101 protein-coding genes and 3 pseudogenes (2 of these 104 only partly in view) are annotated in these 115343 nt (G+C 43.1%); 22 read left to right on the top strand and 82 right to left on the bottom strand.

Translation table 11 applies throughout. The features are described from left to right. From MKX60_RS28310 to MKX60_RS28295, 4 genes are all read right to left on the bottom strand, one after another. Positions 1-54 carry the 5' portion of a class I SAM-dependent methyltransferase gene (locus tag MKX60_RS28310; protein ID WP_339802047.1) on the bottom strand. Its footprint begins 606 nt before the window's first position, so only the first 54 of its 660 coding nucleotides appear in the window; the start codon lies at positions 52-54; its stop codon lies off the left edge, out of view. A 153-nt stretch (positions 55-207) separates the two neighbouring features. Beyond that, positions 208-1230 (bottom strand): SDR family oxidoreductase, encoded by a 1023-nt coding sequence (locus MKX60_RS28305; protein WP_341061627.1) that lies wholly within the window; start codon positions 1228-1230, stop codon positions 208-210. 81 nt (positions 1231-1311) lie between these two features. Continuing rightward, the gene (locus MKX60_RS28300; protein WP_341061626.1) at positions 1312-2160 is read right to left on the bottom strand and encodes an NAD-dependent epimerase/dehydratase family protein; all 849 of its coding nucleotides are present in this window, start codon (positions 2158-2160) and stop codon (positions 1312-1314) included. 30 nt (positions 2161-2190) lie between these two features. Continuing rightward, entirely contained in the window at positions 2191-3123 is a 933-nt protein-coding gene (locus tag MKX60_RS28295; protein WP_341061624.1) for an aldo/keto reductase family protein, read from the bottom strand. Between the two features lie 174 nt (positions 3124-3297). Between MKX60_RS28295 and MKX60_RS28290 the strand changes: the two genes are divergently transcribed. Further along, positions 3298-3642: a winged helix-turn-helix transcriptional regulator gene (locus MKX60_RS28290; RefSeq protein ID WP_042186450.1), complete on the top strand. Its 345-nt coding sequence runs from the start codon at positions 3298-3300 to the stop codon at positions 3640-3642. Between the two features lie 76 nt (positions 3643-3718). Here MKX60_RS28290 and MKX60_RS28285 read toward each other — a convergent pair whose 3' ends face one another. The 9 genes from MKX60_RS28285 to MKX60_RS28245 form a co-directional block, all read right to left on the bottom strand. Next, the gene (locus tag MKX60_RS28285; protein WP_341061623.1) at positions 3719-4720 is read right to left on the bottom strand and encodes an anti sigma factor C-terminal domain-containing protein; all 1002 of its coding nucleotides are present in this window, start codon (positions 4718-4720) and stop codon (positions 3719-3721) included. After that, positions 4717-5208 carry an RNA polymerase sigma factor gene (locus MKX60_RS28280; RefSeq protein WP_042186445.1) on the bottom strand — a complete coding sequence of 164 codons (492 nt, stop codon included), beginning with the start codon at positions 5206-5208 and terminating at the stop codon, positions 4717-4719. Before MKX60_RS28280 ends, MKX60_RS28285 begins: the two co-directional genes overlap by 4 nt. 227 nt (positions 5209-5435) lie before the next feature. Further along, positions 5436-6548: a response regulator gene (locus tag MKX60_RS28275; protein ID WP_341061622.1), complete on the bottom strand. Its 1113-nt coding sequence runs from the start codon at positions 6546-6548 to the stop codon at positions 5436-5438. Then, positions 6545-9631, bottom strand: coding sequence for a hybrid sensor histidine kinase/response regulator (locus MKX60_RS28270; protein ID WP_076283343.1), 3087 nt, complete (start codon positions 9629-9631; stop codon positions 6545-6547). The genes MKX60_RS28275 and MKX60_RS28270 overlap by 4 nt, the downstream gene beginning before the upstream one ends. 168 nt (positions 9632-9799) lie before the next feature. Beyond that, positions 9800-10927: a hypothetical protein gene (locus MKX60_RS28265; RefSeq protein WP_341061621.1), complete on the bottom strand. Its 1128-nt coding sequence runs from the start codon at positions 10925-10927 to the stop codon at positions 9800-9802. Positions 10928-10932: 5 nt separating this feature from the next. Then, positions 10933-11796: an ABC transporter ATP-binding protein gene (locus tag MKX60_RS28260; RefSeq protein ID WP_076301124.1), complete on the bottom strand. Its 864-nt coding sequence runs from the start codon at positions 11794-11796 to the stop codon at positions 10933-10935. Next, complete coding sequence (locus MKX60_RS28255) at positions 11786-12610, bottom strand: hypothetical protein (RefSeq protein WP_076283346.1); 825 nt, start codon at positions 12608-12610, stop codon at positions 11786-11788. Before MKX60_RS28255 ends, MKX60_RS28260 begins: the two co-directional genes overlap by 11 nt. Beyond that, entirely contained in the window at positions 12607-13290 is a 684-nt protein-coding gene (locus MKX60_RS28250) for an RNA polymerase sigma factor (protein WP_081392992.1), read from the bottom strand. The genes MKX60_RS28255 and MKX60_RS28250 overlap by 4 nt, the downstream gene beginning before the upstream one ends. A 63-nt stretch (positions 13291-13353) precedes the next feature. Continuing rightward, entirely contained in the window at positions 13354-14211 is an 858-nt protein-coding gene (locus tag MKX60_RS28245) for a LysR family transcriptional regulator (protein ID WP_076283347.1), read from the bottom strand. A gap of 124 nt (positions 14212-14335) precedes the next feature. Here MKX60_RS28245 and MKX60_RS28240 point away from each other — a divergent pair, with 124 nt between their 5' ends. From MKX60_RS28240 to MKX60_RS28225, 4 genes are all read left to right on the top strand, one after another. Next, positions 14336-14845 carry a GNAT family N-acetyltransferase gene (locus MKX60_RS28240; RefSeq protein WP_341061620.1) on the top strand — a complete coding sequence of 170 codons (510 nt, stop codon included), beginning with the start codon at positions 14336-14338 and terminating at the stop codon, positions 14843-14845. Positions 14846-15206: 361 nt separating this feature from the next. Then, complete coding sequence (locus tag MKX60_RS28235) at positions 15207-16163, top strand: ROK family protein (RefSeq protein ID WP_341061728.1); 957 nt, start codon at positions 15207-15209, stop codon at positions 16161-16163. A 73-nt stretch (positions 16164-16236) separates the two neighbouring features. Further along, positions 16237-16854: a sugar O-acetyltransferase gene (locus MKX60_RS28230; RefSeq protein WP_076283349.1), complete on the top strand. Its 618-nt coding sequence runs from the start codon at positions 16237-16239 to the stop codon at positions 16852-16854. A 66-nt stretch (positions 16855-16920) separates the two neighbouring features. After that, complete coding sequence (locus MKX60_RS28225) at positions 16921-18120, top strand: MFS transporter (protein WP_076283420.1); 1200 nt, start codon at positions 16921-16923, stop codon at positions 18118-18120. Positions 18121-18237: 117 nt separating this feature from the next. Here MKX60_RS28225 and MKX60_RS28220 read toward each other — a convergent pair whose 3' ends face one another. Beyond that, positions 18238-18996, bottom strand: a complete 759-nt coding sequence (locus tag MKX60_RS28220) for an HAD-IIB family hydrolase (RefSeq protein WP_076283421.1) — start codon at positions 18994-18996, stop codon at positions 18238-18240. 80 nt (positions 18997-19076) lie between these two features. Between MKX60_RS28220 and MKX60_RS28215 the strand changes: the two genes are divergently transcribed. Beyond that, a complete protein-coding gene (locus tag MKX60_RS28215; protein ID WP_341061619.1) occupies positions 19077-19766 on the top strand; it encodes a Crp/Fnr family transcriptional regulator in 690 nt (229 codons plus the stop codon). Positions 19767-19782: 16 nt separating this feature from the next. Here MKX60_RS28215 and MKX60_RS28210 read toward each other — a convergent pair whose 3' ends face one another. From MKX60_RS28210 to essC, 22 genes are all read right to left on the bottom strand, one after another. Continuing rightward, the gene (locus MKX60_RS28210) at positions 19783-20121 is read right to left on the bottom strand and encodes a hypothetical protein (RefSeq protein ID WP_341061618.1); all 339 of its coding nucleotides are present in this window, start codon (positions 20119-20121) and stop codon (positions 19783-19785) included. Between the two features lie 412 nt (positions 20122-20533). After that, positions 20534-21007 carry an SMI1/KNR4 family protein gene (locus MKX60_RS28205; RefSeq protein WP_076202898.1) on the bottom strand — a complete coding sequence of 158 codons (474 nt, stop codon included), beginning with the start codon at positions 21005-21007 and terminating at the stop codon, positions 20534-20536. A gap of 18 nt (positions 21008-21025) precedes the next feature. Beyond that, positions 21026-23203 carry an HNH endonuclease signature motif containing protein gene (locus MKX60_RS28200; RefSeq protein ID WP_341061617.1) on the bottom strand — a complete coding sequence of 726 codons (2178 nt, stop codon included), beginning with the start codon at positions 23201-23203 and terminating at the stop codon, positions 21026-21028. Between the two features lie 109 nt (positions 23204-23312). Further along, positions 23313-23609 carry a WXG100 family type VII secretion target gene (locus MKX60_RS28195; protein WP_094874805.1) on the bottom strand — a complete coding sequence of 99 codons (297 nt, stop codon included), beginning with the start codon at positions 23607-23609 and terminating at the stop codon, positions 23313-23315. Positions 23610-23740: 131 nt separating this feature from the next. After that, the gene (locus MKX60_RS28190) at positions 23741-27067 is read right to left on the bottom strand and encodes a DUF5704 domain-containing protein (protein WP_341061616.1); all 3327 of its coding nucleotides are present in this window, start codon (positions 27065-27067) and stop codon (positions 23741-23743) included. Positions 27068-27120: 53 nt separating this feature from the next. Then, the gene (locus MKX60_RS28185) at positions 27121-28329 is read right to left on the bottom strand and encodes an S-layer homology domain-containing protein (protein WP_341061615.1); all 1209 of its coding nucleotides are present in this window, start codon (positions 28327-28329) and stop codon (positions 27121-27123) included. Between the two features lie 44 nt (positions 28330-28373). Next, positions 28374-29354, bottom strand: coding sequence for a hypothetical protein (locus tag MKX60_RS28180; protein ID WP_339246496.1), 981 nt, complete (start codon positions 29352-29354; stop codon positions 28374-28376). Then, positions 29341-29892 (bottom strand): hypothetical protein, encoded by a 552-nt coding sequence (locus MKX60_RS28175; RefSeq protein WP_339246493.1) that lies wholly within the window; start codon positions 29890-29892, stop codon positions 29341-29343. Before MKX60_RS28175 ends, MKX60_RS28180 begins: the two co-directional genes overlap by 14 nt. A gap of 14 nt (positions 29893-29906) precedes the next feature. After that, positions 29907-30269, bottom strand: a complete 363-nt coding sequence (locus MKX60_RS28170; protein ID WP_341061614.1) for a hypothetical protein — start codon at positions 30267-30269, stop codon at positions 29907-29909. Then, positions 30266-30808, bottom strand: a complete 543-nt coding sequence (locus MKX60_RS28165; protein ID WP_341061613.1) for a hypothetical protein — start codon at positions 30806-30808, stop codon at positions 30266-30268. The genes MKX60_RS28170 and MKX60_RS28165 overlap by 4 nt, the downstream gene beginning before the upstream one ends. A gap of 27 nt (positions 30809-30835) precedes the next feature. Next, positions 30836-31357 carry a hypothetical protein gene (locus MKX60_RS28160; RefSeq protein ID WP_094870407.1) on the bottom strand — a complete coding sequence of 174 codons (522 nt, stop codon included), beginning with the start codon at positions 31355-31357 and terminating at the stop codon, positions 30836-30838. 57 nt (positions 31358-31414) lie between these two features. Then, positions 31415-31921 (bottom strand): hypothetical protein, encoded by a 507-nt coding sequence (locus MKX60_RS28155; protein ID WP_341061612.1) that lies wholly within the window; start codon positions 31919-31921, stop codon positions 31415-31417. A 13-nt stretch (positions 31922-31934) separates the two neighbouring features. Then, the gene (locus MKX60_RS28150; RefSeq protein WP_341061611.1) at positions 31935-34016 is read right to left on the bottom strand and encodes a hypothetical protein; all 2082 of its coding nucleotides are present in this window, start codon (positions 34014-34016) and stop codon (positions 31935-31937) included. Beyond that, a complete protein-coding gene (locus MKX60_RS28145; RefSeq protein ID WP_341061610.1) occupies positions 34013-35860 on the bottom strand; it encodes an ATPase, T2SS/T4P/T4SS family in 1848 nt (615 codons plus the stop codon). The genes MKX60_RS28150 and MKX60_RS28145 overlap by 4 nt, the downstream gene beginning before the upstream one ends. Then, complete coding sequence (locus MKX60_RS28140) at positions 35853-36686, bottom strand: hypothetical protein (RefSeq protein ID WP_341061609.1); 834 nt, start codon at positions 36684-36686, stop codon at positions 35853-35855. The genes MKX60_RS28145 and MKX60_RS28140 overlap by 8 nt, the downstream gene beginning before the upstream one ends. A gap of 6 nt (positions 36687-36692) precedes the next feature. Continuing rightward, positions 36693-37262 carry a hypothetical protein gene (locus MKX60_RS28135; RefSeq protein ID WP_076286999.1) on the bottom strand — a complete coding sequence of 190 codons (570 nt, stop codon included), beginning with the start codon at positions 37260-37262 and terminating at the stop codon, positions 36693-36695. A gap of 5 nt (positions 37263-37267) precedes the next feature. After that, positions 37268-38317, bottom strand: coding sequence for an SAF domain-containing protein (locus MKX60_RS28130; RefSeq protein WP_076208263.1), 1050 nt, complete (start codon positions 38315-38317; stop codon positions 37268-37270). 21 nt (positions 38318-38338) lie between these two features. Beyond that, entirely contained in the window at positions 38339-38686 is a 348-nt protein-coding gene (locus tag MKX60_RS28125) for a hypothetical protein (protein ID WP_076301096.1), read from the bottom strand. Positions 38687-38707: 21 nt separating this feature from the next. Next, on the bottom strand, positions 38708-40165 hold the full coding sequence (locus tag MKX60_RS28120) for a hypothetical protein (RefSeq protein WP_341061608.1): 1458 nt from the start codon (positions 40163-40165) through the stop codon (positions 38708-38710). Positions 40166-40192: 27 nt separating this feature from the next. Continuing rightward, complete coding sequence (locus tag MKX60_RS28115) at positions 40193-40444, bottom strand: hypothetical protein (RefSeq protein ID WP_076286996.1); 252 nt, start codon at positions 40442-40444, stop codon at positions 40193-40195. A gap of 20 nt (positions 40445-40464) precedes the next feature. Then, positions 40465-41172, bottom strand: coding sequence for a hypothetical protein (locus tag MKX60_RS28110; RefSeq protein WP_341061607.1), 708 nt, complete (start codon positions 41170-41172; stop codon positions 40465-40467). Positions 41173-41192: 20 nt separating this feature from the next. Further along, positions 41193-45179: a type VII secretion protein EssC gene (essC, locus tag MKX60_RS28105; RefSeq protein ID WP_341061605.1), complete on the bottom strand. Its 3987-nt coding sequence runs from the start codon at positions 45177-45179 to the stop codon at positions 41193-41195. 635 nt (positions 45180-45814) lie between these two features. On the opposite strand from essC, the gene MKX60_RS28100 reads away from it, so the two are divergent. Next, positions 45815-46192: a Crp/Fnr family transcriptional regulator gene (locus MKX60_RS28100; protein ID WP_179085874.1), complete on the top strand. Its 378-nt coding sequence runs from the start codon at positions 45815-45817 to the stop codon at positions 46190-46192. 132 nt (positions 46193-46324) lie between these two features. On the opposite strand, the gene MKX60_RS28095 is transcribed toward MKX60_RS28100, so the two are convergent. From MKX60_RS28095 to MKX60_RS28055, 9 genes and pseudogenes are all read right to left on the bottom strand, one after another. After that, positions 46325-46666 carry a hypothetical protein gene (locus MKX60_RS28095; RefSeq protein WP_341061604.1) on the bottom strand — a complete coding sequence of 114 codons (342 nt, stop codon included), beginning with the start codon at positions 46664-46666 and terminating at the stop codon, positions 46325-46327. 381 nt (positions 46667-47047) lie between these two features. Continuing rightward, positions 47048-47515, bottom strand: coding sequence for a DUF6985 domain-containing protein (locus MKX60_RS28090; RefSeq protein WP_341061603.1), 468 nt, complete (start codon positions 47513-47515; stop codon positions 47048-47050). A gap of 17 nt (positions 47516-47532) precedes the next feature. Continuing rightward, positions 47533-48169, bottom strand: a pseudogene (locus tag MKX60_RS28085) (HNH endonuclease). Positions 48170-48364: 195 nt separating this feature from the next. Then, positions 48365-48502, bottom strand: coding sequence for a hypothetical protein (locus MKX60_RS28080; protein WP_341044546.1), 138 nt, complete (start codon positions 48500-48502; stop codon positions 48365-48367). Between the two features lie 1179 nt (positions 48503-49681). Next, positions 49682-50221 (bottom strand): DUF2247 family protein, encoded by a 540-nt coding sequence (locus MKX60_RS28075; protein ID WP_341061602.1) that lies wholly within the window; start codon positions 50219-50221, stop codon positions 49682-49684. Positions 50222-50238: 17 nt separating this feature from the next. After that, positions 50239-50694, bottom strand: coding sequence for a hypothetical protein (locus MKX60_RS28070; RefSeq protein ID WP_341061601.1), 456 nt, complete (start codon positions 50692-50694; stop codon positions 50239-50241). 502 nt (positions 50695-51196) lie between these two features. Further along, the gene (locus tag MKX60_RS28065) at positions 51197-51508 is read right to left on the bottom strand and encodes a hypothetical protein (protein WP_341061600.1); all 312 of its coding nucleotides are present in this window, start codon (positions 51506-51508) and stop codon (positions 51197-51199) included. Positions 51509-51572: 64 nt separating this feature from the next. Next, positions 51573-52217 (bottom strand): pentapeptide repeat-containing protein, encoded by a 645-nt coding sequence (locus MKX60_RS28060; RefSeq protein WP_341061599.1) that lies wholly within the window; start codon positions 52215-52217, stop codon positions 51573-51575. 13 nt (positions 52218-52230) lie between these two features. Then, a complete protein-coding gene (locus MKX60_RS28055; RefSeq protein ID WP_341061598.1) occupies positions 52231-54297 on the bottom strand; it encodes a hypothetical protein in 2067 nt (688 codons plus the stop codon). Positions 54298-54690: 393 nt separating this feature from the next. Between MKX60_RS28055 and MKX60_RS28050 the strand changes: the two are divergent. Next, a pseudogene (locus MKX60_RS28050) lies at positions 54691-54923 on the top strand (transposase); the annotation flags it as partial. 544 nt (positions 54924-55467) lie between these two features. On the opposite strand, the gene MKX60_RS28045 reads toward MKX60_RS28050, so the two are convergent. The 3 genes from MKX60_RS28045 to MKX60_RS28035 form a co-directional block, all read right to left on the bottom strand. Further along, on the bottom strand, positions 55468-55878 hold the full coding sequence (locus tag MKX60_RS28045; RefSeq protein WP_341061596.1) for a hypothetical protein: 411 nt from the start codon (positions 55876-55878) through the stop codon (positions 55468-55470). After that, positions 55875-56012, bottom strand: coding sequence for a hypothetical protein (locus tag MKX60_RS28040; protein ID WP_341061595.1), 138 nt, complete (start codon positions 56010-56012; stop codon positions 55875-55877). The genes MKX60_RS28045 and MKX60_RS28040 overlap by 4 nt, the downstream gene beginning before the upstream one ends. A 159-nt stretch (positions 56013-56171) precedes the next feature. Then, positions 56172-56921: an AraC family transcriptional regulator gene (locus tag MKX60_RS28035; RefSeq protein ID WP_340968362.1), complete on the bottom strand. Its 750-nt coding sequence runs from the start codon at positions 56919-56921 to the stop codon at positions 56172-56174. Positions 56922-57031: 110 nt separating this feature from the next. Between MKX60_RS28035 and MKX60_RS28030 the strand changes: the two genes are divergently transcribed. Both MKX60_RS28030 and pgmB read left to right on the top strand, forming a co-directional pair. Next, entirely contained in the window at positions 57032-59320 is a 2289-nt protein-coding gene (locus MKX60_RS28030) for a glycoside hydrolase family 65 protein (protein WP_341061594.1), read from the top strand. Positions 59321-59339: 19 nt separating this feature from the next. Beyond that, on the top strand, positions 59340-60032 hold the full coding sequence (pgmB, locus tag MKX60_RS28025) for a beta-phosphoglucomutase (protein WP_341061593.1): 693 nt from the start codon (positions 59340-59342) through the stop codon (positions 60030-60032). Positions 60033-60164: 132 nt separating this feature from the next. Here pgmB and MKX60_RS28020 read toward each other — a convergent pair whose 3' ends face one another. Both MKX60_RS28020 and MKX60_RS28015 read right to left on the bottom strand, forming a co-directional pair. Continuing rightward, positions 60165-61544 (bottom strand): MATE family efflux transporter, encoded by a 1380-nt coding sequence (locus MKX60_RS28020; RefSeq protein ID WP_341061592.1) that lies wholly within the window; start codon positions 61542-61544, stop codon positions 60165-60167. Next, positions 61541-61903: an MmcQ/YjbR family DNA-binding protein gene (locus MKX60_RS28015; RefSeq protein WP_341061591.1), complete on the bottom strand. Its 363-nt coding sequence runs from the start codon at positions 61901-61903 to the stop codon at positions 61541-61543. The genes MKX60_RS28020 and MKX60_RS28015 overlap by 4 nt, the downstream gene beginning before the upstream one ends. Before the next feature lie 175 nt (positions 61904-62078). Between MKX60_RS28015 and MKX60_RS28010 the strand changes: the two genes are divergently transcribed. Together MKX60_RS28010 and MKX60_RS28005 are read left to right on the top strand one after the other, a co-directional pair. Next, the gene (locus tag MKX60_RS28010; RefSeq protein ID WP_076284173.1) at positions 62079-62594 is read left to right on the top strand and encodes a DUF3231 family protein; all 516 of its coding nucleotides are present in this window, start codon (positions 62079-62081) and stop codon (positions 62592-62594) included. A gap of 236 nt (positions 62595-62830) precedes the next feature. After that, the gene (locus MKX60_RS28005) at positions 62831-63463 is read left to right on the top strand and encodes a LysE family transporter (RefSeq protein WP_076301035.1); all 633 of its coding nucleotides are present in this window, start codon (positions 62831-62833) and stop codon (positions 63461-63463) included. On the opposite strand, the pseudogene MKX60_RS28000 reads toward MKX60_RS28005, so the two are convergent. From MKX60_RS28000 to MKX60_RS27935, 14 genes and pseudogenes are all read right to left on the bottom strand, one after another. Then, positions 63460-64899, bottom strand: a pseudogene (locus MKX60_RS28000) (amino acid permease). The gene MKX60_RS28005 and the pseudogene MKX60_RS28000 sit on opposite strands and share 4 nt — an antisense overlap. Positions 64900-65090: 191 nt before the next feature. Beyond that, positions 65091-65660 (bottom strand): manganese catalase family protein, encoded by a 570-nt coding sequence (locus MKX60_RS27995; RefSeq protein WP_076284176.1) that lies wholly within the window; start codon positions 65658-65660, stop codon positions 65091-65093. A gap of 50 nt (positions 65661-65710) precedes the next feature. Next, a complete protein-coding gene (locus MKX60_RS27990) occupies positions 65711-65977 on the bottom strand; it encodes a spore coat protein CotJB (RefSeq protein ID WP_042186389.1) in 267 nt (88 codons plus the stop codon). A gap of 3 nt (positions 65978-65980) precedes the next feature. After that, on the bottom strand, positions 65981-66199 hold the full coding sequence (locus tag MKX60_RS27985; RefSeq protein ID WP_042186387.1) for a spore coat associated protein CotJA: 219 nt from the start codon (positions 66197-66199) through the stop codon (positions 65981-65983). A 201-nt stretch (positions 66200-66400) separates the two neighbouring features. Then, positions 66401-67417, bottom strand: a complete 1017-nt coding sequence (locus tag MKX60_RS27980) for an AI-2E family transporter (protein WP_042186385.1) — start codon at positions 67415-67417, stop codon at positions 66401-66403. A 48-nt stretch (positions 67418-67465) separates the two neighbouring features. Next, positions 67466-67960 (bottom strand): DedA family protein, encoded by a 495-nt coding sequence (locus MKX60_RS27975; protein ID WP_042186384.1) that lies wholly within the window; start codon positions 67958-67960, stop codon positions 67466-67468. Between the two features lie 7 nt (positions 67961-67967). Beyond that, positions 67968-68492 carry a CDP-diacylglycerol--serine O-phosphatidyltransferase gene (gene pssA, locus MKX60_RS27970; protein ID WP_341061590.1) on the bottom strand — a complete coding sequence of 175 codons (525 nt, stop codon included), beginning with the start codon at positions 68490-68492 and terminating at the stop codon, positions 67968-67970. Positions 68493-68533: 41 nt separating this feature from the next. Beyond that, positions 68534-70288 (bottom strand): sensor histidine kinase, encoded by a 1755-nt coding sequence (locus MKX60_RS27965; RefSeq protein ID WP_341061589.1) that lies wholly within the window; start codon positions 70286-70288, stop codon positions 68534-68536. Continuing rightward, positions 70285-70965 (bottom strand): response regulator transcription factor, encoded by a 681-nt coding sequence (locus MKX60_RS27960; protein WP_060624606.1) that lies wholly within the window; start codon positions 70963-70965, stop codon positions 70285-70287. Before MKX60_RS27960 ends, MKX60_RS27965 begins: the two co-directional genes overlap by 4 nt. 163 nt (positions 70966-71128) lie before the next feature. Continuing rightward, positions 71129-72457 carry a hemolysin family protein gene (locus MKX60_RS27955; protein ID WP_042193528.1) on the bottom strand — a complete coding sequence of 443 codons (1329 nt, stop codon included), beginning with the start codon at positions 72455-72457 and terminating at the stop codon, positions 71129-71131. Positions 72458-72508: 51 nt separating this feature from the next. Then, the gene (yfkAB, locus tag MKX60_RS27950) at positions 72509-73645 is read right to left on the bottom strand and encodes a radical SAM/CxCxxxxC motif protein YfkAB (RefSeq protein ID WP_076284179.1); all 1137 of its coding nucleotides are present in this window, start codon (positions 73643-73645) and stop codon (positions 72509-72511) included. Positions 73646-73876: 231 nt separating this feature from the next. Next, complete coding sequence (locus MKX60_RS27945) at positions 73877-74980, bottom strand: HD-GYP domain-containing protein (protein WP_042186374.1); 1104 nt, start codon at positions 74978-74980, stop codon at positions 73877-73879. Between the two features lie 145 nt (positions 74981-75125). Beyond that, entirely contained in the window at positions 75126-75953 is an 828-nt protein-coding gene (locus MKX60_RS27940; protein WP_042186371.1) for an undecaprenyl-diphosphate phosphatase, read from the bottom strand. A 72-nt stretch (positions 75954-76025) separates the two neighbouring features. After that, positions 76026-77465: a bifunctional metallophosphatase/5'-nucleotidase gene (locus MKX60_RS27935; RefSeq protein ID WP_076301031.1), complete on the bottom strand. Its 1440-nt coding sequence runs from the start codon at positions 77463-77465 to the stop codon at positions 76026-76028. 136 nt (positions 77466-77601) lie between these two features. Here MKX60_RS27935 and MKX60_RS27930 point away from each other — a divergent pair, with 136 nt between their 5' ends. The 3 genes from MKX60_RS27930 (at position 77602) to MKX60_RS27920 (ending at position 80154) form a co-directional block, all read left to right on the top strand. Beyond that, positions 77602-78315 carry a molybdenum cofactor biosynthesis protein gene (locus tag MKX60_RS27930; protein ID WP_042186367.1) on the top strand — a complete coding sequence of 238 codons (714 nt, stop codon included), beginning with the start codon at positions 77602-77604 and terminating at the stop codon, positions 78313-78315. 77 nt (positions 78316-78392) lie between these two features. Then, on the top strand, positions 78393-79433 hold the full coding sequence (locus tag MKX60_RS27925) for an HD-GYP domain-containing protein (protein WP_076284183.1): 1041 nt from the start codon (positions 78393-78395) through the stop codon (positions 79431-79433). 472 nt (positions 79434-79905) lie between these two features. Beyond that, positions 79906-80154, top strand: a complete 249-nt coding sequence (locus MKX60_RS27920; RefSeq protein WP_042186363.1) for a DUF7667 family protein — start codon at positions 79906-79908, stop codon at positions 80152-80154. Positions 80155-80223: 69 nt separating this feature from the next. Here MKX60_RS27920 and MKX60_RS27915 read toward each other — a convergent pair whose 3' ends face one another. From MKX60_RS27915 to MKX60_RS27875, 9 genes are all read right to left on the bottom strand, one after another. Then, on the bottom strand, positions 80224-82083 hold the full coding sequence (locus tag MKX60_RS27915) for an ABC transporter ATP-binding protein (protein ID WP_042186361.1): 1860 nt from the start codon (positions 82081-82083) through the stop codon (positions 80224-80226). Between the two features lie 5 nt (positions 82084-82088). Next, on the bottom strand, positions 82089-83849 hold the full coding sequence (locus MKX60_RS27910) for an ABC transporter ATP-binding protein (RefSeq protein ID WP_341061588.1): 1761 nt from the start codon (positions 83847-83849) through the stop codon (positions 82089-82091). 471 nt (positions 83850-84320) lie between these two features. Continuing rightward, positions 84321-85718, bottom strand: a complete 1398-nt coding sequence (gene sufB, locus MKX60_RS27905; protein WP_042186357.1) for a Fe-S cluster assembly protein SufB — start codon at positions 85716-85718, stop codon at positions 84321-84323. Between the two features lie 24 nt (positions 85719-85742). Then, positions 85743-86174, bottom strand: a complete 432-nt coding sequence (sufU, locus tag MKX60_RS27900) for a Fe-S cluster assembly sulfur transfer protein SufU (RefSeq protein ID WP_036684339.1) — start codon at positions 86172-86174, stop codon at positions 85743-85745. After that, positions 86161-87387, bottom strand: coding sequence for a cysteine desulfurase (locus tag MKX60_RS27895; protein WP_076284184.1), 1227 nt, complete (start codon positions 87385-87387; stop codon positions 86161-86163). The genes sufU and MKX60_RS27895 overlap by 14 nt, the downstream gene beginning before the upstream one ends. Beyond that, positions 87384-88685, bottom strand: a complete 1302-nt coding sequence (sufD, locus tag MKX60_RS27890) for a Fe-S cluster assembly protein SufD (RefSeq protein WP_042186353.1) — start codon at positions 88683-88685, stop codon at positions 87384-87386. Before sufD ends, MKX60_RS27895 begins: the two co-directional genes overlap by 4 nt. Positions 88686-88712: 27 nt before the next feature. Beyond that, entirely contained in the window at positions 88713-89495 is a 783-nt protein-coding gene (gene sufC, locus MKX60_RS27885; RefSeq protein ID WP_042186351.1) for a Fe-S cluster assembly ATPase SufC, read from the bottom strand. 285 nt (positions 89496-89780) lie between these two features. Continuing rightward, positions 89781-90242, bottom strand: coding sequence for a Dps family protein (locus MKX60_RS27880; RefSeq protein WP_042125852.1), 462 nt, complete (start codon positions 90240-90242; stop codon positions 89781-89783). A 243-nt stretch (positions 90243-90485) separates the two neighbouring features. Then, a complete protein-coding gene (locus tag MKX60_RS27875; RefSeq protein WP_042186349.1) occupies positions 90486-90788 on the bottom strand; it encodes a YunC family protein in 303 nt (100 codons plus the stop codon). Between the two features lie 215 nt (positions 90789-91003). Here MKX60_RS27875 and MKX60_RS27870 point away from each other — a divergent pair, with 215 nt between their 5' ends. Beyond that, a complete protein-coding gene (locus tag MKX60_RS27870) occupies positions 91004-91531 on the top strand; it encodes a hypothetical protein (protein ID WP_042186347.1) in 528 nt (175 codons plus the stop codon). A gap of 79 nt (positions 91532-91610) precedes the next feature. Here the strand turns inward: MKX60_RS27870 and MKX60_RS27865 are convergent, their stop codons facing one another. Continuing rightward, positions 91611-91997 carry a DUF423 domain-containing protein gene (locus MKX60_RS27865; RefSeq protein ID WP_076284185.1) on the bottom strand — a complete coding sequence of 129 codons (387 nt, stop codon included), beginning with the start codon at positions 91995-91997 and terminating at the stop codon, positions 91611-91613. A gap of 169 nt (positions 91998-92166) precedes the next feature. Here MKX60_RS27865 and MKX60_RS27860 point away from each other — a divergent pair, with 169 nt between their 5' ends. Further along, entirely contained in the window at positions 92167-92628 is a 462-nt protein-coding gene (locus MKX60_RS27860) for a hypothetical protein (RefSeq protein ID WP_052404212.1), read from the top strand. Between the two features lie 87 nt (positions 92629-92715). Here MKX60_RS27860 and MKX60_RS27855 read toward each other — a convergent pair whose 3' ends face one another. Beyond that, positions 92716-93183, bottom strand: a complete 468-nt coding sequence (locus MKX60_RS27855; RefSeq protein WP_076284187.1) for a hypothetical protein — start codon at positions 93181-93183, stop codon at positions 92716-92718. A 204-nt stretch (positions 93184-93387) separates the two neighbouring features. Here MKX60_RS27855 and MKX60_RS27850 point away from each other — a divergent pair, with 204 nt between their 5' ends. From MKX60_RS27850 to yhbH, 4 genes are all read left to right on the top strand, one after another. Then, positions 93388-94032 carry a methyltransferase domain-containing protein gene (locus tag MKX60_RS27850; RefSeq protein WP_341061587.1) on the top strand — a complete coding sequence of 215 codons (645 nt, stop codon included), beginning with the start codon at positions 93388-93390 and terminating at the stop codon, positions 94030-94032. Positions 94033-94153: 121 nt separating this feature from the next. Next, positions 94154-100891, top strand: a complete 6738-nt coding sequence (locus MKX60_RS27845; protein WP_341061586.1) for a DUF7507 domain-containing protein — start codon at positions 94154-94156, stop codon at positions 100889-100891. Continuing rightward, positions 100888-102573, top strand: coding sequence for a hypothetical protein (locus MKX60_RS27840; RefSeq protein ID WP_341061584.1), 1686 nt, complete (start codon positions 100888-100890; stop codon positions 102571-102573). Before MKX60_RS27845 ends, MKX60_RS27840 begins: the two co-directional genes overlap by 4 nt. Positions 102574-102659: 86 nt before the next feature. Further along, the gene (gene yhbH, locus MKX60_RS27835) at positions 102660-103823 is read left to right on the top strand and encodes a sporulation protein YhbH (protein WP_042193520.1); all 1164 of its coding nucleotides are present in this window, start codon (positions 102660-102662) and stop codon (positions 103821-103823) included. Positions 103824-104029: 206 nt separating this feature from the next. On the opposite strand, the gene MKX60_RS27830 is transcribed toward yhbH, so the two are convergent. The 6 genes from MKX60_RS27830 to MKX60_RS27805 form a co-directional block, all read right to left on the bottom strand. Continuing rightward, positions 104030-105535: an alpha-glucosidase/alpha-galactosidase gene (locus tag MKX60_RS27830; protein WP_341061583.1), complete on the bottom strand. Its 1506-nt coding sequence runs from the start codon at positions 105533-105535 to the stop codon at positions 104030-104032. 118 nt (positions 105536-105653) lie between these two features. Beyond that, positions 105654-106586: an AraC family transcriptional regulator gene (locus MKX60_RS27825; RefSeq protein WP_340968337.1), complete on the bottom strand. Its 933-nt coding sequence runs from the start codon at positions 106584-106586 to the stop codon at positions 105654-105656. A gap of 166 nt (positions 106587-106752) precedes the next feature. Next, positions 106753-108807 carry a methyl-accepting chemotaxis protein gene (locus MKX60_RS27820; protein ID WP_341061581.1) on the bottom strand — a complete coding sequence of 685 codons (2055 nt, stop codon included), beginning with the start codon at positions 108805-108807 and terminating at the stop codon, positions 106753-106755. A 92-nt stretch (positions 108808-108899) separates the two neighbouring features. Further along, a complete protein-coding gene (locus MKX60_RS27815) occupies positions 108900-109742 on the bottom strand; it encodes a sugar ABC transporter permease (protein ID WP_341061580.1) in 843 nt (280 codons plus the stop codon). Beyond that, positions 109739-111052, bottom strand: a complete 1314-nt coding sequence (locus tag MKX60_RS27810) for a sugar ABC transporter permease (protein WP_042125830.1) — start codon at positions 111050-111052, stop codon at positions 109739-109741. Before MKX60_RS27810 ends, MKX60_RS27815 begins: the two co-directional genes overlap by 4 nt. A gap of 107 nt (positions 111053-111159) precedes the next feature. Beyond that, positions 111160-112494: a sugar ABC transporter substrate-binding protein gene (locus MKX60_RS27805; protein ID WP_076284192.1), complete on the bottom strand. Its 1335-nt coding sequence runs from the start codon at positions 112492-112494 to the stop codon at positions 111160-111162. A gap of 792 nt (positions 112495-113286) precedes the next feature. Between MKX60_RS27805 and MKX60_RS27800 the strand changes: the two genes are divergently transcribed. Then, on the top strand, positions 113287-115032 hold the full coding sequence (locus MKX60_RS27800) for an alpha-glycosidase (protein ID WP_341061579.1): 1746 nt from the start codon (positions 113287-113289) through the stop codon (positions 115030-115032). A 168-nt stretch (positions 115033-115200) separates the two neighbouring features. On the opposite strand, the gene MKX60_RS27795 is transcribed toward MKX60_RS27800, so the two are convergent. Next, positions 115201-115343 carry the end of a pullulanase gene (locus MKX60_RS27795; RefSeq protein ID WP_341061577.1) on the bottom strand. 7384 nt of this gene lie beyond the right edge of the window, so 143 of the gene's 7527 nt are visible here — the last part of the coding sequence; its start codon lies off the right edge, out of view; its stop codon occupies positions 115201-115203.

The raw sequence follows: 115343 nt of genomic DNA, 5'->3' as shown, positions 1-115343 counted from the left end.
ACGGCTTGCATCTGAGTTTACAAAAAAACGCGAGACAAAGGGATGTGTTGGCATGGCCAGGACTCCTTTTTAACGGAATTTAAGGTAGTGAGAGTATATTCATGATTTGCTGATTCATTCCATAACCTTACATTGAGCTAGACAAACCCAAAAAAAACGGCTGCTCCCTTAGGAACAGACCGTCTTTAAATATTAACCGTACAAATCTTATGAGTAAAAGGATAGAGGCTTGGCCTCAACTCCATGTTTCTCGATCAAATGATCTAGTAAAGCAGACCATTCCGCATCAACCGTGCATTGATCTGGATGAGCCTCGAACCAAGCAATTGACTGCTTTATCCCTTCAGAGAAAGGAACGGCAGCCTGGAAGTCAGGCACGAGACGTTTGATTTTACGATTGTCAAAAACACTGCTGACCGCTTGATCGCCGATCAAGCCATCCGCCGTCCCTGGAGGGGAGAAGGCTGTGATAAAGTCTGTAGCGATATGAACCACTTTCGGCTCCACACCTGCCGCTTGCCCAATGGCCGCATAGATCTGATTCCAGTTCAACACCTCATCAGAAGTAATATGAATGGCCTCCCCAATCGCTTCCGGATGCCCAAGCAATCCGACGAACCCTTTGGCAAAATCTGAGTTATGCGTCAGTGTCCACAAAGATGTTCCATCTCCATGGATGACTAAAGGCAAGCCACGACGGATACGATCAATCAAGGACCAAGGATGCTGTCCGCTCGTGAGTGCCGCAGGGATAGCAGTATTTCCGTAAGTATGGGAAGGACGAACAATTGTAACCGGGAATCCGATGCTCTTGTGTGCCTCCATCAATAATTGCTCGCAGGCAATTTTATTTCTCGAGTACTCCCAATAAGGATTCTCCAGAGGTGTCTCTTCTGTGATTATATAATTACGCTGTGGCTTCTGATAAGCCGAGGCCGAGCTGATAAAAATGTACTGCTTCGTTTTACCTGTAAACAGGTCAATATCTGTCTGCACATGTTCTGGTGTAAAAGCAATCCAGTCTACCACTACGTCAAATTCATAATCTCGCAATACTTCGGCAGCCTCCGCCGGATTACGAATGTCACCTTGAATCACCTTCGCCCCATCCGGAACGAATTCGCCTCTTTGTCCTCTGTTGAACAAATACAGCTCTATTCCTTGTTCTACGGCAATCGGGGATACAGCCTGACTAATCAGTCCCGTACCTCCGATAAATAATACCTTCATTTCACACGCTCCTTATAGAGGTTGTTCAAAAACCTACTTTTTGAACTCTCATTTATAGTAAAAGTAAACCTGGATCGTCATTTATTCTTTAACGTAATCACGCCATAAGTGCTTTGGCTGCCAATTCAGCAGCTTCTTCGCCTTCGCATTGCTGAGTAACGACTCATGGCCTTCCAGCGGCTGGCGGAAATCCGTCACCTCTGGATAACGTGCGGCCATTAACTCTCTGCTAGGAACAGCCATACTGGTCTCATCTGCGCATATATTAAGAGCAACTGCGCCCAATCCGTCCGTTTCAATCGCCAATTGGCAAGCTGTCGCTACATCCCGTGTATCAATATAGCTCCACAGAATCCGATCACGCTGCGCGGGATCATGAATGAAGGAAGGGAAACGTTCATACGTCGATGGGTCAATGACATTTCCGATTCTTAGGGAAACGACTTGTATGCCCGTTCTGCGCTGGAACATCTCTGCTGTCTTTTCATTCACAACTTTAGATAGACCGTAGCTGTCTTCAGGAAGTTGTGGATGATCTTCATCCATCGGTACATACTGGGGTCCCAACGGGTTAACCGCAAAACAGATGCCATAAGAGGATTCACTGGAAGCAATAACTGCTTTGCGAATGCCTAGTCCAGCAGCAGCCTCCAGAATGTTATAGGTGGATACTACATTATTTTGAAAGGTGACTTCACTCGTCTTTATATTTGCAGCTGGGATCGCAGCCAGATGCACAACTGCATCAGCGCCTGCAAGTACGCCGTACACTTCACCTAAATTATTCAAATCAGCAATGATCGTTTGGCACAAGGAATCTGGAGATTTTTGCGTATCCACATTCACAACCTCATACCCTTGCTCAACAAAATGCCGGACTACCCATCTGCCGAGCATCCCGCTTCCGCCAGTAACAACTACTTTCGCCATGATCATATCTCCTTTTTTATGAATCTATCTCTAGTTAAGAATCTCTTCAATTTTCTTCAAAATATCCTCGGAAAGTTCTATTCCCGAAGCCTTAACATTCTCTTCGACCTGCTGCGGACGACTGGCACCCACTAGCGCACTTGCTACATTAGGCTGACGCAGAATCCAAGCCAAAGCCAGATTTCCCACAGAAATATTCAGCTCCGCAGCTACCCCGCTCAGTTGGCGAACCTTTTCAATCTTCTCTTCTGTAATCGCCTTTTTCAACCGATCCAGCTTAGCCGCACGGCTATCTTCAGGGATGTCCGCGTTATACTTTCCTGTTAACAGCCCTTGAGCCAGTGGAGAAAAAACAACCTGTCCAATGCCACGTCGCTCGCCGAGCGGAATAATTTCTTTCTCAATATAACGTTCGAACATATTATAAATCGGTTGGTTAACCACGATATGATCCAGTAAATAGCGGTCTGCTACAGCTAGCGCATCTGTCATTTGCGCCGCTGTCCACTCACTTACACCGACATAATATACCTTGCCTTGACGAACCAGATCATCCAGCGCACGTAAGGTCTCTTCAATTGGAGTTTCCGTATCGAAACGATGGCAATACATAATATCCACGTATTCTACGCCGAGACGCTGCAAGCTTGCGTGACATTGTTCCGTAATATGCTTGCGGGATAGACCACGATCGTTAGGTCCCGTCCCCATTTCGCCAAACACTTTAGTGGCCAGCACATAGGATTCTCTCGGATAGTTCCGCAAGGTCTCGCCTAGCACTTTCTCAGCAGCACCCTTTTCGTAAACATTTGCCGTATCAAAAAAATTCACGCCTATGTCGTAAGCGGTTTCAATGGCTTTAACAGCATTATCTCTTTCTACATAGCCTCCGTATGTCAGCCAGCTTCCCAGACTAATCTCGCTAACTTTTAGGCCTGTTCCACCTAATCTACGATATTTCATAATAACTGCTCCTTTCCATAGTTCCGTGTTATGATTTCGGCAGGTTGCCTAACGCACATATTCATTCTAGAATAGTTTGTATATAATAGGAAGAAGTGAAATTTAGTTTACTATATGATCTCTAGAGTAGTTACTATACAAGAGTATAGTGGCACCAAAACAGGAGGAGATTCCTTGACAACAGCTAAATCTAGCAATAATTATATCCCTAAAACCCCACTTACTATTGAATGTAATGTAGAAAAAACACTTGAAGTATTGGGCGGAAAATGGGCTTTTCTCGTACTAAGAGAGTTATTCGACGGTACCCAACGCTTTGGAGCGCTTCAGCGAAAAATTACTAATGTCAGCCCTCGTGCTTTGACTAGTACTCTTCGCCATTTAGAGGAACACGGTGTACTAGAACGCCATGTGTTTCCTACCGTACCGGTGACAGTGGAATATTCTTTAACTCCAAAAGGTGAGGATTTGCATCAAATTTTGAAGGAAATGAAGCTGTGGTCGGCCAAATGGACGTAGCATAAATGGTAGGTTGTGATATGATCAAAATAGCCCCGGGATCATCGTTCCCGGGGCTTCTTTTTTACTATACGATCTAGTATTTATCCACAACCGCGCCGAGTACTGCCGTATTTACATACGGTTTTCCTCTAAGGCTCTGCAGCTCCTGAGCAGTTCCTGTAACAACAACTCCCAATAGCTGTACGTCACTGGCATCCGGTGCCGCTTTATCCTTTTTCAAATAGTTCGAGATTCGCTCAAATTCTCCGTAATACTTGCCCTCTTTCTGAAGCCCATATGCTAGTGATTGTAAAAAATCCTCTGGTTTCGGTTTAAATAAGCCTTCCCAATTGACACCGTAACCGTATACTTGTCTCGCTGATTCCGGTAATGCATATTTATTCGGGCTGCTGTCATTCGTAATAAACTCAAGCTTCTTTTTATTGTCATACGTATCTACCCAATACCACTTCTGTGTCAGCTCTGTTGGCAGCATCTTCTCTACTTCTGCTTGTGTATAGCTTTTATCAAATGAAACTGCCATTTCTACCAACTTACCAGGTTCCATTTGTTCAAGTGCAGGTAGGTCATTCAACACCTTTCCGTTATAATTCACCCCAGGTACATAGAACATCATTTCCCGCTGTCCATTTTGACTGTTATATCCTCGGTAATATTCATAATTTTGGCTTGTCATTATTGGATCAGGAACATTAATACTAGAGTATCCCCTGTAAAGTAGAGAAAAACGGCTGCTCATACTGAATTCCAGCTTTTTAGTATCCCACACGACAGGTACACCCTCAACAACCTTGTACGTATTCAATTCAACTTTGCCCGATAAAAAGCCTAAATCCAGCTCAGTTCTCAGCTCATGAAGATTAGGACTGCTAATTCCCATCATAATCCTCTCCTCATCCAGACCACGCATCGCTAACCAGCTTGTCAGTTGAGTGATACCGAGCATGCCGCTAAGCAATACAATAATGGTCACGATCAGAGAAATGACCGTATTACGGATCATTGTTTTTCGTTTTGCTTTCTTAATTATTTTTGAAAGGTTTTGATCATCCTTTTGTTCCCATGGAGCCGTCATTCCGCTTCACCTCTGTATTTTTTTTGAAATTGCTTGCGGGCACGAAACAATGCCGATTTGACCGTATCCGTTGTGATCCCAAGGAGCTCAGCTATCTCCTGATAGGACAGCTCCAGCTCGTACTTCATAATAATGAGCTGTTTGTGGAGAGGAAGAAGCTCATCTAGTACACGTTCGATGTCCTCTCGTTTCTCTTTTAACAGCACATGATCCTCCGGCAGTTCCATATCAGGCACATCCACATAATCAATAGGAATGACTATCCGCTTGCTGCGGCGGCACAGATCATAATAACGATTAATCGCCACTTTATATAGCCATGCACTGAATTTGTTCTCATCAATGGAATCGATATACAAAAGCGCCTTATACACTGTATCCTGTACAATATCTTCAGCATCGGCTGCAGGTGCCCCGAGACGAATCAAGTATTTTTGAATTTCTAACATTTTCGGTTGAAGTATCTGATGTAGCTGCCCGGGCTTCATCCTGCACCTCCCTTCGTATGTATAACGGTTAAGTTCTCGAAATGTTAGCTGATAGTAGAAAAAACCTATAAAAGAAAAGTTTCGCAAAAAAAACCCCTTACTGCTAACAGTATATAGATACCGTATAGCGTAAGGGGGTTCTCTTTTAAAAAAATATTTATTCACTTATAAAAGATTCATTTATACTAGTAACATACGCCTTTTGAAATACCAAGTCCATATAAATATTAGGCCAGATATGCAGCAACATAATCTTTAAACTCTGTTGAAGGAACCATGCCCAGCTCCGAACGATAAGCAATCTCGAATTTCTCATAGAGCCGTGCGATCTTATCCTTATTTCCGAGCCTAGCATATATATCAATCATTTGCTCGTTCATCTCTTCATGAAGAGGATATAAACCCAAGAACTTTTCTAATCGTTGCTCCGCTTTATGCCAATCCTGAGTAGCACAATCTCTGTCCACTAGCAATCGAGTCCAGGTTGTAAAATACTTGCAATAAGCTTCCTCCAGCGAAATCTTCCATAGATAAGGCTTTCCATCCAGCAGGGGCCCCTGATATAAGAAACAAAGCCGCTCCATTTGAGTAGTGTTTTGTTTCCCTTCAGCCATTTCTAAATGAAACCTTTGATAATCAAGAGCATCATAACTTTCATTTCCGGTCTCCAGCATATAACCATCATTCATTTTACGTATTTCCATGCCGAAGCCCTTTTCTTTTAGCATTTTTTTCAAGAGGTAAATCGTATTATACAGGTTGGATGCCCCTCTCTCATCCTGCATATCTGGCCATAACAAATCAATTATTCTCCATTTACTGATATAACGACCTGCATTACATAGAAAATATGCGAATAATTCCTCTGCTCTGCGCGTTCGAAAATGAATGGGCTTGCCTTCTGAATCACAAACTTCAAATCCGCCAAAACAGCGGATCATAGGCCCCGTTTTCTTTGGCTCTAGGATCACCGCAGATCTCATTCGTTTAACAAGTCGTTCAGTAACCCTGTGGATCGCTTCGGGAGTTATTGGCTTAAGTATATAATCTAGTGCACTAACCTCGAACGCTTCCAGTGCATAATTCTTGTAGGCCGTTGTAAATACAATCTCCGGTTGATGCATTAGCTTCTGAATTCTGCTTGCCAGCTCAATACCATTCATCTTAGGCATTTCAACATCTATAAACACGACATCCGGTTGTAAATCAGGTATGCACTCCAGTGCCTCTAATGGATTTGAGAAGGCCCCGCTAATGGTATAATCTGGATTACGACCGATCAGTACCTTCATCAAATTCAAAATTGGCTTCTCATCTTCAACAATCACTACACGAATCATCGTGTTTCTCCCTCCATGCCCCCAAGGCTTGCTGGTAAATACATTGTTACTTTGGTCCCAAACCCAAGGTCGGAATGAATGGTTAGGGTAGCTCCGGGTATAGCGCCTAGACGCTTTCGAATGTTATGGATTCCAATACTGCCATCCGGCTGCTCGTCTCCAGTTAATTGATATAGCAAGTCATCTGGCATACCCACACCATCATCTTCGATGATAACTTTCATATAGTTACTACCTGCTTGAACCGTGAGCGAAACTCTGCCCTGACCCTCTTTTTCAAACAATCCATGTCTGATCGCATTTTCAACAAATGGCTGAATACATAAGGAAGGGATTTCAACAGAACGCAGACCCTCATCCATATAAAAAATAAAATCAAACCGTTCTCCAAAACGCGCTTTTTCGATCTCCACGTAGGCTTGAATCAGCTCTAACTCCCGGTGCAAAGGAACAACTAAAGTGGAACGGTCCATATCGAGAATATAACGGATGTATTGACTTAACATGGATAACAAATAGGCGGCTTTCTCTCCATCTGTATAACAGAAAGAGATCACACTGCTCAGTGCGTTATACAAAAAATGCGGTTTGATTTGCGCTTGATGAAAAGCATACTCATTTCGTATCGCTTCTTGTATCGATGTCTTCATTGCAATCAGCGTTTGAATTCTCGCAATCAGCGTTTCTCCATCAAATGGTTTAGTTATATAATCATTCGCCCCAGCCCTGAAGCCAAGCGCAATATCTGTTGGCGCGTCTTTTACTGTAGCAAACAAAATAGGTAAATCCAGAATGGAGTAACGCACCCGCAACGTTCGGCACAACTCAATTCCTGAAATCCCCGGCATCATGACATCTAATATAACTAGGTCCATATTAGGGTATTGCTCCATTTTGTCCATTGCTTCATTCGCTGAAAACGCCGTAATTACATTGTAATGATGCCGTCTTAAAATATTCAGCAGAATATGAATGTTAGAGGCCTCATCATCCACAATTAGGATCGTATATCCACTCTGATCCACTATATCTAGCGAGGTCTGCTCAAAATGCGCGTGCTGCCCCACCCCTGTAGCTGCTACTTCGCGGTAGCCTGGGATCCGCTCGATTTTGGGCAAGGTGAAGATCATTCGAGTGCCTTGACCAACCTCAGACCAATCCACCCGAATCTCACCGCCCATCCGCTCAATTAGCTTTCTGCTAATATACAGACCCACACCCATTCCTGTGTAACCATCTTGCGGAAGTGGTTTATCGACTTGTTCAAAATATTCAAATATGGCGGTATGCATATCAGGGGATATCCCAGTTCCTGAATCTTCCACCGTAACAGATACTGTATTTCCCTTTACATAAGCTTTTATGGTAATAAATCCTTTATCCGTATGCTTGATCGCATTGTGAACTAAATTGTACATGACTTGTCTTAATCGACTATCATCCGCAAGCACCCAAACATCGGGTTCCACCTGATTATCTAATCGCACAGATTTCCCTGCGAGCTCAAACTGCAACACATCAAATACAATTTGTGAAGCCACCCTTAGATCAACCACTGTCTGCTGTAGTCGTAATTCTCCATGCTTCAAAAGACTAACATCAATCAAATCCTGAATGAGCATAGACAGTTTTGTAGAAGTGTCCTTAATTAACCAAAGATTCTGTTTCTGTAATGGATACAGATTATCTTCGCCATCTTCTAATAAAAAGGATGTCATATTCATAATGCCATGCAGCGGAGTTTTGATCTCATGAGAAGTGTTCATCAGAAATTCATCTTTAAGCTGGTTCGAGATTAGCAACTGACGGGACAGCATTTCCGTCTTATCATAAGTATTTGAGAATCGTACAGCTAACATAATATTGAAGAAAACAATAAAACCAATGACTCCGCATTTACCCACCAAATCGGTCTGCAGAACATTTTCAGAGTAAAGACTTACATCAAAGAAAAATATCAGGAGCGAAATCGCACCGCCAATGAACAAAAACAGTTCTTTTCGATCCGTCGTCTGGCTCTGGCTGCGAACATATAAATAGATCATTCTGACTATGATTACCACCATAACGATTCCAAGATAGGTTACAAATAGATACTTCATACGAATGTGTACACCATACGGGAGCACCAAAACCGATACAAGATATAAGACAAATGGAGACAACACAATCTTCATCCTCTTACTTGACATCAACCGGGACTCGACCGAGCAGTAAAACATAATAATGATAATCGAACCGACAAACTGGCTTATTTCCAATAGCTTGTAAGTTGATTCAAAAGGGAAATGGGGTAATAACTGTTGAAATATCTTCTCTCCATATAGAGAATTGTTCAAAGAAAGAATAAGCAAATATAAACCGCTGAGCAAATAGGCCTTTTCTCTACGCCCAACGAAATAGAAGCTGAGATGATATGCTCCAAACATCCCCAGGATCAATATAATTCCAATGTCAGTACCCGTCTGAATACTGTTCAGTTTTGTAATATCCGTGTGCACGCCCAGTGGGATTGAATTCACGATCCCTCCAGTAATAAAGTTGAAGTTAGACACTTGAATTACAATTTCTATCTCTTGGGTATTAGACTGAAAAAATACCGTATACGGAGTATTCCCTGGCTTAAATGACTCACTTTCTGTTGAAGGAACCCCGTCCTCTCCTTCCTGCTTCCCATTGATAAATAACTTTTGAGACATACGGATACTTCTTATTTTCAAACCAAGAATCTCATCCGAATCTTTGACCAACACTTTAAGTCGATAGGTGCCAGCCCCTTTACGGTCCATTCCATCTTCTATGATCTTGCCTTTCCATGTGCCTGGGACAGATAGATATGTAGATTTCTTATCTATACTTTGCTGAATCTCAGAAGGACTCAGTAATTTATTTTCATAAAACTCCCATTCTCCGTCTAGATCAACTAATCCCTGTTTCTCAAAGTCCCATCTCGACAAATCCAGTACGCCCTGCTTGGCCACCGGGGTATCTTGGTCCTGAATCGTTGGGGAAATAATACTTACTAATAGGGAAAAGGCAAGGATAAAAAACAACCCCATCCCAACTATTCCACGATATTTCATCGTCCTCAACCTTCAGGCTCCTCTCACAAGCGAGTAATTCTACCATTCTACCCCGCTGCTCTCACAAAAATCTCTCAAAGCCCCGCCTGTAAGTTACTTCCAGACACTCTAATTGTTTGCTGACGTTACTCAGTATAATCGGCACTTAGGTAGGCGTCTATCTACATTTCAAGCCTTTAATCGACGTTCAAACGCCTTTGGAAGGAGTAGCGTAGCAATCACACCTATAACTATCACCGAAACGATGGATACGGTCAGATACAATATCGGTATACCAAAAATATTATAAGATACATATTTTTCGATTAAGGATGTGCTCATGATTACACCTGATGGCAAAAAATCTATCCAATCACCAACAACACCTGGCAGTGAGAAATAAGGCAACATGACTAAACATGCCGCTAGTCCAAGAGTACTTAGACTGCTCCGAAACAAAGCGGAGATCAGCGCAGTCAATAATAAAAGGCCACATGCTGCTAGCAAGGTTACGGCATATTTTAAGAGCATGCCCTGAAGCTGGGTTAAGTCATATGGGCTCTCTACAAAGTAACTATTCAAGGGCGCATTCCAACCCACGAAACCAAATGGCAAACAAGAAAATAATACACATACACCGTAAAAAAGTGTCACAAATCCACCGGTTACTATAAATCCCGCTAACAATTTTGCAGTAACAATCTTCAATCTTCCATATTTACTGGATAGAATAAGTGAATCCATTCTATAATTTGCCTCACCGGAATATAGTGGTGCCAAAGCGAAGACTAGAATCAGACCTATCAGAATATTGCCTACACCCGGGATTGAAAAAAATCTGTACAGAGATCCCCAGTCATTTGTCACATAAAATCCGGGTGGCCGAATTCCTTCCAGCATTGAAAGTCTTTTCGTAACATCTTTTAATACATATAACCCTTGATCCTGCCTCTCCAGCAGAGCTTTCTGCCCTCTTAAATCGTTCAAATTTTTATTGAATAGATCCAGACTATAAGCCGAAGCTGCATAACGCTGCTCCAGAATTCGAGTCATTTTTTGCTCTTTAGATCCCACGCTATCCTCGGCATATTCTTCTTTAAGCCTTGGTGCGTATTTAAGAGCTAACTCTGGTTGAATCGGTCCCGTATGTGCAGCGATAACTTCGGGTTTTTCCTTATTTACAACCAACAGACTATTTGTACCGGATGGATAGAAGCTGATAAAATAGAAAATTGCAATCGCCAAACCTCCTGCTATGGAAATCCAGACTCTAGGAATCATGATTTTACGGAACTCAAATATAATCAGACGTCTCATGCGAATTATCCCCTCCGAAAGTAGTGCATATATACATCCTCTAGTGAAGGATTCACTAACCTTGCGTCCTCACATGGTGGATCTTTACTAACTACCCGAAGCGCTAATCCGTTATCTGTCTGCTGTACGTTAACCACAGTACCCTTTTCTTCGATTTGAGCGAGCATCCGTCCAGGGACATCTGCCTCCCAAACCTCCCCTTCCAAATCAAAGGTCAAGTCCTTAATCGTTCCTTGACGGAGTAGCTCTCCTCGCCCCATCAGAAGCACCTGCTTGGCGATATGATCGACATCGGAAACGATGTGGGTTGACAAAATAACAATACGCTCAGCTGAAATTTCAGAAATCAGATTTCGAAATCGCACGCGTTCCATAGGATCTAACCCTACCGTCGGTTCATCCAGAATGAGAATGCTCGGATGATTAAGCAAAGCTTGAGCGATGCCGAGTCTACGCTTCATGCCGCCGGAATACTTTCCGCATTTTTTATCCATCTCTCCAGATAGATTCACCGTTTGAGCCAACACCTCTATACGGTCGCCTGCCTCCTTCTTGGACAGCCCCTTTAGTGCGGCAACATAATACAAGAAATCGCGAGCTGAAAAATGATTGTACATCCCCAGATCTTGTGGCAAATAACCAATCTGAGCCCGGTACAAATCCCCCATCTCATCCTTGTTCTGTTCATTCAGCAGTACCTTTCCACGAGTTGGATATAGAACATCTGCTACAATACGCATCAATGTCGTTTTTCCTGTTCCGTTGGGACCTAGAAGGCCATACACACCAGGAGACATAGTAAGGTTAATGCTATTCAGAATCCGCTTCTTGCCGAAATTATGTTCTATACCTTGCAGCTTAAGCTCCAATCAGAAAACCTCCTTTTCTCAGCATTCTGGATTGAAAGATCATAGCCACCGTAAAAATAACTACTGACAGAATAGTGATTCCTATCAATCCAAGTAATTGGACGGAGGTTGCCCAGTTCACTACCACTTCTCCTGAAAAGAGAAGCATCCAAAAAAAAGGCAGCATGGAGAGCACAGTCGTCAGATGTCTAAAATTACGGATCTGCCCAGACAATACTAACGCTGCAGCCCCATTGATTAGAATCGGAATAAACCATAACAGTGTTGTACGGAACACCTGTTCATGATCCCTTACTGGGAATGCCATTGCGGTAACACTAAGGTTAAGCAGTATTGAAATCACACCTGCTATAAGGAAGCGTGCTTGTACATACTTATGCAGAGGGATTCGAAAGCTCCGTGCAAGTTCACCCATCCCACAGAGTGTATTACGCGCCGTATGGGAGACGACCACCAGTAAAGGCATGCAACCCACAATAGACAAAATAAACATAGGACTGACCATCTCTGTAACACTTAAAACTAGATATCCAATTACAAACAAGATCACGCCAAGTACAAGCTCTCTCCACCATCCTTGTGAAAAAAGAATCTTTATCTGTTGCCGAACCGATAGAGGAACTGGCGATTCCTGCCCCGGTAAAGCTCGCTTGGAGCTTCTCCATCGATTCATTGCTTCTTCTGCAAAACCGTCAAGTAGCGGCGGTTCAGGAATATACTTAATATGAGTCACGATCTCATTCAGTTCCTCTAACGTCATCTCGTGCTGTAAATTCAATTTCATGTAATCTTGTTCGTTACGTTGAGTGCTCATTTCTTTACTCCTTTCTTAAAAGGGTGGGATAAATCATTTGGCTTGGTCTGCTTAAGTAGCTCACGTAGTTTCAATAAAGAGCGGCTCACCCTAGATTTCACTGTAGACTCCGGTTCATGGGTTATTGCAGCTATTTCTGTAAACGTAAATTCATATTTATACCTTAATAAGAGTGCATCTCTTTGATCGTCTGGAAGTGAGCAGATTGCGGCGTATACCGTTTTAACCTCTTCACGAAGTAATATGCCTTCTAAAAAATCTTCGTCAACTGTGATCTCATCAGATATGCTTTGGTTCAACTCTGCTTGCCGAGTACTTTTACTGCGAAAATAGTCAATGCAGACATTTTGTGCGATTGCCATCAGCCAAGCTCGAAAGCTTCCGTGTTCATTTTGATAGCTGTCGAGCTTAGCCCATGCTTTTTCATATACGGTCTGTGCAAGATCCCAAGCTAATTCATCATTATGTATTTTCCATCTGATAAATCGATAGACATCACTATAGGTATGCCGAATTAATAACTCCACGGCTGCTTCATTCCCTTGCTGTGCTTCTACGATCCATTTGTCCTCGCTAATCTCAATTCCCCTCCAATCTTCCACTCTACTACATATAACGAAATCACCTATGAAGTAGACGCATCCTACTATGTACATTTTTACTAGAATCCATAATTCCACATAAAAAAGCCACCCAGAACATGGTTCTGACTAGCCTAAAATAAGATACAATCCAGATACAACTTACCTATCCACCCCAAGCATCTCCAGCCCAAGCCGTACACGAATATCTTCTGCATTCTCAGTTAAATAAAGAGCGTAAACCTTTATAATCGGCGTGTCTAACTCACATTGAAGTTGAAATAGCTTCTGTTGATCGAGATAAGGTTGGGCTATAGATCGTGGTAGAAATCCAAAGCCTGCCCCTAGTAGCAGCATGTCCAGCATAATCATCGAGTGATCGGTCTGAAGTGTCGGCACATAGCCCGCTCCAACGATACTAGTAAACCATTCCGGAAACGGACCTCCCCACTCTAAATGACAATACTCCCGCTGAAAAAAATCCTCCCTGCTTACAGGCGTTTCTCTTAATTGTGTGGAGACCAGAATAATCTCATCTTCAAACAGGAGATGTCTGGTCACCTTAGGATGTTCCGGCGGGTCATATTTAATCGCAACCTGGACTATTCCATCCAGTAAAAGATCACGTATCATATAGCTAGAATCAATATAACTTAGGAATTTGATGGCTACCTTGGGATGATCACGTCTAAATGAAAGAATATGCTGCAGGTAATAATAATGCCATACGGATCCGGGTCCACTCAAAATGATATAGTTCTCCAGTTCTTCGGATAGAGTCACCTTACTCTCTTCAAACAAACGAAGCATCCGCTCAGCATATGGAACAAAAGATATCCCTGCCTGCGTTAAGCTAACATTCCGGTTATCACGTGTAAAGAGCACCTTGCCCACCGAGTTTTCTAAAGCTTTTATTCTTGCGGTAACGGCGGACTGGGAGATATGTAGATGCTCTGAGGCTTTGGTGAAATTTCGAATTCTGCATACCGCCAAAAAAGCTTCTAATTGAGATAAGTCCATGGATAACACCCTCTATGATTCAAAATATTAATGATTACGATCTATAAAATTCGTTATACAAATTATATGTATTCAGTTATGATTTCGCTATATTTTTAAACTTATAAGTGTTGGAGGAATTTATATGGTTAGCAATATCAGAATCGAACAATTATTTACGATTAAGGAATCTATTAATGAGCTTTCAAAGCTTCTAATACAGGTGGTGGAGGATGGAGCCTCCATTGGTTTTTTACCACCCTTAGATCCGTCAGACTCTATATCATATTGGCACAATGTTTTGGCGCCCGATGTGATTCTTTTTGTCGCAACAATGAATGATATTATCGTGGGAAGTGTACAACTACATTTAAGTACAAAAGCAAACGGAACACACCGAGCCGAAATCGCAAAGCTAATGACACACTCTAATTATCGTCGTAATGGTATTGCTCGTTCTCTTATGCAAAAGGCTGAAGACAGAGCTAAGCAGGAAGACCGGTCTTTAATAGTGCTTGATACAAGAGAAGGTGACCCTTCCAACCTCCTCTATACTTCAATGGGCTACATACAAGCTGGACGTATTCCGAGCTATGCGATATCAGCAAATGGTGAATTACATGCGACGATTTTTTATTATAAGGTCATTGGCTAGACATTTTGAACTTAAAAACATTTTAAAAGGAAGAGTGGCGGAGGGGAAGCTTGGAACTGTAGGAGCGATAGCCCGCCTTTGTCCCCGGATTTCAACCGTGAAACACGGTATATAATCAAGAAATCTGGGGACAACAGCGGCCGGAAGTCCAAGCATTCACCGCAGTCACACAATTACCTTAATAGAAAAATCTTAAGTTCAACTAATATAGACAATTATAAAACACCAAGTTATAGTATTGATAATACTTTTAATAACCATTTTCAAAAGTCTAGAGGTGAATAAAATAAACCAAATCGCAAACAATTCTATTCGTGTTAAAAAGATAAATCAGGAGCTCATCAAGCAAGCCTTGAAATCGATGAAAGAAGGAACCAAATCAACGATTGCAACCGCCACCGGGTTAAGTATTGCCACTTGCGGAAATATTCTGAATGAGCTTATGGAGACAGGTGAAGTCATTGAGACGGAGCTGGAGGCTTCGAATGGAGGTCGGCCGGCCCGAAGATTCATCTATAATGCCGATTTCTCCTACATCGCATGCATCTATGCCAAAATTGAAGATGGCCAACAATCCTTAACCTATGCAGTAACGAATTCCGTTGGCGAACGTGTAGATGATGGATATATCAAGGCTGAGAGTATTGACGCTACAACCATTGATCATTTAGTAGGCACACTAATTCAAGCCTATAACAACATCAAAGCCGTTGGCATTGGAATCCCGGGACTGGTTCACCGAGGCGTCATCAATATTTGTGATATCAACACTTTAATTCACGCTCCCTTAGAGTCACTCCTCAGAGAGAAATACGAGGTTGAAGTCACAGTTGAAAATGACATGAATCTGACCGTTTACGGATTCTTTAAACAGCAGGATTACGAAGAGGATAAGACCATCGTTGTGTTGACCTTTATCAAAGGTGCCTTTCCAGGTGCAGGGATGATGATCGACGGGCATATCCACAAAGGCAATACTAGATTCGCGGGCGAAGTCTCATTTTTACCGTTTGGAATCTCTCGTGACGAGCAATTCATTCGTTTGGGGCAGACAGAAACGTTTATCCCATTGGCAGCTCATACCATCGCTTCATTGACGGCAGTTATTAACCCTGAGACGATTGCGCTCACAGGTGAACAAGTTAGACAAGAGGATGTGCCACATATCTATCAAAGTTGTCTGGCATTCATTCCAGAAGAGCATATGCCTCATCTAATTGTGCTGGATCACCCTGATGATTATTACATGAACGGATTAATTGCGATCACGCTGGAAAGCTTGACCTATTCGTTGCAGCTGGTTGAGAAGCGGCGGTAAGTATTTCTATGACCCTAACATTTGCATCATGGATTGGATCTAAAACCAACAAGAACTTCAGGAGGAATTACGAATGGCAACAAACAAAGAGAATATGATTGCAGGAAAGCTTTACATGGCTGGTGGAGAAGAATTAGCTAGAGATAGCAAAAAATCCAGAATGCTCACTCGTTTATTTAACAATACGACGGAAGAACAAGGCGAATATAGAGTAGAATTACTTAAGCAATTATTCGAGTCTACGGGTGAATCGTTGCATATTGAGCCACCTTTCCGCTGCGATTATGGCAGCAATATTACCGTCGGAAATAACTTTTACGCCAATTTCGACTGCATTATCCTGGACGTAGCAAAAGTAACGATAGGTGAGAATGTTCTCTTTGGACCTAGAGTAAGTGTATATACCGCTGGCCACCCCATAGATGCGGACGTTCGTATTAGTCTGCTCGAATTCGGTACACCGATTACCATTGGAAACAATGTCTGGGTTGGCGGAAATGCCGTTATCAATCCCGGGGTAAATATCGGCAACAATGTAATCATCGGCGCAGGCTCCGTCGTGACTAAAGATATCCCTGACAATGTAATCGCAGTGGGGAATCCTTGCAGAGTGCTAAGAGAAATTACAGAGGACGATAAACAACACTGGGAGAAGCTTAAAGAAGAGTACTACAGAGACATCGAGCAATAAAGATACCCGATTCTGGAGGTTCTCACGTTGAAAAAGCGTTTTGGCGGATTTAATAAGGTTTATGCCATGCAATTGGCAACGATCTTTTTGGGGTTTATTGTGTTTGGGATATCGGAAAATATTAAAGGGCCAGCCATTCCAAGAATTCAGTTTGACTTCAGTCTGGACGAAAAGCAGCTGGGTACCCTTCTATCCCTAAACGCACTAGGTTATTTGATCGCTTGTTCCTTCACAGCTGTATTGGTTCGTAAGTGGGGGATCAAGGCTGTCAGTATTATTGCTTTCGCATCCATGATATTCTCTGGCGTTCTAATTTACATCTCACATAGCTATCCCCTCTTCTCGGCTTCATACTTCCTAATGTATATTGGAAACGGAATGCTTGAGATTGGACTTGCCATCCTGGGAGCACGTATCTTCGTTAAAAATACCGGGACTATGATGAACTTATCCCATTTCTTTTACGGGTTTAGTTCCACGTTAGCTCCCCTACTGGCAACAGGGCTGATGACGGTAAGTATATTCGGTCATACTCTGGATTGGCGCGGAATGTATCTAATAATGCTTAGCTTATCTTTACTGCCTATAATATTTGCCTTACGGAGTACTTTTCCAGGTGACGATCTTCCACATGAAGACCGTATTCCCTTAAAAACGCTTGTCCGTGACCCTGCTTTATGGCTAATGGTTCTTATCCTTTCCTTCGGAGTCGTGTCGGAGCTTGCTGTAGGCGGATGGCTCGTAAATTTCCTTGAAAAAGCATACCTGTGGGATACGGTTACTGCTTCTGGGATGCTGTCTACCTTCTTTCTCTGCTTCTCGTTAGCAAGACTCCTACTCGGACCCGTTACTGATAAGATTGGATTTAACCTATCGCTTATCATCTTTTCAGCCTTCTCTGCCCTGTGTACGTTTGCCGCAATTTTGGGTGGAGAAAAGCTCGCATTTCTATTTGCCGCTGCAGGAATCGGGATTGCGATGATTTATCCTACGGTTATGGCTTTTATCGCCAAAAGATATCCACATGGTAGCGACACCGCCATCACATTTACAGTCACGTTAATGGGAGTAGGTAGCGTAATTGGCAACTATGCTATAGGTGCTGTGATCGAAGGCGTGAAGCGGCTTTACGGTGCAGAGACGCAAATAGGTTTATTACGCGGACTTCAAGCCGGTTATGGTTTTATCGGATTATGTGCAGCGATATGCGCGATATCCGGTTGTATTCTATATCGTTATTTACATCGCCGCCAAGAACTTATCTAACCTCATCTATATTACTTAAAAAACCTGTCGATTTAATCGGCAGGTTTTTTGGATTTCAACTATAGCTTCCCTGTATGTGCTGCACCGTACGGCGAGCTAAGATCATCAGTTGATGGACTAAGCGACCCGCAGCCCACTCATCAGCTCCAGTATTTTTCTAACAATTTGCTCCTCTTCGTTGCTCACCTTTTCCGTTGCCAATTCACCAAGCTCTGTGTGTTCTCCAACACAAACCGAATGAGCGGAATGTCTAAACATTTCTATGTCGTTAGCATCGTTACCAAAAGCGATAAATTGCTGCATTTCTACGCCTAATTGTTGTAATCCTGTCCATTTATTTATGCCTTTAGGGCTAATATCTATAATGTCCTCTTGACCATGTCTATAAATCACAACAGGTAGTTTATGTAGCTGATCTAATAACTGTTCCCCGTTTAGGCTTCTCAAAATAACTACTTTCACAAGCTCATCCAGCTCAGATGGACTTACATTTTTGGCGCGTTGTTCTGGATCTACATTTCTCCGAATGGGATGATCATCAGAACTCGAATATGAATAATCCCAGTGACTGTCAATCAAATAAGCTGCATTAAACTCTTCTATTAATTTCAAGAGGATATCCGAAGTTTGCGCGTCAAAATGTATCGTCGAAATAACCTCTCCACCTTTTGCAATAAACGCACCATTCCCGCCAACCATAGAAAAATGATGCATATGTGCAGGCAACACAGGCAACAAATCACGAATAGGCCGGGCTGACGCAAAAATAACCTCATGACCTTTTTCAATTAAAGTATCCAAGGCTTGTACGATTCGTTCACTCAAAGGTTTGCCGCTAAAACATATGGTTCCATCTAAATCAAAAATAAATTTCATCGTCTATATCCTCCCCTTTTTCTCTATAATAACGAGTTCGTATATAATAGAAAGGACCGATGTCCAAAAAGGAGTACGCAATGAAAACTATTCAGGATCCAAATCTTATAGCACATTACATTACCCAATTTAATCTAAATCAAGTATTCACGACATCAAAACATGCTTTAATTCAGTTACGTGTCTATGAGCAGAATGAAATCATTTTGCATGAGGGGGATGAGCTGGACGGAATTTATTTTCAAGTGGAGGGGCGTACTAAGGTCTCTTCTAGTGTGGGAACGGGAAAATCCTTGTTATTACGGTTCTGCTCACCCTTGTCATTATTCGGGGACATTGAATACGTGCAGGAGGTTGTGGTCCAATCCCAAGTGGAAGCGGTACAACAAACCTCTCTCTTATTTATCCCGAAACAAAAGGTTGAGTCTGACCTAATGGATAACCATAGCTTTAAAGATTTATTGCTGAAACATCTTTCTTACAAGCTTCTAACCTGCACATCCGCATCACGGACGAACTTACTAGGCGCTGTCGAGGAAAGGTTTGCAAGTTATCTATTAACGATACAGCTCCAACGGGAGTTTGGAAAAGAAATTCAGACACCCTATATCCCAGATATAGCATCGTTAATTGGGACTACTCCCCGCCATTTAAACCGTGTCATTCAGCGACTCACCGACATGGAGATCTTATATAAAGTTAAGCAAGAAATTGTAGTACTCGACTGGGATCGTTTGGATGAATTATCTAACGGAATAAGATTTGAATAACCTAAAAGCCCATCATTCATTTGAGGATAAAATGATCGATGTCATCATAACGGATATCGATCTTTTCTCCGTTTCTTTTGACAAGATTTATATACAGAGGAGCTGCATCAACACTTCCGCCACCCACCAATACATGGTAGTCATCATTGATTTCATATTTACGGATGTACAAACCTGAACCAACGTCTTCAAAGGGATAACCTTCAAAATCCTTCCACGACAACGCCTCGCCTTGCTGAGCTAGATCCCGTATTTCATCCATGGACAATATCGCAGCTTTTTTATCATTACAGGCTGAAAGTATAATCGTCAAAGCAAACAATAACAGCATTATCAAGTTACGCTTACTTCTCATTCATAAACCTCCCAACTTTATATTTTGTTATTTATAGGAAAATATAAGGTAATAATAACATAGCTTAGACTAGATGTTAAAAAGGAGTAAAGTCCTTTTGGGGGTGCTTTACTCCTTTTGAAATCTTTAATTGGGAGGGATATTGGATTGGCACCGCAAGCTACAACACCGGAAAATGAATATAAAAAAACAGGTCAGTCATGGTGGTATCTGACCATAATCGACCTGTTCTATGTAAGGCTCTAGCGTTAATTAGGTTACGCTTTTCAAGAATTTTCGTACGTACAAAGGAAATCAAGAGATTCTTGTTGCGGCATTACATGGGTTATACGTATTAAGGTTGAATAATGGATTCATTCGGCACTGAATAGGGCTAATCATCAATCACGTGCTAACATGAACTAAAATAGTATTACTCTTTTAGCATTTCAAAAAATTCTGATATATTTGTGGCGACATTTTGTGTTACAGGTGAAAATTCCTCTGACTCTTCGTGAAACCAAATAACTACAGTAGGTTCTTCTATTTCTCTAAAATCCAAACAAATAAAATCCCCTGAAAAAAGTGCTGCAATAGGAACTACATTCATCCCCACTAAATCTTCATTATCAGTTAATCTATCACCTATTTGTGTAATAATAACTTCAACATCATACCATCCATTAATAGGGTCAGACTCACTATCATTCAATATACAAAGAAACTTTTCAATTATATATTCATGTTGATTAAAACTAAACATATTTGTGATTGGTACAGCTCCATTATTATCCTTAATAAAACTCCTATAAGTCTCAGGAAATGAAACTCTCAAGCTTCGCTCAACTACATCTAATAATTCATCGGTTGGCAATGGAAGGACAATCGTATTAACATCCAATCTCACTTCTCTCACTTCCTATTCTTATCTTTTAGCATGCGCCCAACCACCTGGAGCTCTCCCACCCTGATGATTTATGGAATTATGTATACCAAAAGGTACTAATTCCATTCTACCGTCAATTTCAGAATGATGCCATGTTGTGCCAGGTGGGCGTTTTCCACCTGGAAGTTGTGAATCAAGCCATTGGAACTGTTGTGGATCAGACTTCTTCCAATAGTCTTTCGGCAACTGTAAAATAACAGGATTCTCATCAATCTTTATAATTAAATCAGCTTTCTCAAAATCAGGATGTTTTACACCAGGCTTCATAGGTACATCTGGTATTTTCTCTAGTTCCTTCGCTCGTTCTCTAATCAACTTAATTTGCTTTTGTGTTAGTGTATCTCCCCCTGGTACATTTCTCCACTTCCAAGGGACATTTGAATTAACTTTCTCTGCATACACTGTAGCATAATCATCTAATACTTCATCAAACTTTTTATTGCCTGACAAGAAATCATCAATGTTTTTTGAATAAGACGATTTACTGCCACTTACACCATTACCCGTTCCTTCAACCGCCTTCACTTCCACGTCCTTTATTGAATGATTACTCTCACTCTTCCCTTCCATCTTCTCTCTAAAAATCCGATCCATTTCATTCTTAAAATTGATTTGCATCGGAGTCTGTGGAAGTGCCGGGGTATCTACATCTAGATTATTTATTTTGAATTGAAAACCTTCATTTGTGCTGAATGCCGGCAACGGTTTTTGTACCTCAAACCCTTTTACAGAATCTAACCCTTTTGGAGGCTTTAGACCTCCACCTCCTGTAGGAAGCAAAGATTTTTCTACCGGACCATACAACAACGTTACCATTCCCAGACTGTTGAGCCAATGATCCGCTGACCATGCTTCGTCTGGATTAAATGCTCCTTTCGCCATCTCCACTGTTCCCAGTGTTAACCAATTCGCAAACTTCTCCTTTGAATCAAACATATGCTCTGATCGATCTTTGGCTGCTTCATATATCCCGACCGGGATATCTCCTGTTATCCCTAATGTTAACCAGTTGAAGAAGTCATAGGGGGAGTCTGTGGCCTTATCCGCACGAGTTCTTAATGTACCTACAAAACCCGTTCCAATCTCTTTAAAACTGTCTATCGATTTATAAAAGGCATTTTTAGAATCCTCGGGTTTTGCTTGAACCTCCGGTTTATTCGTTCTAAACAGATTATAGGAATCCAGTTGGGCGACTGATGAAGTCAATTTTATAACATCTCCCCAAGCCTTTCCACCTTGGTTTGTCATCACGTGTGCACCCAGACTTACTCCAGTAGCAATCATCTGTTCCATGGTGGTTTGAATGCCTTCCAGTTGGTCTTTTGCCCAGGCTCCCTTCTCCCCTTTTTCCATTGCCATCCGTAGTAGCAACTGATACGCTTCATTCTGCACTAGTGGTACGCTTCTACTAGTGATAGACGGATCATAATCACATGCCTTAACCACTGGTTTCTTAAAATAAGTGCTTAGATCCTTACCCGCCTGGTACTGGACCTCGTCTATACCCAAGGATTCCAGCTTCTTGCGTGCGTCTTCCGCTAGCTTATGCATTGCGTCCATTTGAGTCTGATTTCCAAACGCTTGATATACCTTATAGGCGGTTTGCGCCTTCGCGATCTGATCCCGCGCCAGGTAGATATCCTTCAGCTTGCTTTGCGCGGCTATGGAGTCGATCGTTCCCAGTCCTGAATTTTTAATAGTTGCTTGGAGCTTCTGCACCATAGGATCCCTACTCAACTCATCCCAACCCCTCAGAGTAGCAACCGAGGTGATCAGATTCGTGACTGCTTTCTGAGCCGTCGTCGGGATAGAAGACTTCCCTATTGCACTTCCGCCCCCAAACCTTTCGAACATACCGCCAAGAACACCGAGCTGTTGAAAAAGTTGATTTGCCTGCCTCTTGTTCTCATCCTGTGCGCCTTGAACACCTTTTATTGCGCCTCGAATGATGTCTTCCAGTTTTTCCGCTTCTACCGTCAGTTCGTTGATGATTATCTGCGCCTGCACCTGGTTTGATCCTAATGGGATACCACTCCAGTTACTAGCTTGACCTTTCAACTGGAGATACAACCGATTGGTGTCCTGGCTTACCTGTCTTATTTTCGTCTGCAGGCGCTCGACTTCCTCTACGTTAAATGTAAGCTTCGTTGACGCCATGTGATTCCCCCTGCTTGCTTCTAATAAAATTAGCTATGCAGCACTCTGCATAGCTAATTGCATTCTTATGTAGTGGGGCTCATGTTGTTGAAAGTATATTGATAGATTCTTAGAAACCTTTTTGAGAGTTCTTAATATTTTTAGAAAGTTCTGAATAACTCTTAGATACATTATTCATATGAGTTCCAATATCCTCAAGCGCTTTGCCAAATGCATCGAAAGTTTTCTGCATACTTTTTACCTTTTCGGCAAAATCTCTAGCTGCTGCATCCTCCCAAATACTATTCAGATTCGTTGCTGTCGTCATAATTTTTTTCATTAATGCATCGTACTCTTGTTTTTGTTTCAAAACCGTATTTGCCTGCGATGCCAATCCCTCGTAACTCAATGTAACTTTGTCTGCCATTCTTAACCTCTCCTTTAAGTAATTGTTTTTTATATAAAAATGAACTTAAAAAATACTTTTTTTCAGATCAATAAGATCTTTTAAGTTCATTATTATAGCTCCGGTTTTCTTATCAGTTTTTTTTGCAAACCCTATCTACCCTGCCCCTGATAGTCATTACGTACCGAGAAATCTGATTCAAACAGAATGATATCCCCAGAGGAAAAAGAGAACGTCTGTCCCATTTCATCTGTGCTCCCATTCATCTGGCCTTCAATCGCCCACATGTTAGCAATCGGTGCCTTGTAGCCTAAAATACGAGTGTCTGCATCTCCATTTTTAGTCGTATAGATTTGGAAATTCACCAGAATATAACCACCAGTGATGAACTCCTTCTCATGCCCATCTAATGCACCTCCATATTGATTCGCCAGAGTGACGATGTTTGTTCCCTTTTGCAGGATATATGGTGCAATCGGCAAGTTATACTCCCCGTACCAATGCTGTACGCTGCGGACGGCTGTGATTGGATTAACTACATTCGGGATGTCGGTCGGGCCGACTAAAGTTCGCGATTCAAAGGGCAGGACTTCCATGTCGTAACCGTAAGCGATTTTGGTTTTTCGCTTTAGATACTGTTTGTAGAACTTAAACCAAGGCGTCTTATTTCGCTCCGCTTGAGTCATTATATAGTTGTATTCATAGCTAGCTGCCGTCGATAATTCACCACTCGATATATTCCGCAAGCCATCCGCCAAGCGGTAGGTCCGGGTGTAGCTCAGCTTGTCCTTTGGGGAGCCGACGCCGATCATCTTATTCTTCGAACCGGAAATATCATAGTACAGATCGACAGGTGTCGCTGTACCTCCGTTTTTCGGAATAAAATAGAAGCTTGGCTCGATCCGGATACCCTCGCCCGGCTGCCACAGGTTCCCGATGGTCCGGAAGTCAAACAGGAAGGAATAGCCGTTATGTGGTACCGTCCTTTGCTCCGTGGGGTGAGAACCCTTGCGGATCGGCAGCTGCCACTGTGGCTGTCCACTTAAAGCGGTCGGTATGCCATTCTCATCATTTCCGCCGGTATAATACATCGCGTTGCTATGCTCAAATGTCCCGACACCCGTTCGAAACACCTTCTCAAACCGGAAATCTCCAATGTCCCAGATCCGGAAATTGAACAGCCGACCGACCACACCCACATTGAAGCTCTCCGATGCGCAGTAATTCCATAAGTCTCCGTTCCGATTCACTTCGCAAAGATCTGAACCATCCGATGGAGCATTAATCGCCCAAGACTGCGTCTGAACCGTATAGTTTCCTTCATCAACCCAGGTTGGCATCTTAAAGGTCATGGACGGCGTCCCTACAGGAATGTAGATCCAAGTATCCTCCGGGTAATAATTTCCATTTTGAAACACACCGAAAGGAAATTGAATCCGCTTGTTTTTCGTGTATTTGGCATAATCCCGGTTGCCGTACCCAGGGATATTGAGATGCTGGCCGCTCTCTGTAAAGTGTACGGTGAATGGCCGATCCAAGATCAGCACCGCCCTAGTCATATCCGGTGTCATACGTTGATCGAATGGGCGGTTATCGTCTGGAAGAAGCGAGTAGTTGACGACCGGTGTGTGCACGGTGACAGTATTAATTCCGTTTATCGGAAGCACCCTCTCCTCTGTTCCACCGTTGATATTTCCATCCATTGGTGTGTAGGTTACCTCCCCGGAGCTTGGAAGATTAGGAACATTCAGATGTGTAGGCTCAATAATATTGCCCGGACTGTACAGTACGTTTTCACCTATGGGCTGCGGGTTCGGGATGGTCGTAGGCGGAAGACCCGTTTCTATAGCTTCATTCCCGTTCATGATCGTCTGCCCAGTGAAGACAAGGTTATCATTTTGCACTTTGATTTTCTTGGCGGCTTCCTCGGCTTTCGGCCGGAAAGTCTCTGTTTCATCGTCTGGTTCCGGCCGGGTCGTTCCTCCATCTTTAACAGTGGATGGAACAGTAATTGAATCCGGAGCATCAGGAGGATAATACTTGCCCGTGGTTTCTGCTGTAAAATCAGGGGCTATATAACCGTTAGGGTCTAAAGTAATCTGTCCTCCAGAAAAAGCATCATTCACCAATAACGCCCGAGCTAGGGAGTAAACTTCCAGTGTATCTATAGTCCAATAAGAATAAGGGCGTTCAATAGTGTAAGAGTATTCGACTTCCTTCGGTTCACTTGTCGGAGCGGGCACAGTCCCTGTGCCTGTGGGAGCCGGTTTTCTAGGATCCCATTTTAGGGTATATGTTTTTTGAATTTTAATGTTATATGTGCAAGTACCTTCCATCTCTACAAAACTATTTTGATATAAATAACTCTGCGTTGAGACATGGCCATACAAGCTCTCTGAGCTTGGAATACCCTGCAAAACATCAAATTGTTCATTCCCGCGCTGATCTGCCCGGATCTCAGCAGCCATCTCAGGATCCATATATTCACCGGGGATCTCCTGACCTGGAACAGGATCAGTGCATTCTACTAAGGAGTTTCCAGGGGTTGGGGTTGGTCCGGGTGTACCTTTGATATATACGACATATTGATCAGGGTAACGGTAGCTATAAGTTTTAAAAACATACTCAAAGGCAGCATAGTAAAACAACATAGCTGCATTACCTGCGCTCAACTTTCGATAATACTTTGCATTATCATGCTCTTGTGTGTAAGTAATCGTTGCTCTATCCAAGCTCACTTTTACATCATTAATAGAATTAAGAGCGTAGGGTAGATATTCTTTCAGCTCAGTCGATAAATCTGTACGTCCTTTATCAATATTATTGGCCTTTACATCTTTATCATAACGTATTATCACATGCTTATTCATACTAGTAAGATTCTGAGGGATAAGTTGATCCACAACAGATTTCGTGTTATCCATGTATGCTGTACTAGTTATATTAGGATATAGCGAATTCTTAAAAGGATTGCTGCGAATAAATTCATCCTCTTTTATATTAATAAGTACATTTGGATATGCATTCGCTGGGGGACTTGTTCCGGGCCTATCTGGAATATCTCCATCTAATTTTTTTATTATACGATAGTCGCCTCCAACAGCTCTCCAACTCGCATCCCCACTACCCATTTGCCAAGCAAACCATCCGCCATTGCCGGTATTCTCACTAGATACAAACTCAACAGGATCTCCTGAAAATTGTATCTCTTCATTATAGGTCTGGCTATTCACGGGTATTGTTCGAACCACTTGGCCATCTCTCTTGAACTCAATCTTGGTAATAATGTTTCCCGTTCCCGCATTCAGACCTAACGGCTTTGTTTTTAGTCCTGTATAACGGTAAAATATCGCACCTGAGTCTTTTTTCACAGCACTTCCATTTGTATTGTATTTATTAGACAAATCTACAGTCTTCCAGATGTGTTCCCCTACTTCGGCGGCTCTTCCTGTTTGTGACTTTAATGTGATAAGCGTCAAGACTAATACCACTAATATACTGGTTACTTTGATCCACCTCATCAACATCTTCACTATTGTTCACTATGAGGATATACACTTAAAACATATACATCGGAATAAAAATATCCAGAATTCGGCGTAGAAATACTTACTGCTATTGAACTTATCAACTTATCTTTTGTAACTTTAGGAACAATAGAATAAGGAACATCTCCCCTTTTCGTTTGAGAAACAGATTCACTCATCGTTAATACACCCTCTTTTTGCTTAGGACTGGGTAAGCCTACTCCTAGTAATTCTACCTGCGCATATCCATCACTGAAATAACGATCCGGTGCATCATTTTTTTCCGTTGACTTCCAATAGAGGAGATATGCTTTTTTATAATTCGATACGGGGTGTCCAGGATTCCCATAGTCTCCAACCCCCCATTTAAGTGTGCCCAATGGAGCAATTTGTTTTAAATTAGGATCATTCGGATCCTCTAAGTCAATCGCAATAAGCTCATGTAGGGTCGCCACGTATTTATTGTCTTTGGAGGTTAGGGTTAACTTATCTTCTCTCCATTGATCTTCAATGCTGGCATATCGCGACCAATCTTTACCACGATATCCAACAATCTCCGGCATCACCGTAAAAATATTCGTCTTATGCCAAGCCAATTCTGCACTGCTAATCGCATACTTGTCTGTCGGCAGCTTTCCACCACCTTTTACAGTTAATACACGCTCTACGGTAGCTACAGATTGCGCTCTTGTTGTGTTTTCCTTTTCTCCTAGCTTACCTGCACCAAGTCCAGAGATTAAGCCCGACTTCGTAGCCAGATACATCCACTTGTCATCTTCCTTTGTCTCTAATCCAGTTGCTCGAGCAGCAATACGAGCCATCTCTTGACGGGTTATTGTTTTGTTCCATTCCAGCTCCGAATTAGCAAAATCACTGCTCACATACAACTTCGCCTGCTCCGCAGCATTAACGTAACTCACATACCATTTGCCTGCGGTCTCCTCCACGCTTTGCCCAGTCGCTATCACGATCATTTTGATAAATTCCGCACGGGTCACGTTGGCATTAGGCATAAATAGCCCTCCGGGATACCCAACTACATAACCTTTTTTCACCGCCGTATCAATTCCTGATTTCGCCCAATGCTTCGCCGGAACGTCACTGAACTGAATAGAATCAGCCTTAGCCGCTGAAGTTGAGGATGAAACCAAGCTCACAGCGAGCAGTAAGAAGACCGGAACTGCTTTTTTACTCAGTTTTAATAGAGTATTCATATAAAACTTCCTCTCGTTGCGAATATGTATTAATAGATCTAGATTTACCTAACCGCACAATCCTCAATAAAATACCCTTTTCGCGCGGCCTCCTCTGGATCGAACAGGCTTTCTATAACAGTAACCCCCGAGGGTACACAGCTTTCTCCGTAAGCAATATGTCGCCCAGCTGAATTTCGGGTGCCTACCAGAACCTTTCGTCGCATCACCGCCCCGCTGCCTAAGGAATACGCATCCAACAGCTCTCCACCAGGAAGCGGATAACCTTGAATAAAAGCCATGATCCCTACATCCTGTATGGATTGATCCTTCAGTCCTCTGGGTAGTGTGAACTGCACCGATAGGCCCATTCGTTTCACCAGCTCCAAATGTCTGTTAATGGCTGTTGCCAAGTCCTTTTCAACCAGTGATGTTATCGTGCTCTGCCGTACTTCTCGAAATAAATCTAAAGAGGTAAGAGGGGCGAGATTCGTCTCCGCCGTCAGCGCTGTGTAATCTCCCTCATAAAATTCATTAGAGCCTGTATCATATACCCGCGCATTGTCATCCAAAGTGAAATAGAGCAAATTTCCGTTCCGAAGTTTATAGTAATAGGGACGCTCAGGCCAACTCACAGGCTTAAGTTCATCCTTCCCATCAACACTGGCTGTGTCGTCCAGAGTAACCAACGTATAGCCGCTATATCCAAACATCACCAATGCGGGTATATGCATTTTTAAATTGTTCATTTCAGTCTGGTTGTTCTCCAGCCCAAATTTCAAAGCTAAATTACTGTAAAAAACACTTAGCACATCCTGATCCAGTTGCAGCTGGCGTTCCCGCCCATAGTGCACTGCTGTGGTAGTAGGCTGCTGTTCCAGTCGTGACAGATAATCACCAGCATCATCCACTGCGGCTTGAAAATCATCCGAATAGCGTTTATACATGTCCTGATTGAAGACCTGAAGATCTTCTCGAGTGTCGCCCATAAGAACAAGAGGAATGACCAGAATTAGAAAAACAAGCACAACACTAAGGGGCTTCACTACGTACCATCCCCCCATACTTCAAATTGACTGGAATCATTTCACTATGAAACAAGAGCGATCTCATCCGTGAGGCAAGTGTCGTCCCTTCAGATTCTAGCCGGACATTGAACAGATCGCCTACATGCATGGTAAACCTTCTACCTGGATCATCTGCAGCCAGTAAAGGTCCTGAATGCGGATATAAGATTTCCAAAATATCCTTGCTGAAATATCCGTCATATCGGACACTAAAGCTGTTCTGGAATGTAGAATAGTCATCAGGATTCGTATATAAGGGCTGTAAATTCTTTTTGTAATACTCCATTTGCACTTTGAAAACACCATATGAAGCATCCAACGAATGAAGAAACAGCTCATAATCGGAAGTATCCACGTATCCTTTAGCACGAACGGTATCCACGAATTCCACCACAGCCGCATTGGCGGCGAGCTTAGTATTCCTTTCTACAACTTCGGATTGACGGAATGCCGGATAGACTCCGAACACAAATGCCAGCAAAATAATAATAATTACACCTTTCAGCGCGTCTGCCATACGGCTCCTCCTTTCTAGCGGGTGGCGGAGATTTCCGTAATCATCTCATCGGTTCGCGTGACTCTTAACTGATAAGCAGCATCAGGCACTCCACGTAAATCCACTGCTGTAAGGTCCGTTTCCTCATTAATTGCAATGCCATCGATATATAAAATATATTCCCCCTCCAATGCTGGAGGGATCATACCGATGACCTGCTCACCGCTAATTTTGTTCAAATCACCTGTCCCTTTGTAAGGTGCCGCTGCAACTGTCGGCAGCTCATAGTGCCTGTTTGGAACAGCACTCTCCATCTCCAGCCGCAAAAACGTAAATCCGCCTACAGCGAACAAGATCCAAGCAAAGAGGGTTAGTAGAAATTGGGTGCTGGTTTTCATTTATGATCCGGGTTCTGATTAAATTCAATAATTCTAACCTCATCATTTTTGTCCTTATGTAAGGTAGCTCTAAAAATAGAAAGCGTATTGACATTACAGTTTTTACTGTTATCTTGGTCTGAGCTCTGGTCAAGCATTGCTGATACACTAAAGTTATCGGCACCACTGTTCTTGTCTCCAAGATCAAGCTCTGATGCCGGGTTTTCACCACTGGCCGCTTTCGCTGGCGCATAATAAGTTTTATATGTGTTTTTCGCATAAAAACCTGTTTTATTTACACCAGTCTTTATCAGAATGGAAAATTGCGGACGCCCCTTATATCTCATTGCCGCATTAATCACATCCTGGCCAGATACATCCTTATTATCATAAGAATTGAACTCCGCTTGATTGATCATCTGAGTCTGGGCCAATGTCTGCTCCTGGGCACGAATAAAATAATTATTAATGACAAGATATATACTGACACCTGCGGCAATAATCAGAATTGTGACAATAATGCCAATAACCCATTTAAGTCCCGTAGAAATATTCTCCATCTATACCCACCCTTTTCGATATTATTTTTATTTCTGTTTAAAAACAATTAAACGAACTTCCTCATTGCTGTCCTTATAAACAACCGCTTTAAAGACAGAGAGTGTATTCACCAAATAATTATCTCTGTTATATGAATCTGTATTTGTTTGATCAAGCATTGTCGAAACACTGACACCCTTTGTATATTTGTTATTCTTAGATAAATCAACTACCGGATTAGACGTATCTTTAGGTTCTTCGTAACTAGATTTATAAGTATTCTCCGCATAGAACCCAGTCGTATTTTCCCCTGTTTTAATCAAAATCGCGAACTGCGGACGTCCCTTATACCGCATTGCCGCATTAATCACATCCTGACCGGATACATCCTTATTATCATAGCTATTGAATTCCGCTTGATTTATCATCTGGGTCTGGGCCAGAGTCTGTTCCTGTGCGCGGATGAAGTAGTTGTTGATAACCAGATATATACTTACGCCTGCGGCAATAATCAGAATGGTAACAATAATGCCGATAACCCATTTAAGTCCGGTCGAGATATTCTCCATGATGTTTCCTCCTCACCTTATTTGAAGCTAGTTTTTATTTTATTGCTCTTGACGCATCTACTCCGCTACGAAATAAATAGCTGCAATCCGCTCATTTTTATCTTTTATCAGCTTCGCCCTATATCTAGCTTGTGGACTGATATAATATCTTCCAGAAGCATTCGAAATCTCTTCTTCTTCTACACCTCTGGAACCGGCTCCCTCTTTGAAGCTTGCTCCGGAATAATCAAACGCACGGCAATAATCTTCTCCGTTTGGATTCATGCTAAATCTTCTTTCTGCCTCATTCTGACCATTGGCATATGGTTTTTCAATGTATAAGCAGAAGCCCTGCTGCGATTCGTACCTCCGATAAGCCGTAAGAATCTGAGAGCCACTGACGATCTGATTGTCAAATGCGGAATATTGCTGCTCCGAAAGCTCCCTGGCCTGTGCCGCCGCCTGGCTATTCGCCAATTCGACAACAGGCTGTGTTTTCCCCCACAAGAACAGACCGGATGATATAATGGCCAGCGTAATCAGAATCGATATCGTTGTTTTCAAAAAGCTTGCTATATTCTCCATGCCTGTATCTCCTTCACATTTTGCCAGTTACAACAGTCAGGTCACCCAGCTGCTGGAAGGCCATATAGACGAAGGGAAGCAGTAAATATAAGGTGAACGTTGCCTGCATCGGCAAGAACCCAAACATTTTACCCAGTGTACTTTTCCTGCTGATGACCTTCTCATAGTGCTCCTTGCGCTGATCCATCGCGAATGCTCTTTCCGCATCCATATCATCAAACGCCTTCTTCACCGGGATCAGATCGGCTGCTACCTGCAAACGGTCTGCGAGCCGTTCGAGGGGAACGAAACGTGCGTCCTCCTTCAGATTCTCAATAGCACTCCAGCCTCCTGCCTCATAATCCAGCATACAGCGTAGCAGCTGCCGCTCAAAAATATAGCTGTAACGATGCAGCCACTCTATCATTTCGTACACGCTGATATTCGGAAATTGAGACAGCATCATGGAAAGTGTATTGAAGCCATCCACCTCATTCTGCATTTCCCACTTTCGTAGCTGGGTACGAATGATTAAATAAGCATCCGGAAGATAAAACCCTGCCAACGCCAGCCCAAAAGCCAGCAAAAGCTCATACCATTTGTAATACTCCTCATGATATTGCTCTACCCTGTTCATTAACTGTGCAGCATAGGCATTCTGGTTCAGATTGTTCTGAAGGAAAGACTTATTCTCCGCTTTCTCCTGAATGTAGGGCAACATCTGATCCGGTGTAATATCCTTCGCTACCAGTTCTCCAATTAAAGTCTGCTCAAAAGCGTACCGTTCCTCGCTAAGCATCTTCTGAGATTCTGTCTGATTGCCGCCTGTGGTGATCTGCTTATTGGGATACAGGATGTTATGCTTGATATTGGCATGGATCGAGAATTGAAGCGATACGATCAGCATAAAGATAACGAGTGCCGCTAATGTTTTCTGCAGAAAGAAGGCATGTTGCGACAACCCAGAGTTAGCATCCTTCAATTTACCGGCTACCTTGAAATGAAGAGGCTCATGTTCTGCCGGCGTGATCCGATCCACCAGTTTGAAAATCCATTTTTTCTTCAGGATCCGATTTAACCACTTACCCTCATCTTTGATAGATTGAGTGTCTTCATCCACACCTTTGAGAATCCGCAGGGCAATAAACGATATTATGAACGTGATATAAAGTAAGATTAAAGAATATAACCCCCAGGCCGAATTGTAGTAATTAGATACAATAGGAAACATTCCCTCCGCCCAATTGCGGATCGGATCCAGCATGAATACCGGTGAAATGGCTACAAAAACAATACCGTATAACAAACGATCGATTCGCTCACGGCGATTAATATCCATATGAATCTCTTCTCTGATATTGCCAAGCATCGATAGATAAATCGAACGCTCCCCTTTATGGATATCCGCATCGCCATATTCACCTATTTTGTAACTCACCCCAGCTAGTTGCTTCATATAACGGTTAGGTGCAATCTCATAATATTTCTGCAGTTCATCTTCCGGGTCCACCGCTGCCAGAATCCCGGCAATCTGCCGGGCATGCACGGCTACCATTGGTTTCGAACGTTCCGCAGAATTCTCCAAGCTGACTTGCACCATATGTGTCTGATGATATTCATGGCGAATATCCAGAATCATGGACGATTGGTCATATAACATCTGCTTTACTAAACGCCCAATGAAGAGATCACTAAGGACACCTCCAAGATAAACTGAGACTAGCATAATAGTCGCACGGCTTACCCAGGATGAAGTCCAGAGGAATGAACTCAACGAAATGATCAGAATACAAGCAACAATCATTAGCGTCAGCGCAGCCGCGCGACTTCTGATCATGATTTCATTGCCTGCATGAACCAAGGTCAGACGCGAGCGCATCCGGTGAAGAAGTTTCTTCACTAATGGCAGTTCATCAAGTACCGGATAAGTTTTATGGGCCTGCTCCAACCATCTTTTTTCCTTTGTTCTCGTTGGCAGGAGAGCCTTTAGTCGCCTTTGTTCTTGATATTGTGTTCCCTTCAATTTACGCTGCACTATGTTAAGCAGCACAAGCAGGACAACCAGTAGCACTCCCGAGGTTCCCAAAATAATCAATAATAGGTTTTGCAGATTCATGCGGATTGCCCCCAATACTTCTCAAGAAATGCAGCGAATTCTAGTGCATCCTCTTCATCCATATTTTTGCGCATTTCATCGATTTTACGGCTGCTGATCGGATGCTTGGTCACGTATTCTCCGGCTTCCCACACAATGACATCCTTATAGTCATAGGAACGCCGATCTGTCATCCGTCCAAAATATTCGGTCATGGTATCCATAAAAGCATCCAGCTTGTCCGTAATATTCTCAGGATCCTTGTAGTTCTGAGGATATTCGAACTGTGGATCTGCCGGGATAATCTCTGTAATCCGTTCGATATATCTTTTCCCAGCACGCAGGACCAGATGGACGTTGAAACCAAGCGCCTCAACAACCTGAACCTCAGCAATTTTCTCATTACTGAAGGCTCCCGTTGCGATAAGACTATTGCGCAAAGCGCTGACCAAATTGGGCAGTGTTTTGCCGTGGTGTGTAAATAATGTATATTCAGAAGCTACCTGGGCTGCCTGAATCACATAACTGACCACACTATGAGTAGCCGCCTCACCGACGATATTCACAGCGCCATCCGTTTTTTTCTGCACATCCAGCCCATCCTGCCCACTAACGGAGGGGGTTTCTCTGAAGGATAAAATATTTTTACCCGGATACATTTTTCTCGCCCAGATCTCGAAGGAAGTCTCCTGAATCCGGATATTCTTCGCATCAATATATTTGATCAGTGCCTTAAGCAGCGTTGTTTTCCCCGAGCCCTGTCTGCCAGTGATAGCAGTGACCTGATGGCCCAGGATGAGAAAAACAAGCATATCAATCGCAAGCTGTGCCCCTTGATCTTGGATCTGCTGATCCAATTCCACGAGCGAATCGTTAAATTTGCGGACAAAAAAAGCCCAGCTTTCAGCCATTTTGGGCCGCACAACCACGACCCGGCTGCCATCAGCCATATCGTTGATGATATAACCCTTGGATTCATTTAATTGCCCAGGGTTACCAAACCCATAGATATTTTGGCAAACCCGCTTAAGCTCCTTCTCAGAACCAAAACTTAAGAATTCCAGGTGAAGCGACTTTCCGCGGTAGAACGTCCACACCGCATCATAGGATTGTGGTATGAAATGCTGCTGCTTCGTATATTCCAGAAAATCTGTAGTCTGCACGACATCAGGAGGCATGCCACTTGTTCCTCCATTGACTCCGTCGATATTCTGATCTCGAAGCTCATCAATAACGCCGAGCCCCTTATAAATCTGATAAGCTCTCTGAACAATAATTTCAATCTTGTCCTGAATGGACAATCTCGGCTGCTCGGACTGATAGATATGGCGAATCTGCTCTTCGGTGATCTTATACCCTTTAGATCCATCAGGCAGCTTTTGCAGTGTATCCAGGTTATATTTGCTTACTATTACATTGAATGCATTCTGACCATGATCTTTTTTGAAAACATAAAGCAAGATATCGAAGCAATCCTGTGAAGTCAATCGATTCGTATGACCGAAGCTGATAATCTTATCTACATTTCCTTCATCCAGACCGTAGGTCTGAACTAATAGATCTTTCATATAAAGCTTCACGTATTTCTTAGCGGATAGATCGCCATGCATGCAACTTCGGAGCGCTTTCTGCAATTCCCTTCGCCGCGCCTTCCTACGGTTGTATTCTTCCTCACTTGGGCTTCCTTCATAAAGAGACGCAGCTATAATCTCCTCAAAAGCCCTTCTCAGAAACAGCACGATTTCATTCATATCATATTTCAGTTGGACAGAAGGTGGAGCAGCATCCTTACGTCTGCCCAGCCATAAGTACAGGAACACTCCAATAGCTATCAGGACTACAAAGATCAGAATCAGATTAATCATTCGCAGCATCCAATTCCGATACTGGAGAAATCTCCAGCATCCGGAGAATGAGCTGTCCCATATGTCGTACCGCCTCAGTGAAGCTTCCGTCCTCACTAAACTCCAGAAAACGGGATTTAGCTTCTCTTGCCTTCAATAGAAACTGAACAAAACGCCGTTCATTTTGAGCATCCATATAACCAATATGATGTGGGATAACACCTACTGCTTTTTTCTTCAATTCATACAGCTTAATAATTCTCTCTTTATTGAACCTGGAGCTACGCTCATAAGCCCCAATACAATAGAGGACTGGCTTATGACTCGGCACAGGAGCTTTGTTTTTATTCAAAAAATAGGAATCCAGACTTACCTGATTCTGATTTAGGTTAACCACAATCAAATCTGCCTGCTCCATAACCAGAGACACAACATCCGGATCATCTTCAGAGGAAAGGTCCACAAATAACAAATCATAAAACCTGCGATAATCCTTGTAGATATGCGGAAGCAAGAGCTTTGTCTCATGTTTCTCAGTACTCATAGATCCCCTAAGCAGTTCCAACCGATCCTTAAGAATGGACTCCGCATGATCTCTAATTCCTTCAGGTGTAAGCATTCCACACTGCACTAATCTCTCAATCGCATCCATTCCACCTGTGGTCTGCGCAGACTGAAGCGTTGTTCTTGTCTGTGAGAACAAATGCTCAAGCACCCCTTGCTTCAAATGCGTATGTGTCATTAAAACGCGGATATGATGATCTAGCGCTATGGTAGCCGCAACAGCTGCCATATTCGAAGTTGTTCTCCCCTGCCCTTGAGCAGGTCCCCAGAAAGCCACTAGCACAATTACCTACCCCCGTTTCCTTGCATACTGCCACAGCTTCTTGATGTCTTGCTTTGGAACATCGCAAATTTCAATCAAAAAGTCATTTACAGCTTCAGCAAAATCCTTATCTACCTTAAGATCCACCCTTCCATCATGGACCCAATCAATTCTTCGCTCCGGACTACTGATGTAACTGATCTTCGAAGTAATCACCGGATAATATTTATCCACATACTTCAGTCCAAGTCCGCATTCTTCTTCTATGACAAGCAGTACAGTAGGCATCCGTTTCTGATCCAGCAACATATCTACGTTCTCCATAGCCTGACGTTCATATGTGGTTGCTAAAACAATAATCTCCTCCTCAAGACCCTCAGGATACCCATGATGCCAGTCATACAGAACGATATCCGGTTTGTCAGCTACGGTTGAATCAGCAATCTTTATACCAGACACTTCGCCTTCAAAATACTGATAATTCCTGCTGTTATCCGAAATAATCATGACATCGTTGTTGAAATAACTTTTCAACAGAATAGCCGCTGCCAGTATGAAATCGTGCTTCTCGCAATCCCCTGCGACAACAATGTGCAAATCGGTCACTCTCCTTCCAGCAGACTGTCATCTGTGGCTGCTTCTTTATTCGTCACACCCGTTGAACTCTGGTCTGCACTTGAATCGATCGGCGCTTGATTGGTCCGATCTATCACTCCGTTCACGGATTGGCTGTCATCAACTTTCGCAGCCTCCTCTGCTGCCGCCGCTCCCTGCACAGCCTTTCTCTGGATCACACCACTGCCGCTTGGTGCCTGTGCTCCCACACGAATTCTATCTTCATCCTCCATAACTTCGAGCCGTTTCTCCAGTTCCTTACGAAGATTGGCAGCAAGACTCCACTTGGCCTGATCTATAATGAAAGGATTATCCTTAATTACTCCAAGTACATCCAGATTAGGGACATAATTGACTACAGGTTCAGGCTGAAGCTCCGGTTCTACGTACTGTTTCATATACAGCTCTGCGTTATTTATGTATGCATCCACCAGGGCAGCTTGCAGGAGCTGTGCTTCTTCTTCATTGTCATTAAAAAATGTATATTGATTCGCTAAATCTACGTCCTTCAGCGACTTCTTTCCTACGACTATGTAATCCTCGCCATTTGGGAAAACTATCCGAATATCTACGACATCTTTTTTCGTTAACCGAAGCGGCAGTTTAATATATTCAGTCTCTTCTTTTCGTTCTGAAGGCTCCAATCTCGCTTCATCACGTACCATTTCAGTAGTTACCGCTGTACCTGACAATGCATCAATCTTCAAGTACTTACCTACGATTGCTTTAGACTCGCTGATCAGATTATCCGGTGAGGAGAATTTGGGTAGCTTCTCTTCCATTACATCCTCAGCAGTAATCACCTCTCCAGCTAGCTTTGGAGATATCAGCACATAGGCTGTCTGGGATTGGTCCATATAGCGCTGCAAAACTTCATCTTTATCATTCAGCTGTTCTTCGTAAGCTGCCCGCTCGTCGATCAGCTTAGCGTTATAATGGCGATAAGTTGCAAACCATACCCCGGATGTGGCAACGGCAACAAGACAACCTGATAGGATCGTATATCTCAGAATTTTTTTCCGCTTACGTATTGCCACTTCAAGACCTCATTTCCATCCCTATTTGATTTTCCCTTTCGATTTTGCGGCCGCGGCTGCCGCTGCTGCCCGTTCAGAGGCTTGTCTCTCAGCTTCCTTAAGTCTGGCTGCCTCCGCTCTCTCTTCCTCCACCTGTAATTTATCTGCATATTTCATCATATTTGATTCAATTTGGGCTATGGCAGCTTTAAATTCGTTCATTTTCTTAATCCATTCCTCACAATGCTGCTTAAACTCTTCCCCACCCAAATCCACCCAATAACCTGACACTCCTGTGATTGCTGCTCTCATCTTATCGCTGCACTCCTGGGCAGGGGAGAGAAGTCGATGGCAATCAAAAGCAATGCCCCTTACCATACCTGAATTCATACCCAGCCTCCTGATTGATAATTACCGGCTCTCCGGAACAAATGAAAATCCTATGCCTATTAATAACAAGGTCACAAACAATACCGTCCCAACAATTCCCCAGAGCAATGTTTGCTTGCGAAAGAGCTTTTTCTGAACGGTCAGCAGCTTCATTACCCACTCGACAGCCGCTTTATCTGGATACAAAGGATCTTGATGTGCAGGCATCAGAGTCGTTTGAATTTCTGCAAAATCCTTTTTCAACATTTGTAATACTTCCTGATGTCCATTTTCCAGCAGTAACCTGCACCGCTTGCGCTCATAAGGGTTAAGGGTGTTCAGCTTCTCTTTCAGCAGTTCATACTTCCACATAGCCCCGTTGCCTACCAAAATAGGAATTTGCGAGTTCCACCACAGCTCGAGTCCGCTGGTGCCCTTCCGCTCCCGATGGATATCCACCCATAGAATGATATGCGTGAACTCACTGGCCAAAAGCTCCGAAATATCCCACGAATACCCTCTGCGATAGAAAGTGACTCCTTCATATTCGAACATGGTTGAAACCGAATCTTCTTTCTCACCCTTAAAAACAATCTGTTCAAGCGAACTGATTTCGGGTCTGTCATCTCCGCATACCAGAGGCTTCCAGCCCAGTTCTGCCAGACCCGCAGCCAGCAGAAATGCCGCCGCACCTACGTCTTCTTCCCCTCCGACACCACAAACTCCGATAACAAGTGGTACATTGCTGCCCAGAATTCTCGCACTCACTGCTGGCGTAGATTTCTCTTCTACCGGAATAGATTGTTCCAGACTCTCCAGCGTTTCCGCTTCGGCTAATGACGGGGTCTCCTTTCTGGCCGGAGGCCCCGGTCTAGGCGGAGTTGATCCTGCTGAAGAGCGAGGAGCAACGGAGGGTCTCCTGTTGGCGGCATCTGCTACAGTTCTGGAACCAGCCACTGGCTGTGGACGGGTAAGCGACTCCACCGGTCTCGGAGGAGCAGACGGTGCCTCTTCCACTGCCGCGTCAGAAGCTGCTCTTGATGATGAGCCTTTAAACGATGCAAAAAGGCCTTTCTTTTTACCCAGGATATGATAATAATCCCTTGTAGTTTTTTTCTCTTTGATCCAGTTCAGAAGATCATCGCCCTGGAATTCCGTAGTAAACTGAAGATCATGTATGTTCATATTTACCAGGGTCCGTATAAATTCAATATCCGTTTGCAGCGCCGGGTCTAACTGGACAATCAGCCGCGTATGTTTAAGATATTTACGGATCAGTGTCATGAAACTGATTATATCCGCAGCCTTGACCGGTGTGCCCAGACCCGCGCCGCCCTCCATAATTACAATGGATGAAGGATCGACTTCCTTGCTACTGAAACCACTTATAAAACTATGTAATGTAGAATGTTTACCGGAAATTACATAACCCTCATGCTCCAGCGACCTGGATAGCAGCATTATAAGTTCAGGTGAGCAGACTAAGTGTACGCTTTTCATAGGAATCCTCCTTTACGATCTCCCAGCTCAATAGGGCAAAATACGAACTATGGCTCCGTCCCCTTGTATAATCTCTGCGAGAACAGCATGCGGCCCCAACTCAATCCATTCTTCGCCCGTACGGCTGGCTTCACATTTAAATTCCCAGTTATCCGGAAGCCAGTTGGCTTGCTTAAGTAGCTCGATACATTGCCCTGTAGAAATAGAAAGAGAGACTTCCAAATCCAAATACTTCTCTCTTTCACCTTTAAATACAAAAGTAGTCAGTGCAGTTGACATAGTCTGATCCCCCAGATTTGTTAAGCTTCTTGCAGCCAATTACATAATTCATTTACTACTGTAGACAAGGATTGCGTGGTTTGACTGGCGTCTTCTTCCCCCCCGCTCAGCAGCCACATTTGATCTTCATGAATCAACAGGTTCAGTTCGTGAATCACCTGTGCCTCCTCGGTAATGCATTGGATTTCTGCCAAGGAAGTTATGAATGCACCTGCTAGTAGAGACTTCCCCACCCACGTTTCAAAATCCACTTCTTTATTTATCGCTTTTTGTAATTTATCTTTATCGCTCAATTCCCACACTAAAGGGATTCTCTCAATGACCTGATACATCAGCTCATGTAATGCATAAATCTCCTGAAGCTTATAGGTGTTACTTTCCGGCTGATGCTCAAGTTCAAACCAAACTTCATCCTGAACAAAATAGAAGACCTTGCAAGTCTGTTGATTCGTATGCATAAGCTGGCAAAAATAAGATTTGCAGCTGGATGCAACAGCGATACCTCTATGAAGCACTTCATTCACTTTGGCGAGCCCCGCAAAATCAACCTCTAAATATCCCTTCACTTCCAGCGACCTCATCTGAGCATCCATTAGGGAGCGTAAATTACGCTCCGATTCGTCTTTGAGATCGATTTCCAGACCTGGAAAACTAGTTCCTCCTATCAAAGCAGTCAAATAGATAATTTCTAAAGGATGCAATTCAAACATTTCACGAGCCGGCTTCATCGCTTTTTTCACCTGCTTATCTATAGTTCTGTAATCATTTTGAGGCGTGAAATGGCCCCCTCAGTTAGCAGTATCGCTTCAGTATTATCCAATACCTCGTTCAGCTCATGGTATTCCATACTCTCGAGTAGTGGAGCATAAGACAAATGATCATTGGGTCTTCCATCGGACAACAACGCATGTCCACTGTTAATCAGTTCACCCGCAAAATCAGTGACCAATTGCATTTGATTCAGTTCAAACGAATCGCTGCCGACCAGCAGCATTACACCAAGTCCACCGCCAAACCTCGCTATCCGCTCCAAATGATCCAGTGAATCATTCTCCATCAGATCAAAAGCGGACTTAAGATGTGGCATTACAATGACAAGAAGCGGATACTTAGACAGAATATACTCCGCCTCGTCAAATTCTTCACGATTTTGGGCATCTGCAAAAGCTTGCCGGGCATCATTTTTCCTTAGTTGCAGCTGATCCACTAAGGATTGTGTGAGCTGTAAAAACTCTTCAGCTGTACTCATATAGCGCGTAATCGTTGAACTAGCTTGCAGACTCGGTATACTGACAACACCACTGTCAAACAGATGGAATTCCATATTTACTTCGCCTGCCGATTTATCAAGAGCTTGTAATAAGGCGTTAAATCTAAAGTCCACATGCTTTTGAGTAGTATAAGACACTACAAAATTGCTAACCTGCTTTACATTAATCTCTACCGGAAGTGTAGTATCCCAATCCAGCCCGAGCGGTACCAGATAATTCCCCTGCGGTTGTTCCTTCGGCACACGTTCCAAAAGCTCTGCCAGTGAAAGCTTGTCCGGGATCACTGAAATCCCCACAGGGTTATTCACTCCTGCCACTGCTTTCATCTCCGAACTAATCCGGCGGAGAGAGGCAGCAATCTGATCATCAGAGCTGCCATCCACAGGAAGCGCGGTATGAAATTCCAGAATCCGGTTATCTTTGAGCAGTCCGCGCCCTACGGTATTCGTTGGCTCCATCCCTTCTGTTCTGCCCAGAATACTGGAATAATCCAATCTATCAGACATTTGATATACTAGAGCCTGCTTAATATTCTGGCTGATTCGGTAAGGATAAGAGTTTACAGCATTGGCAGCGAACACGAAGTATATCCCGTAATTACCGCCTTCACGCACCAACTTGGAAAGCTCTAAGATAAAGTCATCATATGCTTCTGAGAATCCTGTGTAATTATCGAGCAGAATAACAATATAAGGAACCTTCTCTCCAGTGGCCGCACTGTACGAGACCAAATTGCTGATTCCAAGCTGAGAAAACTTACGTTTGCGTTCATCCAATTGGGACAACAACCAACTGATCAGTTTTCCAAGCTTTTGTTCATCCTCTGGAAAAATAATATCCCCTACATGTGGAAGCTCGTGGAATACTCCCAAGGTACGTGTACCAAAATCCAATATATAGAAATGAACATAATCAGGTTCATATTTCAAGGCGAGGGACATGATAATTGTCTTTAACAGCGTAGTCTTACCGCTGCTCGGCGCTCCATAAACCAGTAAATGTCCATCCTGATTAAAATTAATATCCAGATTGTATTGCTCCTGATCTGACGGATTATCAATTCGTCCAACGGTGGCAATAAGATTCTGATCTGGCTGCTTCCATGATTGCCCATCCCAGATCTGATTCTGATCCATAACATCCGCTAAAGTCATAGTCTCCGGAAGTGGAGGCAACCACAGCTGAAAGGCCTCTCCGATCGATTGCTCAGCAGAAATGGCAGCTATATGATTAACCACAGCCTGCAGCTCACTCAGTTGCGAGGCATGATCACTGTTTTTCGCTTTCGGAATCAGAGCTCTACGTTCACCACTTAGTGAAACGATATCCATCTTGGGACTTCCATCCTGATCTGTCTCCCCTGCTTGATAAGGCGCTCCGCTCCAGGAGGATTGGAACAAAGTGAATACTTCATTATTACCAACTTGCAAATACCCACGGCCTTTTTCTTTGATCTCTGCTGCCTCCGTGCGTTTCAGCATCTCCTGACTATCCGAAGGTGTCTGCACCTTCAGACATAGCTTAAATCTGGAGTTACTCCAGATCTGGTCATCGACTACGCCAGAAGGTTTTTGTGTTGCCAATATTAAGTGAATCCCCAAGCTTCTTCCGACCCGTGCCGCACTGACTAGCTCTTTCATAAATTCCGGTTGATCTGATTTAAGTTCTGCGAACTCATCTACCACTATGATCAAATGCGGCAAGGGAAGGTTAACTTCTTTATTGCGGTAAAGAACGATGTAATTATCAATGCTGGTCACTCCGGCTTCACTGAATAGTCGCTGTCTCCGCAAAAGCTCACTTTTGATGGAGGCAAGGGCCCGATTGATCTGATTACCGCCAAGATTGGTGATTGTTCCCACCAGATGTGGAAGTCCAAGAAAAGCATTAGCCATTCCTCCACCCTTATAGTCGATCAGTACAAAAGCAATCTCATGCGGATGAAAGTTCACTGCCAGACCCAAAAGTAGAGACTGAAGCAGCTCACTTTTCCCCGATCCGGTAGTGCCGGCTACTAGACCATGTGGACCATAGCTTTTTTCGTGCATATCGAACAAAAGAAATTTCCCGCCTGCCCCGAGCCCCAGAGGAATGGACAATGTACGGTTAGCCTGGTTTTTTGACCAGCGCTCCATTACCTTTAGAGCCTCTACCTGCTCAACCTCAAAGCTCTCCAGAAAAGTCACCATTGGTGGGATATAGCTGTTATTTTGACCTTCCTTAATTCTGAGCGGAGACAAAGAACGGGCAAAAAACTCTGAATTTTTTTTATCCAGAGAATCGGCAGAAAAATAATCCGCTAAATGACTTAACAGCTGATTAGTATCTTTTCGAACCATCCCCTTACCATCCTTGATTTCCAGAATCGCCTGGGAATTCAGCGGCAGCGCAACATCAATCTTTTCCGATGTAAAAATGCTGGTCACCCCAAGTGAAGCATTACCCGAGAGCAAATACTTCATCATATCCGTGCTGTCCCACAGTTCAGGAGCAAAAACCAGAAAAACATAATGCGGGGTCTGCATTGGCTGTAGTCCATAACCATTCGTGCTGTTTTCTTCTCTTTTTCTAAGCTCTGGAAGTAATTCATCCGCAATATTGGAGGCATCAAAGGATGTTGTAGCCAAACTTCTCTGGCTTCGATTTTTATTCCATGTATGGGGCAACCATTTCAACCATTCCCAGTGTTCCAGATCATCAGGCTGCATCACGCATATTACTCTTACATCATCGTAGCCTTGGTGTGTTGTTAAATGAACTAGAACACCATTGAGGAAATCACGAACCTCCTGCTGTTTGCCGTATATTCCGAGCGTATTAATATTCCTTAGCGGTATGTAGACCGGAATATCTCGCACAAAATACATCTCTTCGCATATTTTACTGGCGATTTCTTCAAGTGGGTTGTCATCGTCAATCGCTTTCGCTTTCGAGCTATATATTGGCACTAGAGCAATCGGCTGGATACCAACACCAACCCTGAGATTCAAAAAGTCATCTTCAATTCCGGTTTTTTCCCATAACTGCTTGCTTCTCCCCCGTACGATTTCTACGCAGGATTGAATACTTGGATGGATATATGTATAGGCTTCTCGTTGCGTACTGGCGGCACTTTGTAAATCATTACGAACCTGGAATAAGTAGTTGAGATATTTCTTTTCAAGTTTTTTGTTCTGTTCATGATGTTTTTTCACACTGGATTTATAATTCAAAATTGAAACCATGACCGTCAGAACAGTCATACCCATGGTTGATATCAGCATGGTAAACGACCTGGTCAATGTTGACATAAATATAGAGATGACTAACATCCCGATGGGGGGGACTATAATCGTCAACCATGAGAAGGTTGGTTTTCCCGATGGTCGGGCAGGATCCTCCAAAACCAATTCACCTTCCGGGTAATTTGGTTTAATTCGAGGGGTTCTTTGTACCTGATTAGTTAGCATTTCTTGAGCACTCATCTTTTTCATCACCACTGGATAGGAATTTTGGATTAACAAGAATAAATAGTGTAAATTTTAAATAAAAAATAAATTATTTTCCAATTTAGGAGATACATACTGCATTATCGGTTCGACGATTAAATAGTTTATATTTTCCATAACATTTTTTGCTAAAATGGTTCAAAGATCCCCAATAAATTACCATTATTTTCATAAAAGTAAAATTACTAGTGTACATAGATCCAGTTCTAAGGTCACCTCATCGCACTTTCTTTTTGATATAATTTAAGACATTTGGCACATTTACTTTTTTCATTTCTTTTTGTTCATCTTACTTCTCAGGACTAAAATTACGAGTTTTTTGTATCCAATATTCCATTTTAGACCCTATGTATTAGACCATTTCTACCAAACTGGAGTGAATTCATACATTTGGAAGGAATTAACCCGTGAAAAAACTAGGAAATCCCTGCTAACTCGAACTATTTCCCGGTATCAAATCTCATATATGTTAAAGCAAATTCAAACAGACAACCTCGTAAGAGGCTGCCTGATGTAGTGTTTACGGGCAGAATGAGATCATTTTACGTGAGGGGGATGAGCTGGACGGAATTTATTTTTAAGTTGAGGGGCGTATTAAGGTTTCTTCTAGTGTGGGAACAGGAAAATCCTTGTTATTACGGTTCTGCTCACCCTTGTCATTATTCGGGGACATTGAATACTCGCAAGAGGTTGTGGTCCAATCACAAGTGGAAGCCGTACAGCAAACCACCCTCTTATTTATCCCGAAACAAAAGGTTGGATCTGACCAAATGGATAACCATAGCTTTAAAGATTTAATGCAGAAACATCTTTCTTACAAGCTTCTAACCTACACATCCGCATCACGAACGAACTTACTAGGCGCTGTCGAGGAACGACTTGCAAGTTATTTATTAACGATACAGCTACAACGGGAGTTTGGAAAAAAAATTCAGACGCCATACATCCCAGATATAGCCTCTTTGAATGAGACTCCCATCGCCATTTAAACCGTGTCATTCAGCGGCTCACCGACATGGAGATCTTATATAAAGTTAAGCAAGAAATTGTTGTACTCGATTGGGAGCATTTGGATGAGTTATCTAACGAAATAAGATTTGAATAACCTAAAAGTCCATCATTCAATTGAGGATAAAATGATCGATGTCATCATAACGGATATCGATCTTTTCTCCGTTTCTTTTGACAAGATTTATATACAGAGGGGCTGCATCAACACTTCCGCCACCCACCAACACATGGTAGTCATCATTGATTTCATATTTACGGATGTACAAGCCTGAACCAACGTCTTCAAAGGGATAACCTTCAAAATCCTTCCACGACAACGCCTCGCCTTGCTGAGTTAGATCCCGTATTTCATCCATGGATAATATCGCAGTTTTTTTATCATTACAGGCTGAAAGTATAATCGTCAAAGCAAACAATAACAGCATTATCAAGTTACGCTTATTCTCATTCATAAACCTCCCAACTCTATATTTTGTTATTTATAGGAAAATAAAAGGTAATAATATCATAGCTTAGACTAGATGTTAATAAGGAGTAAAGCCCTTTTAGGGGTGCTTTACTCCTTTTGAAATCTTTAATTGTGAGGGATATTGGATGGACCCGCAAGCTACGACACCGGAAAATGAATATAAAAAAACAGGTCAATCATGGTGGTATATGACCATAATCGACCTGTTCTATGTAACGCTTTAGCGTTAATTAGGTTATAAATTCTCAAGCATTATTGTGCGTACAAACGAAATGACAAAATCTCTATACTAGTATTACATAGGTTAAGTGTGTTACTGGTTGAATGATAGGTTTATTCGGCACTGGGTAGCCCCCACAAATACTCAAAGAGCCACATCTTGGTATCCCACCCTAGCTACTTCTTCATTAATTAGACGTATACCAACCCCATTTTCTTCATCCCATGTACAGTCAAATGTTAGTCCAATATATCTGGCTTCAAATCGTCTTGCAGACGGTACATAAATCCCAACTAGCATAATACTTTCAAGAAGTTTATCATTTGTTTCAATTAAAGGGTACTTTTCATTATATGAAACGTCATACCCAAGTTCAGATCGCTTCTGTTTGTAATAATCTAAAATTGGTTTCAGAATACTTTGCTGAGTAGCCCCCCAATTTTCTTTCAAAGTATTATATGAAGCATACTGTTTTTCACTAAATTCGCCATCTTCTTCACCATCTACCATCAAAGCAATATTGACTTCTCCTCCGAAAAACTCAATTGTAGTATCCTTGCTCCACATATAATCAAATTCAAGTTCACCGAAAACTGTATCATTAATTTTCAATTTGAGAAATCCCCCTTCTATTTATTTGCAAATCTGCCCGGTTCAAACGCTCCTGCGTTTATCTCTCCAACGCCACCTAGATGTCCGAATTTGCTGTTAATTTCAGATGGTACAAGTTGAATTGTTTTCCCATCATTTAATTCGTGCCAAGTTAGCTTTAATTCTTCGCGAATATCTGCAATGTCTCCTGCTTTAATTTTTCCTGGGGTTAACCCAAATTGACTAGCCAACTCAGGTGAGTTATTAAGTTGCTCAGCCAATTTTATATCCATTACTACCAACTCCGCCCACCATGTGATCAATTTCCAGTTGTGCTTTTGCTACAGGCGAAAAATCAGGTACTCCGTTCTTATAATTTATACCATCAATACCTGCTTCGTCTAATATCTTCTTCAAATCAGGATCTGGTGGTGGTTTTAAAATACATTTTGTTTCGCCCCTTTGCCCCTCAAAACTAACCGTTTTATTATTTGGTGATAGCGTTTGATTAAGTCTCGATTCATATGAACTGGAAAATTCAGTTTGCTTGAAGGCAGGTGGAGTATCAACTTTACCCGTCCCATCAACCGCCTTCACTTCTATATCCTTTATTGAATGATTACTCCCACTCTTCCCTTCCATCTTCTCTCTTAATATCCGGTCCATTTCATTCATAAAATTGATTTGCATCGGGGTCTGTGGAAGTGCCGGGGTATCTATATCTAGATTATTTACCTTGAATTGAAAACCTTCATTTCTGCTAAATGCCGGCAACGGTTTTTGTACCTCAAAACTTTTTACAGAATCCAATCCTTTGGGAAGCTTTGGACCTCCGCCTCCTGTAGGAAGCAAAGATTTTTCTACCGGACCTTACAACAACGTTACCATTCCCTGACTGTTGAGCCAATGATCTGCTGACCATGCTTCGTCTGGATTAAATGCTCCTTTCGCCATCTCCACTGTTCCCAGTGTTAACCAATCCGCAAACTTCTCCTTTGAATCAAACATATGCTCTGATCGATCTTTGGCTGCTTCAGATATCCCAACCGGGATATCTCCTGTTATCCTAACGTTAAACCAGTTGAAAAAGACGCCCTACTCTTAATAGTGACGGTATCTAGATGCGATTATTATTATTTCATCCTCCCTATCGGAGCGGAGTATCCTACAGTTGCATAGCATTTTGAAAATCCTGTGAGAAAGAGAAGATAACAAAAAACAGGTCATTCATATAGTGGTATCTGACCATAATCGACCTGTTCTATGTAACGCTTTATCGTTATTTAGGTTATAATTGTAAAGCATTATTGTGCGTACAAACGAAATTACGGAATCTTTATATGGGTATTAAATGGGTTAAGTCTGCTTCTGCTTAGCCGCCCGATTCATTCGGCACTGGGTCGGGGGCTACTCATTTACAGACTTCGTCAAGAAAAAGGTCACAACACGACGGTTAGCTTACATTGTGGCGTCGTTGTTGGTTATGTTTAAGCTCTTGTTGTTGGAGTTGTAAACAAGATTTGATTATTTGTTTCTATCTAAGTCATGGTACGGGTTAGAAATGTTCTCGCTAACTTATGCAATATTGAACTTTTGTTTGATTTCCATTAATCGAGCTTCAACCTCATCCTTAACAATTGGATTCCGTATTAAATAACTACGTCCTCTCTGAAAGAATTTTTTAGGTGACAGAAAAACCCGATTGCCCGAAACGTCATCCTTACTGTTCTATGTCAACTGGTCGTCACCAGATTTATTGACTTGCACAGTAACTATCGCGGCAAATATCCAGATTGTTGCGGACAATTTACAGATAAGTCCTGACAATATTAATAGTCGATCTATCCATCCAAGAAGGTGCGATGGTTTAGACAGCTTTTCTATCGGGGCGGCGTATCCTACAGTTGCGTAGCATTTTCAAAAAACTGTGAGAAAGCGAACATAACAAAAAACAGATCAATTACGGTGGTATCTGACCATAATTAACCTGTTTGATGTAACACAGTAGCGCTATTTAGGTTATAAAATTAAAGCATTTGTTGTGCGTACAACCGAAATGAAGAAATCTTTATACGGGTATTACATGGGTTATATGTGTTATTGGTTGAATGATGGATTCATTCGGCACAGGGTAGCTCCACCAAGGAAAAAGCCTCAACTAACATTCGCTAATCAGGCTGCACCTTTCTAAAAGGTAATTTCATTTCCTAAGTTTTGTTTCTCTTTGTCTAGGAAAGAATTAAATAAGTTGACTAATCTAGCTACGTTCTCTTCATGTGAGTATAACAATGGATTGTACCCATCTTTAGGAGTTAGATAATTAATGAAGTCCTCCATGTCCTCTGGATAATCCATATCAGCATACACTTCAGCAATCTTGTTTAACATTTCCTCATAATCATCTTGATACGTAGTCTTTAAATAACTCAGGATACCCAATCTCCATTTTCTTTTTTCAACTTGCCAAACATCTGAATCTGGAGATAATTCATTGACAATTGACTCTTTTAATACATTCATCAGTAATTCCTCACAATCAAAATCATATTCTCCCCAAGCAAGCTGAATAATATTTTGATTGTTTGAATCTGGATGACTAGTTAAAAACTCAATTGCATACTTAGTTATGTCACTGTTACTAACTAAGCCAAGTTTTAATCCCACATAAAGTGTTGTCCAATTGTAATTTATATTACTTTTCTTGAAAATATCTATAGAAAAACTCATTATTATCACCTTTAACCTTAGGGTCTTTGATTTGGAAGTCCTGTTATTTGGCCGTTAGGAATAAACCTTCTGTGCGTTACTCCCTTTGTTGGATCGACAATCCACTCGAATATTCCATTTTGGTCTTTAATAGTTGTTATTCTTTCATTGATTCGTAGGTCTTTGTTATATACGTCTTTATAATCGTAGTACTTCATACCACCTTTGATTTGATACAATTTCCTTTTCACTCCGTCACCACTAACGAATTCAAATTCCTTAGCATATGGAGTGTAATTGTCAATTATATCATTAAACCCATGCTGACCATCTGGTTTCTTTAAACCACTGCCAGAACGTGCATTATCAAGTACTGGATGGGATATATCTTTACCCGTCCCCTCAATCTTACCACCTTTCACATCCCCAAACCCATTCATCTCATTTATATAGTGCTCCTGCACAAATGTTTTGGGCAGTGGATTCGAATCCATGGGGATCTTTCCTACACTGAAAGGCACACCTTCTGGCGTGCTTAAAAATGGCTTGAATTTCGGGAGTTCAGCCAAGTGACCGGAATTCTAATTATTAGTTATCTTACCTGTATATGTTGACTGGTCGCCACCAGATTTCTTTCCTGCACCGTCATCGTTGCAAGTCAGTTATGTTACGGACAAAGTGCTACTCTTTGCTTTTTATTTCTCAGTATTACTATCGTTATATGGCATTTTACAGTTGCTAGTAATGTCGAAAAAACCGCAGATAACAAAGGTAACAAAAAACAGGTCAATCATGGTGGTATCTGACCATAATCGACCTGTTCTATGTAACGATTTAGCGTTATTAAAGTTATACCTTTCAAGAATTATTGTGCGTACAAACGAAATGAACAAATCTTTATACGGGTATTACATACTTAAGTGCGTTACTGGTTCAATAAAGAATTCATTCGGCACTGGGTAGCCCCGTTGAAGTCGGATGAAATCCCATGTTTTTTTATTCTTCGATATAAGAATAATCAAGCAAACTAAGTAAACTTCGATTTAAGTACTTTATGTGGCATAGATCCAAATAACTATTGATAATTAACTTATTCTCTTTTCTAAGTAGCTGATCTGAACCATTTTCTAAAAACAACAGATTTCCACCATATTGTTTTATAAACTTTCCTATAACTTTAATCAGAGCTTCTAATCCTTGATAAAAGGTGTTACCAAACAACTGACCCCTAATGCAATTATTAACATCTACGTCATAATGGTTTCTAACAAAATTCTTGTCAGAAATATCCTCAAGTTCAAGAACCAATTAGATTTCTTCTTTATCATTGTGAACCGATGCCTTATCTTTCCCCTGATTTTTCCAAGTCAACCTAATCTAATCCTTTATTCGGTTTTCCAGTATTGCTAAAATCTATTAGAGTTTTCATCTCATGGCTTGATATGCCAACTAGCAATTCTCCATGTATTGTAATACTTGAATTCACAAAATGTATTTCATCAAAACCAGTGATATTTAAGAATTTCGTATTTTCAAAGTGACAATTGAGGAATTTCACATTTTTAAAAGTAGAATTATTAAATGTTGATGATAAAAATTTAGTGTTTTTAAATTCTACTTCAGAAAAAGTTGAATCATCCATATATGTTAGTTCAAGTTTAGCATTTGAAATTTCCACATCAAAAAACTTCGATTCATAAAAGGTCGTTCTAAAAGAATCTAAGTTTTTGAAAACAGTTGAACTAAACCTCGAATTGTCCGCCTTACCTTTCCTGAATATATTATCTGAAAATTCACACCTATTAAAGTTACTACCGCAGAGAGATGCTCCACTCAAATACACATTTGAAAAGTCACACTCGTTGAATACTACTTCTAAAAAACTACTATTGTTTAAATCATAACCTGTAAACACTATCCCATCAAAAGAAGTATCTTGATAAATAAGTTCGCACACTTCATTTGAAAGACCCATTGAAAACTCAGTGTATTTCTTTAGTTTTGTAAATAAATCCATTTAATACCACCTCCTAAGGCCATGTAACTACTTTATCTATTAAACCTTGAATTGATATTTCATGCAAAAGTTCTGCTTTGTTTTCGATACTTAAGTTAGAGACATCTAGTATCACATTTTCACCTTCGCTTAGAGATTTATTAATTGATCTCATAGCGCTCGAAAGTTTGTAACCTCCCTTTTTAGGCGGATAATTTGAATTAAAGGACTTGACATCCCAAGCTTGCCCTTTTGCATCTATAAATTCTGCTTTTCCAGATGGATCTCTAGTTATAGGTCCATCTAATTTTTTCATTTCCTCAAGTTCTAACCCAACCCTTGCCTCATGTTTTCCTTTTTCAATATCAATCTGCCTTGTAGAACCTGCATGAGCTGGATCATGTGCCAAATCGTCAATCTCAGATTGTGTTCTTTTGCCAATAAAATTCTCAGTTTCGTCAAATTGGTGAACAATTCTATCATCTGTCTGACCTTTACCCGTCCCCTCAATCTTACCACCTTTCACATCCCCAAACCCATTCATCTCATTTATATAGTGCTCCTGCACAAATGTTTTGGGCAGTGGATTCGAATCCATGGGGATCTTTCCTACACTGAAAGGCACACCTTCTGGCGTGCTTAAAAATGGCTTGAATCTCGGGAGTTCAGCCAAGTGACCGGAATTCTGAAGGACTTTATTAAGGTCTTTCACGCCTTCCATCGCTTTAGTGGCAAAATCTTGTACCCCATCGGCCACTTTTCCTACCTTTGTACCCTTAGTCACAGATAGCCCCGGTACCAATACAGAAGCCGCTGCACCCAGCATGGAGGCCTTTTCCTCCGGCGTTCCCTCATTAAAGTTATGATACATCTTCTTCGCTGCTTCTGCCAATACTTCTGGATGTTGCATGATATAAGATGCTGTATCTGCCATTTCCTGTGTCGTCTTCTCCGGGTCTATGACAAAATGGAATGTAAACGTCACTGTATCCACTACACCCATAACGGTTTCCTCGATAAGAGATCCTACAAATGCCCGCGTAACCGCATCCGCTTGTACCACTTTTTTCCGCCATTCGGTCATTCCGTAGGTTGATTCCAACCACAAATAATATGCCGATAACGAATTGGTTTCGTTAGGTTTTAATACATGCGCATTAAAATAGTTGAGTGTTATCTCATTCTTATTGTTATATGCGGTAATCGGTGTCCCATCTGGAAGCTCCGTCGGCGGAATATTCAGTCGTTCTCCTACTAGTTGGCGCTTAGCCCAGGCTCCCTGATCTCCTGGTTCCATCGCCATTCGGAGCATCAGCAGATACGATTCATTCTGAACTAATGGTACGCTGCTGGTAGTAATCGACGGATCATAATCACACGCCTTAACCACTGGTTTCTTGAAATACCCACTTAGATCCTTACCTGCTTGATAATGGACTTCGTCTATGCCTAGATATTTCAGCTTTTGGCGTGCGTCTTCTGCCAGCTTATGCATTGCGTCCATTTGAGCCTTGTTTCCAAACGCTTGATATACTTTATATGCGGTCTGCGCTTTTGCAATTTGATCCCGTGCCTGGTAGATATCCTTCAGCTTACTTTGGGCTGTAATGGAGTCGATCGTTCCCAATCCGGAATTCTTAACCGTTGTTTGGAGTTTCTGCACCAAAGGATCGCTATTCAACTCATCCCGTCCCATTAGAGCAGCAACCGAGGTGATCAGTTTCGTGACCATCTTCTGGGCATACGTTGGGATCGGAAACTGTCCACTTGCACTGCCTCCCCCAAGTTTTCCGAACATCCCTCCAAGAGTACCAAATTGCTGAAAAAGTTGATTAGCCTGCCTCTTGTTCTCATCCTGTGCGCCTTGAACACCTTTTACTGCAAGACGAATAATATCTTCAAGCTTTTCAGCTTCTACCGTCAGTTCATTGATAAGCGTCTGAGCTCGTATCAAATCTGAACCCAGCGGAATACCACCCCAGTTATTGGTCTGACCTCTCAGCTGCAAGTACAGCCGGTTGGTATCCTGGCTTACCAGTTTGATTTTTGTCTGCAGGCGTTCGACTTCATCTTCTTTAAATACCATTTTGTCCAATGCCATTTATGACCTCCAGTTCTTACACTTAGACCATCCAATGCACTACTTCCTTCGACCCCTCAGGTCTTTATGTACTACTTCATCTTTAAAAACTTAAGTATTGGAGCGCACACCTAACCTATATATCGGCTTAACCTCCCATTATTTTACTCTAAATCCTTTCTTTTATTTTTTTGATTCTAATCACTGCTATAAGAATAAGTAGACAGCACAAATACAGGTTGATTATAGTGGTAGCTCCCTATAATCAACCTGTTTAACAGAACGCATAGGATTGATTCTTGTATCTGATGCTTTATATTATTCAATTAACATTGTTAGAAATTCTTCGAAGTACTTAAAATGAAAATAATAGAAGGGTTGGGGAAACACATGTGACTTTGGACAAAACAACAATTGCGGGAGTTTATCAAGGACAGTAATTTGGTTTCTGCAAATAATGAGCAGAATGCCTTAAAGGATCTATTTACCGAAACGATTCAGGAGATGTTAGAAGCCGAAATGGATACTCATTTGGGCTATGGCAAGCATGAAGTCAGGGTGAAGCTCACATCAAACAGTCGAAAGAGTCGGAAAACGGTAGTCAGTGAGTAGAGCAGGAAATCGTTATCCCTCGAGACTGTCTATGGTAGTTTGAGCCTCTTGTCGTTAAAAAGCATCCATCGCACAAAACGTGATCGAAGAACAAATTAGTTACCTTACCTGTATATGTTGACTGGTCGTCACCAGACTTCTTTTCTGCATCGTAATCATCGTTACACGTATCCATTAAGTTGCGGACAAAGTCCTATTCTTTGCTTTCACCTTTGCTATAGTTGTCGTGCTATCCATCTTGAAAGGTGCGATTATGTCTTCCTCTCCCTCACTATCTCGACAAGGTAATCTACAGTTGCGAGTAAATTTGAAAAAACCGCAAGAAAGCGAACATAACAAAAAAACAGGTCAATCATGGTAGAATCTGACCATAATCAACCTGTTCAGTGTAACGCTTTAGCGTTATTTAGGTTATACTCTCCAAGTATTATTGTGCGTACAAACGAAATGTCGAAATCTCTATACCTTTATTACATGGATTAAGTGTGTTACCGGTTGAATAATGGGTTCCTTCGGCACTGGGTGGGATCTTGAATAACAAATGCCCATATCTTTGATAACGGGTTATTTTATAACCTCCTATGTATCTGTTAATAAAAAAATACTCACAAACTCATTGCTAACATTAACAAGTAAATCAGAATAACTCTCCTCTAATCTACATTTGAGTTCATTCATTTGAGGTAATACTTGTATATATATATAAATCTCTGTGATTTTATGGCTATCAGGATCAAGAAACATTGTAACATTAGTAATGTCATTTTCCTTCCGATTCACCTGATTAACACTGTAGATAATCTTATTCTTGTCTTCCACTCTCGTTTTTTCAATGCCGAATAGACTGCCTAAATTGATGTAATTGGGATCCCCTTTTCTAAATATCAAGAGTAGATCAACTAACAAACCATCGAGAGGCTTTTCAAAGGAAATCTTTTTGTAGTGCATCCCATTCATGATCAATAAAAGTAAACCAATTAGGGGTTTCAAGCTTGCCCTTTAACAATCCAGATAATTTCCATTTCCTTATGCCAATGTGGTGTAGTTAATATACTGCCATCGTTCTCAATACAGCGGTAAGGAAAGGCTTTATCCAGTCGTGGGAATTCCAAATAAATGGCCATCTGATCGTCTCTCTTACTTATTTAGTGGATTTATAATCTCATTTATAGCGGACAAAGGCGAGTTTGGCTATTGAAGCTGAAACGTAAAAAGAGCTATCCATTACCCAACCAGGGAGCATGGACAGCAAATTTTAGGGATCGTTAATGATTCAATTTCTCTCATTTCGTAATTGCTCCACCGTCCCTACGAAACTGCTTGGGGGTCAAGCCAGTGTATTTTTTAAATAACTGTGTATAGTAACTTTGGCTGCAAAATTTAAACATCAAAGCGATTTCGGATATAGACTGATTCGTGTGAATGAGGATCGACTGCGATTCCTCAATTCTACGCCGGTTGACAAATTCCGTGAGCGGCATACCCGTTTCACGCTTGAAGCGGTCGGACAAATAACTGGGATGCACACCAACATGCCGGGAGATCAGGCTAAGGTTCAAATCTTGAAACAAATGCTCGCGTATAAAATATACGGATAGATTGACAATATGTGAATAATGAAGGTTCTCCTTCTGCTGGCGCATCACTGTAATGAATTGCAGGACCATTTCATATTCGTATCGATGAAGTGCCTCAAGCTCTGTCGTAGCTTCAACCGAACGGATGAACGTATCACTCAGCTGAAAAGCTGTCTCAGGGTCAACACCACCCCGGATAATCGCACGTGTAAACAAGGTGCAGGATGCAATCATAGCGTTTTTCTTGGAGCGCAGCGGATATCGGGCTAGCGTAGCAGCTTCCATTGCGTTAATTCTATGCAGTGCTTCCAGTGCCCGGTTCTCGTCACCAAGTCGGATAGCTTCCAAAAGCTCTTGTTCATAATCCAGCGGAGGATGGACAAATCCCTCTGACAGATCCACAGAACGTGTGGACCAATATTCCGGTAGTTTATGTTGTCCTTTAAGTTGATCCATACTTGTTACCTCACCTAAAAATTTTGATAATATCCTAAATAATTTAGTATAATTCTAGCCCTTTCGGACTTAAAATTCAATTCATAACCATCAAGGGAGGAAACATAAGCATGAGCTGGAGCATTGCCAATCAGGGATTGTCGGCAGATACCCTACTGAATTTGGAAAGTATTTTTGCGCTGGGGAATGGATATTTGGGCGTGCGTGGCAATTTTGAAGAAGGGTATTCCGATAAAGAAATCCGCAGTATCCGCGGAACGTATTTAAACGCCTTTCACGATGTAATTGACATTCCCTATGGGGAGAAGCTATTCGCCTTCCCTGGTACACAGCAAAAATTGGTTAATATTATAGATTCCCAAGGGATAAATATTTATATAGGCGAAGATATGGAGCCATTTGCACTTACAGCAGAGAATGTCCTCGCCTATGAGCGTAACCTCCATCTGGACAAGGGATACTCGGAGCGTAAAATCCACTGGAAATCCCCCTCCGGTAAAGAACTCAAGCTGCATTTCCGTAGACTCGTTTCTTTCACTACCCGTGAACTTTTTGCCATTCATCTGACTGTTGAGCCTGTCAATTTCATCGGTCCAATCCGGGTTGTCTCTCGTGTAAATGGCGATGTTAGCAACTATACGAACCCGAATGACCCGCGTGTAGCTGCAGGACATTCCAAACGCATGAGTGTAGTAGCGTGCGAAGCTCGGGGTGAATATGTATGCCTGGAGAACGTGACGATGGCTTCGGCCCTGTGGACCTCCTGTGTTACCCGGCATGAATGGGAAGGGGACTGGCAGGTTGATACTCAGGCTGGAGAAACCGATGCTACAGTGACGGCAACCGCCTCCTTGTCTGGGCCACTATCGCTGACCAAATGGAATGTCTATACCGATACACTACGACATGAACAAATGCTTGTAGATACCGGTATTCAGGTACAAGAATCATTGAAGCACCTCTCCTTTGAAGACATGCTGGAACAGCAGGAGCATTATTTGGCTGATTTCTGGAAGCGTTCCGATGTAGTCATTGAGAACGACTTGTCGCTTCAGGAGGGCATACGTTTCAACCTTTATCAGCTGCTGCAATCAGCCGGACGCGACGCGCATAGCAACATCTCCGCTAAAGGCTTATCCGGTGAAGGGTACGAAGGCCATTATTTCTGGGACACGGAGATTTATATGTTCCCTGTGTTCCTAATGACTTCGCCTGACTTGGCCCGGCAGCTCCTATTATACCGGTATTCCAAGCTGGAGGAGGCAAGGGAACGTGCTAAAGAGATGGGTCACGCCCAAGGTGCATTGTTCCCATGGCGGACGATTTCAGGTACGGAATGTTCCTCCTTCTTCCCATCCGGTACAGCTCAATATCATATCAGCGCCGATGTAGCCTACAGCTATATCCAATACCATCTAGCGGAAGAAGATGACGCCTTCTTGCTCCAATACGGCGCCGAGGTGCTATTTGAGACAGCGCGGCTTTGGATGGAGATCGGTCATTACTACGAAGGCAAGTTTCACATCGATGAAGTGACTGGACCGGACGAATACACATGTCTTGTGAACAACAACTATTACACCAATGTAATGGCCAAACATAATTTAAAATGGGCCGCACGCAGTTTTGCGCGACTTCAAGAATATGACGAGGCTGCATTCCAAGCTTTGTGTGTGCGCCTGCATGTAACTGGACCAGAAGCAGACAGCTGGCTGAAGGCGGCGAATGCCATGCTGCTTCCTTACGACGAGAAGCTGGGCATTAATCCGCAGGATGATACTTTTTTACGCAAAGCGGTCTGGGATTTCGAGAATACACCACCGGAGAAACATCCGTTGTTGCTGCATTACCATCCACTCACGCTATACCGTTATCAGGTCTGCAAGCAAGCCGATACTGTACTGGCTCATTACTTGCTGGAAGACGAGCAGTCGCATGAGACCATTCGTAAGTCGTATGATTATTATGAGCAAATCACTACCCATGATTCCTCCTTGTCCTCTTGCATATTCAGCATTATGGCTTCGAAGATCGGGTATAAGGACAAAGCGTATAACTATTTTATAGAGACGGCGCGGCTCGATCTCGACAATACGCACGGAAACACTAAAGACGGATTACATCTCGCCAATATGGGTGGAACGTGGATGGCTATTGTGTACGGTTTTGCCGGAACACGTCTCAAGGAAAATGGCCTGTCGCTCGCTCCGTCCCTACCTGCGGGCTGGCAGAAATATAACTTCCGCCTCACCTTCCGCGGCCGCCTCATTGCTGTAACCATTCGCGAGGAAGGTGTGGAGCTTGAACTGCTAGAGGGTGAAGCCCTTGAACTTACGCTCTACGGCCAATCGGTAACTCTGGGCAACGAGAAGCCGGTAACTCAGGCGCTGCAAGCCTAATCATAAGGAGCGAAACACAATGAATGCAACATCTCAAATTCAAGCCGTAATCTTTGATCTAGACGGCGTTATTACCGATACCGCAGAATATCATTATCAGGCTTGGGGCATGATTGCGAAAGAGCTGAGCCTCCCGTTCACCCGAGAGTTCAATGAGAACCTCAAAGGTGTATCGCGCATAGCCTCACTGGAGTTGCTACTTGGACAAGCGGCAACTCCGCACACCTATTCTCCCGAAGAGATGGAGGAGATGGCGACCCGCAAAAATGAGTTTTATCAGCAACTCATTCAGCAGGTAACCCCAGCCGATGTGCTGCCTGGTATTTCTGAATTGCTCGCCGAGCTGAAGGACCACGGAGTGAAGACTGGCATTGCCTCCGCTAGTAAAAATGCCTTTACAGTTATCCGCCTTCTAGGTATGGAGAAAGACTTCGGAGTTATTGTAGATGCAGCCAAGCTTGCTCGCAACAAACCAGACCCGGAAGTGTTCCTGACCGCCGCCGATGCGCTTGGTGTAGATCCGCAATTTTGCGTCGGGGTCGAAGACGCAGTCGCCGGGGTAGAAGCGATCAGAGCGGCAGGTATGTTCGCTGTATATATCTCCATACAGGAGAGCTTGTCCATCGCTGATATGAACTTGAACAACACTGCTGAACTTAACTACTCCGAGCTAAACCAGCAATTCGCTGCTATAAAGAATAGAGTAAGCTAAATAATTGGGATTCCCAGTCTCAATATATGTAAGTCACAAACTAAGCCGGCAAGCTCCTAAAGGGAGCTTGCCGGCTTTTGTTTGAAATATACTTTTCAGAACATCCACTTCTATTCGCCATTGCGGGCATCCTCACAGCATTCCAGCTTTATCAGACCTATCTTTAAAAAGCTTCTTTATAGTGAGTCCAAATAAAACACAGCAAGTCAGTGCCGCACAAAAATCAGCAATAGGCTCAGCAATAATCACTGCATCTGTTTTCGGGCTAATAAATGTCGGGAGCAAAAGTACTAATGGAATAAGCAAGATAATCTTACGCAAGATCGCGATAAAAATAGAAACTCGTGCTTGTCCCAAAGCAATAAATACTTGTTGAAAGGCTAATTGAATACCAAAAATACAAGTGCCAAGGAAAAATATCTTCATTAATCTAGCGGTCAGAGCCACCAGCTCAGGATTATTGGTAAAAATGATAATGGGCAGCTTCGGAACAAAAATGGCCACGCCCCACATCGACAATCCGAAAGCTGCACAAAAAACACTGCAATATAAAATGGTGGATTTTACACGTGCGTAATCGCGAGCTCCATAATTATAGCTAATAATAGGCTGTGCCCCTTGCGCAAAACCAGATAACAACGTCCCAAAGATTTGCATCAGCGTGCCCATAATCCCCATGGCAGCAACGTACATATCGCCTCCAAATTTAGCTAAGGACGTGTTAAATACAATTTGAATTAAACTTTCGGTCGACATCATAATAAACGGAGAAAGCCCCAATGCAAGTACACTTGCAGCTTCTTTAGGTTTAATGCGCATATTCGATAGACGCAAGCGCAGATGAGCTCGTTTAGAGATTAAGAACCCTAATACCCAAATAGCCGAAATAAATTGGGCAATTACAGTTGCCAACGCTGCACCCTTAATGCCCATATTCATCTCAAAAATAAAAATCGCGTCAAGGACGATATTCACAACCGCTCCAATACATACCGTGAGCATGGCTGTTTTGGCGTATCCTTGTGCTGCAATGAACGGATTCAATCCTAAAGAAATGAGCACCGCCACAGTTCCTAGAAGGTAAATGCTTAAAAAATCGTTGGCTAGCGGCAATGTATCGTGGCTCGCTCCGAATAAAGTTAAGAATGGCGACTTAAAGATAAGAAATAAAGCGGTTAGGATTATGGATGCCATAACCAGCATAGTAAAACAACTTCCCAGTAATTCTTCTGCTTTTTTATGTTCTCCTTCGCCCATCTTTATTGAAGCTAGGGGTGCCCCACCAGCTCCGATTAGAGCTGCAAATGCTGAAATCAACATAATGATCGGAAAAGATATCCCTATAGCGGATAAGGCTAGCGTCCCCCCCTCCTCCATTCTTCCGAGGAACATCCGGTCAACTACACTGTACATGGCATTGATTAGCTGAGCTATAACGGCAGGAATAGCCAATAAGAAAATAAGCTTGGGTATACTTTGGTTGGCAAAACGATCCTTCATTTGATTATTCATTTATTCATTTCCAATATAGCTTCACGGAGGCTTTTAGGAAGCTTTTTGACAACCATATCGTAGGAATGGTCTATCATGTCAAAGACATCCGACGCTGGCAAGGAACCATCGATCATGATTGAATTCCAGTGCTTTTTGTTCATATGAAATCCCGGTCGAACGCAATCATGTTGCTCTCTTAAGTTCTCCGCAATGATCGGGTCACATTTTAGATTTAAGCGAACAACCCTCCCTGTTTCCTCAAAAATAAGTGCGAACATTTTATCAGCCACTTTGATGACCAATGGAGTAGGCCCAAACGGATGCTCCTTAGTCGCCCCTTTCTTTTTCAAACAATATTCGATGATGTTATTCTTCAACTCTCTCTCTCCTTTTCTGATCAAAGATCTGATCATTTCTGCCATTAACCACGTTTCTTAATTATATCATTTTGTTCACCCGAGCAGGTTTCTATGAAGTAGACAAAAACCGCAACATCTGAACATTTATGGGCATAATACATACGTTTAAATTTAAATATAAAGGAGCTTTCTTATGACAGGAATTTTAGGTGGCAACCCCAAGGATGAACCGATGCATTATGGAGAGATCTTTAGTGTATGGCAAGCTTCGATGGTAGCAAAGGGCGCCCTTTCGTGTTACCGAGCTTACTTATATCATGCCGGCGACAATGATCTCAAAAAAGTATTAGGCGCATTAATTGATCAAGCCGAGCTTGAAGTTAGTGAGTGTGATACGCTGCTGGCAGATAACGGGATTGCTTCCGTACCAGCGATGCCAAATAGACCCGAAGCCAAGCTTGAAGATATTCCTGTAGGTGCACGATTCACAGATCCCGAGATTGCTGCTAAAATTGCTGCTGACACTGCTACAGGATTGGTAGCTTGTAGCCAGGTTATGGGTCTTTCTATCAGAGAAGATATCGGTGCATTATTTGCAAAATATCACCTAACTAAAGCAGCAATAGGCGTTAAAATTCTCAATTTGAGCAAGAAAAAAGGCTGGTTAATTCCTCCACCACTTCAGGTAAAAAGACCAGAGTCTGAATAAGTCTTAAAAAGTGTTTAACTCCGCTCCGTTGTTGGGGCGGAGCTTCTATTTTACAGCTATGCGATTGGAATCATTGAAACAGCTACAACACCACAGTGAATAATACCATTTCTCATTAATTTGATTGTACCCTGAAAAGGCCTTCGATAAATCGGAGGCCTTTTTTGGTTGTCCTACAAAATGTTTCTTTTGAATAGGCTAGTACTACACACAAACATTAGAGAGGAGGGAATGCTATCAATACTTTCATAGGATATATTGTTCTTGGTCTTTCGCTATCCGCACCTATTGGCCCTATTAATGCCGCTCAACTGGACAATGGAATTCGTAAGGGCTTCTGGCATGCTTGGGTAGTGGGGCTTGGAGCCATAAGTGCAGATATCATTTTCATGTTATTAGTTTACTTTGGGGTGATCCATCTGCTCGAATCCCCTTTTATTAAAGCATTCTTGTGGTTATTTGGTTTCTTTGTGCTGGTGTATACGGGCATAGAGAGCATTAAAAATGCTGGTGTGATTTCTGAACCCGGTATGAGAAGCAGTGATTCATCTTTAACTAAGTCTTATTGGTCCGGTTTACTGATGTCTTTATTCAATCCGCTTTCCATATTATTTTGGCTAGGGATATACGGGTCCATTTTGGCCAAAGCGGCCATGGAGTATCCGATGCAACAGCTGTTGATTTATAGCGGAGCTATTGTACTCGGAATTTTGATCTGGGATGTATCTATGGCGGTCGCCACAAGCATGTTTCGTAAAGTCCTGACAACCCGTGTTTTAAAATCGATCTCCGTGCTGTCAGGTCTTTCGCTTGTTGGTTTTGGGCTTTATTTTGGTATACAAGCTGCTCAGCTATTGTTTTTTCATTAAGTTTTGTTTTTTTGGGGTCTAATGATTTTTGTCGGACCCTTTGAGTAATCTATTATTCCCTGAATTTCTAACAATAAATTCCCTTTACTCGCTTCCTTATCCGTATCAACGGTATGTTTCTTACGAACACGTGTCACGATCCAATCACAAACGGCGATCAGTGTGACAAGCAACAGACTAATATATAACCCTGGGCGGCTGAGTGAATGAAAAAGAGTACCTGTGACCGCGAGCCCAATGAGCAGCAATCCTAGCCAACGTTTAATCGTGCTAAACCGACTTCCTTTTAACAGTTTTCCAGAAGACAGCAGGATAAACGACCAATTATACAGTAGCATTAACCCAGCCGCAGTAGTGATATACTCATACACTTTTCCTGGTAACAATAGTGACATCACCACTGCCGCCGTAATCCCAACGGTGATCAAAGTAAGGGCATAAAAAGGATATTTATCCTTCCACTTCCGAGAAAATAACTTCGGCGCATCTCCTTCTTGAGACAGGGTAATCATCATTGAAGTTACAGCGTAGAGTGACGCAGTCATTGTAGAGAAGCCAGCGACAATCAACACTCCGTTAAATAAATGAGGCACGAAAGCCAAATGATCACTACTTAGCGCTAGAACAAACGGACTTTCTTTCGAGTTAAACGCACTAAACGGCACCATGATTACAGCTAGACCAATAGACAAGATGTATACAATAACCAAGGCGATCAGCATAACCTTTCCTGCCTTTGGTGCATCCTCCGGCTTTTGAAGTCTATTGGACATAATTCCTAGTACCTCAATCCCTCCGTAAGCATAAAAAGCGAACAGAAAGGCAGACCACAACCCCACCCCTCCTTTAGGAAATAGCGCGGTGTAGTTTAATGGAACCTTCGGTGTATACTTCCCTCCGCCTATCCAACCAGCCAATAGAGAAGCCGCAATGATTAAGAACATGAGAATAGCAGCTATTTTTATTACAGCCAACACATTCTCAACCCGGTCAAACCCTTTATTCCCAAAAAAGACGATGACAAGTCCCAATAAAGCAAACCCTGCAGCAAATATCCACATAGGCACCGCTGGGAACCAAAAGCGCGAAAAAATAGATAAAGCAGTTAGTTGACTACCCATGATTAACAATTCCGAAAACCAGTAAACCCAACCACTGCAGAAACCCGCCCAGCTGCCGAATGCTTTTTTTGCATAGGAACGAAAAGATCCTTGCTCTGGTTGTTCTGCTGTCATACGTGAAAGAGCATCAAATACTATATACGTCCCAATAGCAGCCAAGATGTAAGCGATCAGTACTGCTGGCCCGCCTATAGAAATCGCTAAGCCTGAACCTAAGAAATACCCGGTTCCAATTGTACCTGCAACGCCTTATAAGCTTAACTGCCACCATTTCAATTTCTTTTCACTTTTTGAATTAGTAGAAGCTTGGTTCAAAGAATTCAGTCCTTTTCGTAAAGAAGATATAAGTTCACCTTCTGGATTTTACACACTCCAATAGGCTGTCCTTATACTCATAAGTACATGCGGACTTTTTTTATTCTATATAATGCAAAGGGAATGAGACCTATATAAATTTAAAAAGAGTAAAGTGACCAATAGGTCACTTTACTCTTTTTTAGTATCCCTCAAAATATCCGCTTCTGATCCCGATCATCAATAATAATCTGCACCGCTTCTTTAAACCGAATCGCATGGATGATTTCCCGCTCCCGCAGGAACTTAAGGCTATCCTGCAGATCCACGTCATCCGTCATGTCAATCAGCCACTGATATGTAGCTCGAGCCTTTTCTTCAGCCGCAATGTCCTCATAAAGATCAGCCAGTGGGTCACCCTTAGCTTGAATATAAGCCGTTGTAAAAGGTACGCCTGAGGCATTATTGTAGAACAAGGCATGATCATGTGCTGCAAAATGCGGTCCTAATCCAGCTTCCTCTAATTCGCAAACAGACGCATCCTTTGTCAGCTTGTAGATCATCGTGGCAATCATCTCGAGGTGGGCGAATTCTTCTGTAGAAATATCGTTCAAAACGCCAATAACTTTATCCGGAATCGTGTATCTTTGATTCATATAGCGCAGGGCTGCGGCGAGCTCACCGTCGGCTCCTCCGTATTGCTCACTTAAATAACGCGCCATCCGGATATCACATTTACCGACCCGTACCGGATATTGCAGCTTCTTCTCATATATCCACATTCGGGAACTTCCCCTCCTCTAGAAACTTAGTTCCTTACAGTACACACTTCTTACACCTGCCAAGGCCAAGGAGCCTGATTCCATTCCCACGGACATTTCGAATAAGCGCGACCAAAATTCTGCAGCGGACCATATAATTCCTGAAATTGATTCGCTAGCTTGGTACGTTCCTGAGTCAGTTGATTAAATTGTTCAATACTTCTTAAATCATCTGGATGAGTGTTCAGATATAAGTTTAATTCCACCAAGGCAAAATCAAGAGTCTGCAGCTGTTCAAGCATTTCATAATATCGTTGATCGCAAGGGTTTGCCTCCATAGTCTACTTCCCTCCTCCTTTGCACTTAGATTCATACGGGCTGAACAGTGCTGGCCAGAGCGTGCCATACTTCAAAGCTTCCTGTAAACTAAACTGCGGAAGATCGGGTGGCTGAAAGTTAATGAACTGATTCGGTGGAACTACATATGTCTTGAATGGTACCGGTGGGCAAGGATCAAACGGGCCCCTAAACGGGGTATACCTCCGTAGCTGTGATTCCATTTTTCGTACCTCCTTTGTTCCTGTTCCTTGTTTATTACTCCCTTAGCTAACTTATGACAGCAGGACACATTATAAAACGTTATTTATAAAAAAAGCACTGGAGCAAGATTGTCATGCAATTGCACAACAAATAAGCTGCCTTCGGAAAAGTACCGAAAACAGCTTATTATTTGGATCTTATTGAATATTAAGATCTAGACTTCACTTTTTTGACGAATCTTCGTGGGTAATCTCAAGGATATCCAACATAAAAACAAAGATGGGAATGCCAAGAAGAAGTCCCCAGACACCTATATAATGCTCAGAAAACAACAACACTATAAAGGTGTAGAACATCGGCAAATTCATTTTTGTGGACATCAACTTTGGGTTCAAGAAATACCCTTCGATAAAATGTAATACCGCAATAATCGCCAGCACATAAGTGACTGTTGTCAGACCGCCGATGTTGTAGCCGATGATTAAGAGCGGAATGAGCGAAATCAAAAAACCAACCACCGGAATGAGACTGAGCAGAAAAATCAAGATCGATAAGGCAAATAAATATGGGAAGTTAAGCAGCCACAAGCCAATAATAGTAAGACAGGTGTTGAATAAGGCAATGAGAATTTGCGCTTCAATTACTTTCCCAAAGGAAACGATGAATTTTCGGCTAAAATACTCCAGATCTATATAAAACCAGGCAATTCGGCTCTCTCTCATTCTAGAAGTGAAACTGACAACCCGGTTCTTCTCCAGAATAAACACAAAACTTAGAATGGTCGATATAACGAAAGTCGCACCCCAGTTGCTAACCTTCAACACATAATCGATACCTCTTTTGATGTAGGACTGATAGTTAAGGTCCCTGAGCATATCATACAAATACAATGTAATCTTGTTCTGCGGGAGATCTTCTGGTTTGAGATTGGTAAGGAAGATGGTTAATTGCTTAATCTGTTCCAATACTTTAGGGAGATATTTAGCAAGGGCCAGTACAATCACTGCGATTAAAGCGAGGTATAAAATGACAATAATCACCTTACTGTTAACCTTCATAAATTTACCAATTCGTTTACTAAGCAATGTCTGAAAGCTGTTCATGACAAAAGCAATCAAAAACGTCAGCAACACCAGATTAAGCATCCCTCGAATACTGAACAGCAGCAACCCGATAAGTGCGAGAATAAAAAAACGCCTGGTGGTTATATTCGCGTAGAATCGCTTCAATACATTCATAGATCTTGCTCCATTCGATTGCGATTAATATTGCTGATCATCCACTGGCTATAAAAAAGAAAACTTAGCCCCCACAAAAAAGCCGATGGAAACAAAAAGGAGTGACCAGGTTAGCGCTCCTGCAGTCGTTATGAGTATATATTTTTTGAAAGACATAGCACTGATTCCAGAGATATAGCTTGATACATGCCTCAGACCGGGAATGAAATAGGCAATGAAAATCGCCCAGTTGCCGAACCGCAAAAACCATCTTTTCATACTGGCAAAACGCTTGGGTGTAAGGCCCACCCACTTGCCGAATTTTTCTACCACAGGTTGCCCTAGTCTTAAACCAATGGTATAGCTGATAAGCATTCCTGTGATAGATCCCATGAAACAAACCAATACCGAAAGTGAAAAGTCCAAAACCATAACGGAGGATAAATAGCCTACAAACAGCATTAACACCTCATCCGGTACAGGAAGTCCGATAATCCCAAGCGCCATAAGGGCAAATATGGCTAAATATCCGTACTGCGAAATGATCTCAATAATCCAAGGCATGGCTGTATCACTTCCTGTTGAAGGATTTTTTAAGGGAAGGAAATGGGATACGACTGACCATCATTACAGACAGTATTGCCATTAATACGATGACCAGTCCTGGTTTCATACGTTCATCTAGTAAAGAAATCATCGACAGAATGACTCCAGCAGCAGTAATGGGCATCCCCACGAACCCTTTGGAAGGCGCCGACAGATTAAATCTGGCCAAACGAAGTGCGCCACAGATCAAAAAGAGAACCGAAACTGCAGGTCCAATCCAGTGAGCATCTTCTAACCTATACAACAAGATAAGGAAGGTTGGCGCTAAACCAAATGATATAATATCCGCCAATGAGTCCAATTGCTTACCGAATTCACTGGTACATTGCAGTATTCTTGCCAGTAACCCATCGAGTACATCGCATATTGCCGCGAGCAATATCATGAATAAAGCCAGGCTATATCGTTCTTGAATCGTGAAATACAAGGATAGTGACCCGAGTCCCAAGTTTGCAAGTGTGCACGTTGAAGGCAACCAGTTCAATTTCATACGATTTCACCCCTTTCATTACAGTATTATTATTGATCCGTTTAACCTTCAAAAGTCATCGTAAAGCTAACACCGTTTTTTGTGTTTTTCACAGTATAAAGACAAGCGTGCATATCTAGTATTCGCTTCGCTATTGAAAGCCCCAGACCCGTACCGCCTGTCATTCGACTGCGGGATGGCTCAGACCGATAGAACCGTTCCCAAATTTTCTCCAGCTGATCTTCAGGGATTGATTTTCCTATATTTTGAATAGTGAATACAATAGTCTGGGCATGACTCTCAATATTGACGGTGATAGAACTTCCTTCTTCCGCATGCCTGATAGCATTGGTCATAAAATTTAGTACAACTTGTTCGATCCAGTTCACATCAGCATATACCGGTAATTCATTTGCAGGAATAATAATGACCTCCAAATGTTTTTCACTCAGCAAGTGAACCAGCTTGTCCGTCACCTTTTCCGTCAGTTCACTTAACATAAAGGAAGTTTTCCGAAGTTTAATAGTGCCCGACTCCAACCGCGCTAGATCTAGCATATTTTTAACAAGAAACTCCATTTTATCTGCTTCCTCAATAATCACCTTAATGTAGTGATCCTGCTTGCCCGCGCTAACGCCGTCTTCCAATCCCTCGGCAAAACCTTTGATAATACTGAGCGGTGTCTTCAATTCATGGGAGGCATTGGCAAAGAAGTCCTGCTGCATGATCTCCATTCTTTGTTTCTGCTCCATATCCTCAACTAGCTGCTGATTGGCCTCTCTTAATTCTCGTAAAGCAGAATCCAAACTTAGCGATAAGGTGAACATGCTATTAGAAAGGCTGCCTAACTCATCCTTCTGCCGAATTGATGTGACCCCTGTAAAGTCCAGAGAAACCATCCGTTTGGCTATGTTGTTTAACTTAATTAGCGGACGTGTTACCATTTTCGAAAAAAAGAGGGAAAGAATCAGAATCAGGACAATGCCGCCAATTCCCAAATATAAAAAGAACCAATGTAACGCTTCATTCGAATCCTTAACTTCCTGTAACGAGGTCACTGTGAATAATAGTTCAATTTCTCCGTTACTTTGCTTAAGGGGCAAAATAATCACAGAATTGCGACTCCCGCTCCAGGGAGCAATCCAGTCTTGCTTCTGTATTTTCATTTTTTTGAAATCGTCTATCTGCGCCTGCGTCAAAGGAAACCATTCCTCTAGAGCCTCAAACAGTATTCCCTGGCGTGGATTCCATATTTTCATATCAGGCAGTACAATTTCTGTAACTGTACCAGATGCATGAATCATCCCACTCTCTTCAGCATCCCCTACTGTTCCACCCCCTTTTTTCGTAATACTTATGGGGTAGAGTATAAAGGGTGAAGAACTGTCTTCATCCAGAAGTTCGCCTTCAATGCTGAGCTGATCATCTACTTTAATGTTTGCTGCTCTAAGCGCATCTCCGTACTGGTTCATGAATAGGGATAAAGAGATAACTATACTCTTTCCATCATCATCGATTAACTTTATATGAAATGGATCTTCCGAATTCATCTTTCCATCCAGCTTCAAAATAACCATTTGTGTTTTATTCCGCAGCATAAACCGAACGAGCTCCTGGGAGGTTCGAGTGCTTCCCCACGGCTCGCTTATATATCTTGCAGCAAAGCTCTTAAGGTGTTTCTCCACGCGATGCTCTTTTTGCTTCTGATAGAAATTGTCAAACAACAGCAGTTGGCTTAGAATCACCATGCCATAAAAGCAAAGGAAAAAGATAACCGTCATCACAAATAGTTTAAAGGTAATTCCACGTCTTCTCATGCCTCTTCCTCGAACATATACCCTGTGCCAATCACCGTACGAATAAAACGTGATTCATAACCCAATTTACTTCGCAGCTTTTTGATATGACTGTCCACAACTCTGGAATCTCCTTCAAATTCAATTCCCCAGATCCGACTAAGGATCGTATCCCTTGAAATGACAATCCCTTTATTTCGTATTAAAAGCCATAAAAGATCATATTCCTTAGGGGTAAGCTCCACTTCCGCATCTTCTACCTCTAACCGATGAGCTAAGGTGTTAAACATCGCGGAACCAAATTTTATTATGCTAGATTCAGGTTGATGGGAGCCTTCAACACGCTTCATAAGTGCATTTGCCCGGGCTACCAGCACCTTTGGACTAAATGGCTTTGTAACATAATCATCCGCTCCTAATTCAAAGCCGTAGATTTTGTCGTCATCTGTAGACTTGGCGGTTAACAAAATGATAGGTACCGCTGATTTTTCACGAACTTCACGGCATACTTCAAAGCCATTCATAGCAGGCATCATAATATCCAAAATCAGCAGATCCGGCAGCAGTGAGTCAAACCAAACCAATGCATCTATTCCATTATCGGCTTCGAGTACTTCCCAATCATTCTGTATGAAGTAATCAGACACCAGTTCACGAATACGAATTTCATCCTCAACGAGAAGAAGCTTCTTTTTCAATCTAGACCCCGCTTTCAAACCATTTATAAATATTAGCATAGTCGAGCGTTATGTCCTTTATGTGTCCACAAAAAACTCCCCCTGTCATGAGCCATGCAGCTCTAGCAGGAGGAGTTCATTTTATCCCTGATCACTCGGAACAATACGCACAATTTTCAATAGGTTATTCTTTATTTCCGTCCGGCTCTGATGGATTTTCTTCGTTCTCAATGGGGGGTTCCCGATGGATATTAATTCGAGTGATCCGCAATCTTGTCGATTCCTCGACTTCAAATATCACATCTTCTACTTTAACCCGTTTTCCTTTGGTTGGATTCCCCTCCAGCTCCTTAAACAACCAGCCACCAATGGAATCCACTTCATCATCCTCGATCACTACACCCGTAAGATCGTTGACATCTTCAATCAGCATCCGGCCTTCAACGGAAATATAATCACCATTACGCTCCACACTCGGACGCTCATCTTCGAATTCGTCATGCAGATCGCCTACGATTTCTTCCAGAATTTCTTCTGCTGTCAGTAACCCGGCTGTACCGCCGTATTCATCGACAACTAGCGTTAGCTGAGCTTTATTCTTCTGCATAAAACGAAGCGTATGGCTAATCTCCATCGATTCCGGCACGTTAAGAATCGGTCGAACCAGCGTCGTAAGATCATTCTGCTGCTCAGGTGGAGCAAACAGCAGGTCGGTAATATGAATAAAACCAATAATACGGTCCTTGTCTTCAAAAGCAACCGGATAACGTGAATGTCTTGTTTCTGTAATAATCTTCATATTTTCTTCGAGCGAAAGATTGCTGTACAGCACATCCATATCCGTACGAGGCAACATGACTTCACGAGCGAGAAGATCAGAGAATTCAAAGATGTTATCCATCAGCTTCATCTCATCTTTATCAATGACACCACTCTTAGCGCTCTGATTCATAAGAATACGAATTTCCTCTTCCGAGTGGGCTGCCTCACTCTCATTCGCGGGCTCAACACCCACTAAACGAAGCAATGCGTTCGCCGATGCATTCAGTATCCAGATAAAAGGCATGAAGAGATTATAGAAGAACATCAGCGGTGCCGAGAGCAGTAGCGCAGATCCTTCTGTTCTTTGAATCGCAAGTGATTTCGGTGCAAGCTCACCAAGTACAATATGTAAAAATGTAATAATCGAAAATCCGATAACAACAGAAACAGTAGAAATCAGAGTACCGTCGGTAATCCCCATTTTATACATTAACGGTTCAACGAGCAGCTCTGAAATGGCCGGCTCACCGACCCAGCCTAATCCCAGTGACGCGAGTGTAATCCCAAACTGGGTGGCAGATAAGTAAGAATCCAGTCTCTTATTTACCTTGAGTGCATATCCAGCCATTTTATTACCTTCACTGACAAGTTGGGTCAGACGAGACTGCCTGACCTTAACTAATGAGAACTCCGCTGCTACAAAAATACCGTTCAATAATACGAGCACCAGAACAAGCAAAAGATTAAGCATTAATCTCCCTACTTCAAATTCCGTATGCGCCACTTTAACAACGCCTCATTTCTACAGATTGATCGCTTTTCTAGTTTTGAAATCAATTTCCGGATAATACATATCCGCTACTAACAGGTTAGGTCCGCAACAACCTGCTGCATCGCAGTAACAATTCACCTTCTGGTTCAGCGGATGCTTCGTCTGCCAATCGATAAATATATCATCCAGTTTTTGGTTGTCTATGTTGCCAAAGGCTGCGATATCAGCGAAATCTGTAACGAAAACATCTCCAGTAAACATATTTACGTTCACACGATTCCGACCATCCGGATCGTTACGAAGCGTAACATTCTTCTCTGCACGCATTCTACTTAGCAATTTCTGATCTTCTTCAAGGAAGCTGCAAGCAAAAAACGGAAGCGTGCCGAACAACATCCATACCTCTGGATCACGCTGGTCCAGTAACGAATGGATCGCTGTCCGCATTTCATTTAAAGATAACACTGGCAAAGCGGAAGCAAAGCTCGAATTGTACATCGGATGAACTTCATGGCGTTTTGCTCCCATGTCGAGAATCAGCTTATGAATTTCAGGCAGCTTAGTGTGGGTACGGTAATTAATCATAGTTTCCGCAGAAATTAACATACCATCCTCACTTAGTTGGCGAGAGTTCTCAATCATTGTATTATATAGCCGGTAAGCGGCTTCCTTGGCAACCGCATGACCACTGTTCGCAAAACCGACTTCATGAAAATCGTCACCGTTCACATAATTAAATGAAATATGCATAACGTCCAGATATGGAAGCAGCTTCTCATAACGGGAATACGGCATCGTCAGATTAGAATTAATTTGTGATCTGATTCCCCGCTCTTTGGCGTATTTCAACAATGGCACAATGATATTATCCACCGTTCCGGCGCGGAACATGGGCTCTCCGCCCGTAATACTAATAGTTTCTAGATGCTCAACTTCTTCTAAACGGTCTAGCATATTTTTAAGCGGTAGCATATCTCCTTCTTTGGAGGTTAGACTATCACCAACAGCACAGTGCTCACACCGCATATTGCATAAATTGGTTACAGTGAATTCCACACTCGTTAGCACATGGCGGCCATGCTTACGTAGAGAAGTGATTGGATCCCATGGATCGTAACTTGGCGACAGCTCCCTCGGTGAAGATGTTAATGGTCTTAAAACATTCATTTGCACTAGCTCCTTTAAATCTTATTCCTATTATTAACCCAAAATCATGAAGAAAGAACGATGACTTACCCTATATCATACCACGTTAGTCAAAAAAACTGCACTTATGATATCTTTCTGGCCTTCTATACTTGCCCTACATTTCAAAAAAATAAAAGCAGCGAGACGAAAAATAGGCTTCCGACATATCTTCGGACAAGCCTAATCTTCTCTCCACGCTGCTATAAATAATCAATTTGGCGTTTCCAGAGAACCGCCTTGTTCTGCGACGTCAATAATAACAACGGAGAGGGCTTTACTAAGATCTCGTTCAAACGGTACGACTTTCTCTCCTTCAGGACCCGTAAGCACACGTACGGTGGGTCTGTGAGGCGTACTTGGATCTATTTTGACCACAACCCCGCTCTCCCCCGTACTGAGCTTCACCGTAAGCCCCAGCGGATAGATAGCTACGCGATCTCTAAACAACTCTAAATGCTTCTGCTCATATAAAGTACCGGAACCAACATAGAGGGCCTCAACGGCTTGATGTGGCAGCATAGCCTTTTTGTAGACTCTATTGGAGGTCATGGCATCGTAGGAGTCCGCTACACCCAGCCACTTGGCATATTCATGGATTTGGGGCCCTGTTAATCCGCGAGGATATCCGGAACCGTCAATGCGTTCATGATGCTGCAAGGCACAATGTGCTGCGAGCAGCGGGATATTCGGCTCCTCCTTTAGAATCTGAAACCCAATCTCGGTATGAGCCTGCATGTGGCGGAATTCTTCATCACTGAGCCTGCCGGGTTTCTGTACGATTTTTATCGGGATTTGTGTCTTCCCAATATCATGCAGCAGCGCGCCTAGCCCAATCACTCGAAGTTCCTCTTTACTATACCCGTGAGCAATACCTAGCACTAAAGTGTACAAGCAGACATTCAGGGAATGGACATATAAATAGTTATCAGCAGTGTGCATATCCATCAGCATGATCATCGGATCTTCTTGTAAAGACATATCGTCTAAAATGTTATCCATGATCTTAGAAAATTTTTTGTCCAGATGATACAGACCCTTGGTAATTCCTGAAGCCCCAGACATTTGCTGAAATTGATTACGAATCACCTTTAGCGCCTGATTGCGCGTCTCATCCTGTAGAATACCAGTAATCACAATATCGTCCGTGACAGAATCCTCTATGTAGATATAGCCGATATCAATTCTTGCAAGACGCTTGATCAATGCATCCGTAAGCTCCACCCCGTCCGCGAGTAGAGTTAGACCTTCATCATTATATATTTTTTTACCTAATTTCATGCCTGCTTGAAGCTGATTCACGGATACTAAACGCACTAAACTCACTCCTGCCTTTAACGGTAAAATGCTATTCTGTATTGAAATCCTTGGGTCACACGCTTTGTCTATACCGTTTCTATGGAAATTCAGACAGGTGTACCTTAAAGAAAATCAGATGTGTCTAGGTCTATGCCAACGGGCATTAACGCATAATAAACAACCAGAATACAGCAGCAAGAATAAATCGATAGATCGCGAAATGCGTTAATCGAATCTTTTGAATCCATTTCATAAACAAAATGACCACTAAATATGCCACTACAAAAGAAATCAGAAAACCAATTACAAAATAACCAATCGTCTCACTTGTGAAGTTTTTATACGAATCCAGCAGTTCATACCCGGAAGCCGCACACATAATAGGAATGGCTATGAGGAAGGAAAAATCCGCAGAAGCCTTATAGCTGACCCCGCTTAACATCCCCCCGGAAATAGTAGACCCGGAACGGGAGAAGCCCGGCCAAAGTACCGAAATAATCTGATACAATCCAATCGCGAGCGCCTGTCCGTAAGACAAATCATCCAGTTCGTGAGCAGTAATTCGTATTTTGCGTCTGTTCACCCATTCTGCAACAATCATTAGAATCCCTCCGGCCACAAGTGCCCAGAGTACAGTCGAAGCTCCAAAAAGACTTTTGATAAAATCGCGGGCAAAAAATGCCACAGCAAGTGCTGGGGCAATCCCGAGAATCACATGAATTAAGTTCAGACGGGATGCCGGCATAACGCCACCTCTACCTGAACTACTACGTCCAATCCCTAGCAAATTGAGTACTCGTTTGCGGTAAACAAGTGCAATCGCCAAAATCGCCCCTAGTTGAATTACAATTTCATAAGTCTTCATAATCGAATCTTGCTCCGCGAAGCCTAATAGCTTCGTGGTCAAGATCATGTGTCCGGTCGAAGATACAGGAATAAATTCAGTGATCCCTTCGACAATTGCTAAAATAATAGCTGTAATCGTGTCCATAATGTCCTCCTATTTTTGGGAATCTAGCACTGTTAAATGGAGTCTATAAGTGTAGATTATGAGCTGTCGGCCTTATTCAGACTTAGCCTCCCAGCGAGTGAGCATGCATTCATCGAGGCTGTTTGGACGCTGTAACTCCATCCGTAAGAGATCGCGTAAAAAATGTGGCAATAGAAACAAAGCATCCTTCCCATTCGCGATCGTCTCATAGCCGGCCCTGAAAGTAAACATGTCCAGCGTACCAACATTATACTCTCTTTCATCCTCCAGTGGGTTTCCTTCGACAAAAACTGCAACACTCTTATCATACGGTATCATTAGTGGGTCGTACAAGATTTTTAATCCATCTACTGCCAAGCTGCCCAGATGATTCCCACGGAAACCGTACCCGTAAATGACCTTACTATAAAACTCCTCTGTAAGGCTCTGTTCCAAAGCTGTGCGAATATCTATACCCTTCAGCTTAATGATGCAAGTATTGATGGGAGAAGGACAAAGTGCGTGCAGCATCCCTGTCGTAACCTCGCCTTCCGGCAATGGTCCTAGCAGCTGACCCGTGTTAACTAATGACATACTAGTTCCTGTAAATCTACGTACTGCTTGTGCCAAAAGATTGCCAAAGGGGGACTCTCCCCGCAAGTTCAAAGGAAGCTCACGGTCAGTAATCGCAGCGATCGTCTGAAGAGATTCTTGGCCATGCTTCAAATGAATAGCGACTGCAGGACCTATAACCTCCTCCTTCAGAAGGGGGTCAATAGGAATACATTCCCCCGTCACTAAGCTGAAATCAGACTGAGGATCTAGTCGCTCAAATTGTAGGCGCCCGAGATACCGACCGAATTTCCCAGCACCGCATACGGCAGTACCATTAATCATAATAGGCTCTTCTAACAGATGGTGCGTATGTCCACCAAGAATAGCATGTACGCCCTCTAACCGTTCTGCCAGAATTTTATCCGTAGGAAGTCCGAGATGAGATAGAACGATTAAAATATCCACCTGTGGCGCTAAAAGTAGGCATTGTTCCCGGAGTGCAGTCTCAGGATCTAAAGCATCCCAGCCCAAAAGGGAATAGAATGAAGTAAATGCCGCTGTTGCTCCGGTCACTCCAATTCTAATTCCATCCTTCTCCAAGATCGCATGACGCTTCATCCAGCTTGGCGGCTCTCCTGTCGAAGACTCTACAAAATTACAGCATACTACCGGACACTGTAAACCGGAAAAAATAGATGACAACATCTCCTGAGAGAACGTGAGCCCCTCATTATTGCCAATGGTTACAGCATCATATCCTGTTAAGTTTAATACATCGATGTTAGCCTGACCCATAGTGCCTTCTGTCTCAACAGCTGCACGATCCATATGATCACCAATATCCAGCAGCAGTACAGGCTCTTCTCCCGCTGCAGCCCTTTGTACGGCGATTTCCGCTGCCACCGGACTTACCATTTCAAAATGGCTATGTATATCATTGGTATGAAGTATGGTCAGTCTTTGTGGCACATGCCCCATAAGCAACATTCCTCCTACCCTTGAGCTCCTCTTTAATGAAGCAGTCGGTGCGTGATCTTATAGAGCCTAGCATAACATTTTCAGACACATTATGGTATATTGAAGACATCAGATCATACATCAGAGGAGAATAAAAATGCATATTACTATCCGACTATTCGCGGGTCTGGCTGAGACAATCGGCTCTTCTTCTCTGTCCTTCCAAGCGACTGAGATTCCCTTAACAGCTGGCAAGCTGAAGGAGCTTCTATCTGCCTCTTATCCGAATGCAGCATCCCAAATTGGGGCTTCTTTAATTGCCATTGACCGGGAATATGCTCCTGATGATTCTATCATCACAGCGTCTTCCGAAGTCGCACTTATTCCACCAGTTTCTGGGGGAGAGAATGGCACTATATATGAAACTACTACTGATGGTCTCTATAGCATAACGGACCAGCCTTTAAATGCAGAGAAGCTTCTAGATGCCGTTCTTGACGTCAATCACGGAGCATCCTTATTATTTATCGGCACTACACGTGAAATGACCGGAGAACAACGTACAACCGCACTTCATTATGATGCCTATATTCCTATGGCCTTAAGTAAACTAGAGGAGATTGGTAAAGAAGTGAAGAACCGCTGGAACGCAAACTGCGCCATATCTCACCGCATTGGGCTTGTAGGTTTAAAGGAAGCAAGTGTTATCATTGCCGTCTCCACACCCCATCGCGATACCTGCTACGAAGCCAGTCGCTTTGCCATTGAACGATTGAAACAGACGGTTCCCGTTTGGAAAAAAGACATTAATGAATCGGGCCAACATTGGGTGAACTCTGATCAAAAAGCTAGCGATACAATCCACAAATAATCTTTTCTCCTTTTTGATTGAAAAATCTGAACTTTGTTGATATTCTGGATAAAATCGGATAAAAGGTGGCATAGGCATTGAGAGTACACGTCTCGGATCTAAAACCTGGTAATCACCTTAACGCGGACGCATATAGTTCTAGGGGTTTACATGTACTACCAAAAGGATCACTGCTCCAAATAAATGATATCGCCAAGCTGATGCAGCTTGGAGTTGATTATGTTGATATCGAGACGTTAGAAGAAGAGGTATCACCCCTCAGCAGACCTTCAATTATTCAGACGGTGACCACTAGTTTTGATACCATGATTGACGGCTTCGAGTCTCTTTATATGGAAGCGTTATTAAAAGGAAGCTTCAACCAATCCGTGGTAAACGACATTCTTCAGCCTTCGCTTCAAACTTTGGACAAGCATAAAGATGTAGTGTCCCTCCTGCTTTTGCTAGATCGGGAAGATAACTATACCTATAATCACTCCCTTCAGGTAGGCATGCTCTCTTATTATATTGCGATATGGCTTGGTTATTCCAAACAAGAATGCTATGAAATTGGTCGTGCAGGCTATTTGATTGATATTGGAAAATGCCGAATTTCACCCTCTCTCTTGAATAAACCAGGGAAGCTAACGCCAGATGAGTTCGAGGAAATCAAACTACATACTAAGTACGGCTACGAAATTATACGTAATTCTATGGACGATTCTTACACAGCTTTGGCTGCGCTCCAACATCATGAGCGTGAGGACGGCTCTGGCTATCCAAGCGGTCTAACCAAATCTGATATTCATCCTTATGCACAAATTGCAGCTGTAGCTGACATTTATAGTGCGATGACTTCTAAACGAGTCTATCAGTCGAAGCAAGAGCTTATTTCCGTCCTGCGTGAAATAAACAATCTAAGTTTCGGTAAACTGAACGCTAAAACCGTTCAAGCCTTTATCCAGCATTTAATGCCCAACTTCATCGGCAAGCGTGTGTTACTGAACACAGGTGATATTGGCGTAATTATTATGAACAATCTGGTCGATATTTTCCGACCACTGGTAAAGGTTGACGGAATGTTCGTGGACCTTTCCCGCGAACGGAACGTTGCCATTGTAGAAATTTACATGGACTAAGGCGCTTCGCTCCCTCCCAAACCCTTTCTTCCAAGGGAGGGCCCCTAGGGTTCCAACCTCTGGACAACCAGAAGTTTAGTGTAAACTTGTGGCGGTGGTGGATAGAAGGAACGCCTTGTGTAACCTCGCTTTGAGGCTCCTTCTTTGCTTCGCAAGAATCGGGGCCTCAAAGCTATCTTTCGAAATCCATGATCCTCCGTTTTCTTTCGGGGGATTTTTTCTGTTGTATTATGTGCAACAGAATTCTTGTACGTAGAGCTGGATTGTAGTTCTGTTGTATTTTGTGCAATCAAAAATAAAGAAAACGTCTTTTATAAGCACATTTTCCTAATACTATTGCACAAAGTGCAGTAGATGCTATTTTATGAGTGGATAAGGAGCTTTCTATTGTAAATACTGCAATAGATGATTGAAATACAAACCTCTTGGCGAGACTAATATGTGGTTTAAATATTTCTAGGAGGTAAAAAGTATGCTTCCAGTCCATGAACGTCTTGCCGAGCTATTCACTCTAAGTCGTCTACGCCAGCTTACAGCCTCCGAAGAAACGGAACAACAGCAATGCCTTCAGGTGAATGCCACTTACTGTTGGGAGATGGCACGACTACAGAATGAAATACTGTTAGCGGAACAAACAACGGATACACAGTGGCATCAGGATATTTGTGCCCAAATGTTTGAGCTACGTATAACGGGTAGATTACCTAAACGCCCGAAATAATTGGACGTACGATATAAAACAGCCCACTCCTCATTTGCTTTCGCAAGGGGAATGGGCTGTTGTTCTTTGCTATAGAAAGCGGAACTGCGCTTCTATTAATCCGTTATACACACCATCACGTGATGTCAGTTCTCGGTGGGTTCCTTCTTCTTTAATCTCACCATGATCCAGAACGACTATTTTATCCGCATGGCGAATGGTAGATAGTCTATGAGCGACGATAAAGGAGGTCCTGCCCTGAAGTAAGATTTTGAGTGCCTCTTGAATCTTCAGCTCCGTCTCTGTATCAATACTTGCCGTAGCTTCATCAAGGATCAGAATCCGTGGATTCGCTAATAGTGCACGGGCAAAGGAGAGCAGCTGACGCTGTCCCATGGACAAGGCACTACCACGCTCTTCTACCTCTGTCTCATACCCTCCAGGAAGCTTCATAATAAAGTCATGGGCATCTACTGCTTTCGCGGCATTTTCCACTTCTTCATCGGTAGCATCCAGTCGACCAAATCGGATATTATCGCGAATCGTTCCTGAGAAAATGAAGGTGTCCTGTAGCACGATTCCGATCTGCCTTCTCAGACTATCTAGAGTAACTTCACGGATATCTTCACCGTCAATCGTAATTCTTCCGCTCTTAATATCATAGAACCGGCCAATCAGGTTAATAATCGTGCTTTTCCCCGAGCCAGTATGACCCACCAGCGCGATCGATTGCCCAGCTTTTACATCCAGATCGATGCCCTTTAAAGCCGCCCGACCTTTTTCATATTCAAAAACAACCTTATTAAAGTTAATATCTCCACGAATCGTTCCTAGTGGTTTAGCCCCTGGATTATCTTGAACCGAAGGCTGCTCATCCAAATATTCAAAGATCCGTTCTGAGGAGGCCATCGCTACCAGCAGCTGGTTATACATCTGCCCCAGACGGTTGATCGGGTCCCAGAAGTTGCTGACATAAGAACTAAACGCTACCAGCAAACCGACAGTAAGCTCGCCAGATTGGATGAGATACGCCCCTAGCCAAAAGAGGATCATCGTTCCAAAACCACCAGTGATCTCGATCATCGGCCCGAAAGCTTGGTTCATCGCAGATGCTTTATTCCAGGACTTTTTACTATCTGTATTCATAAAATCGAAATAATTCATGTTTTCACGTTCTTGTGTATAGGCCTGTGTGACTCTGATCCCCTGAATCGATTCGTTCAAGTGAGAATTAATTCTAGAGTTCTTCATCCGCACATCCTGCCAAGCGATCCGAATCTTCTGACGCAGCTTAGTAGAAATAAAGAACATGATCGGAACCGTAACCATTACTGCAAGGCCAAGTTTCCAGTTGATCAATAACAGAATAATGGTAATCCCTAAAAGCTGTACACAGTCAATCATCAGATTGACTACCCCGTTCGTGAACAAATCCTGCAGTGAGTTGATATCATTCGTCACACGTACTAATACCGAACCTGCTGGGCGTTTATCGAAGAAGTTAAAAGAGAGCTTCTGAATATGCTTGAACAAGTCAGAACGCAAGTCATAAATGACTCTTTGTCCAATGATGTTCGTGTACTTAATCCGGTACACACCTGCAATCCATTGAATGAGATATAAGACAATGACACCTGCGGTAAGCGAATAAAGAAGTGTTAAGCTTGGATTCCCAACCTTAGGCGCTATAGCACGGTCGATAGCTAAACTTGTCAAGAAAGGAACGGTCAGCTTCGTAATGGTTCCCAGAATCATCATGATAGAAACCAGTGGAAGCATCTGTTTGGCGTAAGGCTTCATATAGCTGAATAATCTGGTGAACTGCTTCCAGTCAAACGCTTTGTCGATCACATCATCATCTTTGTACACGAAACGTTCGTCAAGTGTCTTCTGCTCGGCTGCTTTACGCTTTGCTCCCGAAGCGGTGTTCTGTTTGGCTTCAAGTTTCATATGCCTCACTCCTCCCCTCTTCCGGTAGCTCTGGCCAGAAAGTCAGCATATTGTATCCGGTATACATCTTGGTATGGACCCGGAACTTCAATTAGCTCCTGATGAGTACCACGCTGCTGAACATGACCTTCGTTCATAACAATGATCTGATCCGCATGTCGCAAGGAGGATATCCGATGGGCAATTATAAGTGTTGTACGCCCATTCATGACCTCCTGGAAGCCCGCTTGAATCTCATGTTCCGTTTCCATATCGACCGCACTGGTCGCATCGTCGAGGATGAGGATACGCGGATTCTTAAGCAGGGCTCTTGCGATCGCAATCCGCTGCTTTTGTCCGCCAGAGAGACCCATCCCGCGTTCACCCACTACAGTGTCATATCCGTCTGCCATCTCCATAATGAAATCATGCGCCTTTGCCAGCTGTGCAGCACGGATAATCTCCTCCATGCTTACATTTTTCAAGCCATACGAAATATTGTTGCGGATGGATGAGGAGAACAGGAATGTTTCCTGGAATACGGTGGCAATCTGTGACCGCAGGCTGCGCACACTGTACTCTCTAATATCAATGCCATCCAGCGTAATACTCCCTTCATTGACATCATAAGCACGCATCATCAGTTGAGTAATAGTGGATTTACCTGAACCTGTGCCTCCAAGAAATCCGATAATTTCACCTGATTTAGCTTCAAAATGGATGTCAGTAACAGCAGGCATTTTGTTCCCGTACGCAAAGGTGACATGATTAAAGGCAACGTCCCCCTTAACCTCGGAAGGCACCAGTTCACGGGCATCCTCTTTATCCTTGACATCAATTTTTTGATTAAGTACTTCAAGTACACGTTCTCCCGAAGCTTTGGACTGTGTATAGTTATTAATATGAAAGCCTAGACCCCATACCGGTCCAATGATGTACCAAATCAAACTGAAGAAGGCAACCAATTCACCTAGTGACATTTTCCCGTTAATGACGAGTGTACCACCTACGCCTAACAGGATAGCTATACTTACCGATGCTAAAAGCTCCATGACAGGAAAAAACTTACTCCAGAGCTCAGCGGCAAAAATCTGATTATTCTTATAACGTTCATTACGGTGTGAGAACTTTTCAACTTCGTGAGCCTCTCTAGCAAACGATTTGACAGTTCGCACACCCGTGATATTCTCCTGTACAGCCGTTGTCAGAGAACTCAGCGCAAGGCGCATCTCTTGGAAGGCCGGATGAATCTTGGACTCAAATCTTAAAGCTACTGCTGCCAGAAATGGCATAGTAATCAAAGTAACCAATGTTAGCTGCCAATTAATGGTGAACATCATGATAGAACCAAAGAGCACCATAAAAAACACATTTAGCAACTGAGCAAAACCAAAACCGATAAAGTTCCGAATCGCTTCCAAATCCCCGGTCAGCCGGGACATCAGATCTCCTGTTTTCGCGGTATCATAATAACGGAAAGATAGAAATTGTAATTTCTCATAACAAGCGTTACGTAGCCGATATGCTAGAAAATTACCTAACCGCCCTCCAAAAAAACCATGTGCAAATTGCAGGCATGCTTTTACGATTACTACAGCTAACACACTGAGAGCCAACACGGGCACCTCTTTAAACTTGAGTGGAACAATTACTTCATCGATGAGCTTCCTTAACAAATTGGGGGTAATTAGCCCCACTGCAGTTGCGGCGGCCAAGCATACAATCGAAAGAATCAAATAATGTAGCTTCTCTCGGTAATAGCCTCGCAGTTGCCTGAGAACATCCATATCTCTCCTCCTTAAAGCTTTACGAAGTAAAGCTGCTTCGTAAGCATAGACTTAGCTTTACAAAATAAAGCTATTTTTTAGCGCTTTCAATTTTAGTGACTTTAAGCAGTGTATCATCCCTAATTTAAAGCGGCAAAGGGTAGAATTGAGCGTTTATCCTGTTATTTCGGAAAAAAGACCCATATATAGGTGATAAACGACCATCATTGTCTTAAAATACTCGAGTTTCCTCCTTAATGCTGTTGAATTAAGAAACATCATGATCCTTGATCTGATCGCCCCCTCCAAAATAAACTTTTATCAAGCTTTTTTGCATAAAATTTGGATTTAACCCTCTAGAATGAAAACCCCATCTCAATTTCCAATAAAAAATACGTATTCGAGTGACTTGAGCATAAAAGCATCAAGATCACTGCGAATACGTATTTTGTATTACTTATTAGAATGAAGCCGGAACCTTGAAGATCAAGGTTAACCGATACTTCCTTCCATTTCGAATTTTATCAAACGGTTCATTTCAACCGCATATTCCATCGGCAGTTCTTTGGTGAACGGTTCGATGAAGCCCATAACGATCATTTGAGTTGCCTCAGCTTCTGTTAGGCCGCGGCTCATTAGATAGAACAGCTGCTCCTCAGAAACTTTGGATACCGTTGCTTCGTGCTCAAGCACGATGTTATCGTTCATGATTTCATTGTAAGGAATCGTATCCGAAGTGGATTCGTTATCCAAAATGAGTGTATCACATTTAATGTTCGATTTCGCACCTTCTGCCTGACGGCCAAAGGAAGCAAGACCACGATAAGTTACTTTACCGCCGTGCTTACTGATCGATTTCGATACAATAGTGGATGTTGTGTCTGGAGCCAAATGGATCATCTTGGCACCAGCATCCTGATGCTGGCCTTTACCCGCTACCGCGATGGACAGTACTGAACCTTTAGCTCCACGGCCTTTAAGAACAACCGCAGGGTATTTCATAGTCAGCTTGGAACCGATGTTGCCATCGACCCATTCCATCGTAGCATTCTCTTCTGCAACCGCACGTTTAGTAACGAGGTTGTAGATGTTTGGAGCCCAGTTCTGAATCGTAGTATAACGAACGCGTGAGTTCTTCATACACAAGATTTCAACAACCGCACTGTGCAGAGAATTCGTGCTGTAGATTGGCGCTGTACAGCCTTCTACATAATGCACGAAGCTATCTTCGTCAGCGAGGATCAAGGTACGCTCAAATTGTCCCATGTTCTCGGAGTTAATACGGAAGTAAGCCTGCAAAGGAACTTCACATTTCACACCTTTAGGAACGTAGATGAAGCTTCCGCCTGACCAAACTGCACTGTTAAGTGCTGCAAATTTATTATCGGTTGGAGGGATGATCGTCCCGAAGAACTTCTTAAGAAGTTCTGGATGTTCACGCAGTGCAGTATCGGTATCTGTAAAAATAACCCCTTGATCTTCAAGGCTCTTCTGCATGCTGTGGTATACAACCTCAGATTCATATTGTGCCGATACGCCGGCGAGGAACTTCTGTTCCGCTTCAGGAATACCCAGCTTATCAAAGGTTTCCTTGATTTCGGAAGGAACTTCTTCCCAAGTCTTCCCTTGTTTCTCGGAAGGTCTTACATAATATTGAATATCCTCAAAATCTAAATCATCCATATTGCCGCCCCATGTAGGCATCGGCATTTTACGGAACTGTTCAAGGGATTTTAAGCGGAAATCAAGCATCCACTGTGGTTCATTTTTGATTGCTGAAATTTCTTTAACAATTTCGGCCGTCAAACCTTTACCAGACTGGAATATCGACTTATGCTCATCACGGAACCCGTATTGGTACTCTTCCATATCAGGCGCTTTCTTAGCCATGGTGTCAGCCTCCTTGTTCTACTGTTATTTATGTTGCTCTTCTTCGTCAATTCCTTTACGAAGCGCGTTCCAAGCCAGTGTTGCACATTTGATCCGCGCAGGGAATTTATTCACACCCGATAGGGCTTCAATGTCTTCATAATCTCCAAAATCCACGTCTTCACCCTTCATCAGTAAGGAGAAGTTATCGGCTAGTTCGAGTGCTCGTTCAACCGTTTGTCCTTTGATCGCCTCAGTCATCATCGAAGCCGATGACATACTGATCGAGCAACCTTCACCGTTATAACGGGCATCCTTGACGATTCCATCCTCTACCTTAAGCTGAAGTGTAATACGATCACCACAAGTTGGGTTATTCAGTTCAATTTTCAGAGCATCATCTTCAAATGAACCACGATTCCTAGGACTTTTATAATGATCCATAATTACGCGTCTGTACAAGTCATCCAAGTTCATAGCCGAAGTACTCCTTTGTCTTGATTAAAGCGTCCACCAGTCGATCTACATCCTGCTCGGTGTTATACAGGTAAAAGCTCGCACGTGCTGTTGAGCTGGCTTCCAGCCAGCGCATCAGCGGCTGACAGCAGTGATGACCAGCACGGATAGCAATTCCCTCCGCATCTAGTACTGTAGCGACATCATGCGGGTGAACGTCACCCAGATTAAAAGTCACAACGCCAACTTCACGATTGCGCGGACCATAAATGGTCAAGCCATCAATTTCAGATAAACGCTGTTCTGCGTATGCGGCAAGCTGCTTCTCATGGCTGTGAATCTCATCCATGCCGATTTCTTGTAAGAAATCTACGGCTGCACCTAATCCAACAGCTCCTGCAATGATCGGCGTACCGCCCTCAAACTTCCAAGGAAGTTCTTTCCATGTCGATTCATAGAGACCTACATCATCAATCATTTCGCCACCGAACTCAATAGGTTCCATAGCTTCAAGGAGTGCTCTTTTGCCGTACAAAGCCCCAATTCCAGTCGGTGCTAGCATTTTATGTCCGGAAAGTGCATAGAAATCACAATCCAGATCCTGCATATCGACCTTCACATGAGGTGTGCTCTGTGCGCCGTCTACGACAATTACCGCACCGTTTCGATGAGCAATCGCCGCAAGCTCTTTAATCGGATGAGTTACTCCCATAACATTAGACACATAAGCGATAGCAACGATCTTGGTTTTATCCGTAATCGTCTTCTCAGCATCTTCAAGCGTAATCGTTCCGTCAGGTTGCAACGGTATATATTTTAAAGTAGCACCTGTCTTCTTAGCTAGCTGCTGCCAGGGGATCAAATTACTATGATGCTCCATCAGGGTGATGACAATTTCATCGCCTTCACCCACTGCAGATGGCCCGTAAGAAGAGGCAACAAGATTTAGGGCAGTGGTTGTGCCGCGCGTAAAGATGATTTCTTTAGTGCTGCGGGCGTTAATAAACTTAGCTAGCTTCTCCCGGGCTCCCTCGTAGGCATCTGTTGCACGGCTGCCTAGAGTATGGACGCCACGGTGTACGTTGGCGTTATCCCACTCATAATACGACTTGACCGCCTCAATCACTTGACGAGGCTTCTGTGAAGTAGCAGCACTGTCAAGATAGACCAGTGGATGGCCGTTCACATTCTGGTTCAGTATGGGAAATTGCTCCCGGATGGCGTTGCTAATCATTGACCTAACTTCCTTTCCACAAGAGATTGGAGCTGATTGCGCAGTCCCTCTAGTGGAATTTGCGACACAACAGGAGCCAAGAAGCCATAGATGATCAGAGTTTCTGCATCATGCCGTGTAATTCCGCGGGACATCAGGTAAAAGACTTGCTCGTGATTGACCTGTCCTACGGAAGCGGCATGGCCTGCTGTAACATCATCTTCATCAATCAGCAGGATCGGATTGGCGTCACCACGGGCTTTTGGACTCAGCATCAATACTTTCTCCGTTTGCTGTCCGTCGGCTCTAGTAGCACCTTTCTCGATCTTGGTAATTCCGTTGATGATCGAAGTAGCATTATCACGCATAACTGCACGAGTGATCATGTCACTTGGGGTATTTTTGCCGAAATGCTGAGCTTGAGTAGTGTAATTCAGTTTCTGTGATCCCGTACCTACAGCAATTACTTTAGCATCCGAGCTAGAGCCATTACCTTTGAGCACAGATTTGGTATCACTTGCTGTATCACCATAGTTCATCTCTCCAACAATCCATTCGATCGTTCCGTCATTCTCAACAACAGCGCGGCGGTAAGTCACATCTGTTGTATCCACGCCCAGCTGATGCACTGTAGCATAACGGACTTTAGCACCTGCACCCACGAATACTTCTACAGCACCATTGTGCAAGCCAGCTTCCTCTTTATCCGACACGTAGTTGTCTACGTATGTCAGGGAGCTGTTAGTATCCGCTACAATCAGAATGTGAGGAACAAATGAAGCTTCCGCATCATCTGTTAACAGCACCGCCTGAAGTGGAGTTTCAACCACTACATTCTTAGGAACATAGAGGAATACTCCCCCGTTCCATAGTGCTGCATGAAGCGCAGCGATAGAATGCTCGTCAGGCTGAATCGCCTTATGAAGGTAACGTTGTACCAAATCTCCGTGCTCTTTAACAGCCGTTTGCAGATCGGTAAAAATAACACCTTGTGCTGCAAGTTCAGGAGCTAGTCGTGTATATACTGCACCAGAGTTACGTTGAATAATCAGACTGCCTTCTTCCTGATCCTTGATCAAGGAGGAAATGGAAGCAGGTGCATCCTTCAGTGAAGCAATGGTTTCGCTTGCTTTGTAGCTACCATAATTATTCACATTCCAACGATCAATCCGTGTCTTCTCTAATTTAGGCAGTGTCAGAGTAGCTGCCAGTTCAAGTGCTTTCAAGCGGCTTTCTTTCAGCCAACCCGGTTCGCCGCTACTATGCGATAATTCGCTCAAGCGCTCGGCATCCACCGGAAGAATGGTCTGTGTCGTCATAAGTGTTCTCCTCCTTCCTGGCGTTTCTTACGCGTCTTGCCCTACTGTTTCGTCTTCAATTCCAAGTTCTTCTTTAATCCATTCGTAGCCTTCTGCTTCCAGACGTTGTGCAAGCTCAGGACCACCGGATTTTACAATTCTGCCCTGCATCATAACATGTACAAAATCAGGCTTGATGTAGTTCAAGAGACGTTGATAGTGGGTAATAACCAGGAAACCGCGATCTTCACTCCGCATGGAGTTTACGCCTTCGGCAACAATTTTCAAAGCATCAATATCAAGACCAGAGTCAATTTCGTCAAGAATCACGATTTTTGGATCTAGCATCATCATTTGTAGAATTTCGTTACGTTTCTTCTCACCACCGGAGAAGCCTTCGTTCAGGTAACGGTGTAGGAACTCAGGATTCATGTCCAGTTCTTTCATCTTCGCTTCCATAAGACGGATAAAACGAATCAAAGAAATTTCGCTTCCCTCTTCACGACGGGCATTAATGGCAGAGCGCAAGAAATCGGAGTTTGTTACTCCGGAAATTTCACTTGGGTACTGCATAGCAAGGAAAAGACCTGCACGTGCGCGTTCATCAACCGCCATCTCCAGAAGATCTTCACCTTCAAGTGTTGCTGTTCCTTCAGTTACTTCATATTTAGGGTGACCCATAAGAGCTGACGCCAAGGTACTTTTACCTGTACCGTTTGGTCCCATGATGGCGTGAATTTCGCCACCTTTCATTTGAAGGTTAATCCCCTTCAAAATCTCTTTTCCCTCAATCGTCGCTTTAAGTCCCTCAATGACAAAATCTGCTGCCATAATATTATTCCCTCCATTGATCGATTTGCGAAATCAAAAGTTGTATTGAAACAGGATGATCCTGATTCCCAGCACAATTAGATTTTATATCACATTATAATTATTATAAATTGAATCACAATGATTATCAATGATTCTCAACAATTTTATAACAAACCCTGTTTTTTTACAAATATCTCTTTTTATTTATCCTTTAATGCACCGCATGTTTCGCTATTTTCCGTAACCACCTAACGCAAAAAATAAGACCTCCCGCAGGAAGCCTTATTTCATACGCTTTATCGTTTAGCTAAGGTAGGAACGCAGCATCCATTGATGTTTCTCAAGATCACCACGAATTTTAATAAACATGTCAGAGGTAGGCTGGTCCTTAATTTCCTCAGCAAGCTCAATGCCTTCTGTCAACTCTTCAGAAATAGTAGCGAAGTCTTCAATCAGAGACTGGACCATACCACGTGTATCCTCTTTACCAGTAGCTTCTTGAATCGTTGCCAATTCCAGATATTCTTTCATCGTTGCAGCAGGACTTCCTTTGATGCTTAGCAGACGCTCTGCAACTTCATCCATTTGCAGCGTCACTTCATTATATAGATCCTCAAATTTCACGTGAAGAGAGAAGAATTGTTCTCCTTTTACGTACCAATGAAAATTATGGATTTTAACGTACAATACATTCAAGTTAGCAACCTGACGATTCAAAATTTGTTCCAGTGAAGTTGTATTTACTTTATTAGATGCTTTAGCCATGAGATGATCCCATCCTTATCCTTTATATTTACCGGGCTACTTAATCCTTCATCCGGCAGCAACTTGTCTATTCTTAATTTACCCCTTAGCATGTAAGACGAAACAAGGAGAACCCTTCCATAAAATCTCTGTTTAAATTATTTACACTAAAGACACTCTCTATTATGTTCAATTTCTGATTCTTGCAAAAAAACACAAGAGGCCAATGGCCTCTTGTGTTTTGGATTTTGTAAGATTGTTCAGTCAGACCATAAGAAGTAATGCATCCGCACCCGTCATGCCGGGTACGATACCTAGACGCTCCGCTTCTATGGTTACAGACTCCAATGGGGCAGCTAACAGCTGTGACAGCGTACGTACACCAACCGCCCGGGCTGCGATAATATGCCGATCACTGAGCTTCTCATTGAGCAAACCAACATCCAGCGCACCACACATAATATACCCTCGGCTTGTGCTGATTGAGAGCAGCGTTGTTTTCGGAAGCTTAACTTCTACCCCGATCAGCGTATGTTCACCTACGGTAATGGGCTCCATAGTAACCAATAGCAGCACCTCCTTTATTCACCAACCACGATGTATATGTATGCTTCACCCCCTGCTGATGTGCAGTTGGTAGTCCTAGGCTTTTCGTAAAAAATACAGTACCTTGGTCCCATTTTCTCTAGTGTCAGGTATATGATTATTACTTGTTTAATGTTATAGTTTATTTACATTCTTATAATTGTAAAGAAATGTTCAAACGAAAAGCTGGGGGATCTATGGACGAGAAACTACAACACACAGACGGCAACTATTTATTTAATGTCGACATCCTGATTAATGCCCGTACCAACCCGCTTGCATTGCAATATCTGCTTGAAATGTTGAACAATAATGACAAAATCACAGATTTCAACATTAACTCCGGTCTTGAATTGGGGAGAACCATTGACAGCTTGCTTCGTTCTGCCAAACTAGCCTTGAATCAAAGCTCTGCTCCTCCAACTTCATTTAAGCTGCCACCAAAGACCACTAAAAAGCAGCTCGATAAACCGATTGATAAACAGGCAATATTGCCTGCACAACAGTCAGCTATTGAGACGCCAGCTGATGCATACGGGAAAATTCGACAGTATATTCAGAACAACCAATTAGTACGTTTACGAGCGAATCGGTACGGAAAACAAGTGTCCATGCCCTGTCGTATTTTAAATTTTGATGAAGCAGCCAACTCTATTAGTGTCTATCACGTGGATGAGAAACAGGTATACAGCTTTAATTTAAATGAGATCGACGAATTTCTGTAAACGTATACGTTACAGATAAATAAGCATCCGCCCCTTTATGGAACGGATGCTTATTTATCAACTTCTGTAACTTGATTGCTTAGGATGCCTCTTTGCTGCGTGAGAATGCTTCCACAGCCAGACATAACCAGCCTGCTATGAAGCATACACCACCAATAGGTGTTATCGCTCCAAGCACCTTAATCCCGGAAATGCTCAGTACATATAAGCTACCAGAGAACAAAATCGTCCCTGCTATTAATAGCCTTCCTGCCCAGCGTAACCGGGTACTTTCTCCCCATTGACCTACAGCCAGTGCTATCAGAATTACACCCAGCGCATGTACCAAATGATACTGTACACCCGTCTCATATACCTTCATATATTCTTCGCTAATAACAGGTTTTAATAAATGAGCGCCAAAAGCGCCTACTCCTACTGCCAGCATTGCTAGCACAGCCCCCCAGGCCATAAGTTTCCGTTGCATGCGATTACAACTCCTTAATATTAGACTTCTTCTATCATAAACGATTACCGATTGCTTTTTCCAGCAGCCATTTACGAATTAGCCACAATCAGGGGTTGCTTTTTTAGCATCAATATGAAAAAGTGGATATTAACAACATTTCATTCTTATCTCTCAAGGAGTGCAACCTATGGACCTTAATTCTCTCTCAAAATCTGACGCGCCTACAGCAGAGGTAGGAAATACCCAACCTGATCTGAGTCAGCCAAGTGCTGGTTCGTCGTATTCGTACCAGAAAGTAGATCATGACCTGCAACACTCTGGACCTGGTATTGCTTCTTTCATCATCAGCCTCGTGACCATAATGGGTTATGCAGCTCTCTTCGTTTTCATTATTATGAAGGCTTCTTCCATGGTTAACGAGAACTCGAATCTATTAGCCGAATCATCGCAGTCCATCATGCTTCTTGGAATGACTGTTATTATTCTTTCAGCTCTTAATGTAATTGGTGTTGTCATCGGCATTATTGGGCTTTCCATCCGGAAGAGACGTAAGGTTTTCGGCGTTATAGGCACTATCATCAACGGTGTGATTATCCTACTCTTTATGCTGCTTATTACTATTTTCTTAGTCAATGCCGGGACGCTATAACGTTCACTTCTAATTCCAAGACAAAAGGGCTGTTCCTGAAATCAATCAGGAGCAGCCCTTTTGTTATTCATAAATGATAGCGTTTCTTTATTTTGCAAGAGACAGCTTCGAAAGTACACGCTGTTTAACTGTAGCATCGCCTTCCACTGCTTTTTCAACATATTCAAAAGCTACAGGATCATCCGTATTTAACTTCTCAATAACGCTCTCCATACCTGCTGTGATCTCAAAAGCCGTAGGACCTTCTTTGGTCTCAATCTCAACAGAATGACTATCTATTTGGCCGACGTAAACGCCTGTTCCTTTAAGAATTTTAGCTTCTGGATTTGCAGTAGGTTTGGGTGCGGGAGTACTTGGATTCTCTGTTGGTGCAGTGGTACTTGTACCTTCTGTAGGTACGGGTGTGCTTGTGGTCTCCTCTGTTGGCACTGGAGAAGCTGTTGCACTTGGTTCTGCAGATGGCTGTGCTGAATTATTAGTAGCACCGCAAGCGGTTAGGGCTAGCGTTAATGCTGCGATTGCAGCTATAGCGGGTAAGGAACGTTGTTTTTTCATGTTGACTGCCTCCTCTATGTTTAGCGGTTGTTTGCAAAGTCATTTTCTATAAGCCTACTCCTATAAACGTATCAACTCTGCTAAGGTTTCATAATACGTTATTTTTAGTAACTTCCAATCTTTAATAGGCATCCGCCGGATGCAGGCTTAAGCGAGATTAATACAATAGTGTTGAGCCTGATTTATCCCTAAGGAGTGGTCCCCTTGAGAATCGATATCGGCTGCGGATCCAGTAAAGAAGCAGGTTATCTCGGGATCGATCGCATCGCGGGTCCCAACGTAGATATTGTCTGTGACATTAGCCAAGGCATCCCTTTGCCGGACAATACCGCCGAGTTTGTAATGGCTAGTCGTGTATTACCTTATATCGACGATTTATCCGCGGTTATGTCGGAAATTCACAGAATTAGCACCCACAAAGCCATTGTTTGTATACTGGCCCCGTATGCCCACAGTTTTGTTCATATGTCCAATCCTTCCTTTAAGCAGAAGTTTGATGAATATACTCCGAGGTATTTCACAGGATCCTTTTTCCAGCCCCCGTCCGGTCCAGTATGCCCATCGATTCCTGACTATCCCATCCCGGTGCCGCCGTTCGATTATCGATTGCTGCGGATGGAGCTTTTCTATCAATACCCTTATGAAGATCCTCTTTATGAAACAGAAGAACTAGAAATACTAAAGACGCTTCAAGCCAATGTTGTGCATGAAATCATGTACCATTTCACCGTAATCAAAGAAAATATTTCTATTCATGAGCTGGAATTGATGAGTAGAGGGCTTTACGCTGAACCGCGTGTTCTTATGAAACGCAGGCTAAAATCACACGATAGACAAAATTCCCTATAATTTATTGATGGGACATACAATTATACCCGAATTACATCATAGGCTAACATACAGGTATTAACTGTGCCGTCCTGATTATGGGACGGTTCACTTTTTTAAAAGAAAATTAACCTCGAAGGAGGTGAGAATCATTCCACTAGTCGTACGGGCAACGATCAATGCGACCGGTGCTATCACATTTACGGGCAACACACTTGGACTTAGTCGCTCTGATACAGTCGGAGTACCTGGGACACAGGACAGCATCGGTGGCTTTACCACTGTCAATACATCGTCTATTTTTGGAACCTACCCTAACGGAACGACTAGTCTTTACACAAGCAATAGTTCAGCAGCCATACTGGTCCTTCCTTCAGGTAGCACAGTGCTGTATGCAGAGCTGATATGGGGTGGCACCTATATAAATGGAACCGTAAACCTCAGTTCGGCGATAAACAACCCAGTCACCTTAATTACCCCTGCCGGGACTTCATTTAGCGTTACACCTGATTCTGCAACGAGTAACGTAGTTGATTTGGGAGGTGGTGCTTCTGCATATGTCCGTTCCGCCAATGTAACCAGCATTATACAACAAGGTGGTGCCGGTACCTATACTACAGGCGGCGTTGTAGGCACAATTGTAATTCCAGGAGACTCGACAGCCAACCATGCCGGCTGGACATTAGGTGTTATCTACCAGAATACAGCCCTCCCATTCCGCAATATGTCCCTTCGGGCAGGTGCAATACTAGTACAGGCAACATCAGCCCCGGTTTCAACTACGATAACTGGATTCGCAACACCAATAACAGGTGCGCTTGGAGGCAGAGCATTATTCAGCGCACAGGAGGGAGATGCAAACCGTTCAGGCGACCAGGCCTTGTTTGGTCCAACTGCTGCTACACTCGTAGCGTTATCTGGCCCCAATAACTTTGCTAACAACTTTTTCGCATCACAAATAAACAATGATACAGGTAATCTCAATACAACTGGAACATTTGGAACACGCAATCAGACGAACGGGAATCCAGGAACCAACATCATCGGTGGCCGACAAGGCTGGGACATTACTAATGTTGACGTGTCAGCCAGACTTGCAAATAATCAGTCTTCAGCGATTTTACAATTAACTACCTCTGGTGACGCTTATGTGCTTAATGGAAATGCCATACAAGTAGATATAAATGCACCCAAAATAAATCTCACTAAAAGTGCCAATGTGTCCGGCCCTATAGTCGGGGATACGGTAACTTATACTGTAACTGTCAGTAACACTGGTACAGCGAGTGCAGCTAGCGTCGTTTTATCAGATGCTCTGCCAGCAGGCTCAACCTTTGTCACTGGAAGTGTAGTAGTAGCCGGTGTCGTAAGACCCACCTTTGATATTACAGCAGGCATCTCCTTGGGGTCATTAGCTTTGAACTCTTCAATAACGGTTACATATCAAGCTAAAGTCACTTCATTACCACCAAGTCCACAAAATATAGCCAATACCGCCAATGCTGCTTTTACGTTTCAAAGTGTAGCAGGAGGCCCTATCATGACCGGGGTTATTCCATCCAATACGGTAACTTTACCCGTATATTCCCCTATTCTTAACATTGTAAAAACTGCCAATACTGCAAATGCGACGGTCGGAGATCAGATCACCTATTCCCTTCAAATCACCAACACTGGAAATATTGGTGCTATAACAACCCTTACCGACAATATTCCTTCAGGTAGCTCATATATTGCGGGTAGCTTTACCGTCAATGGAACACCTGTCGCTGGAAATCCTGCTACAGGTATTGCTATTGGAACGATAGCTGCTGGAGGCAGCTCTACCGTTCAATTCCGCGTAGTGGTGAACAGTCTCCCTTCACCGCCACAACTGGTCGACCAAGCGAGCACCACTTACACCTTTCAAGTTCCAGATGGGCGAACCGTAGCTGGATCAGCCTCATCCAATTCATTGTCTATTCCAGTTACAACTCCCAACGTAACAGTGCTCAAAAGCGCTGGATTTACTGACGTCGCTGTAGGAGATACACTGCTCTACACCTCCGTTATCAGCAATAATGGAATTGCAGCAGTTACCAACGTATCGCTTTCAGACATTATCCCTGCTGGGACTTCACTAGTCTCAGGTAGTGTTACGGTAGGTGGAACGGCACAGCCATCTGCTAATCCCGGTACAGGAATTTCTATTGGAACCATCACGCCTGGCGGTTCCGTTGCGGTCACTTTTCAGGTCAACGTGATCTCATTGCCAACTCCCGCTCAACTATTAAACAGATCCTCTACATCCTTCAGCTCAGGAGCCTTTACTGGCATTTCGCTTTCCAACACGACTACGACTCCGGTATATCAACCTGTAATCCAGATTGTCAAAAGTTCGAACGTTTCCAGTGCCACTGTAGGGGGCAATATTCTCTACACGTTGAATGTTCAGAATTCTGGAAATATCGGGGCATCTGTAGTCCTCAGTGACAATATTCCTTCAGGAAGTTCCTTTGTCTCGGGGAGTGTCACAGTTAATGGAGTTGCTAGACCAACTGATTCTCCACTTACAGGAATTAACTTAGGAACTGTAGCTTCAGGGGCTAGTGTTCCTGTAACCTTTCTTGTCTCTGTACAATCTTTGCCTTCACCAGCTGTTCTGAACAATCAAGGCAGCAGCAGCTACACCTACCAACTACCAAACGGTAGATCCTTATCCGGAACTAGCCAATCAAACACCGTTAGCATCCCAGTCTCCGCTCCAAATATTACGCTAACCAAATCCGCAAGCCTTGCTGATGTCACAGTCGGCGAGAATCTGACTTACACAGTCCAAGTGTCCAACACAAGCAGCGTAGCTGTGAATAACGTTGTCGTCTCTGACCCCATTCCTACGGGAGGCACTTTTGTAGCAGGGAGCGTTATTGTTGGCGGTTCATCGGTACCAGCCGCAAATCCAGGTACAGGAATATCTATCGGTAGTATTGCGGCTGGCAGCTCTATTACAGTCTCTTTTAGAGTGAATGTTTCTTCTTTACCAAATCCATCACAATTTGCAAACAGAGCTAGTGCGTCTTTCTCATCCGGTGCCTTCACTGGTTCTTCACTTTCGAACACGGTAGTAACCCCTGTGTATCAACCTATTATTAGTATGGTCAAAAGCGCGAATACCGCTCAGGCATCCGTAGGAGGATCTTTGTCTTTCTCGATTCTCATCAGCAATACCGGGAATATTGCAACCACTCTACTATTAACTGATAATCTTCCACCTCAAGCTTTATTTAACGCGAACAGTGTAATCATCGGGGGAACACCTTTACCCGGATATAATCCAGTAACCGGAATCCCTGTAGGCCCATTGGCACCAGGTGACAGCGTATCTGTGAGCTTTCTGGTTACGATAACAGCGTTACCTCCTTCACAGATGTTACTGAACTCCGCTTCGGCAACATATAGCTTCACCCTCCCGGACGGGCGTCAACTCGGAGGAAACGTAGTATCAAATACGCTCTCTGTCCCTGTATCCGCACCTAACGTCAGTGTCGTAAAAAGTGTGAATGCAGCTACTGCCGTTACGGGCGATATCCTTACATTCACCTCAGTATTGACGAACAACAGCATAGCTACTGTAAGCAACATCATTCTCAGCGATCCTCTGCCTGAGAATGTAGCTTTTATTCCCGGAACCGTAATTGTAGGCGGCATTACTCAGCCGCTAGCAGTTCCGTCCGCCGGCATTCCAATCGGTAGTCTGGGTCCAGGCGCCACAGCTACCGTAACATTCGAGGTGAGGATAACGATGCCGATACCATCACAAATTAATAATCAGTCGTCCGTCAGTTTTACATCCGGTGTATTCTCCGGTTCTTCTTCATCCAACATTACTAGCACACCAGTCATTCAGCCACAGATCTCCTTATTAAAAAGTGCCGTCGATGGAGATGGTGATGCCGATGCTCTCGTTGTAGGTGATACCATCATCTACACAGTGGTTGTAAGTAATGCAGGTAATCTTGCTGCAAATGTAACCTTAACCGACAACATTCCTACTGGAACTGTCTTCAATCCTAACAGTGTTATTGTAGGAGGCATGCCGCAACCAGGTGCAGCACCCAATACCGGCATAGCTGTAGGAAGTGTAGCTCCGGGAACCAGTGTCCCTGTTAGCTTCTCTGTTAATATCGTTTCCTTACCATCACCACAACAAATCAGCAATCAAGCTTCTGCAAGCTTCACCTATACTCCGCCTGACGGTAGACCCTTAAGCGGAACTGCTGTATCTAATACCGTCACACTACAGGTCTCAGCTCCTAATATCGTGGTAGTCAAAAGCTCCACCTCAACTTCCGTAGCGATCGGAGATACGGTCACTTATAACGTAAATATTACTAATAACGGTTTAGAAGCTGTTAATAGCGTGTTACTTAACGATCCAACACCAGCAGGCGCTGCTTTTGTAACGGGTAGCGTATCCGTAAATGGAGTACCTTTTCCAAACCTGAATCCTTCTTCGGGGATATCAATTGGTACCCTGGCGCCTGGAGCTTCAGCTCTGGTTGCTTACAGTGTTACCGTGATCTCTGTTCCTCCTACTACTACACTTATCAATAAGGCATCCGTAACCTTTACATCAGGTGTTTTTTCCGGTTCGACCTTCTCCAATACCGTTACCATCCCTGTGTACCAGCCGAACATCTCGGTCGTCAAAACAGCAAGTACGAATAACGCTACAACAGGTGACGCTGTCAGCTATACCCTGACCGTGAGTAACACAGGAAACTATCCGGCAAGCTTAATCATTACGGACAATATTCCTGCGGGTACTACCTTCGTTCCGAATAGTGTGCTCATTAATGGACTCCCCTTAGCGCAAGCAGATCCATCTACGGGGATTCCAGCTGGAGTTATTGCACCCGGTGCTACTACTGCAGTAATATTCACTGTTAATATCACCTCACTGCCCAATCCTCAGCAGTTGGTCAATCAGGGTACCGTAGCGTATAGCTTCACTTTGCCTGACGGCCGCACACTTGGTGGTTCCGTCCTATCCAATACAATTACTATCCCTGTCTCTTCACCAAATCTGGCTGTAGTAAAATCTACGCCTACCACATCAACTACAGTTGGAGACACGATCACCTATTCAGTTACAATTACCAATAACGGAATCGAAACGGTAAATAACGCTGTGTTCACAGACGCACTTCCTGCGGGTACTACATTCGTATCTGGCAGTGTATTAGTAGATGGCGTACCTCGTCCAGGGGGTAGCCCTTCCACCGGGGTAACCTTGGGCAGTATTGCACCAGGTGTAACTGTAACTGTGGCATTCACAGTGAATACAGTCTCATTGCCACCTTCAGGCCTCCTAAATAACCAGTCAACGGTGAGCTTCACCTCTGGAGTTCTCTCGAATGTTGCCTTCTCTAATATTGTATCAACGCCTATTTACTTACCGATTCTAGCCGCAGCAAAAAGCTCGAATTCAATTCAAGCGACCGTCGGAGATACGATTACCTACACGATTAATGTAACCAATTCAGGGAATTACGGGGCTTTGGCTACTCTGAGTGATACTATCCCATCTGGAACAACATTTGTGCCAAACAGTGTGCTTATTCAAGGTACCCCAGCTCCGGGAGCAGATCCAGCGGCTGGCATTCCACTCGGTGTCATATCCGCAGGTGCAACACTATCTGTTATGTTCTCAGTACTCATTTCAACATTGCCAGCAAGCCAGCAACTGATTAACCAAGCATCGGTAGCATTTGCTTACACCTTGCCTGATGGGCGGACGTTTAACAGTTCGATCAATTCCAATTCGACAACGATTTCGGTATCCTCACCGAATGTGATCGTAACTAAGTCATCACCAGCAACAGATGCCGTTGTTGGCGATACAATTACTTACAACCTTACAGTTACCAATAGCGGAATCGCCAATATCAGCAATGTAAACATCAGTGATCCAATACCAGCAGGTTCTTCGTTTGTTGCTGGCAGTGTGATCGTTGATGGCACTCCGCATCCTAATGCCAATCCAGCGAATGGCATCTCGCTCGGCACAATTGCACCGGGCGTTTCGGTCAATATCTCGTTCAACACTATCGTCAATGTACTGCCTAATCCTGCCACGCTCACCGATCAAGCTTCCGTCAGCTTCACATCTGGAGCATTCTCGGGATCCTCATTCTCTAATACACTTGTTATTCCGGTGTATCAGCCTATCATCGTTGTAGTCAAAGGGGCAGACAGAACCGCCGCAACTGTCGGAGATACGATTACTTACTCCTTGAATGTGACTAATACTGGTAACCTCATAGCAAATGTAGTCATAACTGACACGATTCCTAGCGGAGCTATCTTCGTTCCAAACAGCGTGCTCATTAATGGGGTGCCACAACCAGGCTCCGACCCGGCTACTGGATTAAATATTGGAGCAGTTGCTCCGGGAAGCACGGTAACAGTGACCATAACCCTGCAGGTTACAGTAGCCTCCCTCCCGTCACCGCAGCAGTTAGTCAATCAGGCTTCAGCAACTTTCTCATTCACACCTCCAGATGGTCGTCTGCTCACCGGAACTTCACTTTCAAATGTCCTAATCATCCCTGTCTCTTCTCCGGATGTAAGTGTCGTTAAGAGCACTACTTCTATTGATGCCGTTGTCGGCGATATCATCACCTATACGATTGTTGTTACCAACTTAGGGATTTCACCAGTCAATAACGTCATCATGGTTGACCCTATTCCAGCAGGCAGCCAATTTGTAACAGGCAGCATCACTGTAGACGGAACCCCACGACCTAATGGCAGCCCGGCTTCCGGTATTGCCATCGGAACGATTGCTGCTGGCGCTTCCTCAACCATCACCTTCCAGGTTCAGGTAGTAGCGTTATGATTCCCGGCTCACGTACCCAACCTGTCGTAACTAATCAATCTATGGTACTCTTCAACTCGGCAGCGGGTGTTGACGGCATTGTCTATTCCAATACCGTTAACACCCCGGTCGTGGGCCCCGTGCTTTCATTGCTGAAGAGTACAGACAAACTCCATGCCTCTTTAGGTGACACTCTGGTGTATACCATTAAAGCTTCTAATAATGGAAACACAGATGCTTTGCTAACGGTGTATGACATTCTTCCAGAGGGTGTATCCTTTATTTCCAACAGCGTGCTTAGAGACGGTGTGCCTCTCCCAGGGGCTACACCGTCTTCGGGCATACCGCTAGGTTCTATTGCTCCGCAGAGCCAAGTGAGCATCGCCTTTCAAGTGGTTATCATTTCACTTCCCTCTTCACTAGTGCTGCAAAATAAAGCACTGGGCCGTTTTTCTTTTGCCACACCCGAGGGAAGAATCGTTAACGGAGATTTATATTCTAATTCCGTACTAGTTTCTTTGCGCTCCTACCAGCTCTCTACCTTGTTGTCTGCAAGCACTCCGACCTCTTTTATAGGTGATGTAATTACCTATACATTACGGCTTACGAACGAAGGTAACAGCCTATTAAACCAAATCATCGCAACGATTTCTATTCCTAACGGATCTGTGTTCATTCCAGGGAGTGTCATTGCAGGTGGCGTCTATTATCCAGAATCAGAGCCTACGCAAGGAATATTAATTGGTCAACTTGATAAAGACCTAAGCATTGATATTACCTTTCGCGTTCGAGTTACAGAGATCCCCTCATCCTTGGACCTGACTAACCGTGCTGCTGTCACTTATACCGTCGACGACGATCCCAATACAACCGAGAGTAACACCGTCGTTATCTCACTTGTTCTGGCAGGGGTCACCATCAGCAAGAGAGTAGATCATGTTACAGCAGCTCCAGGTGACAACCTAAGATATGAACTAACGGTAACCAACAGCGGGAACTTGGCCGTGAATGCGGTTCTGACCGATGCTATCCCTTCGGGCACTCTTTTCGTATGGGATAGTGTTCTCTTAAACGGAGTGATGCAAAAAGGCGCCCGTCCTGCTGATGGCATTCAGCTAGGCACATTAAGAGGCGGAACTTCAGCGGTCGTGGTCTTTCAAGTGAGCATTCCTGCAGCTATAAACATTCATGCCCACGCAGCTGTCCAAAATCATGGCAGTGTTCAGTATACTTTTGTGCTCCCGGACGGACGGACAGTAAGACAAACCTCTCGTTCCAATATCGTTACTACCTTAATAGTCATGCCTATCATTTCTCTCGAAACTCATGCAAAGCCTACCCTTGTCGAAGAAGGAGAACATGTCCAATGCTGGATCTCCCTAACGAATAGTGGGAATTGGCCAGCAAAAGTATCCCTTGATCGGCTCACACCGGAGGAATGTCTTATTGATCCTAGCAGCATTGTGATTGATGGGATTCCAAATCCACAATCTTCATTTAACGGTATCTTGTCGCTAGGGACAGTCAAAGCTGCTACCACTGTAAACATCCATTATTTTGTCAGGGTTAGTGAACATGTACTGGGTCGTTTCCTTAAAGGCTTAGTAACCGCTCCATACTTCTTCAATCTGGATGGACGTGAATACACTGGCGAGAGCCAGTCGAACAGTTATATATTGACTGTGGAAGAGATCAGTGAATAAGAAATCACATATCCCCCATCCCCATGAATATACTTTAGTTACAACCCCAAAACATAAATATTTATATTCCATGGGAGGTGGTCATCCTGTCGCAATCATCTGGTCCCTTTTCCTTTGTAGTCTCAAAAGAAGACTGGTCCCTTCATCGCAAAGGCCATCAGGATCAGGAACGTCATCAGCAAAAGGTCAGAGAAGCTATCAAGGATAATTTGCCGGATCTCGTGACCGAAGAAAATATTATTTTGTCAGGCGGTAAGCAGATTGTAAAGGTTCCGATTCGCAGTCTGGATGAATATCGAATTATCTATAACTTTCGTAAGCAAAAGCATGTAGGACAGGGCGACGGGGAAAGTCAGGTCGGTGATGTACTTGGGCGGGATTCACAGTCGGCACAGCCCGGCAAAGGGGAAAAAGCAGGCGATCAACCCGGTCAGGACACCGTGGAAGCAGAGGTCAATCTGGAGGATCTGGAGGACATCTTGTTTCAGGATATGGAGTTGCCACATCTGAAGCCCAAGAATAAGGAAGAGATCGAGGTTAAATCCATCATCTTCAACGATATTCGTAAAAAAGGCATGATGTCCAACATCGATAAGAAACGTACCCTGCTGGAGAACCTTCGGCGTAATGCAAGCAGAGGTAATCCCGGCATTCACAGCATAAGTCCTGATGATCTGCGCTACAAAACATGGGATGACATTCGAACGCCTCACTCCAATGCGGTCATTATTGCGATGATGGATACGTCAGGTTCGATGGGTTCTTTTGAAAAATACTGCGCTCGCAGCTTCTTCTTCTGGATGACCCGCTTTCTACGCCGCCAGTATGAGAAGGTGGAGATTGTCTTTCTCGCCCACCATACGGAGGCTAAAGAGGTCAGCGAGCATGATTTCTTCACCCGCGGAGAGAGTGGAGGAACCATCTGTTCCTCAGCTTATCAAAAAGCGATTGAGATTATCGACAGCCGATACCCGCCAGCGCAGTACAACATTTATCCGTTTCACTTCTCTGATGGCGATAACCTCACCTCCGACAACGAACGCTGTGTAAAGCTAATTGGAGAACTGCTAAAACGAAGCAATATGTTTGGTTACGGGGAAGTGAATCAGTACAACCGCAGCAGCACACTAATGTCCGCTTATCGTCATCTGAAGCACGAGCAATTCATGCATTATGTCATTAAAGACAAAAAAGAAGTGTACCAGGCGCTAAAGACCTTCTTCAGTCAAAAGGGCACTGTTAATTCATAATTCCTACGTTTGATTATAGCCCACAGCTAGACTGCCTGTTCTATTGTCCTACCCATATAAAAAAACCTCCATTCCAGATATTTGGAGAGGAGGTTTTTTGTGTAAATATATTCAACTATCCTAAACTCTGTTCCACAATACTTTTATTACCACTCAGAAAATAGATGGCAAGAGTCATATTCCAAGTAAGCTTTAAACTCTACTGCCTATTGTACCTTCTCTCTATCCTTGCCTTTATCAGATTCACTGGCATTTCTATTCGCTGCTTCCCGGTCCTCCATCATCTCATCCACTGTCTTTACCTTCAGGCGGGCTGCGCCTTCATTGTTGGCATTCGTTGGAATAAGATCTCCTGAAGCTAAGCGTTCCTTCGCTTTTGCAATGGCCTCGCTGTACTGTGGCAGCCACTGCTCCCCAGCTACAAGCATCTCATCGACCATCTGCCAGATTTCTTTCGGGTTACATACGGCGCCTACCAACGGATCCATCATAAATGCTTGACGTAGCAGCTTGTCATCGCCGTGCACAGCAGCTTCGACGGCTAAACGTTGCACCGAGATACTAACGTTGCACACTGCGGCTGCTCCTAAAGGCAATTCACCTACAAGCGGCATCGATATACCATTCCGATCCACATACCCTGGTGCTTCGATAATCGCATCATCTGGCAAATTAGAGATCACGCCATTGTTCACAGTGTTAAAGTGACCTCTATACACTCTGCCCGTTTCCAAGCCTTCAATAATAAATGAACCATGTTCTTCTCCGCGATTCTCCACTGTATACTCCAGTGCCGAGTCCTTCATCCAATTCGGAAAATCCGTTTCGAACCAATTCCGCCCTTCGGTGCAGACACGTAGATATCCACCCGTCTCACCGTTAATCCAGCTTCCCAGGTCGATCCAATCCATAATTTCATCGCTGCGTTTACGATACCATGGCACATATTCACTTAGGTGACCATTGGATTCTGTACTGTAATATCCAAAGCGGCGCAGCATGTCGATCCGAACTTTTTCTGTGCGGCTGAATTCTGGATGACTCTCAAAAGCTTCTAAAAGACCTTCGGTCAAATCTTTACCCTTATGACTCGCCGAAATATACCAAGTCTGGTGATTGATACCCGCACAAATAATATCGACTTCCGACTTTTTCAGCCCATACACATCTGCAATTTGCCCATGCCCATGCTGCACCCCATGACACAGACCAATCGTCCTTACACCACCGTATTTGTTGCATGCCCAAGTCAGCATAGCCATAGGGTTCGAATAGTTAAGTAGGAGTACATCCGGCGCAGCCATTTCCCTAATATCACGGCAAATATTCAGCATTTCCGCAATCCCGCGCTGACCATACATGATGCCTCCTGCACAAAGGGTATCCCCTACGCACTGATCTACTCCGTATTTCAATGGAATATCCACATCTGTAGCAAATGCTTCCAGTCCACCCATACGAATAGTACAAAATACATACTTCGCATCCTTCAGGGCTTCTCTTCGATCCGTCGTTGCCTGGATTTGAATATTTAATCCATTCTCTTTAATATCACGTTGGCACAGCTCGGTAACCATCTCCAAGTTGTGGCTATTAATATCCATAAATGAGACTTCAATATTATTAAATTCCGGCACGGTTAGTAAGTCCCGCAACAATCCACGGGTAAATCCAATGCTGCCTGCCCCTATAAAAGACACTTTAAATGACATCCTTATCAGCCTCCGGTAATGAATTGATTGTTCCTGTCCATTGTAGCAAGGGCGCTAGAGAAAGCGTAACCAATATCATGACCTCTTTTGAAGGAAGGTGTCAAAAATCCTAACTTATCTATTGAACATCCATCTCTTCATAACTCCAAGCATGACGCTCAATGGAATTACGATATTCTATGGGCGTGTTGTCAGTATATTTTTTGAAGAGGAGATGAAAATATTGTCTGCTACTAATCCCTACATAATCGGCAATTTCAGCAATTGGAATATCACTCTGTCCCAGCAGCATCTTTGCTTTCTCCATTCGCAGCATATTCAAATAATCACTGAGTGTCCTACCTGTATGTGACTTAAAAATACGATGCAGATATCCGGGATGCAGATTGACCGCGGCAGCGATATCCTTAACCTGAATACTCTGGTCGTAATTCTGATGCAGGAATTCGATACTGCGCCGCACATAGAGCTGCGAAGGCTGTTGACTGGCATGAAGCTGATCCTGTCGCAAGCTTGATACTCGAAGTAGAAGCTCACAGAACAATAAGTCGACCATACTTCCGCCTTTCCCGCCACTTTGATCAAGCTCTAGTACAAGTCCTTTTAGAACATGATAAATTTCCTCCGGATCAGGCATGACTAGACTGGAAAAGGGCATCTGTAACCATTCAGCAAGTGCCGCTTCTTTCCGAGCGAGCTTGCCGATAGATGGAGCAACCCCTGTATATTCCATAAATCCAAACTCCACATTCAGCATTCGGCAAGGCGTCCCATCCTCGACAATCAGTCTGTGCGGTACATTTGCATCGAGGATGATCAGTTCTCCCCGCTTTAACCTAAATCTCTCTTCTTCACATGTTTTTGAACGGACATCCACAACACAGCTTCCTGAGATCAAATACATGATTTCGGTTGAATTATGCTGATGGTAAGACATACTGTAGTTGTTCCACTGTTTATAATAGTAAGCGAAAAAATGAGGACTATAATCTCTTTCAATTAATGCCTGCTGAAAAAGACTCCCACTAAGATTTAGAGGAAAATCCGTCAATCGATCACTCCTTTCTTCTATTAAAATGTTAACCCAAGTGTATCTCTCAAACTACTTCTAAGACAAGAAGAGCTACTTGAAGTCATTAAGTTAGAAAAAAACGAGCAAAACTCCAATACACAGGAGAGTTGCTCGTTTTATTGTTTTTACTAATAAGATTTAATTCTCATACTTGAAAAGAAACCATAGATTGCTTAAGATCTGCTGCTAAGCTCTCCAGCTTTTGAGATAAGGAAACTAGCTCCTCACTTACAGTAAATTGCTGTGAAGACATAGAAGCTACCTCCTGCGTCGAAGCCGTCGTCTGCTGCACAATGGAACTGACACTCGCCATGGATTCACCTAATTGACGCTGAAACTCTATCAGTTCATGAATTGAAGCAGAGGATTCACTAAGATGCCCCATGAAGTGTTCCATTTCCTCTTTGACACTCGCAAAAATCGTTGACGAGTCACGCACGGAAGAAATCTGCTCACGGAACTTTGGAGCGGTCTCATTGATATCTTTAACCGTGTTCTCAATGTGTAGACCAATCTCTTCCGTAATCTTGGAGACCGATTGGATCGACTCATTCGATTGGTTAGCGAGCTGTCTGATTTCATCAGCAATCACTATAAAGCCTCTGCCTGCTGCACCGGCTCTTACCGCCTCTATAGTGGCATTTAGCGCCAAAATATTGGTCTGCTTATTTACGGCAATCATAGGACTAAGAATACTACGAATTAAATGAGTACTCTCTCTTAGCTTATTGGAGTTCTCTTGTATTCGATTGAACATCTCCACCGTAGATTCACTCTGCTCTACTAGCAGCTTCATCAGCTCTGTCCCCTGATCACTAACCTCAATAACCCGCTCCGCCGAAGCGTCCATTACTGTATTTAGTTCAGTTACTTCACTCATCTTACTGCCAATGATTTCGACATTAGCATGGCTTTTTTCTGCTTCGACAGCAAGGCTTGCTGCTCCAAGTGCAATCTCACCCGTAGCAGATGCAACCTCTCTGGCATGAAGTGATGTTGTACCTGACGCTTTGACTAATTGCTCTGAAGTACCAAGCACTTCATCCGCTGACATTTCACTCTGGCTTGCAAGCAGAGAAATTTGCTCCATCATTTTGTTAAAGCTATGCCCGAGCCGACCAATCTCATCCTTACCCTTAAAATTCGTTCGTACACGAAGGTTTCCTCGCTCACCTTCTTCCATTAAGGTCGCCAGTTTACCTAGTGGACGCCCAACCAAACGAACAAGAACATAACCAATTAGCAGAGCTATCACGGCAGCTGCCAGCACCACAGAGAACGTGATATAAAGAAGCTTATCTGCCGACTTCGTAAAATCACTAACGGGTGCATATCCCATGAGCGTCCACTTTGCAGTCTTTAAAGGCTGATACACGACAAGCTGCGGACTTCCGTTCTCATCGGCTGCTGTAAATGAATGTTTCTTTTCTACATCTTGCCCTTCTGATACTTTTATGTAAGAGGGTTGACCCAGTTTAGCATGATCCGCACCATAAACTATGTTACCTTCTGAGCTCAAAATTCGAATCTCACCTGTAATTCCAATCTGAAGATTAGACAACATTTCGGTCATTGCCTTGCCTTTAACTTCGATCAGCATGTAATACTCCGCTTCAGGATGTACAAGATTGCGAAGCAATCTCCCCATAGTTAAAGTAGGTTCAGTATAAGAATCAAAGAAGCCCTTCTCACGAACCGGAAACCACACTGGCTCCCCTTTAGCATCTGCAATTTGTTTCAGTCTTTCAGCAATACCTTCATCACTACGAAGGCCACTAATTCCTGTAGATTTATACGATTCTGTTTCTTCCAAGCTCTTAGATACCAGTCTGACGCCATACATCTGCTCATCTGATCCTTTAACTAAGTCTAGCTTTCTACGAATCCGATCTTCTGCGGAAACTTTGGCTACCGTTGTAAGTTCTCCACTTTTTATGTTTTCCAAATCACCTTTTAATGTGGAGTCGAGGGCAAACTGCCTTGAGAGCGCTTCGTATTCTGTTAGGACAAAATCCAGCTTGTCCGCTGCTTGAACTATAGACTGTGAGGAGGCCGCGGCAACCTCATCTGTAATGATATCTTTGGCAGCAAAATATGAAGTCAATCCTAGAACAGAGGATAAGAGCACTATGGAGCTGAAAAGAATAACGAACAATTTTATCCCAACTGATCTAAACTGTAGGGTCCATAGCTTTTTCATTAAGTTCACTCCCTATGATGGAAAAAGGGTACAGCCTTCCATTTCTGTACAAAGGCTGTACCCAGTTCATTCTTTAGTATGAAGCGAAATTGTTACCCCTTACTAGCTCCTGCAGTCAATCCATCAACAAGCAGACGTTGCAAGAATACAAACAAAATCATAATCGGGATAGAGATCAGAACAGCACCGGCAGAGAATAAGGTGAAGTTAGTGTTTTGGTTCGTGTTAACCATATCCCACATTCCGACTGCGACGGTCCAGTTCTCCTTTGTCCGCAAAATAAGTCTGGCGAAAATGAAATCGACCCAAGGACCGACAAACTGAGTCAGTGCCATATAAGTGATCATAGGACGTGACAAGGGAAGAATCACTCGCATAAAGATCCCGAAATTACTCGCCCCGTCTATTCGAGCCGCCTCATCCAAAGAACGAGGAATCGTGTCGAGGAAGCCTTTGGCGATAAAGGTTCCCCCCAGCGGCGCCCCGGCTGCATAGACGATAATCAAGGCAATATGCGTATCCAGCAAATTAAACTCCTTAAGGAGCATATAAATGGCAATCATACTCATAAAACCAGGGAACATACCAAGAATCAGAACCGTAGATAACGCTGTTTTACGCGCTTTAAAACGGAATCTGGATACTGCATAACTGGTTAACAAGGTAAGAACTACACCGATAAGCATGGAGAATATAGCTATCTTCAATGTATTCGCATACCAAGTTCCAAACATATAGCTTGGTGACGTGAACAATTCTCTGTAGTGATCAAAGGTGAATTGCTCAGGGATAAACGTTTTACTGTACAGTGATTTACCAGGCCGGAAGGAAGCAAACAGAATCCAGAGGGCCGGATAGAGTGCCGCTATCGACAAAGCAATCAAGATGATGTAACTACCACTTAAGCGAATAAAGTTCGCGATCTTTCTGCTCATTGGATCATATCCTCCTCTTTGAATGATTTCGTCCGGCGGTAATTGTACAGGGAGAATGAAGCAACAATGATAAAGATAATAATCCCTATTGCCGAAGCCATGTTGTTTTTATTCTGATCAAGTGTTAATTTGTATAGCCAGGTTACTAGCAAGTCCGTGGAACCGGCATATTGATAATCACCATTTACAGGACTACCGCCTGTTAATAGGAAGATCGCATTAAAGTTGTTAATGTTACCTGCGAATTGCGTAATTAAAGTAGGCGCTGTGGAGAACAATACCATTGGTAACGTAACGATACGGAACTTCTGATAACCTGATGCTCCATCCACCTCAGCGGCTTCATACATATCCCGAGGAATTGTAGTCAGTACGCCCATAATAAGTAACATCGAGACTGGAATACCAACCCACATGTTAACAATAATTACGGTAACCTTAGCCCAGAATGGATCTGTCAACCATGGTAATCCACCCATTCCAAAATACCCAAGGTATTGGTTGATCGGACCGAATTGACCGTTAAATAAATTGCGCATGAGCAGCAAAGAGATTAACTGCGGTACTGCGTAAGGTACAATCAGAATAACTCTCCACATTCCTTTGAAACGAATACCTTTTTGGCTCACCAATAAGGCTACCAATAGTCCTCCGAAATATGTAGTGATCGTCGAAAGAACTGCCCATATAATCGTCCATGTTAATACACCATAAAAAGTGTGGCTCCATGTTTTGAGAACTAATAAATTTCGGAAAGTCTGAAATCCAACCCAGTCAACCAATTTAGCGGGTGGAAGATGATCAGGTGCGGAATAGTTCGTAAACGCCAGCAGGATCATGAAGATGATTGGCATGATCGTAAAGAATAAAACACCAATACCCGGCAAGACCAAGAACGTCTGAGCGAACTTATAATCCAGTATATAGCGAACACTTTGTTTAAAGGTGTTTGCCTGAAGACCGTTATCGCGTTTCTCTCCAGTCTTATAAGCATCTTTAATGTTCAAATACCAAGCGAGGATTATGATGATAAGCATTAAAATGGTGATCAAGCTTTGAATCAAAATATAAATCGAGTGATCCCCAGCTACCATCTTAGCGATGCCTTTTACTTTTACCAAACGGCTAGGGTTTTCTCCTAGTGTAACAAAACCCCATAGAGCAGTAGCAAGATTCTGAATAAAATAATAAACAGCGGCGGCTTCTACAACTAAAAACATGATTCCTTTGATGAATTGGCGGTTATATATTTGTCCCAATCCCATGAAAATCGTCGACAGTACTGCGGCCCTCGTGCGATGTCGCTGCATTTCGCTTCCGTTCTCCTCTCCGAGTGAAAATAAGAAGCTGCCCTCCGCTAAACATGCGACGGGCAGCTTGATTCACTGTATGCTGTTAAGACTGTGATTTATGATCCTTATTGCGATGAACTGTTGTTCAAATCTTTGATTTGTTGAACGGCTTTGTCCATAGCTGCTTTTGGATCCACATTTTTATCCCAAATTTCTGGAAGCGCTGCATTTACAGGGCTCCAAACGTTACCCATTTCAGGGATAGAAGGCATCGGTTGGGAACTCTTAGCTTGTGCTGCAAAAGCGGATACAAATGGATCATTAACGATTTGTGGATCAAGAAGCGCTTCGTTGTTTGTAGGAACAGAACCGATCGTTTTGTTCAGTAACAATTGAGCGTCTTTGCTTGATGCAAAATGAGCGTACAATTTAGCAGCGTTCGGATATTGAGTAAACGAGTTAACTGCGAAAATTTTGATACCAGAGAATGTAATAGCTGTTTTGCCATTTACTGTAGGGATCGGTGCGATACCAAGGTTATCTCCAAGAGCTGCTTTGTATCCTCCAAGCTCCCAAGGACCAGTGATATCCATCGCTACATCACCTGAGTTGAACAAGCTGCGTTTGATATCAGCGTTGATATCTCCGCTCTTAATTGGCAATGCTTCTTTCATTTTCACAAATTCTTTAAGTCCTGCAACAGCTCCATCATTAGCAAGTCCGATATCGTCTTTATCTGTACCGTCTTTACCGAACAGATATCCGCCATCGGAAGCGATAAACATGTAGTTGAAGTACAAGTTTCCTACTTCCCACATAATTCCGTATCTGTTCTTGGATTTATCTGTGAATGTTTTGCTGAAAGCAAGAACATCGTCGAAAGACTTAGGTGCTTCTTTAACAAGTGATTTATTGTAGAACAATGCATAAGTTTCTGCTGCTCTTGGGTAGCCATACAATTCGCCTTCATACGAAGATCCGATAATCGAAGCTTCAGTATTGCTAGCTTTTGTTTCTTCACCGAAGACATCGTTAGGAAGAACCAAGCTCGCACTTGCTGCTTTACCTAAGTTGTCGTGAGGAATAAGGATAACGTCTGCTGCTAATCCTGAAGGACCATCTTGCGTAAGTTTAGTTACTTGATCTGGTGGTGCCAACTCTTCAATCTTGACTGGAACGTTATATTTTGCTGTGAACTGCTTAGCAATTTCGTCTGCGAATGGTCTTTCTTCCTTACTTTCCCATACAACTAGAGTCGCTCCATCTTCAGGTACAATCTCTTCTGTCGCTGCTGCATCTGTGCTCTCTGGCGCTGCAGTCTCTGTAGTGTTGTTAGCAGCATTAGTAGCTTTTGCTGCATTGTTTCCCCCGGCATTCCCATTGTTGCTCGAACCACACGCTGTAACGGACAGTGCCATAGAGACAGCAGCGGTGATAACCATCACTTTTTTTAACTTCATTACTTTAACCCCTCCCAATTTTAAAAAAGCATAAGATGATAAAATAGTAGAGCAAGAAATTTGCGCAAACGATTTCAGAAAAGCTAAAAAAAAAGTTATTCTTTTAGCTCGCTCCTTCTTGAGCTGCATTTCGCAGTGCAAGAAAGCGCTTCATTCATGAATACATCATACAACAGTATCGTTTGTTTTTAAAAACGTTTGCACATACCATATTTGACCATTTTCCATTAATTGATAAACACTATAGGCATTTATCTCCATTTTTCACATGATATCTTTTAATTAATCGATTATTCATGTGTTTAAAAATGGAATTGCTATTTTATTTGCCCCTGATATACCACAAATTCACTTTTCCAGTAGATTTACAATTATCGGGCAGTAGAAACGCTCATATACTCAAGTGAAAATTTGTGCAATGGTTTGAACAAGAGTATTGAAAGCCCTTTTATTCCATGCTATAATCCAAATCGTTAAGAGGCAACCCAACATGAATCATTGCATCTATTGTCTGCCTCCTGTTCTATATAACTAAAAGGCAATGTTACTTATGAAAGGTACAACCTCGGACAAGCTACTTCGCGGCGGTTGTGCCTCTTTGTTATGTGCAAGTTTGTCTCATCATTTGCGCATGTTGCATAAAAAACTGTGCAACCAATAACAATAGCGACATTCTAAAACCCACGCGCTGTGGTGAATGGTTCGGGAAAGTATCGCTCACAAAACTTAAGCGTATACTTTCGAGTTAATTTTGCCGAAGCTGGTCTTACAAAACTTTAGGAGGACTTATTCATGTTACTGGAAGCTGTGTACCATCGCCCGCGGTTAAATTGGTCTTATGCCTATAATGAGAGTACGATTCACTTGCGTCTCCGCGCTAAAAAAGGGGATTTAACAGAAGTATTTGCTTTTGCAGGGGATAAGTACACTTGGGATACCACGAAAGAGCTAATTCCCATGACCCTCTTCACCTCTGATGCTATGTTCGATTATTGGGAATGTGCTTCAGTTCCCATCTATCGCCGATTGAAATACGGATTCTTACTGCAAAAGGATAACGAGAAGGTTTGGATGACCGAAAATGATTTTCAAACGAACCGGCCAGAAAATCCAAACAAGCTTTTCGAGTTCCCTTTTATTAACCCCGTTGATGTGTTCACTCCACCTGCCTGGGTAAAGGATGCTGTTTTCTATCAGATCTTCCCTGAACGCTTTGCAAATGGCGACCCTAGCCTTGATCCTAAAGATGTTCAGCCATGGGGAGCAGAGCCAACACCAACCAACTTTTTTGGCGGCGATCTGCAAGGGGTTATTGATCATTTGGATCATCTTAACGAGCTTGGCATCAATGCTATTTATTTCACACCACTCTTCACTGCAACTACTAATCATAAATACGATACAGAAGATTACATGAAAGTTGATCCGCATTTCGGGGATATTGCAACGTTAAAAAAACTCGTCGACCTCTGCCATAAATGTGGTATTCGTGTCCTGTTAGACGCAGTATTCAACCACTCCGGTGGAACCTTCGCTCCATTTTTAGATGTTCAGGAAAAGGGAGAAGACTCCATTTACAAAGACTGGTTCCATATTCGTGAGTTTCCGCTTCAAGTTGTAAACGGGATTCCTACTTATGATACTTTTGCCTTTGAACCACATATGCCAAAGCTTAATACCGAACATCCTGAAGTTAAAGAGTACTTACTGAAGGTCGCTGAATTCTGGATTACAGAAGTTGGAATCGATGGTTGGCGCCTCGACGTAGCCAATGAAGTAGATCATGATTTCTGGCGTGAATTCCGCAAGGTGGTAAAGCGCGCTAATCCGGAGGCCTACATCCTTGGAGAAATCTGGCATGAGTCTGCTCCGTGGCTGGAGGGTGATAAATTCGATGCCGTCATGAACTATCCCTTCACTGATGCTGTCTTAGACTTTTTTGTTCATGGTAACCTTGATGCAGAGGGGTTTGCCAACTCTATTGGTAGACAGTTATCGCGCTACCCACTGCAAGCAAGTGAAGTTGCCTTCAATCTGTTAGATAGTCATGACACTCCACGCTTACTCACGCTGGCTGCTGGGGACAAAAATAAAATGCGATTAGCTGCACTATTCCAGTTCACCTTTATGGGTACTCCTTGTATCTATTATGGCGACGAGTTCGGAATGGACGGTGAAGGTGATCCAGGTTGTCGTAAATGCATGGAGTGGAACCCTGAGAAGCAGGATCGTGATCTGTTCGAATTCTACCGTCAGCTCATTCAAATCCGCAATGAGCAACCTGCACTTCGTACGGGGACATTTACTTTCTTAGAGGCAGGTCGACAAGGCAGTAAGATAGCCTATGAGCGCCGATTGGATCTTGAGACTATAGTTGTACTGATCAATAGCGAAGAGACCGCTCAAACGTTTCGTATTGACGTAGACGAGCGAAATTGGGAGAACTTGTTCACGGCCGATACAGTGCGTGCTGAGCGTGGCAAGCTGAACGTGAAGATGCCTGCTTATGGTTTCGCTATACTTAAAGCAATCAACTAGATTTAAATGCCTTTGGCCGTATAAAACATAACAAAACAGGGTATCTCACTAGCTATGATAGCTGTGGGATACCCTGTTTTCTATTAGAGATGACTAAGAATGACTGTCACATTACTAGCCAATTACTAATACTTCGGTGCACTAACAATCAGCACACTGAAGTCCAGTTTACTTGCTCAGTAGTGTATAAATAATCTGTGCGCTTTCGGCGCGGGTCATCCACCCTTTTGGAGCAAATTGATTGTTCTCTCTGCCTTGGAGAAGCCCTAGACCTGCTGCTGTCTTCACGTAGCTATCTGCCCACTTGCTAA

This window comes from Paenibacillus sp. FSL R5-0914, assembly GCF_038004525.1.
Lineage (GTDB): Bacteria > Bacillota > Bacilli > Paenibacillales > Paenibacillaceae > Paenibacillus_AQ.
This window is presented reverse-complemented; position numbering and strand designations above follow the sequence as displayed.

What these genes read in the sequence shown, in the direction of transcription:
- MKX60_RS27975 (WP_042186384.1), bottom strand. Translation starts at nt 67,960, where the DNA reads ATGCCTTGGATTATTGAGATCATTTCGCAGTACGGATATTTAGCCATA.
- MKX60_RS27980 (WP_042186385.1), bottom strand. Translation starts at nt 67,417, where the DNA reads ATGAATGTATTGAAGCGATTCTACGCGAATATAACCACCAGGCGTTTT.
- MKX60_RS27855 (WP_076284187.1), bottom strand. Translation starts at nt 93,183, where the DNA reads ATGAAAAAACAACGTTCCTTACCCGCTATAGCTGCAATCGCAGCATTA.
- MKX60_RS28200 (WP_341061617.1), bottom strand. Translation starts at nt 23,203, where the DNA reads ATGGCGTCAACGAAGCTTACATTTAACGTAGAGGAAGTCGAGCGCCTG.
- MKX60_RS28030 (WP_341061594.1), top strand. Translation starts at nt 57,032, where the DNA reads ATGAGCTGGAGCATTGCCAATCAGGGATTGTCGGCAGATACCCTACTG.
- MKX60_RS27955 (WP_042193528.1), bottom strand. Translation starts at nt 72,457, where the DNA reads ATGCTTAATCTTTTGCTTGTTCTGGTGCTCGTATTATTGAACGGTATT.
- MKX60_RS27915 (WP_042186361.1), bottom strand. Translation starts at nt 82,083, where the DNA reads ATGAAACTTGAAGCCAAACAGAACACCGCTTCGGGAGCAAAGCGTAAA.
- MKX60_RS28095 (WP_341061604.1), bottom strand. Translation starts at nt 46,666, where the DNA reads ATGAATGAGAATAAGCGTAACTTGATAATGCTGTTATTGTTTGCTTTG.
- MKX60_RS28020 (WP_341061592.1), bottom strand. Translation starts at nt 61,544, where the DNA reads ATGAATAATCAAATGAAGGATCGTTTTGCCAACCAAAGTATACCCAAG.
- sufD (WP_042186353.1), bottom strand. Translation starts at nt 88,685, where the DNA reads ATGACGACACAGACCATTCTTCCGGTGGATGCCGAGCGCTTGAGCGAA.
- MKX60_RS27865 (WP_076284185.1), bottom strand. Translation starts at nt 91,997, where the DNA reads ATGCAACGGAAACTTATGGCCTGGGGGGCTGTGCTAGCAATGCTGGCA.
- MKX60_RS28240 (WP_341061620.1), top strand. Translation starts at nt 14,336, where the DNA reads ATGGTTAGCAATATCAGAATCGAACAATTATTTACGATTAAGGAATCT.
- MKX60_RS27800 (WP_341061579.1), top strand. Translation starts at nt 113,287, where the DNA reads ATGTTACTGGAAGCTGTGTACCATCGCCCGCGGTTAAATTGGTCTTAT.
- MKX60_RS28110 (WP_341061607.1), bottom strand. Translation starts at nt 41,172, where the DNA reads ATGAAGCCGGCTCGTGAAATGTTTGAATTGCATCCTTTAGAAATTATC.
- MKX60_RS28215 (WP_341061619.1), top strand. Translation starts at nt 19,077, where the DNA reads ATGAAAACTATTCAGGATCCAAATCTTATAGCACATTACATTACCCAA.
- MKX60_RS27920 (WP_042186363.1), top strand. Translation starts at nt 79,906, where the DNA reads ATGCTTCCAGTCCATGAACGTCTTGCCGAGCTATTCACTCTAAGTCGT.
- yfkAB (WP_076284179.1), bottom strand. Translation starts at nt 73,645, where the DNA reads ATGAATGTTTTAAGACCATTAACATCTTCACCGAGGGAGCTGTCGCCA.
- MKX60_RS28235 (WP_341061728.1), top strand. Translation starts at nt 15,207, where the DNA reads ATGAAAGAAGGAACCAAATCAACGATTGCAACCGCCACCGGGTTAAGT.
- MKX60_RS28170 (WP_341061614.1), bottom strand. Translation starts at nt 30,269, where the DNA reads ATGAAAACCAGCACCCAATTTCTACTAACCCTCTTTGCTTGGATCTTG.
- MKX60_RS28055 (WP_341061598.1), bottom strand. Translation starts at nt 54,297, where the DNA reads ATGGCATTGGACAAAATGGTATTTAAAGAAGATGAAGTCGAACGCCTG.
- MKX60_RS27990 (WP_042186389.1), bottom strand. Translation starts at nt 65,977, where the DNA reads ATGGAGGCAAACCCTTGCGATCAACGATATTATGAAATGCTTGAACAG.
- MKX60_RS28160 (WP_094870407.1), bottom strand. Translation starts at nt 31,357, where the DNA reads ATGGAGAATATCTCGACCGGACTTAAATGGGTTATCGGCATTATTGTT.
- MKX60_RS28210 (WP_341061618.1), bottom strand. Translation starts at nt 20,121, where the DNA reads ATGAGAAGTAAGCGTAACTTGATAATGCTGTTATTGTTTGCTTTGACG.
- MKX60_RS28175 (WP_339246493.1), bottom strand. Translation starts at nt 29,892, where the DNA reads ATGGCAGACGCGCTGAAAGGTGTAATTATTATTATTTTGCTGGCATTT.
- sufU (WP_036684339.1), bottom strand. Translation starts at nt 86,174, where the DNA reads ATGAACTTGGATGACTTGTACAGACGCGTAATTATGGATCATTATAAA.
- MKX60_RS28080 (WP_341044546.1), bottom strand. Translation starts at nt 48,502, where the DNA reads ATGTTTGATTCAAAGGAGAAGTTTGCGGATTGGTTAACACTGGGAACA.
- MKX60_RS28060 (WP_341061599.1), bottom strand. Translation starts at nt 52,217, where the DNA reads ATGGATTTATTTACAAAACTAAAGAAATACACTGAGTTTTCAATGGGT.
- MKX60_RS28295 (WP_341061624.1), bottom strand. Translation starts at nt 3,123, where the DNA reads ATGAAATATCGTAGATTAGGTGGAACAGGCCTAAAAGTTAGCGAGATT.
- MKX60_RS28070 (WP_341061601.1), bottom strand. Translation starts at nt 50,694, where the DNA reads ATGGATTCGAATCCACTGCCCAAAACATTTGTGCAGGAGCACTATATA.
- MKX60_RS27870 (WP_042186347.1), top strand. Translation starts at nt 91,004, where the DNA reads ATGGACGAGAAACTACAACACACAGACGGCAACTATTTATTTAATGTC.
- MKX60_RS28255 (WP_076283346.1), bottom strand. Translation starts at nt 12,610, where the DNA reads ATGAGCACTCAACGTAACGAACAAGATTACATGAAATTGAATTTACAG.
- MKX60_RS27965 (WP_341061589.1), bottom strand. Translation starts at nt 70,288, where the DNA reads ATGAGAAGACGTGGAATTACCTTTAAACTATTTGTGATGACGGTTATC.
- MKX60_RS28115 (WP_076286996.1), bottom strand. Translation starts at nt 40,444, where the DNA reads ATGTCAACTGCACTGACTACTTTTGTATTTAAAGGTGAAAGAGAGAAG.
- MKX60_RS27930 (WP_042186367.1), top strand. Translation starts at nt 77,602, where the DNA reads ATGCATATTACTATCCGACTATTCGCGGGTCTGGCTGAGACAATCGGC.
- MKX60_RS27810 (WP_042125830.1), bottom strand. Translation starts at nt 111,052, where the DNA reads ATGCAGCGACATCGCACGAGGGCCGCAGTACTGTCGACGATTTTCATG.
- MKX60_RS27935 (WP_076301031.1), bottom strand. Translation starts at nt 77,465, where the DNA reads ATGGGGCATGTGCCACAAAGACTGACCATACTTCATACCAATGATATA.
- MKX60_RS27820 (WP_341061581.1), bottom strand. Translation starts at nt 108,807, where the DNA reads ATGAAAAAGCTATGGACCCTACAGTTTAGATCAGTTGGGATAAAATTG.
- MKX60_RS28280 (WP_042186445.1), bottom strand. Translation starts at nt 5,208, where the DNA reads ATGAAGCCCGGGCAGCTACATCAGATACTTCAACCGAAAATGTTAGAA.
- MKX60_RS28165 (WP_341061613.1), bottom strand. Translation starts at nt 30,808, where the DNA reads ATGGAGAATATTTCTACGGGACTTAAATGGGTTATTGGCATTATTGTC.
- MKX60_RS28155 (WP_341061612.1), bottom strand. Translation starts at nt 31,921, where the DNA reads ATGGAGAATATAGCAAGCTTTTTGAAAACAACGATATCGATTCTGATT.
- MKX60_RS27985 (WP_042186387.1), bottom strand. Translation starts at nt 66,199, where the DNA reads ATGGAATCACAGCTACGGAGGTATACCCCGTTTAGGGGCCCGTTTGAT.
- MKX60_RS27910 (WP_341061588.1), bottom strand. Translation starts at nt 83,849, where the DNA reads ATGGATGTTCTCAGGCAACTGCGAGGCTATTACCGAGAGAAGCTACAT.
- essC (WP_341061605.1), bottom strand. Translation starts at nt 45,179, where the DNA reads ATGAGTGCTCAAGAAATGCTAACTAATCAGGTACAAAGAACCCCTCGA.
- MKX60_RS28245 (WP_076283347.1), bottom strand. Translation starts at nt 14,211, where the DNA reads ATGGACTTATCTCAATTAGAAGCTTTTTTGGCGGTATGCAGAATTCGA.
- MKX60_RS27895 (WP_076284184.1), bottom strand. Translation starts at nt 87,387, where the DNA reads ATGATTAGCAACGCCATCCGGGAGCAATTTCCCATACTGAACCAGAAT.
- MKX60_RS28040 (WP_341061595.1), bottom strand. Translation starts at nt 56,012, where the DNA reads ATGGCCATTTATTTGGAATTCCCACGACTGGATAAAGCCTTTCCTTAC.
- sufB (WP_042186357.1), bottom strand. Translation starts at nt 85,718, where the DNA reads ATGGCTAAGAAAGCGCCTGATATGGAAGAGTACCAATACGGGTTCCGT.
- MKX60_RS28150 (WP_341061611.1), bottom strand. Translation starts at nt 34,016, where the DNA reads ATGAATCTGCAAAACCTATTATTGATTATTTTGGGAACCTCGGGAGTG.
- MKX60_RS27860 (WP_052404212.1), top strand. Translation starts at nt 92,167, where the DNA reads ATGGACCTTAATTCTCTCTCAAAATCTGACGCGCCTACAGCAGAGGTA.
- MKX60_RS28270 (WP_076283343.1), bottom strand. Translation starts at nt 9,631, where the DNA reads ATGAAATATCGTGGAATAGTTGGGATGGGGTTGTTTTTTATCCTTGCC.
- MKX60_RS28265 (WP_341061621.1), bottom strand. Translation starts at nt 10,927, where the DNA reads ATGAGACGTCTGATTATATTTGAGTTCCGTAAAATCATGATTCCTAGA.
- MKX60_RS28185 (WP_341061615.1), bottom strand. Translation starts at nt 28,329, where the DNA reads ATGAATACTCTATTAAAACTGAGTAAAAAAGCAGTTCCGGTCTTCTTA.
- MKX60_RS27995 (WP_076284176.1), bottom strand. Translation starts at nt 65,660, where the DNA reads ATGTGGATATATGAGAAGAAGCTGCAATATCCGGTACGGGTCGGTAAA.
- MKX60_RS27815 (WP_341061580.1), bottom strand. Translation starts at nt 109,742, where the DNA reads ATGAGCAGAAAGATCGCGAACTTTATTCGCTTAAGTGGTAGTTACATC.
- MKX60_RS28230 (WP_076283349.1), top strand. Translation starts at nt 16,237, where the DNA reads ATGGCAACAAACAAAGAGAATATGATTGCAGGAAAGCTTTACATGGCT.
- pgmB (WP_341061593.1), top strand. Translation starts at nt 59,340, where the DNA reads ATGAATGCAACATCTCAAATTCAAGCCGTAATCTTTGATCTAGACGGC.
- MKX60_RS28300 (WP_341061626.1), bottom strand. Translation starts at nt 2,160, where the DNA reads ATGGCGAAAGTAGTTGTTACTGGCGGAAGCGGGATGCTCGGCAGATGG.
- MKX60_RS28145 (WP_341061610.1), bottom strand. Translation starts at nt 35,860, where the DNA reads ATGATTAATCTGATTCTGATCTTTGTAGTCCTGATAGCTATTGGAGTG.
- MKX60_RS27880 (WP_042125852.1), bottom strand. Translation starts at nt 90,242, where the DNA reads ATGGCTAAAGCATCTAATAAAGTAAATACAACTTCACTGGAACAAATT.
- MKX60_RS28120 (WP_341061608.1), bottom strand. Translation starts at nt 40,165, where the DNA reads ATGAAAAGCGTACACTTAGTCTGCTCACCTGAACTTATAATGCTGCTA.
- MKX60_RS28220 (WP_076283421.1), bottom strand. Translation starts at nt 18,996, where the DNA reads ATGAAATTTATTTTTGATTTAGATGGAACCATATGTTTTAGCGGCAAA.
- MKX60_RS28275 (WP_341061622.1), bottom strand. Translation starts at nt 6,548, where the DNA reads ATGATTCGTGTAGTGATTGTTGAAGATGAGAAGCCAATTTTGAATTTG.
- MKX60_RS28125 (WP_076301096.1), bottom strand. Translation starts at nt 38,686, where the DNA reads ATGAATTCAGGTATGGTAAGGGGCATTGCTTTTGATTGCCATCGACTT.
- sufC (WP_042186351.1), bottom strand. Translation starts at nt 89,495, where the DNA reads ATGGCAGCAGATTTTGTCATTGAGGGACTTAAAGCGACGATTGAGGGA.
- MKX60_RS28225 (WP_076283420.1), top strand. Translation starts at nt 16,921, where the DNA reads ATGCAATTGGCAACGATCTTTTTGGGGTTTATTGTGTTTGGGATATCG.
- MKX60_RS28285 (WP_341061623.1), bottom strand. Translation starts at nt 4,720, where the DNA reads ATGACGGCTCCATGGGAACAAAAGGATGATCAAAACCTTTCAAAAATA.
- MKX60_RS27940 (WP_042186371.1), bottom strand. Translation starts at nt 75,953, where the DNA reads ATGGACACGATTACAGCTATTATTTTAGCAATTGTCGAAGGGATCACT.
- MKX60_RS27805 (WP_076284192.1), bottom strand. Translation starts at nt 112,494, where the DNA reads ATGAAGTTAAAAAAAGTGATGGTTATCACCGCTGCTGTCTCTATGGCA.
- pssA (WP_341061590.1), bottom strand. Translation starts at nt 68,492, where the DNA reads ATGAAATTGAACTGGTTGCCTTCAACGTGCACACTTGCAAACTTGGGA.
- MKX60_RS28010 (WP_076284173.1), top strand. Translation starts at nt 62,079, where the DNA reads ATGACAGGAATTTTAGGTGGCAACCCCAAGGATGAACCGATGCATTAT.
- MKX60_RS28195 (WP_094874805.1), bottom strand. Translation starts at nt 23,609, where the DNA reads ATGGCAGACAAAGTTACATTGAGTTACGAGGGATTGGCATCGCAGGCA.
- MKX60_RS28035 (WP_340968362.1), bottom strand. Translation starts at nt 56,921, where the DNA reads ATGGATCAACTTAAAGGACAACATAAACTACCGGAATATTGGTCCACA.
- MKX60_RS27830 (WP_341061583.1), bottom strand. Translation starts at nt 105,535, where the DNA reads ATGTCATTTAAAGTGTCTTTTATAGGGGCAGGCAGCATTGGATTTACC.
- MKX60_RS28075 (WP_341061602.1), bottom strand. Translation starts at nt 50,221, where the DNA reads ATGAGTTTTTCTATAGATATTTTCAAGAAAAGTAATATAAATTACAAT.
- MKX60_RS27840 (WP_341061584.1), top strand. Translation starts at nt 100,888, where the DNA reads ATGATTCCCGGCTCACGTACCCAACCTGTCGTAACTAATCAATCTATG.
- MKX60_RS28305 (WP_341061627.1), bottom strand. Translation starts at nt 1,230, where the DNA reads ATGAAGGTATTATTTATCGGAGGTACGGGACTGATTAGTCAGGCTGTA.